Here is a 113,801-nt window from a genome sequence, read left to right on the forward strand (position 1 = left end):
CGAGCGGCGCGACCGGCAGCATGGGGCCGGCCGGCATGACGCCGCCGAACGTGACGACGACGGAGAAGAAGCAGATCATGGATCTGTTCGAATCGAACAAGCCTTGATGCCGGTTTGATGAGTTCTGCCGGATAAACACGGCGCGTCGGCAACGGCGCGCCGTGTTTTGTTTGGTGAGCGGAATTTCCTTGTGGGCCAAGGAGTTGGTCGAGCTTTCCAGGGCTTTTCCACAGGGCTGTCAACGAAATCTGTGGGTAACTCTCGTGCCGACTTTTCCACAGTTTTTGTTGAAGCCCCTGTTCATAACCCTGGGATATCGAAGCTAACTGGCTGACGCCAAAGGCTTTGTTCACAGGCAGGCCGTATGAGGCATCGCGCCTCAAAACACATCGTCAGAACGCAGTCCGAAGGTTTGGCTGTGCGAACCGCGCGAATACGTGACGGCGTGAACAGGCAGGAATACGAACAGCTCCACGGTAGTGATGCGCAAAGAACAGGACTACGCAGTGTCCCGGTTCTGCGGCGCGCCGAGCGCCGCTTCGATGGCGTCTTCCAGCCGGTCGTTACCCCAGAACATCTCTTCGCCGACGAAAAACGTCGGTGCGCCGAAGATGCCGAGATCGCGAGCCGCCTGGGTGCGCTCGCGCAGGCGCAGCCGGTTCGCCTCGCTGCCGGCTTCCTCGATGAGCCGTTGTGCCGGCAATCCGAGCGTGGTGAGCATCTGTGCGACGGCTTCGGGCGAATCGACTTCGCGGTCGTCGCCATAGTTGCGCGTCATGACGGCGCGGCACCATTCGGGCAGCCACGGCTCGTCGGCGGCGAGCACGGCGATGCGCGTCGCGAGCACGGTGCGGCGGGGAAACTCGCTGGGCTGTTGCCACGGCAGCACGTATTTGCGGCACTGCCGGCGCATGTCCTGCCACACATAGGCGCCTTTTTCCTTCTGCACGACGAAGGGCGGACCTTCCCAGCCGAGTGCGTCGAGAATGGGGCCGAGGAGGAAGGGCCGCCAGTAAACATCCACGCCATTTCGTTCGGCGAGCGCGGCGATGCGCATCACGCTGAGATAGCTGTAGTTGCTGGCGAGGTCGAACCAGAAGTCGAGCGATGGACGGGACATGCTGTCGTCTCCATGAAGCGGTTGCACCGAGGTGCGCGGCGCTTGCGATCATGGTACGCCGAGACGCCCGGACAATCGCGAGTGTTACTTGCCTTGTGCGGCGGCTCCAGCGTCCGATGCGGGAGCGGCAGCGGCCGTGTCCGTCCCGCGCCCGCTGCCGAGCGTCGCCGGGTTGACCGGCGGATTGCCCATCGCCTGGAAGAGGGCGGCCGTATCGGCAAGCCGGGTGCCGCGGTAGCGGATTTCGTCGAGCCGCGCGTTACGCCATTGCTGCTCGCTTTGGCGCACCGCGTACCACGGCACCGCGCCCAACCTGTAGCGCGCGTTGGTGTCCTCGTAGACGCCCTGGGCCGTGCGTGCCGAGGTACTGGCTGCGTCGAGCGCCTGGGCGTCGTGATCGAGCGCGGCGAGACGATCGGCGACATCCTGGAACGCCGTGAGCACCGTTTGCTTATAGGTGTCATTGGCTGCCTCATAGGACTGCAACGCCGCACGCCGCTGCGCAACGAGTGCGCCGCCGTGGAAAATCGGCTGCGAAAGCGAAGCGCCGATCGCCCACAGCGCGCCCGCGCCGGAAGTCACCACCGGCCAGCTGAAGCCGCCCTGGCCGAGCGCCGCCGAAAGCGTGATGCTCGGGTACATTTGCGCGGTGGCGGCGCCGACGCCCGCCGCGGCCGCCTTGAGCGTGGCTTCGGCGGCTTCGATGTCGGGTCGGGTTCTCAGGAGTTCTGAGGGGATGACTACCGGTACCTGCGCGGGCAAGGTCAGGCTGGCGAGATCGAGGTCGGGCGGCGCCTGGTCGGGTGTGCGGCCGATCAGCACGGCGAGCGCATGGCGCTGTGCGACCCATTGCTGACGCAGCCCCGGCAGGCTCGCCGCGAGCGACGCCGCGCTCTGCTGCGCGCTGAGCAGATCGGTGCGCGAGGCCGAGCCGAGCGCGTAGCGCTTTTGCACGTCGTCGGCCTGCGCATTGGCGAGCGCGATCAGCTGTTCGGTCGTGTCGATCTGCGCATGCAGCGTTGCCGCGCCGAGCGCACTTGCCACGATGTTCGCCGCGAGCGCGCGCTGCGCGGCCTCGAACTGGAACGCCTGCACGTTCACGCGCGAGGCGAGCGCCGCGTTGTTCAGGCGGGTCGCGCCGAACACGTCGAAGGTGTAGCGAACGTCGATCAAGCCCGCAAAAATCGCGTATTGCAGCCGGTCGATGCCGAACTGTGGGATCGCGGGTTGCTGCTGGCGTTGCGCGATGCCGATGGCGTCGACCGTCGGCAGCAGCGAGCTGCCGATCTGGCCGCGCAACTGCTCGCGCGCCGCTTGCAGGTTGTGGTCGGCGGCGGCGAGGTTCGGGCTGTTGGCGAGGCCCTCGTTCACGAGCGCATCGAGCGCGTCGCAGCCGTAGAGCGTCCACCATTGCGGCACCGGTTCCGCGCCCGTCACGAACTGCTGCGCGACGCCCTGGGCGGCGACCGTCTGTGCCGGTTGCGCCTGCACACCGTAGTGCTCGGGCTGCGGCATGGCGGGCGGCTCACCGGTCGGTCCCATCGCGCAGCCGGCCAGCGCGAGCGCGGCGCATGCGGCGAGCAAGCCGGGCGCGTGCGGAAAACGTGTTGCGGGCGAACGCGCCGTTGCACGCGGGCCCGACGCCAATGTCGAAGAATCCGTCTTCATGATGCCTGTTCCGGCGTCTTGCCGGTCTCGTCAGTCTCGCTGCTGCTCACGCGGAACGCGGCCGCGTAAGCCGCGGGCAGGAAAAACAGCGTGAGCACGGTCGCAATCGTGATGCCGCCCATTAGCGCCGTCGCCATCGGCCCGAAGAAGTTCGAACGCAAGAGCGGGATGAGCGCGAGCACGGCGGCCGCGGCGGTCAGCATGATGGGCCGGAAGCGGCGCACCGTGGCGCCCACCACGGCGTCGAAGCGCTTGTGCCCGGCGCGGATGTCCGTTTCGATCTGGTCCACGAGGATCACCGAGTTGCGCATGATGATCCCGAACATGGCGATCACGCCCAGCATGGCCACGAAGCCGAACGGCTGCCCGAACAGGAGCAGGGCGATCACCACGCCGATCAGACCGAGCGGTGCGGTCAGCACGACCATCAGCACGCGCGTGAGGCTTTGCAGCTGGATCATGAGCAGGGTGAGCACGGCAATGGCGAGCACCGGCAACTGCGCGAAGATGGACGCCTGGCCCTTCGCGCTTTCCTCGACGGAGCCGCCCACCTCGATGTGGTAGCCGGGCGGCAGCGCGCGCTTGATCGACTCCAGTTTGCCGTCGAGCGCATGCGTGACGTCGATGCCCTGTGCGCCCGCTCGCACGTCGGACTGCACGGTGATCGTCGGCTGCCGGTCGCGCGACCAGATCACGCCGTACTCCAGATCGTTGGCGAGATGCCCGAGCGCTCCGAGCGGCACCGGGCCGTTGGGCGTAGGCATGGCGAGCGTGAGCAGGCGGGCCGGATCGACGCGCTCGGCAGCGGGCGAGCGCAGATCGACGCTGATGAGCTTGTCGCGCTCGCGAAACTGCGTGACGGTATAGCCCGAATACGTCATCTGCAGGAAGTTGGCGATGTCCTGCGACGAGACATTGAGCGCGCGCGCCTTTTGCTGGTCGATCTGGAAGTGCAGCGAGCGTCCCGCCGGTTCGTCCCAGTCGAAACTGACGTTGTCGGTGCGCGAATCGGCGTGCATCGTCGCCGCCACCTTGTTCGCGATGTCGCGCACGGTCGGAATGTCGTCGCCGCTCACGCGGAACTGCACGGGGTAGCCGACCGGCGGCCCGTTCTCGAGCCGCGAGAGGCGCGTGCGGATGGCGGGGAACTTGTCGCGCAGCATCGGTTCGAGCCAGCTGGCGAGCTTTTCGCGATCTTCGACCGACTTCGTCGTGATCACGAACTGCGCAAAATTGGGCTGCTGCAACTGCTGATCGAGCGGCAGATAGAAACGCGGCGCCCCGGTGCCGACGAAATCGATGAAATGGTCGATCTCGGGGCGGCCCTTGATCGCCGCTTCGAGGCGCTTCGTCTGGCGCAGCGTCGCATCGATCGAGGCGCTTTCGGGCAGGCGCACGTCCACGAGCAACTCGGGCCGGTCGGAACTCGGGAAGAATTGCTGCGGCACGAGCTTGAAGCACGCGAGCGCGGCCACGAACAGCGCGATGGTCAGCACGAGCACGATGGCATGGCGCTCGATGCACCAGCCGATCCAGCCACGCAGCCGCCGATAGAAACGCGTGTCGTAGATCTCGTGCTCGTGATCGTCGCCATGGGCGGCGTGCGCCGCATCCGGATCGGGCTTGCGCTCCGGCAACAGCCGGTAGCCCAGCAGCGGAATCAGCACGACGGCCGCGAACCACGAGGCGATCAGCGCGATGGCGGACACCTGGAAGATCGAGCGGGTGTACTCGCCGGTGCTCGACCTCGCGAGCACGATGGGCAGGAAACCCGAAACGGTGACGAGCGTGCCGGTCAGCATCGGGAACGCGGTGCTGGTGTAGGCGAATGCAGCGGCGCGCGTGCGGTTCCAGCCCTGTGCGAGCTTCACCGCCATCATCTCGACGGAAATGATGGCGTCGTCGACGAGCAGGCCGAGCGCGAGCACGAGCGTGCCGAGCGAGACCTTGTGCAGACCGATGCCGAAGAGGTACATCGCGAGCGAGGTGACGGCGAGCACGATCGGAATGGTGATGACCACCACCATGCCCGTGCGCACGCCCAGCGAAACGAGGCTCACGAGCAGCACGATGCCCACGGCCTCGGCCACGGCTTCGACGAAGTCGTCCACCGAGCGCGAGACCGCATCGGGCATGCTCGACACCTCCACGAGCCTCAGGCCCGCGGGAAGTTGCGCGCGCAACTGCTCGACGCGCGCATCGAGCGCCTTGCCGAGACGGATCACGTCGCCGCCCGGCTGCATCGTGAGGCCGATACCGAGCACGGCCTGGTTCTGGAAGCGCATCTGCGTGGCGAGCGGCTCGTCGTAGCCGCGCCGGATCGTCGCGATGTCGCCGAGGCGAAACGTGCGGTCGTTCACGCGGATCAGTGTATCGGCGAGCGCCTCGAGGTCCTCGTACTGGCCGCTCGGGCGCACGAACACGCGGTCGTCGGCGGTCGTGAGCGTACCTGCGGCGGAGACGCTGTTCTGCGCGCCGATCACCTGGCCGAGTTGCGTGGGCGAAATGCCGAGGAGGCGTGTGAGCTGCGTGTTCGGAATTTCGATGTAGATGCGCTGCTGCGGATCGCCGAAATAATCGACCTTGCCGACGTCGGGCACGCGCAGCAGCTGCTCGCGCAGCTTGTCCGCGTAGTCGTGCAGTTGCGCGGGCGAAAAGCCGTCGCCCTCCAGCGCGTAGATGTTGGTGTAGACGTCGCCGAACTCGTCGTTGAAGAACGGCCCTTGCACGCCCTGGGGCAGCGTGTACGCGATGTCGCCGACCTTCTTGCGTACCTGGTACCAGGTCTCACGCACTTCGCTCACGGGCGCGGAGTCCTTCATCGTGAAGAACACGAGCGATTCGCCGGGCCGCGAATAGCTGCGCAGAAAGTCGATATAAGGCGTTTCCTGCAGCTTGCGGCCGATGCGGGTCGTCACCTGATCCTCGACCTGGCGCGCGCTCGCGCCGGGCCAGAAGGTCTGGATGACCATCACGCGGAACGTGAAGGGCGGGTCTTCCGATTGCGCAAGACGCGTATAGGCGAGCGCGCCAAAGATCGTTGCGAGCGCAACGAGAAAGGTGACGAGTGCCCGATGCCTCAGCGCCCACGCCGACAGGTTGAAGCGGCCCTCTTCGTGATCGGCGCCGGGGCCCGAGTCCGTCGTCTGGCTCATGACGCGAAGTCCTCGGGATGCAGCGGCGCCACCGGCCGTACCTGCTCGCCCGCGTGGACGGTATGGACGCCTTGCAGCACGATGCGTTCGCCGTCCTGCAATCCGCCCGCCACGGTGATCGTGCGCGCGTCGTAGCGCGCGATGTTCACACGCCGCAATTGCAGCACGTTGTCGGGCGCGTGGACGACCCAGATGGCGGGCGCTGCGCCGTCGTGGAAGAGCGCGGTGGCCGGCACGGTAAACGCGGCCGGCGCGTTGGCCTCGCTCGGTGCCGCGAACGCCACGTTGGCGGTCATGCCGAGACGCACGTCGGCATCGGGACGTTCTAGCGTGAGCCTCGCGCGCCACGTGCGGCTTTGCGGGTCCGCCGCCGCGGCGAGTTCGCGCAGGCGCGCCGTGTAGTGGCGGCCGGGCAGGGCGCCGAGCGTGACCTGCGCGGTGTCGCCGGTGTGCAGCGCGGCCACGGCGCGCTCTGGCAGGTCGCATACCACGTCGACGTCGCCGCTCCATGCGAGCTGGTAGACGGCCTGGCCGGCCTGCACGTTCTGGCCGGTGTCGGCGTTTTCGGCGGTGATGACGCCCGCGTGGTCCGCTACGATCTGTGTGTAGCGCAACTGGTTCTTTGCCAGCGCGAGCTGCTGCTGCGCCTGATCGCGCTGGGCCGCGGCCGATGCGTAGGCATCCTGCGTTTGTTCGAGCTGCGCGCGGGCGATGAGATTGGCCGCCGACTGGGCCGTGTCGCGATCGAGCTGCTGCTTCGCGAAGACGAGGCGATGCTGCGCGGCGTCGAATTGGGCCTGCGCGCTGGCCGCGTTCTTTTCGAAATCTGCAGGATCGAGCCGCGCGAGGGTCTGGCCGGGCTTGACGCTGTCGCCCAGGCGCACGCTGCGCTCGATGATCTTGCCGTTCACGCGAAACGAAAGCGGCGTGGCGTTGCGCGCCTCGATATCGCCTGGATAGACGGGGCTCACGCCGCCGCCGTCGGGGTGCACGGTCATCGAGACGACCGGGCGCGGCTGCGGCGGGGCTTCCTTTTCCTTGCCGCAGGCAGCCAGCGCGGCCACACCGAGCACGAGAAACACATTCGCGGCATGCCGCCACGGTGCACTGAACTTACCGGTACCACTGCGCATTCTGCTCGATGCGCCACGACCGCGACGATTCACCTGGACCTCGATAGGCTGGGTGCGCACGCAGACCGCAATGCCGCCGGACCGGTTGCGCCGCCGTTGAGTCGCGGGCGCGGCGCGGCTCGCGCACCGACCCGGACTTGGGATGATGAGCCGGATTCTAATACAACCTTGTATCTGAGTGCGAAACTGAATCCGAGGAATGTTTCAGTGCTAGACTCGCGTCCATCCGTGATACATAGCGACGCCCCACGCCATGAAGCGCATTCGACTCACCCGCGAACAAAGCCGCGACCAGACGCGCGAGCGCCTGCTCGACGCCGCGCAGGCCGTGTTCATGAAAAAAGGGTTCGTGGGCGCGAGCGTCGAGGACATCGCGCACGCGGCGGGGTACACGCGCGGCGCGTTCTACTCGAACTTTTCGGGCAAGTCGGACCTGCTCGTGGAACTGCTGCGGCGCGATCACGAAGCCATGCAGACCGACCTGCGCGCCATCTTCGAGACCGAGGTCTCGCGCGAGCAGATGGAGGCGCGCGTGCTCGCCTACTACAGCCGCATGCCGCAGGACAACAAGGTCTTCCTGCTGTGGGTGGAAGCCAGGCTGCTGGCTGCGCGCGACGCGCGCTTTCGCACGCGCTACAACGCCTTCATGAAGGAAAAGCGCGAGAGTCTTGCCGTGTACATCGAGGAGTTTGCGGCGCGTGCGGGCATGCCGGTGCCGCTCGATCCCCAATTGCTCGCGCTCGGGCTGATGGGGCTGTGCGACGGGGTGCAGTTTCTCGCCACGGCCGATCCGCAGCATGTCACGCCGCCAGTCGTCGAAGCCGTGCTGGGGACTTTCCTCGCGCGCGTGGTGTTCGGCCGCGACGCGTGAACCCGGCGTGCACGCAGCCCACGACGCGCGCGCGTCAGGAGCCGAGGCCAGGGCCGTAGTTGCTGCCGATCAGCCGCGTAACGGACGCGACGTCCTGATAATCCTGCTCGGGCATGCCGTCGAGGATGCCGAGCACCTCGTTGCTCGCGCCGGCCTCGCGCGCGGCGTCCACGAGTTCGTCCTTGTTGGCGGGCCAGCGCACCTCGCGCAGCACGTCGGCGAATTGCAGATCGATGGGTTCGTCGGGAATGCGAGAGGCTGACATGCGTGGCGTCCTTTGCGCGGGCGGCCGGCGTTGGCGGTCTGCGTCGTCGTCTCGTTTGTTGTGCGGTTTGTTTTTCAGATTTTGTTCGCGCCCGGTCTGCTTTGCGGCGCGCAGCGCTAGCGCCGCGCCTCAAGCATACACAATCCGACTCGCACGCCCTCGCGGCGTGCGCACGCGCCGCTCATTTGCCGCTCATGCGCCACTTTTGTTTGCCGCTTGTTCGCAAACGGGGGTACCGGTCAGGCTCAGGTCTGCTCGTGCAGGTCCGGGCTGAGCGTCTTGTCCAGCCGATGCGACCTGGGCAGCGTGAGGTACTCCCAGTGTTGCGGACCGTTTGCGGTCGCGGGCACGTTGGGGGCAGGGGGCGCGACGGGGGCGTCGTAGGCGTGGGACTGTCCACTTGCGAGCGGGATGTGCGCGCTGGTCGGGGTGACCGGTGAGTCCTGCGCGGTACGTACCGGAGCGGCGAAGCAGGACGCCGACAACAGCACGGTGGTCATCAGTGTCGAGGTTTTCATCGCTCGACCTCCTTTCTCATGCGGCCCACAGGTCGCAGCAAGCGCCGTACCGCATCCGCCAGCGTGGGTTGGCGGCGCAGGCAGCCGCGCCAGCCGGGGCGGCCAGGCGCGCCGCTACGCGAAGGCGCAACGAGCCGCCTGGACGGCTCATGTGCGCGACGCGCATACGGAAATACCATGATGGCAGGAAATGACCCGACACGTCTCGAACGCGCGTGCTTTTTTGCCGGCACTGCCGCTACGCGGGACTAAGGCGAGGGCCTGCGCAGCGCCTCGAAGCGCGTCCAGGGCCACGACGGGCGGTCGCGCATATAGCCGTTGAGCCAGTTCCATTGCGGGTGGCGCTGCATGAACGCCTGGGCGTCGAACGGGCGGCCGCAGGGATGGCCCCAGCGCGCCCAGAACGACAGATCGCGCGCCATTTCGCTGTCGACTACCTTGCCGTCGTTCGCGCCCCACGGGTTGAACGGCCCGTGGTCGGCGCCGCCGAAGCGCGCGTCGTCGAGTTCGAGATGGCCGCAGATCGTGCGCGAGCACGGGTTGTCGCTACGCTCGAGGTAGACGTCGTGGTGGTCCGCGATCATCGCCTTGGCGAGTTCGGCGTCGATCGCCCCGCGGTGCTCCTGCGCGAGTTGCATGAAGCGCAGGCGGCGCGCGCCGTTGCGGCGCACGTCGGTGTAATCGTCGGCTTCGCCGGTGCACTCCTGGTTGCGGATCTTGAGGTCCGTGGCCGCGTTGAAGCCGCTGTAGAAGCCGTCTTTCGTGCTCTCGAAACCCGCGTGCTGCAGGCCCAGTTCGTAGCGCGCGATCTCACCCGTTTTGGTGTCGCCGAGCAGCCAGCTGTTCACATAGCCCGCGTTGTTCGCCTGCGCGAACATCTCGCACCATTGCGCAATGCTCGACGCATACTGCGTCGCCCGTCGCGAGCGATAGAACTCAGGCGCGCCGTTCGCGCGGTAGCCGACGAAGTTCGAGATGGTCGTCTCCGTCACCATCAGGCCCGCGCCGTTGATCCAGAAGTCGGTGAGACTCGAGATGCAGCCGGGCAGGCCCTGCATGAGGATACGGTGCCCCGAGTCGGGCACGATGTCGAACACGATATTGAAGGCATCGCCGGCCGCGTAGCGGTCCCACGAGTTGTGCGCCATGACGATGCGGCCGTCGCGCGTCGCGCTGCCCGTCGCGATGAAGGCGCTGCAATGGTGGCCGCGCCGCCCGCGCCAGGGGCGCACCGCGGGCTGCGCTTGCTGTGTCGCAACATGAACCGGCCACCAGCTCTGCAGCAGGTCCATGTAGCCGTTCCAGGCGAGCACTTCGGCGAACTTGAGACCGGCGCCGTCGGCGATGCCCTGGATCTCGTCGGCGAATTCGGTGTCGAGGCGCGGCGCGAACTGCACGATCGCGGCGTCGACGAAGGTGTCGAAGTCCTCGCCCGTGTCCCACTTCGCGAGGTAGCGCGCGGTGCGAATCGCATTGCGGATTTCGGTGGCGAGCAATTTGCCGTGCTGCTCGCCGCGGTCGTACGGCTCGCCCTGCAAGTGCAAGAATATCCAGCCCGCGTGGTCGCGGCGTACGGCTTCGAGTGAGGGTTCGCTCATCTTCGCTCCGGTCATCCCCGCGTCGATTCTCGCTGGCCCCCTGTGCGCACGACGGTGCGCGCACGCACAGCGCGGGCCGCGAAGCGCGTTTCCCTCTAGATTCTAGAAAATCCGCTGCGCTTTGCCACGCGCCTCGCGCGCGGGCGAAGCCTACCGCTCCGCGTTCATGCGCTGATAGGCATCGAGCAGCGACGTCTTGTACACCACGCCCGCGAGCGTCGGCTCGCGCGTGCTTTCGACTACGGGCAGACGCTCGCCCTGAAACGACATGAAGTGCTGCAGGCCGACGGCGAGCGGCATGTCGGGCGTGAGCACGTCGAACGTCGGCTTCAGGTAGTCGCGGGCGTGCTTGTGCGCGGTATCGCGCTTTTGCAGCAGGTCCGAGGTGATGTCGGCGAGCGCGACTGCGCCGAGAAAGCGTCCCGTCTCGTCGGTCACGTAGAGGTACTTGACCGGATATTCGAGGAATACGCGCGTCATCTCCTGCACCGTGGCGCTCTCCAGCACGACAGTCTGCGCGGGGCGCACCAGCTCGCGCATCTGCGTCATGCGCAGGCGCATGCGTTCGGCTTCCTCGCGGTTGCGATGCAGCGTGATTTCGTACATCGACGCCTTGCCGATCGCGCGCGCGACGAAATACGCAACGACGCACGAGAGCATCAGCGGCAGCACCACCTGATAGCTCAGCGTCATCTCGAAGATCATCAGAATCGCCATGAGCGGCGCCTGGGTCGCGCCCGCGAGGAACGCGCCCATGCCCACCATCGCGTAGGCGTACGACGCCGAGGTGCCGTCGGGCCAGAGCGTGTGCATGCCCTGGCCGAACAGGCAGCCGAGCACGGCGCCCATGAAGAGCGTCGGCGTGAACACACCGCCCACGGCGCCCGAGCCGACCGTCGCGGCCGTCGCGATGAGCTTGAAAACGAGCACCGTGGCGAGCGCCGTCCAGGTCCACGGCGAATGGAGGATGGAGTTCACGACGCTATAGCCGTTGCCCCACACCTCGGGCGTCCACACCGAAAGAATGCCGACCACGAGACCGCCGAGCGCGAGCCGCACGGGCAGCGGCGCGTTGATGCGCCCAAAGCCCTTTTTCGCGGTGGCCATCATCATGAGGAACTGCGGGGCGAGCGCGCCGCAAAGGAGGCCGAGCGCCACGAAGAGCAGCACCTCGACGCCCGTCACCGGCGGGAACACGGGCATCTCGTACGGCGGCTTGTAGCCCGCGAACTCGCGCATCGTGATGTTGGCGACCACGGAGGAAACGACGATCGGCCCGAAGCTTTCCATGACAATGGAGCCGAGCACGATTTCGGTCACGAAGAAGGCGCCGGCGATGGGCGCGTTGTACGCCGAGGTGATACCGGCCGCCGCGCCGCACGCGACGAGCAGGCGCAGCCGCGACGGATCGAAGTGGACCCAGCGGCCGATCAGCGAAGCGGCGAGGGCGGCGAGCTGCACCATCGGGCCTTCACGGCCGATCGAGCCGCCGCTCGCGATCGTGAAGAGCGACGAGAGGCTGCGCCAGATGCTCGTGCCCACGGGCATGACGCCGTCGCCGATCGCCACCGCCTCGATGTAGTCGGCGTGCATCGCCTTGCCGCTGCTGCCGGGCGCCTTGCGCCGCGCGAGCAGCAGCAGGCATCCCGCGATGAAGCCGCCTGCCGCCGGCATCCAGATGCGCCGGTGCCACGGCAGGTGACGCGCCATCTCGACGAGGCTGCCTTCGCTGCCCGCGAAGAGCATCTGCACATACGCGATGCCCTCGCGAAAGATCACGGTCGCAAACGCGCCCGCCACGCCGACGATGACCGACCAGATCAGCATCGTATGGGCGTCGGACAAGCGAAAGAGATCGCGGGCGCGGGTGCGCAGTTTCAGCAGGAATGACAGCACGGCGGGCAGGTCAGGTTACGGGTGAAAGAAAGCCGCGCGTGCGCGCAGGGCGCGACGTGCGGCGGGAAGCATAACGGGTCAATGCAGCAACTGCGCGGCAATTGCGCGCCGCGTGCACGAAACCAGGCGGTGGCGGACGCCTTCCTCGGCCCGCGCGCATTCAGCGCACGGCCCGGTCGAGTTCGGGGTAGTGCCGGAAGATGCCCGTTTCGTTGAACGGCAGCCGCCGCTCCGAGTCGAGATAGGCGGCGATATTCGGGCGCTTGGCCACGGCGTCGCGCAGCGCGACGACATGCGGATAGTGATCCGCGAAATGCTTCGTCGCTTTTGGAAAGGCGTAGCGCAGGCCCTCGACGATCTGAAACATCGACAGATCGACATAGCTGAGCGCGTTGCCCACCATGTGGCGCGGGCCTTCCGGATTCTGCGCGAGCACGCGCTCGAAATAGCTCATGAATTTCGGAATGCGATGCGCGATGAAATCCGCCGAGCGCGCCTTCGCTGCGTCCTTCTGGTCCTCGTAGTAGAGCCCGCTCGCGATCGGATGATGAGTGTCGTGCGCTTCGGTCACGAGGTCCGCGATCGTCAGTTGCAGGCCGTTCGCGACGATGCGCAAGCTCTCGTCGCGCGGCGCGAGCTTGAGCTTCGGGCCGAGATAGAAAAGGATATTGGCGGTTTGCGGCACGATCAGGTCGCCGTCCTTGAGGAAGGGCGGGGCGTAGGGCGGATACGGTTCGTCGCTCTCCAGTTCGCCCATCATCGCGCCGATGCCGAGGCCGTCCTTCTTCTCGCCGCGCGCCACGTCCACGTAGGGCGCCTGCGCCTCTTCCAGCGCGAGCCGCACGAATTCGCCCCGGCCCTGCAGACCGTCCCAGTAATAGAGTTCGTATGCCATCGGTCGTCCCCTTGCGTTCATGGCCGTGCTCGCCACGGCCCGCGCGGCCGCTGCCCACGCAACGGGCAGCAACGCACAGTATCGCTCGCAACGCTCGCGCCTGGTTCGCGTGTGGCGTGCGCACGCGAGATGGCGTAAGGGGGCCGCGCGCAGAAACGCAAACAGCCCCGCCGCAGGCGGGGCCGGTGGCCGGGAGCGCCGGCGCACAAGGGATCGGGTCGGGGCGCGCGGCCCTCGGGCGCCGGGTCATCCGAACAGGCGCTGCACGCCCCAGGTGATCGCGAGACCGCCGCCGACCAGCCAGAGGTAGATGATGAAACCGGCGGTCAGCGCCCGCGGGCCGGCCTGGCGAATCTGCGAGACACGCGTCTCGATGCCGAGGGCCGTCATCGCCATGGTCAGCGCGAAGGTGTCGAGCGTGTTGACCGCGTGGGTGGCCGTCTCGGGCAGCACGTGGAGCGAATTGACGATCACGAGCGCGAGGAAGCCGAGCGCGAACCAGGGCACCGCGAGCTTGCGCGCGCCGCCTTGGCTGGCGTGGCCGTCGGCCGTTGCCTTGCTGCGCGCCGAGCGATTGAGCCACACGCCGAGCACGAGCAGCACAGGCACGAGCAGCATCACGCGCGTCATCTTGACGATGGTGGCGATGTGCGTGGCCTCCGGGCTCACGTTGCTCGCGGCGCCCACCACCTGCGCGACCTCGTGAATCGTGCCGCCGAAGAAGAGCCCGGCGCCGAGCGTGTCCAGATGCAGCCAGCCCGCGCGGAACAGCACCGGGTAGAGGAACATCGAAAGCGTGCCGAACAGCACGACGCTGCCGACAGCCATGGCGCTCTTATGCGGCTTCGATTGCAATGTGGATTCGAAGGCGAGCACGGCCGCTGCGCCGCAGATCGCGCTGCCGGCCGCCGTGAGAATGGCGGTGTCGCGGTCGAGCTTGAGCAGTTTCATGCCGACCCAGGTGCCGATCACGAGTGTGCTCACGACGATCACGACCGACTCGACGAGCCCCGGCACGCCGACCTGGGCGATTTCCTGCAGGCTCACGCGCAGTCCGAAGAACGCCACGGCGATGCGCAGCAGCTTGCGCGCGGAGAAGTTCACGCCGGCGGCCCAGCTTTCGGGCATGCCGTCGCGAAGCGCATTGCCGTAAATCGCGCCCGCGACGATGCCGACGATCAGCGGGCTCATGCCGAGCCCGGCGATCGCGGGCAGCGACGCGACACTGGTGACGGCGGCCGCGAACAGCGCGACGAACAGGACGCCGTTGAGCTGCCCGCGGGTGGACGGCGATGATGCGTGCGCAAGACTGGGTGTGGACATGACGGCCTCTCTACCGGGCGATGCGGCGGAAAAATGGGGTAGCGAACAGGTCGCTATCGAATGGCCTAATCCTAATTTAGGTATATCGATATGAAAAATCGTGATTTGTGACGTAATATATAGGACAACACGATGGTTTCCCCCGATGACCCCGGAACAACTGATAACTTTCGCTGCTGTCGCCGAGCATCTCAATATCAGTCGAGCTGCACTGGCACTGCATTTGTCGCAGCCGGCCGTTTCGGGCCAGTTGCGGCTGCTGCAGGAGGAGATCGGTGAGCCGCTGTATCAGCGCGACGGCCGGGGGGTGCGCCTCACGCCCACAGGCGAACAGCTCGCGGGCTACGCAGCGCGCCTGCGCGACACCTGGCGCGACGCGCTCACCTACCGCGACGCGTTGCGCGGCCTCGAGCGCGGCACGCTGCGCATCGGCGCGACCACCACGCCCGCGAGCTACCGGCTGCCGTATCTGGTGGCGCAGTTCCACGGCCGCTATCCGCAGGTCAAGCTCGAGACGTCGAGCGGAAATTCGACGGACGTCGTAGGCATGCTCGGCGCGGTCGATATCGCGCTGATCGAGGGCCCGGTGGGCGAGCAACTGCCGCCGGATACCGCCGTGCATGCCTGGCACGAGGACGAAATCGTCGCGATCGTGCCGCGCTCTCACGCACTGGCGTCGCAGCTCGACGCGCAGGGGGAGACGGCCGCCGCGATGCCGGCCATCACGGTGGGAGCGCTCGCGCAGTGGCCGCTGGTCCTGCGCGAGGATGGCTCGGGCGTGCGCCAGGTGGTCGAGCGGGCGTTCGCTCGCGCCGGCGTGCCCATGCGCGTTGCGCTGGAGATCGCGGGCGTGGAGGGCGTGAAGGAGGCGGTGCGAGCAGGTATGGGCATCGGCTTCGTATCGGCCATGTCGATGCGTCACGAGAACGGCGCCTTGCGGCAGATCCGCCTTGGGCCCGAGCCGCTTGCGCGGCGCTTTTCCATCCTGGTGCCGCACGCGGGCGCGGCTTCGCGCGTTGCGCAGCGCTTCCTGGAACTGTGTCTCGCCGATGTTCCTGGCGCCTGATCCACCAGACCCAGGGCAATCCAGAATGGCGGCCCAGGCGGCTAACGCGCACTATCCGCTCTAATTAACCGGCGCGCAGGCGCTTTTTTTCGGGCTGGATTTGGAACCGGTTCCAAAAAACGAAGTGCGCGACGGCAGGCAACGGGATGACGGCAATGGCGGAAGTAGCAATCGTGGCGAGCGCGTTCGGGGCGCAGGCAATCTGGCGTGACGGTCACGCGGCGTGGAGCCGGCTCGCGCGGCGCGCGGGCGCGCACGCGTTCGAGGTGCGGCGCGAGCTGATGCACGATGCCGACGCGCAGCCCGAAGCGCTGCGCGCGCTCGGAAAGGCGCTTGCGGACGAAGGGTTGTGGCGCGTCTGGTCCACACCGGACGCGCTCTATGGCGACGATGGCGCGCTAAACGAGGCGGCGCTTGGCGCCGCGGTCGCCGCGGGACGGGCGCTCGGTGCGCGTTTCGTGAAGCTGCAACTGGGCGGTTTCTCCGGCGACGCCAGCGCGGCGCGCCTCGCGAGCCTGCTCGAAGCACTGGGCGCACGCACGGGCGACACCGTTGACGCGCGCAACGGCCCGCGCGTCGTCGTCGAGAACGGCCAGCTCGAGCAGGGTGGCAAGCTCGACCAGTTCATCGGCCTCTTCAACGCGCTGCGCGACGGCGGCGCGCCGGGTGTGATCGGGATGACATTCGACATCGGCAACTGGCAATGGCCGGGCGAGCCGCCGCTGCTCGCCGCCGCCGCGCTCGCGCCGCACGTCGAATACATCCATTGCAAGGCCGTGGTGGGCGAGGGCGCGCGCCGCTTCGCTGCCGCGCCGGGCGACGACGACGCGCTGTGCCGCGCCGCACTCGCGCTGCTGCCGACACACGTGCCGCGCGGCATCGAGTTTCCGTTCGATCCGGCGCGCGTACACGCAGACGCCGCGCATTACGTCGAATGGCTCGCGGCCGCTTGAGCGCCGCGCGAAGCCTCGAAACCGCGCACCAGACTCCATACGATTCATCAGGAACGCATCTCATGACCGAAGCACTCGATGTCATCACCTACGGCGAAGCGATGGCGATGTTCGTCGCCACGGAGCCGGGTCCGCTCGCCCAGGTCGCGCATTTCACGAAGCGCGCGGCGGGTGCGGAGCTCAATGTCGCGACCGGCCTCGCGCGCCTCGGTTTCAAGGTGGGCTGGATGAGCCGCGTGGGGGCCGACTCGTTCGGCCAGTTCGTGCGCGACGTGCTCGCGCACGAAGGCATCGACGCGCGTTGCGTGAGCACCGACACGCGCTTTCCGACCGGCTTCCAGCTCAAGTCGAGGAACGACGACGGCAGCGATCCCGCTGTCGAGTATTTCCGTCGCGGCTCGGCGGCGAGCAAGCTCTCGGCTCGCGACTATCAGGCCGACTATGTGCTCGGCGCGCGCCATCTGCACCTGAGCGGCGTGGCGCCCGCCATCTCTTCCTCTTCACGCGAACTGGCGTTCAAGCTTGCACACGAGATGCGCGCCGCGGGGCGCACGATCTCGTTCGACCCGAATCTGCGCCCGACGCTGTGGGGCTCGCAAGCCGAAATGGTTGGCACGCTCAACGAACTCGCGAGCTTCGCCGACTGGGTACTGCCCGGCGTCGGTGAAGGCCTTGTGCTGACGGGTTCGGACGACCCGGAAGCCATCGCGCAGTTCTATCTTGCGCGCGGCGCACGCGGCGTGATCGTGAAGCTCGGCGCAGAGGGCGCGTACTACGCCACGGCCGAAGGCGAGCAGGGCCGCGCCGCGGCGCAGCGCGTGGAGCGCGTGGTCGATACCGTGGGCGCCGGCGACGGCTTTGCCGTGGGCGTGGTGAGCGCGCTGCTCGAGGGCCGGTCGCTTGCCGCGGCCGTGGCTCGCGGCAACCGCATCGGCGCGCTGGCCGTTCAGGTGATCGGCGACTCGGAAGGCTTGCCGACGCGCGCGCAGCTCGATGCGCTCGAAGCCGCGCAAACGCAGGCAGCCGCATAGCGGAACAGGCGGCGCAACGCAAAGTGCGGCGCGCCAAACGACATGAGACCAGAGGGCGGCACTGTCAGGTACCGAGCCCCATTCAACTGGAGACACCGATGACCTCAACCTCGCTCGCACCGCGCCGCTGGTGGGCAATCATGCCGATCGTGTTCATCACGTACAGCCTCGCCTATCTCGACCGCGCCAACTACGGCTTCGCCTCGGCGGCCGGCATCAATCGCGATCTCGGCATCAGCCCGGGGCTCTCGTCGCTGATCGGCGCGCTGTTCTTCCTCGGCTACTTCTTCTTCCAGCTGCCGGGCGCCGTGTATGCGGAGCGCCGCAGCGTGCGCACGCTCGTGTTCGTGAGCCTCGTGCTGTGGGGCGGCTGCGCCGCGCTCACGGGCGTTGTCACGAACATTCCGTCGCTCATGGCGATCCGTTTCGTGCTCGGCGTAGTCGAGGCGGCCGTGATGCCCGCCATGCTCATCTTCATCAGCAACTGGTTCACGAAGAAGGAGCGCTCGCGCGCCAACACGTTCCTGATTCTCGGCAATCCGGTCACGGTGCTGTGGATGTCGGTCGTATCGGGCTATCTCGTGCATGCCTTCGGCTGGCGTCACATGTTCATCGCCGAAGGCGTGCCGGCTGTGCTGTGGGCCGTGTGCTGGTGGTTGCTCGTGCGCGACAAGCCCGCACAAGTCAACTGGCTCTCCGACGATGAAAAGCGCGCGCTCGACGCCGCGATGCGCGCCGAGCAGGCCGCCATCAAGCCGGTGCGCAACTATGCCGAGGCGTTCCGCACGCCTGCCGTGATGCTGCTCTCGGCGCAGTACTTCTGCTGGAGCATCGGCGTGTACGGTTTCGTGCTGTGGCTGCCCTCGATCGTGAAGAACGGCTCGGCGCTCGGCATGGTCGAAACGGGCTGGCTCTCCGCCGTGCCGTATCTCGCGGCGACCATTGCGATGCTGGCCGCCTCGTGGGCGTCGGACAAGCTCGACAATCGCCGCGCCTTCGTGTGGCCGTTCCTGCTGGTCGGCGCGCTCGCCTTCGCGCTCTCCTACGCACTCGGCTCGACGCACTTCTGGATCTCGTACGCGCTGCTCGTGGTGGCGGGTGCGGCGATGTACGCGCCGTATGGCCCGTTCTTCGCGATCGTGCCGGAACTGCTGCCGAAGAACGTGGCCGGCGGTGCGATGGCGCTCATCAACAGCATGGGCGCGCTCGGCTCGTTCGTCGGCTCCTATGTGGTCGGGTATCTGAATGGCGCGACGGGCTCGCCTGCGGCATCCTATGCGTTCATGAGCGCGGCGCTGCTCGTTTCAGTGGGCCTCACGCTCGCCGTCAGGCCGCAGCGCGCCGCCGCCCGTGGTTATGCATCCCCGGCTCACGGAAAATAACCTCTCTTTTCTAGCGCACTTATGAAGCCGAAAATCGTTGTCTACAAAGCCTTGCCCGCCGATGTCGCCGACTATCTGCGCGAGCATGCCGAACTGATCGACGTCGATGCCGACCAGCCCGGCGCACTCGCCGCCGCGCTAAAAGACGCCGACGGCGCGATCGGCGCGAGCGTGAAGATCGCACCGGCGATGCTGGACGGTTCGCGCGTGAAGGCGCTCTCCACGATCTCCGTGGGCTACGACCAGTTCGACGTGCCCGATCTCACCAAGCGCGGCATCGTGCTCGCCCACACGCCCGACGTGCTGACCGAATCGACGGCCGACACCGTCTTCTCGTTGATCCTCGCGAGCGCTCGCCGCGTGGTCGAGCTGGCCGACTGGGTCAAGGCGGGCCAGTGGAAGGGCAGCATCGGCCCGGCGCAATTCGGCGTGGACGTGCAGGGCAAAACGCTCGGCATCGTGGGGCTCGGGCGCATCGGCGGCGCCGTGGCGCGCCGTGCCGCGCTCGGCTTCAACATGAAGGTGCTCTACACGAACCGCAGCCCGAACGAAGCGGCCGAGCGCAACTATGGCGCGCGCCGGGTCGAACTCGACGAGCTGCTCGCAAGCGCGGACTTCGTGTGCCTCCAGGTGCCGCTCACCGACGCCACGCGCCATCTGATCGGCGCGGAACAGTTGAAGAAGATGAAGAAGAGCGCGATTCTCATCAACGCCTCGCGCGGCGCGACCGTCGACGAAAAAGCGCTGATCGCGGCGCTCGAAGCTCGCACGATCCACGGCGCGGGCCTCGATGTGTTCGAGCGCGAGCCGATCGATCCCGCGTCGCCGCTGCTGCGCATGCCGAACGTGGTGGCGCTGCCGCACATCGGCTCCGCCACGCACGAGACGCGTCACGCGATGGCGCGCTGCGCAGCGGAGAACCTCGTCGCGGCGCTCGCTGGCACGCTCGATGTGAACGTCGTCAACCGCGAGGTGCTCGCGCGATGAGCATGGCTGCGGGCGGCGCGGATCGCGAGCGTGACGTCGATACGGCGGAAAAGGGCGCCGCGGCCACGGCGCCGCGCCGCGCGACCATCAGCGACGTGGCGCGCGAAGCCGGCACCGGCAAGACCAGCATCTCGCGCTATCTGAACGGCGAGCTGGGTGTGCTTTCGCCCGACCTGCGCGCGCGCATCGAGGCGGCGATCGAGCGGCTCGACTATCGCCCCAACCAGATGGCGCGCGGGCTCAAGCGCGGCCGCAACCGTCTGCTCGGCCTGCTGATCGCCGATCTCGCCAATCCCTATTCGGTGGAGATTCTGCAGGGCGTAGAAGAGGCGTGTCACGCGCTCGGCTACATGCCGCTCATCTGCCACGCGGCGAACGAGATCGACATGGAGCGGCGCTATCTCCAGCTGCTCACCACGTATCGCGTGGAAGGCGTGATCGTCAACGCACTCGGCGTGCGCGAATCGATGTTGAAACCCGTGGGCAGCGGCGGCATTCCGGCCGTGCTGATCGACCGGACCGTCGACGGCCTCGATGCGGACATGGTCGGCCTCGATAACGCGGCGGCCGTGCGCCTCGGCGCGGAGCATCTGCTTGCGCGCGGCTATGACGACATCGTGTTCGTCGTGCAGCCATTCGAACAGGTGAGTTCGCGGCGCGAGCGCGAAGCGGCGTTTCGCGAGTCGATGCAGGCTACGAAGGGCGCGGCCCGCGGCCTCACGCACGTGCTCGATCTCCATGACGAAGCCACCGTGCAAACCGCGCTCGCGGCGCTCGACACCCACGTGGCCCAGGCGCTGGCACGCGGTGCGCGGTGCGCGCTGTTCGCGGCCAATGCGCCGGTGGCGCTGCGCCTCGCCTTGCATCTGAAAGCGGCCCTCGGCGCGCAGTGGCAGCAGCGCGTGGCGCTCGTCGCCATCGACGATCCGGAGTGGGCCGAGCTTGCCGGCATCACGACGATCCGCCAGCCGACGCGCGAGATCGGCTATCGCGCGGTGGAGTTTCTGCACGAGCGCATCGAGGGCGCGGCGCCCAAGGCACGCGCGGCGGCCTTCGAGGGCGAACTGGTGGTGAGGGCTTCGACGCTGGGGTGAGGACGGCGCGATTGCGGGGCTCTCGCGCAGCCGGGGCTGCGCGCAAGCGCCGATATCTGCGATCATGCGGGCTGCGGCGCGCGTGCGTGCGTGCCGAACGTCATAAGGAAGCCCATGTCCGTAGCTCCGATCACGCTCGTCTGCCTATCGCTTGCGACGCTGTTTGTCGCCGCCTTGCCCGTATCGCTGTATCGCCGGCTGCGTGTGCCGTTCGCGCTCGACTGGCGCGATACGATCACGGGCGTCGCCATCTTCGCGTTGTTCGTGGCTGTGATCGAGCGCGCCATCAACGACTACATGCTGCACGGCAACGCCGCCGTCGCGCAGGTCCTTTCGAACCCCGTTTTCTTCGTGCTGTACGGCGCGCTCGCGGCGGGCGTGTGCGAGGAGGTCGGGCGTTATATCGCCATGCGGCTCATCGCGCGCCGCGGCGCAGGCAAGTCCAACGCGCCCGCAGACAGCTCGGCCTTCGGCTACGGCATCGGCCATGCGGGTGCGGAGGCGTGGTTCGTCGGCGTGCTCGTGCAGTTGCAATGGATCGTGTTCGCGGTGCTCGCGAATCGCGGCAATCTCGACGAGCATCTCTCCAATCTCACGATGGACTCGGTCTTGCGCGTGCATCTGATTCTCGCTAGCCTTTCGCCGCTTTTCGCGGGCGTCTTTGCGCTCGAGCGCACGGCCGCGTTCGTGTTCCAGATTGCCTTGTCGGTGCTGATGTGGCGCGGTGTGCGCGCGGGATGGAAGGGGATTTTGCCGCTCGCGATCCTCGTGCACGCGCTCATCGACGTGCCTGCCGCGATGTATCAGGCGCGTCTCGTGCCGCTCGTGGCCGTGGACGGTTTGTATGCGGTGGCGGCCGTGGTGGTCGCCGTCGTGCTTTTCAGGACGTGCCGCCCGCAGCGGCGCGTCGCACGCGCGGCGTAAGTGCGCGCGTCTTACTTCTTTTTTCTGGCGTCAATGGAAGCCTATCTGTTTGAATGCGCGAGCCCCGAATTCGACGAGCTCGTCCGCGTGATCGCCGACATCTTTCCCGAGCAGACGCGCTTTGCCGAAGAGCCGAATGAAAACGGCGTGCCGCAACTGGTCGTGCACTGGGTGGCGATGCGCTTCGGCTCGAAGGCGCGCCGCATGGTGCTCACGGTGGCAATCGCACCCGCCGCGCTCGCACGCTATCGCGCATTGCCGCCGCGGCTGCGCGGGCGCAGCTTCGCGGTGTTGCGAGCCTGGGTGGAGGCGACGATCGAATCGCTCGAGGAACAGCACGCGAAGGGCGAAGACGTGCCGCGCGAGGTGACGATCGCGCTGGACGAAGAATTTGCGTAAAGCGCTTGCTCGAAGCGCATTGGCTTGAAGCGATGGGCGCAGTGCGCCCAGTTTGCGTTGCGCTGAGATTCAGTCGGCGAGCTTGTAGACCTTGGCGAAACGTGCGGCCTGCACGACGCCATAGTCGCCGGGTGCGTATTGCATGACCCAGTCGCCGGCCACGCCGCCAAGCCGGTCGCCGCCGGCAGAACGCACGAGCGTGAACGGCTCGTCCATGCGCCTTGCGAGCACCACGACCTGGTGGTTGCGATACGCGCCTGCCTCGCCGTGAGCGAGGGTGTCGCTCGCGGGCAGATACTTCGCATCGAACCGGTCGCGCGAGACGACCCAGCGATCGCCGGTCGAACCGGTGATGATCGCGTCGCCGGGCGCATAGCGGTTCGGGCCTTCGAGGCTCATCAGCTCGCCGGCAACGGCCGCAAACTCGACGCTCACGGTCTCGTCCTTGACGACGCGCTGTGCGGCGGGGTCGACACGCAGGTCGAGTTGGGTCAGTTCAATCATGGCGGCAGCAGCGGACGGGCTTCACAAAAAGCGGCTTTCAAAGAAGCGACGGCCGGGCGAAACTGCCCGGCCGTCGCGCGGTCCGCAAGGGTACCCTGGATTGGGCCGTTGCGCACGCATGGGAGCGCGGCCCGATTCGCGGGTGCGTCTTACTCCTTCTTACTGCGCGGCCGGCGTGCTGGCCGCTTCGGTGTCGCTCGTTGCGTCGCCTGCCGAAGGCTTGGCCTTGCCCTTGTGCTTCGGATGGCCCGGCTTGCCCGACGGGCCGTGCTCATTGCCGTGGCGGAAGGACTGATCGGCGAGCTTCTTCTGTTCCGGCGAGAGGCTCGTGTAGAGCGGCTCGAACGCCGAGACGAGCTTCTGCATGTCGTCCGCGTGTGCCTGGGCGATCTGCGCATACTGCTTCATGTCGTCGAGCGCGTTGCGCGAGCTTTCGCTCTCCGCGCGCTGCTTGAAGAGATTCGCCATGGTCTCGCCGTTGCTGCGCATGGTGTCGGCGAACGTCTTCCATTGCGGTTCTTGCTCGGGCGTGATCTTGAGCTGCGTGTGCAGCCACGTGATGCGCTCCTCGACACGCTGCTGATGCTGCGCGGCGCGCACATCGGCGCTCGACGCGGCCGCGGCGGTTGCCGAAGCGGCCGGCGCAGCGCTTTGCGCGAACGCGCCGCTCATCGAGAGCGAGACGGCAAGGATGACGAAAGCTTTCTTCATTGTGACTCCTTGAATCATTTCGTAGCGGGTAGCATGGCCAGAATGGCTGCAGGCGCTATTAGTACCACGTTCTCGCTTCGCGACGCCCCGGCTGCGACACTTGCTTACAAACGAAACGCGTGGAAATACCCGTCGCGCAGGACTTGCGCGACGCGAGCGCCGCCGGCGTGCTCAGCCGCGCGCGATAATGACGCCGTTCAGACTTCCCATACAGACACCGCCCGATGAGACCTCCGCGCCTCGATCAACTCGACGACCTCGACCGCAGCCTCGTCGCGCTGCTGCAGGAAAATGCGCGCGAAAGCGTCGCGAATCTCGCACGGCGCCTGGGCGTCGCGCGCACCACGGTGCTTGCGCGCATCGAGCGGCTCGAACGCACTCAGGTGATCGCCGGCTACGGCGTGCGCCTCGGCCAGGATGTGCTCGACGCGAGCCTGCAGGCGTGGGTCGGACTCATCATCGCGCCGCGCCATGGGCCCGATGTGCAAAAGCGCCTCGGCAAGATGCCCGAAGTGCAGTTGCTGTGCGCGGTAAGCGGCGAGTACGACTACGTGGCGTGGCTGCGCGCCGATTCGCCCGACCGCCTCAACGATCTGCTCGACCAGATTGGCGGCATACCCGGCGTGGAACGCACGACCACATCGATCGTGCTTGCGCGCAAGGTCGATCGCGGCTCGGTGACGGGCTGAATCGAGGGCTGAGCCGCGGCCCGAACGGCGAGGTCTTCGTCATCGAAAATGAATGGTTTCGTCATTTCGACGAGAACGGTCGTCAGAATGACGAAAATGGCGGTCGAAACGCATCGTTTTGCGTCTATGAACCGTATTTGTCTCTCCCTAGACTGTGTTTGAGCGGGCGCTGCCCATCCCCAAGCATAGAAAACCAAAGGAGATGACACATGAAAGTTGCGATTGCAGGCGCCGGCCTGATCGGCCACACCATTGCCCACATGCTGCGTGAGAGCGGCGACTACGAAGTCGCGGCGTTCGACCGCGATGCGAAATCGCTCGAGCCGCTTGCGGCGCAGGGCATTCCCACCGCGCGTGTCGATTCCGGCGACGCCGCCGCGCTGCGCGGCGCGCTGGAAGGTTATGACGTGCTGATCAACGCGCTGCCGTATTACCTTGCCGTGAACGTCGCCTCGGCGGCGAAGGGCGCAGGCGTCCATTACTTCGACCTGACCGAGGACGTGCGGGCGACCCACGCGATTCGCGCGCTGGCCGACGACGCCGATCATGTCTTCATGCCGCAATGTGGTCTCGCGCCCGGCTTCATCGGCATAGCGGCGCATGCGCTCGCGAGCCGCTTCACCGAGATCCGCGACGTCAAGATGCGCGTAGGCGCGCTGCCGCAGTTTCCCACCAACGCGCTCAAGTACAACCTCACATGGAGCGTCGACGGTCTCATCAACGAGTATTGCCAGCCGTGCGAAGCGATTCGCGAAAGCCGCACGCAGTGGGTGCAGCCGCTCGAAGGTCTCGAGCATTTCTCGCTCGACGGCGTCGAGTACGAGGCCTTCAATACGTCGGGCGGCCTGGGTACGCTCTGCGAAACGCTTTCGGGCAAGGTCGAATCGCTCGACTACAAGTCGGTGCGTTATCCGGGCCATCGCGCGCTCATGCAGTTCCTGCTCGAAGACCTGCGCCTTTCCAGCGACCGCGACACGCTCAAGTCCATCCTGCGCCGCTCGGTGCCCGCAACCGAGCAGGACGTCGTGCTCATCTTCATGACGGTGACCGGCATGCGCGACGGCAAGCTCGTGCAGGAGGTGTTCACGCGCAAGATCTTCGCGAAGACGGTGTGCGGCGTGCCCATGAGCGCGATCCAGATCACCACCGCCGGCGCCATGTGCGCGGTGCTCGATCTGTTCCGCGAAAAGCGTCTGCCGCAAGCCGGGTTCGTGCGCCAGGAGCAGGTGTCGCTCCAGCAGTTCCTCGCGAACCGCTTCGGTCAGGTGTACGAAGGCGCGACGCTCGACAGCCGCGCGAAGGTGGCGGCCTGAAGTCTCAGGTCGATGCCGTTGCCGACACGATGCGCTCGAGCAGCGCGTCGTAGTCGGCCGCGGCGGGCGCGCTGTTGTCGAAGAGCAGAAGGCCGTCGAGCTGCGCGCCCGACGGCATGAAGCGCCGCTGCCGGTATTCGTTCCAGTGAGCGAGCTTGTAGGCGTCGATCGGATGGGCGCGCGCGCCGATGCGCGCGTGCGCCGTTTCCTCGCTCGTATGCACCCACACCACGGTGAGTCCCACCTCCTGACCGACACCGAGCCACGCGCGGTCGAACAGCTTGCGCTCGCGCACTTCGCGCGACAGCGGGCCGACCACGAGCGCGCTCACGCCAAGTTCGAGGTTTTCGCGGGCGGTGTCGATGAGCCCGCGGTACTCGGGTTCGCGAAAATGCTGCAGGAAAAGCGGGCTGTCGCGATCGTTCGGGTCGTGCGTGAGCGCGCCCATCGCGGCTGCGCTATAGCTGCCGTAGAGCGTGTCCTTGTCGAGCAGGCAGAACGGCTCGCCGGTTTCGCGGGCGAGCGGGGCGAACAGGCGTTTGGCGAGCGAGGTCTTGCCGGCGCCGGCGTGGCCGCAGAAGAACACCAGTCTTGTCACGGGCGGCGTGCCTCGCCGGGTTGCGTGCCGGCGTTTGCCGACGGGGCGTTATCCAGGCCGTTTTGCTCGGGTCCGTGTCCGTTCAGGAATTTGCCGTTGGCCTCGAGCCACATCACGTTGATGATGCCAAAGCCGAGCGCAACGCCGATGCCGAGAATCCACGAGAAGTACCACATGGCCGTTGCCTCCTCTTAATGCCGGTTGCGAGCGCTGCCGCGCAGTCCCCAAAGCATATAACAACGATGATCGGTCTGGCGCCCGTACGGATATGATGGGCGCGAACCGGGAGCCAGAAGTCAGAAAAGGGGAAAGCGCCCATGCCGCTTTTGCCGTCGCGCAGAGCGATTGCGAGTCTCGCCGCCGCCGTCACGGTGGTCGCCGCGTTCGCACTCGGCGGCTGTGCCGAGGAGCAGCCGCAGCCCATGCCGTTCAAGCCCGTGCCGGCTGAACGCATCCTGAAGCCTGGCTACACCGAGCCGGGCGAGGGCCTCGTGGCCGTGGACGTGCGCCGCGAGCGCACCCGCAACGTCATCGTCAAATTCCGCGACGCGCCCGTCTACATCGACGGTGAACGCGTGACCGACCTCATGGACGGCGAACACGTCACGTTCTACCTGAAGCCCGGCGTGCGCCGCATCGCCGTGACGACGCAGTTCGATCCCGTGATCGAGCTGCGCTTGCTTGTGGATCCGCGCTACACCAACCGCGCGAGCATCACCTTCGACAAGGATGACCGCATCGGCATCCGCCGCGTCGCGCAGTAGCCTCCCAGTTCGCCGCCGCCGTTGCACGGCGGGCACGGGCAGTGCTCTCAGGCCCAGTCAGCCGGACGCGCGCCGCTCGGGCACCCCGTCCAGACGCCGTCGGTCGACGGAACACCTTACACTTGGCAACCGGTGCAACTCGAAGCGGCGCGGGCGCGACCCGCCGCGCGGAAGAAAAGGAACATGCTAATCAATTGCGTCGCGTATCAAGGCGGCAAGAAACTGGCCGACGTCACAGTCGAAGCCATCAGCGACTATCTGGCGAAGCCCGAGTGTTTCGTCTGGGTCGCGCTCAAGGACCCCGACGCCGGAGAAATGGCGGCGATGAAGGAGGAGTTCGGCCTGCATGCGCTCGCCATCGAAGACGTGATGAACGGCAACCAGCGGCCGAAGATCGAGGAATATGGCGACACGCTTTTTTGCGTGCTCCACACGCTCGAACTCGACGACGACGGCGAAGTCATCACAGGCCAGGTGAACGTCTTCGCCGGCCCCAATTTCGTGCTTTCGGTGCGCCACCGCGCGCAGCAGGGTTTCAGCGATGTTCGCGCGCGCTGCGAGCGCGAGCCCGAATTGCTGCGCGAAGGCTCCGGGTTCGTGCTCTACGCGCTGATGGACAGCGTGGTCGATCGCTACGCGCCGGTGCTCGAAACGCTCTCCGGCGAGATCGAGGAGCTGGAGGACCGCATCTTCGACAAGCACGACCTCGCGGGCTCGCGCGCGATCATCGAGGATCTCTATTCGCTCAAGCGTCGTCTCGTGATCCTCGTGCATCACGTCACGCCGCTCGTCGATGCCGTCGGCAAGCTCGTGGGCGGGCGCATTCCGCAGATCTGCGTGGGCATGCAGGCGTACTACCGCGACGTGTACGACCACCTCGTGCGCGTGTCCAACATGATCGACGCGCGCCGCGAAATGATCGTCACGGCGATCCAGGTGAACCTCGGCATGATCTCGCTCGCGGAGAACGAAGTGACCAAGCGGCTCGGTTCCTTCGCCGCGCTCTTCGCTGTGCCGACCATGATCGCGGGCATCTACGGCATGAACTTCGAGCACATTCCCGAGCTGCACTTCAGGTTCGGCTACCAGATCTGCCTGGCCGCCATGCTCGTGCTCGATATCTTCCTGTTTTTCCTGTTTCGTCGTATTAACTGGCTCTAAGGCGGTGCGGGCGTTGTTGCGCCGCCGCATGGCCGGCAGCGACGCCAGTGACAGAGCGAAGTTGACATCGTTGAGCGCCTGCGCCGAGAATGGGCCGGCAGAAAACGTTTGCGCATAACCAGAAAGCAGGGCCCAGCCGGGCCCGACAAACCGGAGACTTCCAGACATGAACTCCCGCATTCGCCGCCGCATCCTTCTCGCCGCCAGCGCGCTCGCCACGACCGCCGTAACAGGCGCTTTGCCGCTCGCGGCCCGCGCACAGGCGCCTCACAAGCCGAAAGTCGCGCTCGTCATGAAGTCGCTCGCCAACGAGTTCTTCCTCACCATGGAGACCGGCGCGAAGGACTATCAGAAGCACAACGCCGACCAGTTCGATCTCATCACCAACGGCATCAAGAACGAGACCGACACGGCCGCCCAAATCCAGATCGTCGAGCAGATGATCGTCTCGAAGGTCGACGCCATCGTGCTCGCGCCCGCCGACTCCAAGGCGCTCGTGCCCGTCGTGAAGAAGGCGGTGGACGCGGGCATCATCGTCGTGAACATCGACAACAAGCTCGACGCCGACGTGCTCAAGTCCAAGGACCTGAACGTGCCGTTCGTCGGCCCGGACAACCGCAAGGGCGCCCGCCTCGTGGGCGACTACCTGGCCAAGCGCCTGAAGTCGGGCGACCAGGTGGGCATCGTCGAGGGCGTCTCCACCACGACCAACGCGCAGCAGCGCACGGCGGGCTTCAAGGACGCGATGGACGCCGTGAGCGCGAAGATCGTCTCGACGCAGTCCGGCGAATGGGAGATCGACAAGGGCAACGCGGTCGCCTCCGCCATGCTCAATGAATACCCCGACATCAAGGCGCTCCTGTGCGGCAACGACAACATGGCGATCGGCGCCGTGTCGGCCGTGCGCGCGGCGGGCAAGCAGGGCAAGGTGTACGTGGTCGGCTACGACAACATCGGCGCCATCAAGCCCATGCTCAAGGACGGCCGCGTGCTCGCCACCGCCGACCAGTTCGCGGCGAAACAGGCCGTGTTCGGCATCGACACGGCCCTGAAGGCGCTCAAGGAGCACAAGAAGCAGTCGGAGCTGTCGGGCATCGTCGAAACGCCCGTGGTGCTCGTCACGAAGTAAAGCGCTGCCGACAGGCGCCATGCCGTGCCGCGGCGGTATTTGCGTGCGCAACGCAATAAGCGCTCAAGAATCTCGCCGCGCAGCCGTTATTTGTACCGGGATGACCGCATGGGCGGCCGTCTTCCGCTTGGCGGCGTATCGCTGCCCAGCGCGCCGTTCGAGGCATGCTCTACCGGAGCGTGCGGCGGCGGTGCGGACCCGCAGTATCCGGGCGGCGCGACTCACCGGTTGAACCCGGCGGCGCGGCTCGCGACTACAGGATCGTGATGGATGCAAATGTCCCCGACGTAGCGTCACCTGCGCCCGCCGTGCTTACGGTGACGGGCGTCGGGAAGACCTACGAGCAGCCGGTGCTCGCCGACGTCAGCCTCGCGCTGCACGCCGGCGAAGTGCTTGCGCTTACGGGGGAAAACGGCGCGGGCAAGAGCACGCTCTCGAAGATCGTGGGCGGCCTCACAGCGTCGAGTGCGGGCAGCATGACGCTGATGGGCCGCCCCTACGCCCCGGCGAGCCGCCGCGAAGCCGAGGCGCTCGGCGTGCGCATGGTCATGCAGGAGTTGAACCTGCTGCCCACGCTCACTGTTGCGGAGAACCTGTTTCTGGACCGCCTGCCGCAGTCAGGGCCGCTGCGGTTCGGCTGGATCGATCGCAGGCGGCTGCGTGACGACGCGCGGGCCGCGATGGCGCAGGTCGGACTCGAGGCGATCGACCCCGATACGCCGGTCGGGGAGTTGGGAATCGGGCATCAGCAACTCGTGGAGATCGCGCGCAACCTGGTCGGCAGCGCCGCTGCGGCCGATCATGGCGATGGCGGCGACATGCGCGTGCTGATCCTCGACGAGCCGACGGCCATGCTCACGGCTCGCGAGGTCGAATTGCTGTTCGCGCAGATCGCGCGGCTGAAGGCGCGCGGCGTGGCGATCGTCTACATCTCGCACCGGCTCGAAGAACTCGAGCGCATCGCGCAGCGCGTCGCGGTGCTGCGCGACGGCAAGCTCGTGCGGGTGGACGCCATGGCCAACCTCACGCCCGAGCGCATCGTCGCGCTGATGGTGGGGCGCGAGCTTGGCGAGCGCATCGATCTGGGGCAGCGGCGCATCGGCGCGCCGCTCCTGAAGGTGGACGGGCTCACGCGCGCGAAGGCTGTGCGCGACGTGTCGTTCGAAGTGCGCGCCGGCGAGATTTTCGGCGTGTCGGGGCTGATCGGCGCGGGCAGAACGGAGCTGATGCGGCTCATCTACGGCGCCGACCGCATGGAGCGCGGCACGGTGGCGCTGGCGCCCACCCCGGGCGCGGCGCCGGAACCCGTGCAGATTGCCTCGCCCGCCGATGCGGTTAAGCTTGGCATCGCGCTCATCACCGAGGACCGCAAGGGCGAAGGGCTGCTGTTGCCGCAGCCGCTCGCCGCGAACGTGACGCTCGGCAACGTGGGCGCGGTCTCGCGCTATGGCGTGGTGGACGCGGCGCGCGAGAACACGCTGGCGCGCACGCAGATCGACGCGCTGCGAATCCGCGCATCCGGACCCGCGCAGCCGGTGGGCGAGCTGTCGGGCGGCAACCAGCAGAAGGTGGTGATCGGCCGCTGGCTCGCGCGCGACATTACGCAGTCGATGCGCGTCGTGCTGTTCGACGAGCCTACGCGTGGCATCGACGTCGGGGCGAAGTTCGACATCTACGCGCTGATGGGCGCGCTCGCACGTGAAGGCCGGGCGCTCGTGGTGGTATCGAGCGACCTGCGCGAGCTGATGCTGATCTGCGACCGCATCGGCGTGATGTCGGCGGGGAAGATGACGGCCATCTACGGTCGCGACGAGTGGAGCCAGGACAAGCTGCTCGCGGCCGCCTTCGCGGGGCTGCGCGCCGAGGATGCGCTGGTCGCGAACGCGCGCGATCTGCCGGAGATGGGCGACGTGCCGCCACACAGGGAAACGCGCAAGCCCCAGGAACGCAACGACGACCCACGAGGGAGCGCTTCATGACGAACGACCCGTTGCGCGGGCAACCGTCGCCGCACGGCGACGAAATCGGTGGGCGTACCAGTTCGACCAAAATCGCGCCGGGCGCTGCGCCGGTGTCGGCGCCGCATGCGATGCAGGCGAGCGGCAAGCCCGTGGGCACGCGCTTCGGCTTTTCGAACTACCTGGGCCTCGCGCTCGCGCTGATCGCGATGATCGTGTTGTTCTCGCTGCTGAGTTCACACTTCCTCACGTACGATACGTTCAGCACGATCGCGAACCAGATTCCCGATCTCGTGGTGATGGCAGTGGGCATGACCTTCGTGCTGATCATCGCGGGTATCGATCTTTCGGTGGGTTCGGTGCTCGCGCTCGGCGCTTCGGTGGTGAGCGTGGCGTCGCTCAAGTGGGGCTGGGGCGCGCTGCCGGCGGCGCTGCTCGGCCTCGTCGCCGCGGCGGCCACGGGCACGCTCACGGGCGCGGTGACGGTGGGCTGGCGCATCCCGTCGTTCATCGTTTCGCTCGGCGTGCTCGAAGCGGCGCGCGGGCTTGCGTACCAGATGACGAATTCGCGCACGGCGTATATCGGCGACGCGTTCGACTTTCTCTCGAACCCGATCGCATTCGGCATCTCGCCGGCGTTCCTGATCGCGGTGGCGGTGATGGTGATCGCGCAGCTCACGCTGACGCGCACGGTGTTCGGACGGTATCTGATCGGTATCGGTACCAACGAAGAGGCGGTGCGCCTGGCGGGCGTCGATCCGCGGCCGTACAAGGTGATCGTGTTCGCGCTGATGGGCGCGCTTGCCGGACTTGCGGCGCTGTTTCAGATTTCGCGCCTCGAAGCCGCCGATCCAAACGCGGGCGCGGGGCTGGAGCTGCAGGTGATCGCGGCCGTGGTGATCGGCGGCACCAGTCTGATGGGCGGGCGCGGCTCGGTCATCAGCACGTTCTTCGGCGTGCTGATCATCTCGGTGCTGGCCGCGGGGCTCGCGCAGATCGGCGCGAACGAGCCCACCAAACGGATCATCACCGGCGCGGTGATCGTCGTGGCGGTCGTGCTCGACACGTACCGCAGCAGGCGAAGTCGCAGAGGCAGCAGGACATAACAATTTTTTCGAGGGCGCGGTCCGCAACGCAGCGCGGGCCGACGGAAATGACCGGGAAAGCGACGCCAGACCAAACCTACAACGGGCGCGCAGAGAGCCGGCAGCAACAGGGCAGCAAAAAAGCAGGAGCAACATAAAGATGGCGACGATCAAGGATGTGGCCGCCGTGGCGGGGGTATCTTTCACGACGGTGTCGCATGTGGTGAACAATTCGCGTCCGGTGTCGGCGGACGTGCGGGCCAAGGTCGAGCGCGCGATCCGCGACCTGAACTACGTGCCGTCGGCGGTGGCGCGCTCGCTCAAGGCGCGTGCCACGGCGACCGTCGGTCTGCTCGTGCCGAACGGCACCAACCCGTATTTCGCGGAGCTTGCGCGCGGCGTCGAGGACGCCTGCGCGCGCAAGGGCTATTGCGTGTTCTTCTGCAACTCCGACGACGACCCGGCCAAGCAGCGCAGCTACCTGCGCGTGCTGCAGGAAAAGCGCATCGACGGCCTCATCGTCGCCTCGGCCGGTGACGACGCCGTGCTCGCCTCGACGCTTGCCGATACGCGCGAGCCGATCGTCGTCATCGACCGCAACATCGAGGGACTCGACGCCGATCTCGTGCAGATCGACCACGAGCGCGGCGCCTGGCTCGCCACGCGGCATCTGCTCGAGTTCGGGCACTCGCGCATCGGCTGCATCACCGGGCCGGTGACGACCGCGGTGAGCGCAATGCGCATGCACGGCTTCCTGCGCGCCATGTCCGAGCGGGGCGTGGAGATCGCGCCGGGCGCGATCGTCGAAAGCGACTTTTCCGGGGCGGGCGGTTACCGCGCGGCGGCGCAACTGTTCGACAGCGTGCGGCCCACTGCGATCTTCGCCGGCAACGACATGATGGGCATTGGCGCCTTGCGCGCGGCCGCCGAACGCGGCTTGCGCGTGCCGGGCGACTGCTCGATCATCGGCTTCGACGATATCGAGCTCGGCAACTTCACCTGGCCCGCGCTCTCGACGGTCGGCCAGCCCGCGCGTGCGCTCGGCGACATGGCGGCGCTCACGCTGATCGAGCGCATCGCGAACGCGCGTGAGGAAGGCGCGAGGGCGCGTCGGCGCGTCATGCCGCCTACGCTCTTCGCTCGCGAATCGACCGGGCCCTGGGTCGGTGCGGAGGAATACGCGCCGCTCGCGGCCTGAGGCAGGGCGGCCGTAGCGAAGGCGCAAGCCATCGAGGAGGCATCGTGACGACTGACGCAGCAAAGCCGACCGACGCACGCGCTCGCGTGGCCGTGGTCGGCAGTCTGAACATGGATCTCGTCGCGCGCGCGCCGCGCTTGCCGTCTCCCGGCGAGACGCTCGCGGGCCATGCCTTTGCGCAGGTGGCCGGCGGCAAGGGCGGCAACCAGGCGGTGGCCGCGGCGCGCCTGGGCGCCCAGGTGGCGATGATCGGCCGGGTCGGCGCCGACAGCAACGGCGAGGTATTGCGCGCGGGGCTGATGGCAGAAGGTATCGACTGCGGCGCGCTCGAAACGTCGCCTGGCGCGCCGACCGGCGTGGCGTTGATCATCGTCGACGACGCGAGCCAGAATGCCATCGTCATCGTGGCCGGCAGCAACGGCGAACTCGCGCCCGAAACGATCGCGCGCCATGAGGCCGTGCTCGCGCGGGCCGGCGTCGTGGTCTGCCAGCTCGAAACGCCCACCGACGCCGTGGCGGCCGCGCTCGCCGCTGCACGGCGCCTGGGCAAGATCACCATCCTCAATCCAGCACCCGCCACGGGGCCGCTGCCCGCGCAGTGGCTCCCGCTCATCGACTATCTCGTACCGAACGAACTGGAGGCGGCCGCGCTCACCGGCTTGCCCGCGAGCACGCCGGAAGAGGCGGCGCGGGCGGCGTCGGCGCTGCGGGAGGCGGGCGCACGCAACGTGCTGGTGACGCTCGGAGCGCAGGGCGTATGTGCGCTGCTCGACGGCGCCGCGCCGGTCCATCTGCCCGCGCCACGCGTCAATGCGGTGGATACGACGGCGGCCGGCGACACCTTCATCGGCGGTCTGGCCGCGCGCCTGGCTGCCGGGGCGCCCGCGCTCGAAGCCATTGCTTTCGCATTGCGTGCGGCGTCGGTTTCAGTCACGCGCGCGGGTGCTCAACCCTCTATTCCCACGCTCGCCGAACTCGCGGGCTGAGCGCATCAGCACGTCTCGCTGGCATCTAAGCCATGACCGGCCACGGCGCGGCCTATTCGCGCCGCGCCTGATTGTATTTCGCCAATACTTCATACCATATACACATTTCAAGACCTTGAAATCCTGTGCCGTAAACGCCTGTTAGAGCGACCACTCGATGTCGGGCGTTGGGCCCGACCATATCACAAGCGTTGGGGGAGTCATGGGCAAGGGCATCAGTATCAAGGCGCGCATTGGCATCACGATGGGCTTTCTGGCGACGTTGATCGTCGCGATCAGTGCGGTCGGGCTGCTGGGTCTCACGCGTTCGAACGACGCGTATCGCGAGACTTTCACCGACCAGATGCCCAGTTCGCACGCGGTCAATCTGGCCGAAATCTATGCGGCACGCGAGCGTCTCGCGCTCGACCGGGCCGCCTTCGAACAGGGTACGTCCGACGCCGCGGCGACGGTCGACCGGGCGCGCATGCTGCGTGGCGTGTCGGACGACTTCTGGAAGAAGTACATGGCCTTGCCGCACGCCGGCGAGGAAGCGCGCCTCGCTCAGGATGTCGGAGCCCGGCGCGAGGCCCTGCACCAGATCGCGGACCAGTTCATGACGACCGTCCAGTCGGGCGATCAGGCGAAGGTGGTGGCCGGCGCCAAGGCGCTCAAGGAGGCCTACGACGGGCTCTCGAAGGCCGACGCCGTGCTCGACAAGTTCCAGATGACGCAAGCGCAGCAGGGCTTCGACGACGCCCAGGCCGCGTTCTCGGAGCTGCGCGTCGCGTGCATCGCGGCGCTGCTCGTAGGTATCGGCGCCGCCGCCTATTCGTTCTTCTCGCTGCGCCGCGCTATTGCGGAGCCGCTCGGCGAAGCGCTTGGCGCTTTCCATGCGATCGCCGCCGGCGATCTGCGCCGGCCCGTGGTCGTGCGCCGCAACGACGAGATGGGCGAACTGCTGGGCGGCGTCGCGCAGATGCAGCGCAGCCTCACCGAAACGGTGCGTTCGGTGCGCTCGGGCACCGAATCGATCGCCACGGCCACGCGTGAGATCGCCGCGGGCAACCTCGACCTCTCGTCGCGTACCGAAGAGCAGGCATCGGCGCTCCAGCAGACCGCCTCGAGCATGGAACAGCTCACGGGCACCGTGAAGCAGAACGCCGACAACGCCCGCCAGGCCAGCGCGCTCGCCGCCAACGCCTCGGAAATCGCCAACAAGGGCAGCTCGGTCGTCAATCAGGTGGTCGGCACGATGGGCGACATCAACGACAGCTCCGCGAAGATCGCCGACATCATCACGATCATCGAGGGCATCGCGTTCCAGACCAACATCCTCGCGCTCAATGCGGCCGTCGAAGCGGCACGCGCGGGCGAGGAAGGGCGCGGCTTCGCCGTGGTGGCGGGCGAGGTGCGCAGCCTCGCGCAACGCTCGTCGGCGGCGGCCAAGGAGATCAAGGGGCTCATCGACACCTCGGTCGAGCGCGTGCAGGCGGGCTCGGCGCTCGTCGACGAGGCGGGCCGCACGATGACCGAGATCATCGCCGCGGTGCAGCGCGTGACCGACATCATGGGCGAGATCGCGGCGGCTTCGCAGGAGCAGTCGGGCGGCATCGACCAGGTCGCGCGTGCGGTCACGCAGATGGACGAGGTGACCCAGCAGAACGCGGCACTCGTCGAGGAGGCCGCCGCCGCGGCGCAGTCGCTCGAGGACCAGGCGGGACGCCTGCGCGAGGCCGTCGCCGTATTCAATCTGGAAGACGCAGCGCTGGGCGCAGCGCAGGTGAAGCCTGCGCCGGCAGCCGCCAGGACGGCTTCCGTCGCCCGTGCTGCTGCCACGCGCCAGGCATCGGGAGTCGGGGCAGCTGCGCCTGCCGCAAAGCGCGCGCCGCGCAGCACTCCGGCTGCCGCCGCCGCCCAGCCGGCCGCACGGCCCGTGGCAGCCCCCCGCGCGCCCATGAGCGCGGTGGCGTCGGCTGCCGGTTCGAACGGCGACTGGGAAACCTTCTGACATTCATCCGCCAAGCCGCGCGGGCCGTCCGCGCACGAGAGCCAGCCGCTGTGCCGCAGCGGCTTTTTTTACGCCTTTGACCCCGTTGTGCGGCCCCGCCATGCGCCATGTGGGCGCCGTTACGGTACATTGTCAGCCGTGTCATCTGCGCGGCCCGGTCGGCGCGCTACACTGCGGCGCCCAGCGGTGCCCGCGAGCGGCATGGCGTCGTGCTGGACGGTTCAGCCCGCGCCGATGTCCGGGCGCGGCCCAAACGGGGTGGCACCGCAGGAGGAACGACCCGCCCCGCAGGGGCAAGGCAGGCGCACCGCGCCAGGCAGGACGGATTGGCCGGCATCGAGCGCCAGCGCCGCATGACAGCACAAACAAGGAACCCGACATGACGCATGACGATCTCGCGCAACGCCTCGTGAATGCGCGCCGGCATCATCATCTGATCGAAACGCTGGAACCCGAGCGCGTGCCGCCCGACGCGGCCACGGCCTACGCGATCCAGCAGGCGGTGCTCGCCGGGCTCGAGACGACCACGGGCGGCTGGAAAGTGGGCGCACGCGCCCCCGGCGGCCCTGCCTCCGGCGCGCCGATCCCGGCGCCGCTCGTGCACGCCTCGCCGGCGCGCTTCGAGCGCCGCCACTTTTTCCGCGTGCTCGTGGAACTGGAAATCGCGTTTCGTTTTTCGGAACCGATCGTCCCGCGCGCCGAAGCCTATGCGCGCGACGAGGTGCTCGCGCGCGTAGGCCAGATCGTGCCGGCGATCGAGATCGTCGACAGCCGTTTCGCGCAGTGGCCCAACGTCGCGCCGCTCGCCCAGCTCGCCGATGCACAGAACAATGGTGCACTCGTGACCGGCCATGCGCTGCCGTACCCAGCGCTTGCCCGCGTGCTCGATTTCGTCGCGCCTGAGCTCGAACTGACGTTCGACGGCGCCTCGCTCGTGCCGGAGGCGCCGGGCAACCCCGCGGGCGATCCGCGCGAACTGCTGGTCTGGTTCGTCAATCATTGCGCCGCCATGGGCATCACGATCGAGCCCGAATGGACTATTACGACCGGCACCTATGTCGGTGCGCACCGCATCGATACACCGGGCCTCCTGCACGGCCACATCGACGGGCTAGGGGAAGTCGAAGTCGAGTTCGTCTAGGTCGCCCAGGGGCGCATCGTGTAACTGTCGCACCTGTCATATTTGCTCTCACGAACGGCCGCCGCGCGCATTGCGCGGCGGCTTTATTTTTTTGTACGCGTTGTGCGTCCCATGGGTGTAAACCTGGCAACCTGTCACGCGCGTCATCTTCATCGCATGGCGTTCGCGCGTCGTCCGATTGGAGCGGGAAAACCACTACTGCCGACAGGGCCGGTCAGCGTCGATTGGCATCCGCGCAAGAATGCGCGGCAGGTCACCGACGACGGCGAAATCGACGCGTAAAACGGGAAAAAAATCGCATTGACGCGTGCTCACAACATTTGCGTGGCAGTTCGCAATGCGCGCGCGTTCTGCGGGCTCGCGAACAAATCGTAACGAATGGGTGTGCACCGGCGCTGCGTTGGTGCGTTTGATGAAGAGGCGCTGTGTATGCCGGAGTGCCGGACAGGCCGCATGACAAGGCGAAAAGCCGGTCGAACATCAGGTAAAAAGTGGCGTGCTGCGAATGCCCCGCCCGATGGAATTAGCCAACACGCAGGCACAGCATGTGGGAAGGAGCGTGACCCCGGTCTGAAATTTGCACCAGTAGGGAAGATCATTGTAAGTCGTTGTCTGGCGCCCTCCAAGCGCTCAATAATGCTTAGCTTTAGAGGGCACATCAGGCGCGATTTAACGGTGCGAAAAATTTCAAAAGGGTTTAGGATGAATTTGAGCGATGTCGTTTCCGAATAGCGCGCCGCGCACGACATCGGTCGCAGATCTTGGCGAGGAGGTAGCATGGATATCTATAGCAGCTTCGCGACCCGCTTCGAAAAAACGCGAGAGGAGGAGTTCTCGCTTGAGGAGTATCTCGCGCTCTGCAAGGAAGATCCCAATGCGTACGCCACGGCTGGCGAACGCATGCTGACGGCAATCGGCGAACCCGAACAGATCGACACCCGCAACGATCCGCGTCTGTCGCGCATCTTTGCGAACAAGGTCATCAAGGTGTATCCCGCATTCCGCGAGTTCTATGGCATGGAAGACGTGATCGAGCAGGTCGTCGCGTACTTCCGCCATGCGGCGCAAGGACTCGAAGAGAAGAAGCAGATTCTCTATCTGCTCGGTCCGGTGGGCGGCGGCAAGTCCTCCATCGCCGAGCGGCTGAAGCAGCTCATGGAGCGCGTGCCGTTCTACTCGATCAAGGGCTCGCCCGTGAACGAGTCTCCGCTCGGGCTGTTCGACTACGACGAAGATGGCCCGATACTCGAAGAGCAATACGGCATACCGCGCCGTTACCTTCGCAGCATCTTGAGCCCGTGGGCCGTGAAGCGCCTGCACGAATACAACGGCGACATCCGCAAGTTCCGCGTGGTGCGCCGCTTCCCGTCCATCCTGCGCCAGATCGGCATCGCGAAGACCGAACCTGGCGACGAGAACAATCAGGACATCTCGTCGCTCGTCGGCAAGGTGGACATCCGCAAGCTCGAGCAATATGCCCAGGACGACGCCGACGCCTACAGCTACTCGGGCGGCCTGTGTCTCGCGAATCAGGGCCTGCTCGAATTCGTCGAAATGTTCAAGGCGCCGATCAAGGTGCTGCACCCGCTGCTCACGGCCACCCAGGAAGGCAACTTCAAGGGCACCGAAGGATTCGGGGCGATTCCGTTCAACGGCATCATCCTCGCGCACTCGAACGAGTCGGAGTGGAAGGCGTTCCGCAACAACCGCAACAACGAGGCACTGCTCGATCGTATCTTCGTGGTGAAGGTGCCGTACTGCCTGCGCTACTCGGAAGAGATGAAGATCTACGAGAAGCTGTTGCGCAATTCGTCGCTGGCCGAGGCCGTGTGCGCGCCTGGCACGCTGAAGATGATGGCGCAGATGTCGGTGCTCACGCGCCTGCAGGAGCCGGAGAACTCGAGTCTCTTCTCGAAGATGCAGGTGTACGACGGCGAAAACCTCAAGGACACCGATCCAAAAGCGAAGTCGTACCAGGAGTACCGCGACTTCGCGGGCGTGGACGAAGGGATGAACGGGGTTTCGACGCGCTTCGCGTTCAAGATCCTCTCGCGCGTGTTCAACTTCGACTCGACTGAAGTGGCCGCGAATCCGGTGCACCTCATGTATGTGCTCGAACAGCAGATCGAGCGCGAGCAGTTCCCGCCGGAAACCGAGCAGAAGTATCTGTCGTTCGTGAAGGACGTGCTGGCCTCGCGTTACGCGGAGTTCATCGGCAAGGAGATCCAGACCGCCTACCTCGAGTCGTATTCCGAATACGGGCAGAACATCTTCGACCGCTATGTCACCTACGCCGACTTCTGGATTCAGGACCAGGAGTTCCGCGATCACGACACGGGCGAAAGCTTCGATCGCGCGGCGTTGAATGCCGAGCTCGAGAAGATCGAGAAGCCCGCGGGCATCAGCAACCCGAAGGACTTCCGCAACGAGATCGTGAATTTCGTGCTGCGTGCGCGTGCGGCCAACGCCGGCAAGAACCCGGCCTGGATCAGCTACGAGAAGCTGCGCGTGGTGATCGAAAAGAAAATGTTTTCGAACACGGAAGAACTTTTGCCGGTCATCTCGTTCAATGCGAAAGGATCGGCGGAAGAGCAGCGCAAGCACGAAGACTTCGTCAACCGCATGGTGGCGAAGGGTTATACGCCGAAGCAGGTCCGGTTGCTCTGCGACTGGTATCTGCGGGTGCGCAAGTCGTCGTGAACGAAGAGGCTTTACCGTCCGAGTGCGCTGCCGCAGTTTTGCGGCGGCGCAAAAGGACCCCCGGCGGGGCGCAGGCGGCGTGGCCATGAGCGGGTGAACGCGGCACGCACGATGGCAGACGCGGCAATGAACACTGCGCACCTCGCCCATTCGCAACTGGAGCGGGAGACTGGATGTGCTTCATCAAATCATCGACCGCAGGCTAGCCGGAAAGAACAAGAGCATTGCTAACCGCGAGCGCTTTTTGCGCCGCGTGAAGAACTATATTCGTCACGCCGTTTCGGAAGCGGTGCGTGACCGCAGCATCAAGGACATACAGAGCAACCAGAGCATCACCATTCCGCGCAAGGACATCGCAGAGCCGTCGTTCCGGCACGGCCCCGGCGGCAAGCGCGAAATGGTTCACCCAGGCAACGAGGACTATATTCGCGGCGACCGCATTCCGCGTCCACAGGGCGGCGGCGGCGGTGGCGGCAGCCAGGCGAGCAACGAGGGCGAAGGTCAGGACGACTTCGTGTTCGAACTCTCCCGCGAAGAATTCATGCAGTACTTCTTCGACGACCTCGAACTGCCGCGCCTCGTCAAAACCCATCTCATGGCCGTGCCAACGTGGAAGAGCATCCGCGCGGGCTGGGCTGCCGAAGGCACGCCGAACAACATCGATGTCGTGAGATCGCTGCGCAGCGCGCTTGGCCGTCGCATCGCGCTCGGTGCGCCGCTCGTCAACGAACTGCACGAACTCGAGGAGCAGCTCGAAGCGCTCAAGGCCGACCCGGCCGACCGGCGTGAAGAAATCGCGCGGCTCGAAGAGCAGATTCATCACCTGCGCGGGCGCATCTGGCGCATTCCGTTCATCGACCCGTTCGATCTGCGTTACGTGAATCGCGTGAAGCAGCCGCAACCGTCGAGCCAGGCCGTGATGTTCTGCCTCATGGACGTGTCGGGCTCGATGGACGAGCAGCGCAAGGACTTGTCCAAGCGCTTCTTCATCCTCCTGTACCTGTTCCTCAAGCGCAATTACGAAAAGATCGAGGTGGTCTTCATTCGCCACCACACGCGTGCCGAAGAAGTGGACGAGGACACCTTCTTTCATTCCACCGAAAGCGGCGGCACGGTCGTGTCGAGCGCACTGGAGCTGATGAAAAAAGTGATCGAGGACCGTTATTCGCCAAGCGACTGGAACATCTACGGCGCACAGGCTTCGGACGGCGACAATTGGACTGACGATTCGCCCAAATGCCGCAAGATTCTCGCGGATGACATACTGCCGCAGGTGCGCTATTTTGCGTATATTCAGGTGACGCCGGAGGAGCAGAACCTCTGGCTCGAATACGCGCAGCTCGCACTCACCGAACCGCATCTGGCGATGAAGAAAGTCGACACCGCGGCGGACATCTACCCGGTGTTCCGGGAGCTTTTCGAAAAGCAGGTGGAGCACTCATGACGACACGCCACCTGCACAATGAGGCGCGCGGCTACCAGCCGGAGCGCCGGAAGACGAGCGGCCACGAAAAAGGGCATCATGGCGAACACGGTGACGAGCGCAAGCCCGGCCACCATGAGGACGCCGAAGCGCCCGGACATGCCGCCGGGGCTGCTCGCCACAAGGAGCATGGGCTCGCCCAGCAAAGGGAAGTGCAAATGAACGTAGCCGACAAACGGCCGTTGCCGTGCCCCTCCGACTGGACCTTCGAACTCATCGAGGAGTACGACACTCATATCTCGCATGTTGCAGAGCAATACGAACTGGATGTTTATCCGATCCAGCTCGAACTGATCAGCGCCGAGCAGATGATGGACGCCTATGCGTCCGTCGGCATGCCGGTGAACTATCGCCACTGGTCATTCGGCAAGCACTTTCTCTCCACCGAAAAGAGCTATCGCCGCGGCCAGATGGGCCTCGCCTACGAGATCGTCATCAACTCCAACCCCTGCATCGCGTATCTCATGGAAGAGAACACCATGACGATGCAGGCGCTCGTGATCGCGCACGCCGCGTACGGGCACAACTCGTTCTTCAAGGGCAACTATCTGTTCCGTCTCTGGACGGACGCGCACGCCATCATCGATTACCTCGTGTATGCGAAGAATTACATCGCCGAATGCGAGGAGCGTTATGGTCTCGACCGCGTGGAAGAGTTGCTCGACTCGTGCCACGCGCTCATGAATTACGGCGTAGACCGCTACAAACGTCCGCAAAAGCTGTCGCTCGAGCGCGAGGCCGCATTGCGCCGGGAACGCGAGGCTTATCTGCAGTCCCAGGTCAATGAACTATGGCGCACGCTGCCGAAGCAGCAAATGCCCGTTGCCGAGGAGATCGACGAGCGCTTTCCGCCGGAGCCGCAGGAAAACCTGCTGTATTTCGCCGAAAAGAACTCGCCGCTGCTCGAGCCGTGGGAGCGCGAAGTCATACGCATCGTGCGCAAGATCGGGCAGTACTTCTATCCGCAGCGGCAAACCCAGGTCATGAACGAAGGCTGGGCCACATTCTGGCATTACACGCTGCTCAATACGCTCTATACGCAGGGCAAGCTCGAAGACGGCTTCATGATGGAGTTCCTGCATTCGCACAGCAACGTGATCTATCAGCCGCCGGTGACGAAGCCGTATTACAGCGGCATCAATCCGTATGCGCTCGGCTTTTCGATGATGAGCGATATTCGCCGCATCTGCGAGAACCCCACGGAGGAGGACCGCAAGTGGTTCCCCGAGCTGGCCGGCAGTCCGTGGCTCAAGGCGCTGCACTATGCCATGCGCAACTTCAAGGACGAGAGCTTCGTGGCGCAATACCTGTCGCCGCATCTGATCCGCGAAATGCGGCTCTTCTCGGTGCTCGACGACGACATGCGCGACGCACTCGAAGTCTCGGCCATCCACGACGAAAGCGGCTACCAGTACGTGCGCCAGGCGCTCTCGCGTCAGTACGACATGCATCACCGCGAACCGAATATTCAGGTGTGGTCGGTGAACACGCGCGGCGATCGTAGCCTCACGCTGCGTCACTTCATGAGCGACAATCGCCATCTTTCGGGTGACACCGACGAAGTGCTGCGCCACATGGCGCGCCTCTGGCAGTTCGACGTGTTCCTCGAAAGCGTGGATGAGAACGGCACGGTACGAAAACGCTACGAATGCCGTTATATGCCGCCGCCGATTCGGGTATAGCCATCGCGCTGCGTGACGCGGTTGAGCGGATCAGTCATGAGGCCAGCCTGCGGGCTGGCCTCTTTCATTGATGCGCGAGCAACGACGTTGCAATCGAACACGTACTGGAACGCGCCCGCGCGCTAACATACTGCGCCAGTGAACCCGCAGCTAAAAAAACACCGCCCGAAGAGGCGGATTTCGAAAGGATGGCGTAATGGCGTTTGAACTGTTTCGCGGCGTGCGTCCGCTGTCTCGTGCGTCTGCATTGCGTGATGCGCTCGCCGGCGTGCAGCTTGCCTCGATGAACGTGCCGCAACTGCTTGGCTATGCGCGCATCGCCGGCATGCCTGCCGTCACCGGTCTGTACACAGGCTTTCTGCCGCTCGTTGCGTTTGCACTCTTTGGCGCGTCGCGCCATCTCGTGGTTGCCGCCGATTCCGCCACGGCCACCATTTTCGCGAGCCGTCTCACGACCATGGCAGCGCCTTCGAGCGCTGAGTACGTCGCGCTTGCGGGCATGACCGCCTTGCTCACGGCCGTGATGTTGCTGATCGCACGCCTGTTTCGGCTCGGCTTTCTCGCGGACTTTCTCTCGCGCACCGTCCTCGCAGGTTTTCTCACGGGCGTGGGCGTGCAAGTGGGCGTGGCGATGCTCGGCGACATGCTTGGCATTACTGTCAATTCACGCCGCACCGTCCTGCAGATCAAGCAGATCGTCACGCAACTGGGCACGATTCACTGGCAGACGCTTGCCATCGCCGCGGTGGTCGTGGCGGCGATTCTGGTCTTCAAGACGTACCGGCCGCGCTGGCCGGTGCCGCTCGTCGCCGTGGCGGGCGGCATCGCCGCGAGCGCCATGCTGAACTTCGCGGCCCACGGCATTTCGGTGATCGGGCCAGTGCAGGGCGGCTTGCCGCGCCTGAGCTTTCCCGCGGTGGGCTGGTTCCAGATGATCGATCTGCTGCAGGTGGCGGCGTCGTGCTTCGTCATCATCGTCGCGCAAAGCGCCGCCACGAGCCGCGCGTTTGCCGAGCGCTACGGCGAGCGCAGCGACGAAGACACCAATCTCCTCGGCCTCGCGGCGGCCAATGCGGCGGCTTCGATGAGCGGCGCGTTCGTCGTGAACGGTAGCCTCACGCAGACCGCCATGGCCGATCAGGCCGGCGCGCGCAGCCAGTTCGCGCAGCTCGTGTTCGCGGGCGTCGTGCTCGTGGTGCTGTTGTTCTTCAGCCACCTGCTGCAATATCTGCCGCACTGCGTGCTGGCCGCGATCGTCTTCACGATTGCCGTGGGGCTCGTGAACATTCGCCAGCTGATCGACATTCGCCGCGAAAGTCCCGGCGAATTCCGGCTCGCGGTGACGACGGCGCTCGCCGTCGTCGTGATCGGCGTGGAGAACGGTATCCTCATCGCGATCGGCCTGTCGTTACTGCGCCACGTGCGCCATAGCTACCGGCCGCACACCATGGTGCTCGTGCCGAACGACGAGGGGCACTGGCTGCCCGAGCCCGCGCAAGCGGGCCAGCTCACGGCGGCAGGGCTGATCGTCTATCGCTTCGGTGCGGACCTGTTCTATGCGAACGACCATTTGTTCGTCGACGAACTGCGCATGCTGATCGATCGCGCGCCGTCGCCCGTGCACTGCGTGGTCGTGGATGCGGGGGCGATCACCGATCTCGACTATTCCGCGGGGCGCTCCGTCATCGACCTCTGCGCGGAACTCGCGGAGCGCGGCGTGAAGGTGATTTTCGGGCGCGTGAACCGCTATCTGCTTTCGGACATGGATCGGCATGGCATCACGGCCGTGGTGGGCCGTGCGAACATCTTTCCGACCCTGCACGAAGCGCTCGCGGCAGTGCGTCCCGAACTGGAGTCGCGCTCGGATGCGTGACGCCGGTGTAGCCATGCTACAAGCCAGACGAGCGTGTAGTGCGGAAAACGTGTGAAGCAGCTACATAATAACGTCCATAAAAACCCCGATTGCCCGCCGGAATTCGCCGCTGCTATTGTGCGCCTCAAGCGCTGTGGAAGCGCTTCCACTCCAACCTGATCCGGCTACCCAGAACGCCGGTGACTTCCGCGCAGGAGGCTTCGTGACTCAGGACACCGCATTGCCGCATTCCGCCGCCGCAGTTGCCGACGATCCTTTCACTCCGCCCGCCAGCTCTGCACTGTGGCGCAGCGACTTCCTCCTGGGCGCGGCCACGGCTTCGTATCAGATCGAAGGCGCCATTCACGAGGACGGGCGCATCCCCTCGATCTGGGACACGTTCAGCGCCACGCCGGGCAAGGTGCTCGCGGGCGACACGGGCGCCGTGGCCTGCGACCACTATCACCGTTGGGAGTCCGATCTCGATTTGCTCGAGAGCCTTAACTTCGAGGCCTATCGCTTTTCGATCGCGTGGCCGCGCGTCATGGACGAGGCGGGCCGGCCCAATGCCAAAGGCATCGCCTTCTACAAGCGCTTGCTGGAGCGCCTGAGGGAGAAGGGCGTGCGCACCTTCGCCACGCTCTACCACTGGGACCTGCCGCAGCATCTGGAAGATCGCGGCGGCTGGCTCAATCGCGACACCGCATACCGCTTCGCCGACTACGCCGACCTCATGAGCCGCGAACTGTCCGGCCTCGTCGACGCATGGATGACGCTCAACGAGCCGTGGTGCTCGGCGTACCTCGGCTACGGCAACGGCCATCACGCGCCGGGCCTCGCGAACGGCCGCTATGCCACCCAGGCGATGCATCATCTGCTGCTCGGCCACGGCCTCGCTACCGGCGTGCTGCGCGCGAACGATCCGGGCTCGACCAAGGGCATCGTGGCGAACGTGGGACGCGGCACGCCCGATTCCTCGTCGCCGGAAGATGTGCGCGCCGCGCGCCGCTTCGAAGTGCAGCACAACGCGTGGATTCTCGATCCGCTGCTCAAGGGCGCGTACCCCGACGAACTCTTCGAGCTGTGGCCGGGCACCGAGCCGCTCGTGCTCGAAGGCGACATGAAGACGATCTCGGCGCCGCTCGATTTCCTCGGCATCAACTACTATTTCCGCACCAACGTGAAGAGCGACGGCGCGCACGGCTTCGTCGAAGTGCCGCTGAAGGACGTCGAGCGTACGCAGATGGGGTGGGAGGTTCACCCCGACGGTCTGCGCGACCTGCTGATCGGTTTCGGTCGCACCTACGAGAACCTGCCGCCGATCTATATCACCGAGAACGGCATGGCTTCGGACGACCGCGTGAGCGAAGGCGAGGTCAACGATACGCAACGCATCTCGTTCCTCAAGCGCCATCTCGCCGCGGTGGACGCCGCGATCAAGGCGGGCGTGGACGTGCGCGGCTATTTCGTCTGGTCGCTGCTCGACAACTTCGAATGGGCGTTTGGCTATGAGCGGCGCTTTGGCGTCGTGCATGTCGATTACGACACGCAGGTTCGCACGCCCAAGCGCAGTGCGCAACTCATTGCGCGTTTCATCGCGCAGCGGCGCGCGCTCGACGGCGCTTGATGGCACGTCAAGGGCGCTTGACAGGGTTACCGAGCAAGGGCAACAACTAGCGTGACAACCACGGCAGGGCATGCGACGCTCGGGCATGCCGTACGACGCGCCGTGGCCGACGAAATTTCCAACCCAAAAGCTTTTGCAGACCAACCCGGAGCAACCGGAGCCCTGCATGGGCCCGACGCCGGTGCCGAAAGCACTGACGCCAGGCGACAGCTGAAGCGCCAGCTCCGGATCGACAGGAGACGCAATGAAGCACAACGCACCCGTTCTGCGCGGCATCGTGGCCGCTCTCGCGCTGGCCGGCGCGCTCGCGGCCCACGCCGCGGAGCCGCTGAAGGCCAACGTGATTCACTGGTGGACGTCGGGCGGCGAGTCGGCCGCGATCAAGCAGTTCGCGCTTGCCTACGATCAGGCGGGTGGGAAGTGGGTGGACAACGCGATCGCCGGTGGGGACCAGGCGCGCGCAACGGCAATCAACCGCATCGTGGGCGGCGATCCGCCCACCGCTGCGCAGTTCAATACGTCCAGGCAGTTTCACGATCTCATCGACCAGGGACTCCTGAACAATGTCGATGCGGTCGCAACGAAGGAGAACTGGAGTGCCAGCTTCCCTGAATCGATTCTCACGGCGATCAAGGTCAAAGGGCACTACTATGCCGCGCCCGTGAACATCCACATGCAGGACTGGTTCTTCTATTCCAAGCCCGCGTTCGCCAAGGCCGGGATCAAGGGCGAACCGCAGAATTTCGACGAACTCTTCGCCGATCTCGACAAGCTCAAGTCGGCTGGGGTGATTCCGCTCGCGCTGGGTGGGCAGGCATGGCAGGAGAAGATCACCTTCGACGCCATCTTCGCCGACATGGACCGCGATCTCTACATGAAGGTGTACCGCGACCGCGACGCGAACGCCGTGAATTCGCCCGCGTTCCGCAACGTGCTCACGACCTTCAAGCGGCTGCATAATTACGTGGATCCGGGCTCGCCTGGCCGCAACTGGAACGACGCCACGGCGCTCGTGATTTCCGGCAAGGCGGGTATGCAGATCATGGGCGACTGGGCCAAGGGCGAGTTTTCTGCCGCGAACCAGGTGGCGGGCAAGGACTTCGGATGCTTCCCCGGTTTTCCGAAGTCGCCGTACATGATCGCCGGCGACGTGTTCGTGTTCCCGAAGACCGACAATCCCGAGCAGGTCAAGGCGCAGCAACTGCTCGCCACGGTGATGACCTCGCCTGCCGCACAGGTCGCGTTCAACCAGAAGAAGGGCTCGATTCCGATTCGCCCCGACGTGGACACCTCGGGCTTCGACATCTGCGCGAAGGAGGGCATGACGATCATGAAGGACAAGTCGCGGCAACTGCCGAATCCGGAAATGCTGATTCCGCCTGATGTCCAGGGCGCGCTGCAGGACGTCATCACGAACTTCTGGAACAAGAACCAGTCGGCCGAAGACGCGCAGAAAGCCTTTGCCACGGCAATCCAGAGCTGAGCGCAACCATGTACGCCGCCAAGCTGCACCCGGCCAAACGCCAAGCGGGGCAAGTGCGCAGCGCGCGCCCCGCGCGGCGGCGGCTCTCGCTCGCCGCCTGGATCGCGCTCGCGCCGATGGCGGCGACGGTCCTGTTCGCGTATCTCGGCACCATGCTGTGGACGGCGCGCGTCTCGCTCAGCCTCTCGCGCTCGCTGCCCACCAACACCTTCGCGGGCGTGACGCAGTACGTGCGGCTCTTCGAGAACGACCGCTGGATCCTGTCGCTGCAGAATCTCGTGATCTACGGCCTGTGCTTCATCGCGGCGTGCCTCGTGATCGGGCTACTGCTCGCGATCTTCATCGACCAGCGCGTCGTGGCGGAAGGCGCGCTGCGCACGGTGTTTCTCTATCCCTATGCGATGTCGTTCGTCGCAACGGGCCTCGTCTGGCAGTGGATCCTCAACCCCGAACTCGGCGTGCAGGCCGTGCTGCGGCACATGGGATTCGAGCACGCGCGCTTCGACTGGATCGTCACGCAGCGCTTCGCGATCTACACGCTCGTGATCGCCACCGTGTGGCAGGCCTCGGGTCTCGTGATGGCGCTGATGCTCGCGGGGCTGCGCGGCATCGACGACGAAATATGGAAGGCCGCGCGCCTCGACGGCATTCCGCGCTGGCGCGTGTACGCGAGCATCGTCGTGCCGATGCTCAAGACCTCGCTTTCCACGGCATTCGTGCTGCTCTTCGTGATGGTCGTGAAACTTTACGACGCCGTGGTCGCGATGACCCAAGGCGGCCCCGGCACCGCGAGCGAGGTGCCGGCGAAATTCATCATGGATTACCTGTTCAATCGCGCGAACATCGGGCTCGCCTCGGCAGCGTCGATCGTGCTGCTCGCTACCGTCCTCGCGATTCTTGCGCCATTCTTCTACGCGCGCAGCCGCGCGGCGCTCAAAGGAGACCGGGCATGAGCACGCCTTTGGCCGATTCGCTGCGTCCCGCGCCCGCTTCCGCGCGTGCGGCGCAAAAGCGGCGCAAGCCGCGCAGCCGCTTCACGCCCGCGCGGCTCGGCGTCTATGCGTTTCTGTTCACGGCGGCGCTGTTCTTCCTGCTGCCGCTCTATGTGATGCTGGTGACTTCGGTCAAGCCGATGACCGAGATCCGCCTCGGTCATCTGCTCGCACTGCCGGTGCAGTGGACGCTCGCGCCGTGGCGCGACGCGTGGTCCTCCGCGTGCACGGGGCTCGACTGCAGCGGCATTCGCGTGGGCTTCTGGAATTCGGTGCGCATCGTCGTGCCGAGCACGGTCATCTCCATTGCCGTGGGCGCCGTGAACGGTTACGCGCTGTCGTTCTGGCGGCCGCGCGGCGCGGGCGTGCTGTTCGGCATTCTGCTCGCGGGCGCGTTCATTCCCGTGCAGGTGATGGTGTACCCGCTCGTGCGCGTGCTGGCCTTCGTGCATCTGTTCAGCTCGCTGCCGGGCATCGTCCTGATACACACGATCTTCGGCATGCCGGTCATGACGCTCCTGTTCCGCAACTACTATGCGTCGTTGCCACAGGAGCTGTTCAAGGCCGCGCGCATCGACGGCGGCGGGTTCTGGCGCATCTTCATGCAGCTCATGCTGCCGATGTCGGTGCCGATCATTGTCGTGGCGATCATCATGCAGGTCACCGGCATCTGGAACGACTACATTCTCGGCCTCGTGTTCGCGGGCACGAGAAACCTGCCGATGACGGTGCAGCTGAACAACATCATCAACACGACGACCGGCGAGCGTATCTATAACGTCAACATGGCCGCGACGATCCTCACGTCGGCCGTGCCGCTCGCGATCTACTTCATTTCGGGGCGCTGGTTCGTGCGCGGCATCGCCTCGGGCGCGGTGAAAGGCTAGGAGCAGGGCATGGGCAATCTCACGAACGTTTCCGTACGCAACCTGCGCATCGACCTCGGCGCGAACACGGTGATCGACGAACTCGATCTCGATGTGCGCGCAGGCGAGTTCGTCGTGTTGCTCGGGCCTTCGGGCTGTGGCAAATCCACCTTGCTGCACAGCATCGCGGGCCTCGTCGACGTGACCGACGGCAGCATCGAGATCGGCGGCGAGGACATGACGTGGGCCGACCCGAAGGATCGGGGCGTGGCGCTCGTGTTCCAGTCGTACGCGCTCTATCCGACCATGAACGTGGAGCGCAATCTCTCGTTCGCACTGCGTATCAATGGCACGCCGAAGGCGGAGATCGACCGCCGCGTGAAGCGCGCCGCCGACATGCTGCAGCTCGGGCCACTGCTTTCGCGCAAACCCGCGCAGCTCTCGGGTGGCCAGCGCCAGCGTGTGGCGATCGGGCGCGCACTCGTACGCGAGGCGGACGTGTTCCTGTTCGACGAGCCGCTCTCGAATCTCGACGCCAAGCTGCGCACCGAATTGCGCCGCGAACTCAAGCAGTTGCATCAGCAACTCGGCGCGACGATGATCTACGTGACGCACGACCAGGTCGAGGCGATGACGCTCGCCACGCGCATGGCGGTGATGAAGGGCGGAGCGATCCAGCAGTTCGGCACACCGGCCGAAGTCTACGCGCGCCCAGAGAACCTGTTCGTCGCGACCTTCCTCGGCGCGCCGCCGATGAACCTGCTGCGTGGCAGGCTCGAAGCCGACGAAGGCCGGCTGCGCTTTCGCGGGTCAGGCCTCGACGTGGATGTGTCGGCTTACGCGTTCAAGGGCACGCCGGATCCGACACGCCCCTGCGTGCTCGGCGTGCGCCCGGAAGACGTGCGTGCAGGCGGTGCAGTGCGCCCGCACGAGGCGTCGTGGGAAGGCCACTTGACGCTCGTGGAGCCCATGGGCAATCATCGTGTCCTGTGGATCGAGCATCAGGGGGGGCAGATCGCGTCGATCGATCAGGACAAGACGCCGCTGGCGAGTGGGGCGGCGGTGCCGTTCTCCATCGACGGTGCGCATGTTTCGCTATTCGACGAAGAAACCGGCGCACGCATTTGATGCATACAACCGATAAAGACAGAGAGGCCAGGAACGTGGCGACCCTGAAAGACGTGGCGGCGCTGGCCGGCGTGGGCCTTTCGACAGCTTCGCGGGCGATATCGGGCAACGGTCCGGTGTCGGCGGAAGCAGCCGCGCGCGTGCAGGCTGCGATCGAACAGCTCAATTTCCGGCCTTCGTCCATCGGCCGGGCGATGGCCACGAAGTCGCTCGGCATCATCGGTATCTTCGTACCGACGTTTTTCGGCTCGTACTACGGCACTATCCTGAAGGAAACCGACACGCAGCTGCGCGCCGTGCGGCGTCATGTGGTGGTGGCCACCGGTTGCGGTGAAGCCTCGCCGCGCGAGCAGGCCATCGAGGCCGTGCGCTTCCTCATCGGCCGCGATTGCGACGGCGTCGTGGTCATCAGCCACGATCTGTACGACGACGACCTGCAGATGCTGCACGCCATGCACCCGCGCATGGCCTTCCTGAACCGCTCATTCGATCAGTTGCCCGAAGCATCGTTTTGCGCCGATCACTTTCACGGCGGCGAGATGGCAGCCCGCACGCTCATCGAGCACGGCCATCGCGAGCTTGCGGTGATCGGCGGCCCGTCCACGTCCTCGGACAATGCGGCGCGTCTGCATGGTTTTTTCGCCGAGCTGGCGCGTCACGGCATCGAGCGCAGAACCGTGCCGCATATCGTCTCGGACTTCTCGCCCGAGGGTGGCTATGTGGCGGCCGGGACGCTCCTCGAACGCAAACATCGCTTCACCGGGCTTTTCTGCGCGAACGACACGATGGCCATGAGTGCGCTCGCGCGTCTGCAGCAGGCAGGGTTGCGCGTGCCCCACGACGTTTCGGTGATCGGCTACGACGACGATTATTCGGCGGCCTACATGGCGCCTGCGCTGACCTCGGTGCACATTCCCACCGCGGAGCTCACGCGCAATGCGGTGCGCTGGCTCATCAACCAGTGCTACGGCACACAGTGGCCGATCGAGCGCACGTTTCCCGTAAGCGTGACGCTGCGCGATTCGGTGGCGCGGGCGAAGTAACGCGCGCGTCCCGTGCAACGAGCAGCAGCGCTGGAGTCGAAGGTGAGGGGGGCGCACCCGGGAGACGGCAAGTCGCGTAAAATCGGACGCATTCCCAATCCCCACGTTTTCCATTCATGCCCGCGCAAGACCCGGCTGGTACGGTCAAGAAAGAAGAAGGCGTCGCTGTCATCGACCGCGCGTGTGCCATCCTGTTTGCGTTTCGCCCCGGAGACAGCGCGCTCACGCTCGCCGAACTCGCAGCGCGCACGGGCCTCTATAAAAGCACGTTGCTGCGGCTGGCCGGTGCGCTGATTCAGCATCGCCTGCTGCTGCGCCTCGACGACGGCCGCTACCAGCTCGGCCCCGCCACGTTCGCGCTGGGCGCGCTCTATCAGCGCGGTCTCAACATGGGCGACATTCTGCTGCCGCTCATGCGCGAACTGGCCGCGGCGAGCGGCGAGAGCGTTTCGTTCTACGTGCGTGACAACGCGGTGCGCGTGTGCCTGCATCGCGTCGATTCGCATCATGTGGTGCGTCACCATGTGCGCGAGGGCGACGTGCTGCCGCTCGAAAGCGGATCTGGCGGCCGCGCGCTGCTGGCATTCGGCGGCGAACCGGGCGAGCCGTTCGAGACCATTCGCCACGACTTCTACTGCATCTCGATCGGTGAGCGCGACCGCGAAACCGCCGGCGTGTCCATGCCCGTGTTCGGCGTTCACGACACCTTGCGTGGCGTGCTCACGCTCGCCGGGCCGAGTTCGCGTATCGACGCGGCGTTCGTCGAGCGTCATCTCGACGCGCTGTTCGAGTGCGCGATACGCGCTACCGACGCGCTCGGCGGCGACTCGCGCGCGCTGCGCGCCGCCCAACGTGCGCACGCCGCGCACGCACGTCAGGACGCCTGAAGCCACGCGCAGCTAGCGCAAACATTGCAGGCGCAAAGCACCGTTTGCACACGGTCGCTTTCACGGGGCGTTGATCAGGGCTGCTCCAGATGTCGCTCCGGCGCGCCAGTATAGGCATACGGAATCTGACGCGGCATGGGCCCCTTGTTACGCTCGCCGCGCCCGCGCTGCTCCCACGCATGCGCGAGGATGCCCACCGCGCGCGAGAGACAAAACACGCCGCGCGCCAGTTCGGGCGCAAAGCCCAGTTCGGCGTAAATGACGGCCGTTACGCCGTCGATGTTCATCGGCACGGGGCGGTCCTTGCGCTTTTTCAGCAGTGCTTCGATGCCGCGCGCAATCGCGGCGTAGCGGCCCTTGATGGTGCCCGACGCCACACGTGCGTCGACGAGCGCGAGCAGCCGTCCGGCGCGCGGATCGACCGGATGGAAGCGATGGCCGAAGCCCGGGAGATACTTGCCGTGACTGGCAATGAACTCGTCGACGCCGGCTTCGACCGCCGCGTCGAATGGGGCGCCTGCCACGATGCGCGCGGCGATGTCGGCATAGAGTTCGACCGCCTGCTGGCCGGCGCCGCCGTGCACGTCGTCGAGTGCGTTGAGTGCCGAGGCCATTGCGCCGTTGATCGGCAAGCCGCAGCTCGTGGCCATGCGCGAGATCGCGATCGAAGGCGCGTGTGGTCCGTGATCGACCGAGGCTACGAGCGCTGCTTCGAGCAGCGTGGCCTCTTCGTCGCCGGGCAGCTCGCCGCGCAGCATCAGCCAGATCATCTGCGGGAAGCTCACGCTGCCGATCAGCTCCTGGATCGGATAGCCGCGCACCTTGATGGAACCCGGATGGATGTCGATGATCGAGGTGCTCCAGTAGTCGGCGCATAGGGCGGCGAGATCGGGCGTGGCTGTATTCGTCGTCGGCATGGTCAGATCACTCCGTCATCGTGGAGAGCTTCGATTTGGGCGGCTTCGTAACCGAGTTGTGCGAGCGTTTCGCGCGTGTGGGCGCCAAGAACCGGCGCGGGCGTGGCGGGCGCGGCGTCGGCATCGGCGAGCCGCAGGCCCGCGCGCGTCACGCGTTGCGCGGCTTCGCCTTGTGCCGGTTCGAACTCGCGTATGAAGCGCCGTTCGGCCAGATGCGGATGCGCGAGGATTTCGGGCACCGAGAGCACGCGGCCCACGGGCACGCCGCGCTCGAGCAGGCGCGTTTCCCAGTTGGCCGCGCTGTCTGGGGCGAGCGCGGTTTCGATCTCGGCCTTGAGCGCTTCGCGATGCTGCTTGCGCGAATGGCGCGCGGAGAAGCGCGCGTCGCGCGGCAGGTCGGGGCGGCCGATCACCTCGCACAGGCTTTCGAACTGGCGCGTTTCGTTTGCCGCGATATTGAGCAGCCCCGCGCCGGTGCGGAAGGTGCCCGAGGGCGCGGCCGTGAAATTCTCGTTGCCCATCGGCGCAGGCTCGACGCCGGCGTTCAGGTAGTTCGACACGACCCAGCCCATGGTCGCGAGCGTGGCTTCGAGCATCGAAACGTCGAGGTGCCGCCCGCGGCCGCTCGTTCGCGCGTCGACGAGCGCCGCGCAAATGCCGAATGCGGCGGTGAGGCCGCCCACGGTATCGGAGACGGGATAGCCTACGCGCAGCGGCGCGCTGTGCGCGTCGCCCGTCACGCTCATCACGCCGGACATGCCCTGAATGATCTGGTCGTAGGCCGGGCGGCGCGACAGCTCGCCTTCATCGCCGAAACCGGAAATCGCACAGTAGACCAGAGCCGGATTCACTTTGGATAACTGATCGTAGCCGAGTTCGAGGCGGTCCATCACGCCGGGCCGGAAGTTTTCGACGAGCACGTCGGCGTGGCGTACCAGATCGAGCAAAATGGCCTTGCCGCGCGGGTCTTTCAGGTTCAGCGTGATCGAGCGCTTGCCCGCATTCACGGCCACGAACGACGCGCCCATATTGCGCGCCGCGGCGTCCTTGTCGGCCCCGAGGCGGCGCGCCAGGTCGCCGCCTTCAGGATGCTCGACCTTGGTGACTTCGGCGCCGAAGAGCGCGAGTTGATAGGCGCAGAAGGGACCCGCGAGCACATTCGACAGATCCAGGACGCGCACGCCGGCTAACGGGAGCATGGTTACCGCCTCGTATTGGGAAAAATTAGTGGGAGATGTCGTCGAGCGCGCGATTCTTCGTGCGCGGCCCGAAGATGCCAATGGCCGCCATCACCACGATCATCGCGCCGGTAATCAGCGCGAAAACGCCTGGCACCCCGAAGTGGCGCAACGCGAACGCGATCATGAAGCCCGAGAACATCGCGGAAAGACGCGACATCGAATAGACAAAGCCAACAGCGGTGGCGCGCATGCGCGTGGGGAAGAGCTCGACCTGGTACGCGTGGTAGCCGACCGAGAGGAGGGTACCGCCCAGCGTAATGAGCACACCGAGGAACATGAGCATGCCGGCCGAGGTTTGCATGGCGAACAGCGTGCCGCAGACGGCGATGGCGAGCGCGGAGAGTACGACGAGCGTCTTGCGCTCGATGCGGTCGGCAATCGCCATGCCGAGCAGCGGCCCGAACGGATTCGACGCCGCGATCACGAACGAGTAGAGCAGGCTGTGCGTGACCGTGACGCCCTTGGAAACGAGCAGCGTCGGCACCCACGAGGCGAAGCCGTAGAAGCCGATGGCCTGAAACAGATTGAAGACGAGCAGCGTGATCGTGCGGCGGCGGTAAGGCGGCTGCCAGATCTCGGCGAAACGCGCCTTGGCAAGTGTTTGCGCGCTGGCAGGTTCCACGACAGGCGCAGGCAGCGAGCGACCGTGCTGCGCCTCGATCTTCGCTTCGAGCCTCGCGAGAATGCGTGCAGCTTCCTCGGTGCGGCCGCGCTGCGCGAGCCAGCGCGCGCTCTCGGGCACGCGACGGCGGATCGCCCAGGCGATGAGCGCGCCGAACGCGCCGAACATCACGACCCAGCGCCAGCCGTCGAAGCCGAGCGGCGCGCGCGGCACGAACCACCACGCAAGCAACGCAACGGCCGGCACTGCCGTGTACTGCACCAGATGCACGAACGCGAACGCGCGGCCGCGCATGTGCTTGGGCACGAGTTCGCTCACGTAGGTGTCGATGGTGACGAGTTCGACGCCCACGCCAATGCCCGCGATGAGGCGCCACAGGTTGATGCCGGGCGCGCCCGTCTGCAGCGCCATGATGCATGTCGCCACCGAATACCAGAGCAACGATGCGGTGAACAGCGTGCGGCGGCCATAGCGGTCGGCGAGACCTGTCAAGCAGAACGTGCCGATGAAGAGCCCCGCGAACGACGCCGCGACGAAGGCGCCGAGACCCGAGAAGCCGAAGAACGAAGCCGTGGTGGTCGAGTAGAGACCGCTTTTCACGAGGCCCGGCCCGACATAGGCCGTGAAGAACAGATCGTAGAACTCGAACCAGCCGCCCAGCGAAAGCAGGAGCACGAGCGTCCAGATGGCGCGCGTGGCCGGCAGGCGGTCAATGCGCGCGTTGATCTCGGCCGCACTGACGGGCGCGGCGGCAGGGTCCCGGAGCGACGCGTGTGTCGCTCCGATTGGCAAGCTGGACATCGGAATCTCCTGAACGCTTCGTTTGCGTGTCTGCCCGTTCTATTCAACAGAACGTCGTTCTAAAATATGGGTCGATGATACTGCGAGGCGGTGGGCCAACCGACCAGGGCTTTTACTGAGTCGTGCATGCAGGGAGAGGCGACGTGTGCCTCACAGCGGTCCACTGGGCATGCCGTGTGCTCCAAGCCCGTCGTTTTATGCGGATGCTCAGTCAGGAGACGTCTTGAAGAAGAAAGTCTTTTCCGGGGTTCCTGCCGAGTTCGCCTTGTCGCTCTGCGCCGCTATTGCGCTCTCCGGCTGTGCGCATCCGGAGAGCGGGGGCTACACGCAGGCGCAATCGAATGTTCCATCGCCGCTCACCGATCTCGATAACGGCGAGGGAACCGCCGCCGCGAACGCGCCGCAGGCAGCCGTCGATGCGCAGGCGCTCGACGCGCTCAATGCCATGGGCGCTTATCTGCGCACGTTGCGCAAGTTCGAGGTCAACGCGGACACGTCGACCGACGTCGTGCTCGACAACGGCCAGAACGCCGCGTTGCTGCGCCATACGGTGCTCGAGGTCAAGCGGCCCGACCGGCTGCGCGCCGAAATCACGGGCAACGGCAACCTGCGCGGGCTGGTCTATGACGGACGCGAATTCATGACCTTCAATGAAAAGAAGGGCTTTTACACGCGCAATGACGCGCCACCGACGCTCGATGGCCTCGTACGTGAACTCGCGAACACCTGGCGTATCGAAGCGCCGCTCGCGGAGCTTTTCTATTGGGGCAACGGCAAGGACGACAACGCGGCGATCACGGCGGCGCAGGTGCTCGGCGTCGAAATGGTCGATGCGCGCCGGTGCACGCATTACGCGTTTCAGCAGCGTGGCGCCGACTGGGAAATGTGGATCGAGCAGGGACGGCGACCGCTGCCGTGCCATCTGGTCGTGACCGACACGACCCAGCCTTCGAGGCCGCGTCATGAAGTGACGTACCACTGGAATCTGGCGCCGTCGTTCGTCGCATCGACATTCGCGTTGCATGCGAAACCCGGTGCGAAGCGAATCGAACTGGAGCCGGCTGCCGTGCGGCCTTCGTTCGAGGAGGCTCAATGACAGAGCGGCGCAACCTTGGCAGGTGGCGCCGCCCGTGGATTTTTCTTATTTAACATAAGATAAATTATCGCAGTTTTATAGATGTTCGCAAACATCAAACCACCGCATCACATCTCGACAATCACCTTCAACGCCTGCGTGCTGGCCGCCTGCGAAAACGTCTCATACGCCTTGGGCATGTCTTCGAATGAAAACCGGTGCGTGATCAGCCGGTTCGGATCGATCCGTCCGGCACGCACGGTCTTGAGCAGCATGGGCGTGCTCACTGTGTCGACGAGACGCGTCGTGATCGCTACGTTGCGGTCCCAGAGCTTGTCGAGGAAAAGCGACGCCGGCACACCATGCACGCCGATGTTCGCAATCACGCCACCCGGCGCCACGATCTGCTGGCACAGTTCGAACGTCGCAGGCACGCCAACGGCCTCCATGGCGCAATCCACGCCGACGCCATCCGTGAGCTTCATCACCGCATCCACGGCGTCGCCTGCGCGCGGATCGATGCACGCCGTTGCCCCGAACTTCTTCGCGCATTCCAGGCGGTTGGGGTCCATATCGATCATGATCACCTGCGCGGGCGAATAAAACTGCGCGGTCAGGAGCGCGGCCAGCCCGATCGGCCCGGAGCCGACAATGGCCACTGTACTGCCGGGTTCGACCTTGCCGTTGAGCACGCCGCATTCGAAGCCCGTCGGCAAGATATCGGAGAGCATCACGAGCGCGGCTTCGTCGAGGCCGTCGGGAATCCGGTACAGGCTCGTTTGCGCGTGCGGCGTACGCACGTATTCGGCCTGCGTGCCGTCGATACGATTACCGAGTATCCAGCCGCCCGTCTTGCAATGCGAATACATGCCGCGCCGGCAGTACTCGCACTGCCCGCAGCTCGAGATGCACGACACGAGCACGTGATCGCCGACTTTCAACGTCGAGACGCCGCTGCCGATTTCATGTACGACGCCCACGCCTTCGTGGCCGAGAATGCGGCCCGGCTCGCAACTCGGCACGTCGCCCTTGAGAATGTGGAGATCGGTGCCGCAGATCGTCGTCTTCGTGATCTTGACCACGGCGTCGCCGGGTCCCTGCAAGGCGGGCATTGGCCGCGTTTCGAGTGCGAACTTGCCCGGGCCGTTATAGACCAGTGCTTTCATGGTTCCTCCATCGACAACCGGAAATACGCCGGATCGCCGGGCGCCCTCCTTTCGGTCCGCAGGCACGCGGCGAGTCCGTCGTCCCCAGCAAGGTTTGCATATTTCGATTCACGATGAGGCACCGTGAACGGATTCGAAATTGCGACGACATCGCCCTTGCATTCTTGATCGTAGTCCAATGTCCGATGGCTACGAAGTGGTGGCGTGGAGTTTCATGCGTTAAGCATCGGCTGCTTGCGTTTTCTCAAATGCTAGAACAGATGCCGTATGCCGACCTGAACGCCGAATTCGCTCTGACCGGGTCCCGGCGTGAGGAACGAACCCGTCGTAATGCTGGCGCCTGCCATCTTGAACTGCGCGGTGCCGTAGTTCTTCAATTCGGAAATCGTGCCGTATAGCCGCGTCCCCTTGGAGAGATCGTAGTTGACGATCGCCCCATATTGCAGGGCGTCATTGCCGAGATGCGTGCTGTCCTTGGTGTAGGTGGCGCCGGCGCCCATGCTGAAGAACGGCGTAAACCGGTAGTCGGCCGAAAGCGAATACGTGCTGTGCCAGTCGCCTGCCGTATTGCCGACCGGCCCGACCGTCGGGTCGTATTTGCCCGCCGGGTTGCTCAGCGCATTGCCGGTGGTCGCGGAAATGACGTCGTTGGCGCGGAAATAGCCGACATAGATGCGCCCCCACCCGTAGTCGAGATTGCCGCCCGCCATGAATTCCTGCACACGGTTGGAAGCTGTCGCATTCGCCGCGTTCAAATAGGCAAGCGCGAGATAGACCGGGCCCTGGGTGGTCTGCACGCCGGCCTGATACACGGCATTGCCCGCGAGCGTACCGGGTTGGCCGCCCACCGAATAATGCAGTTCGACCTGGGTCCCCACGAACTTCGGCGAGATCCACGCAATGTCATTGTCGACACGCGCCAGCCAGTTCGCAAAGTTGTTGTAGCCCGAGGCGTAGGTCGCCGCGCCGAAGGCGTCCATATTGCCGCTCCAGGTGAACATCGGCGTGTTCTGCCGCCCGAAACGCACCTCGCCGAACCCACCGCCCAGACCGACCCACGCCTGGCGATCGAAGAACCGATAGCTGTTCTGCAACTTGCCCGTACCCGGATCGAAGCCGCTCTCCAGCGCGAAGTTCACGCGGTATCCGCCGCCGATGTCCTCCATGCCGCGCAAGCCCCACCGGCTCGTCATCAAGCCGTTGTTGCCCAGCACGGCGAGCGACGTGGTCTTGCCGTCGACTTTCGTGTTCTGGTAGCCGGCGAACACGTCCAGCACGCCGTAGAGCGTCACCGACGATTGCGCCATCGCCGGCGTGCTGGCGATGACAGCCGCCGCCATCACCGACAAGCTAAGGAATCCTCTATTTAACGACATCGTCACTTTCCCCTGTTGTTGACTTCTTGATAGTTCGGTGCTGACGCCGGAGGCGTCAGCGTCCGCGCTCGGTCGCTAGCATGCGCTTCACCACGAGGGCGAGCGGCACAGTGAAGCAAAAGTGCGACATGAAACCGCCGATGATGACGACCGGGTCGTAGTAATTGGGATGGTTGTCGGAGGCGATGCTAATCGCCACATGCATGACGATCCAGGCCAGGATCGCATAAAAGAGCGCGACGAATGTGGCTTCGTAACCACGGCGGCGGAAATACGGCCAGATCGCCGCGAACAGCACGCCCCACGCAATGGCGAAGAAGAAATGAATGGCAGTCCCGAGGAAATACGCCCAGATGCCGAGCCAGTCCTGTACGCCCTTGCCGAACACGAGGCCGGTCGCGTTGCGGGGAATGCCCGCAAGCGGCATGAGATGCTGGGCGCCGACCCAGATGAGCGCCTCGTAGATCCAGATGATGACCGCGCCCGTCAAGCCGCCGGCTATGCCGGCGCGCAAGATTGCGCCGAGCGTCGGCTTGCCGTCGATTGCGGTTCTCGTCCCTTGATACCCACCCTCACCTACGCTTGCATTGCCGCTCATCGCCGTCTCCTCCTGTCGTACTGCACGAAATGTTTTTCGCCAAGATAGAAACGGGGCTTACGGAAAACTACATCGGGTTAACGGCAGGCAAGAGGCGCTCCGTGGGCAAGAAAGCACGAGCAAGGCACGCCAGTGGCTCGCGATGAGCCGCGCAGCGCCAAGCTGGACAAGGCTTGGCGGGATTCAACGGTGCACGGCGGGAGGTCGGCAGACCGGCTTGCAGACCCGGTCGCCGATAAGAGAAATCGATACGGAGGAAACGACTTCGCAACGCGAGGTCTGCAAACGCGCTTTATTCGGACGTCTCGCGCTGCGTATCGATTATCGGCTGCGTAACGCGTTACTGAGGCAGTATTTCCCGTAGACAAGACAGTGTGATGCTCCGCCACTCGGCAGTCCGTTTTCGGGAAACGCGTCCGCGACGGCCTGCATGGCGCTCGTTGTGGATACCTGACAGTCCTGATCGACGACGAGAAAAGCGACGGCGAGGACCCGGGCTGAAACCACGGATAGCGAGAGAACGTGCATTTTCATCATCGACGCCTGATGCAATAGGCCGCAGTGTCCCGGCAAGGTCCGGTCACCAGCGCACCTTCGCCCCCCCTGCTCCACTGTGCCTGAACCCTGCTCCAGCCAGCGGACGTGCAAAAAAGGGGCAGACATATACCTGCCCCGCTCCGCCTTAGTGAATGGCCATCTGCACGACCTTCACGATCACGAGACTCACTGCGACGACGAGGTAGGTGCGCAGCACGCCCATCCACACGCGTGTCGACAGCGTCAGGTGCTGCGGCGCCGGCAGGTCTTCGAGCGGCGCCATGCGCCACGTGTTGCGCAACTCCTTCAGGGCCGGCTTGTTGAGCGGAGCCGCATCATGGGTGACATTCGCGCCGCGCAACTTGCGCGAGAGTTCCACCGCTGCGTACACCGCTGCGGCAAGCCCGCATCCGCCTACGAGAATCTTGATAATTGCCGCACCGCTGATATCCGGATAAACCGTGGCCGCCGTCAGGATGATCGACAACACGACGAGCACGGCAATCACTGCACCCGTGAACACGTTCAGCCTCTTCGAATTCACCCACGGGCCGAGCACCGCCTTGTCATTACAGAGCAGCAACAGGAACACCGTTGCGCTCGGCAGCAGCACGCCGGCCAGCGTCTGCACAGCCTCAGTCAAGAGGCCGAGCGGGCTGCCAGGAATCAGCACGAGGGCCGCCGCGAGCGCGATGATGCCGAAGTAGACAAGATAGAAGCCCTTCGCGTCGAGCACGCTGCGGTGCAGCGAGTGCTTGACCTTGAAGACATCGCCAATCGCATAGGCCGTCGAGAGCGAAACGGCCGCGGCGCCAATGATCGACGCGTCGAGCAGCGCCACGGCGAAGATCGTGGCCGAGGTCTGGCCGACGTACTTGTGCAGACCCGCAATCACGCCACCCGCGTCGGTGAAGTTGCCGAACTCGGGCTTGCCGTCAAAGAGCGCGGCGGTGAAGGCCATCATCGCCACAGCGCCGACGATCACGAACGCGATACCGATCCAGAGGTCCACTTTCTCGTACTTCATGAAGCGCGGGGTGATGCGCTTGTCGATCACGTAGCTCTGCTGGAAGAAAAGTTGCCACGGCGCGACGGTCGTGCCGACGATGCCGATCACGAGGAGCATCACGTCGGAGAGCTTCGAATTCGCCGGCCAGGTCGGCACGAAGAAGTCGCGCGCGATAACGCCCACGGGCGGGTGAATCGAAACGAGCACCGGGATCAGCAGCAGACTCAACAGGCACAGCACGATCGCGAAGCGTTCGAAGCGCCGGAAGTCGCCCGTACTGACCGCCGCCATCGTCAGTACCGCGGCGATGCAGACACCGAGAACCTTCGAGACGCCGAGAAAGTCGAGCGCAAACGTAATGCCGATAAACTCGGTGACGATCGTAAGCGCATTGAGCAGAAAAAGATCGATGACGCTGAAGGCGCCCCAAAACTTGCCGAAGCGTTCGAAGATGAGGCGTGCGTGGCCGACGCCGGTCACGGCGCCCAGGCGCAGGACCATTTCCTGGTTCACATAGAGAACCGGAATCAGCAGCGCGAGCGTCCAGAGCAGCGACGTGCCGTAGTTCTGCCCCGCCTGCGTATAAGTGCCGAAGGCGCCGGCGTCGTTATCGCCGACCATGACGATGAGGCCGGGGCCGAGGATGGCAAGCAGTGTGCGCAGGCGCGCCATCCAGTTGCTGCGCGGAGCGGTGTCGTGGCGGGCGATGGTGCCGAGGGCGCCTTTGATATCGCCCACGTGCGCGTCGTCGAGCACGGCACTCCGACGTTGCGTGATGTTTGCAGGAGTGGTGGACATCGTTACTTATTCCTTAGTAGTACTTTTTTGAACTTAATGATTGAGACGTGGCGCTGCCCCGCCGACTGCTGGTGCAGGAGCAGGGGCAGAAGTCGGCGACGCCAGGCCGTGTCAGCGAACGAGCTTTTTGAATGCCGTCCAGACGGCAGCAACTACGCCGGTTGAACCGTGCGAATGTGAGTCGAGCCCGAGCATGCCGTTGTAGTGCGTGCGAGCTTCTTCGACGTGCGGGAGTTGCGAAACGAGGAGAGCGAAGTGCACGGTGATTCCTCCAGATGCCTGAAACGTGGCGCCATCGATCAGGCGTGCCTTCGTTTCGCTTCACGCGGGGGGCGATATGCCCGGGCGTGTGGGAGGAACGTGTGCGGACTGATGTCAGGCGAAGCGGGCCGCGCCTTGTGGGAGCGCAGCGCAAGTCGTGCAGGGACAAGGCTCAGGGTCGGGCATTGTGAACTCCTCTGTTGTCAGGGTCCGAATCAAGCTTGACGGACGTGTTTAACCGCACGCCCGTTCCGGCGCGGTGTTGCGCGCGCGAAAACGGCGTGAACGAGCGGCGTCGCGAGCCAATGGCTCGACGCGCCGGGTCGCGTTGACGAACGTGCGTGATAGGACACACGCCAACGACGGCGGCCAATCGAAGAGATGCGCGGGAGAGACTGCGGAAGCTACTGCGGCGCGCACCGTCTGCCTGCTGGCAGGACGGCGGCTAAGGAAGAATCCAGGCGGGCGTCGTGCCGGTCAGGCAGAAAAACGATTCGAAGGTCGACAACTACAACTGTCCAAGGCATATGCCCCTTTCGTGGAAACACGCGAATTCTAGTGACGACGCGCGAGCCGAGTCAACGACTAATTCAAAGATTTTTCTTTCGAATCTGTTACTGCGGTGGATGCAAATCATTTGCACACCTCTTCGTTTTGCACCCGCCATCACTCACCTGCCCCCTTTACTCGAAGCAGGAGGCGCAGCAGCACAGGCAGCACCAGCAGGACGAGCGGCATCTGCACGATCAAGCCCGAGATGATCGCGACCGCGAGCGGTTGCTGCATTGCAGAACCCTGGCCGATCGCGAAGGCAAGCGGCAGCAGAGCGAGAATGGCTGCGATGGTCGTCATCGCGATGGGCCGCAGGCGATTGCGACCCGCGGCCTGCAACGCCTCCTCCAGCGGCACGCCTTCGTCGCGTACGAGCCCCTGAAACTCGGAAACGTAGAAGATCGCGACCTCCGTCACGATGCCGACGATCATCGTCATGCCCATCATCGCGGAGATGTTGAGCTCGATGCCCGTCACCCACAGCCCGATGAACACGGCGCCGGTGGCGAGCAGCGGCATTGCCATCACCGCGAGCGCCACGCGAAAGCGCTCGTAGAGGAATAGCAGCAGGCCGAACACCAGCGCCACGGCCGCGCCGAACACCGCGATCAGCCCCTTGAAGGCGATCTGCTGTTGCTGGTACAAGCCGCCAAGTTCGTAGTAGACGCCCGCTGGCAGGAGCGCGGGATCGGCAAGCGCGCGCTGCACGTCGGCGATCGTCGAGCCGAGGTCCCGCCCATCGATGCGCGCCGTCACCGCCACCATGCGCTTGAGGTTGTCGCGACTGATCTCGGGCTGGCCGCTCACGTGCACCGGTTCGGCCACGCGTGAAAGCGCGAACACGTGCCCATCCGGCGCGCGCAACGGCAGGCGCGCAAGTTCGGTGTCCGTCATTTGCAGCGCACCTTGCGCACGCACGCGCACACCAACTGTCTTCGGGCCGCTCTGGAACTGCGTCGCCACATTCCCGTCCAGAAGGTCGGAGACCTGCTGCGCGATTGCCTGCGGATCCATGCCCTCGGCAGCCGCGGCGTCGGGCCGGATGCGCAGATCGATGGCGTCGCCGGCAGGATTGATGCCGTCGTTCACGTCGACGATGCCGCCGATCTTGCCGATGCGTGCGGCCACACGTTGGGCGGTCGTGTCGAGCACATGGGAGTCGTCCGAGTAAATCTTGATCTGCACGGGCTGCGGCACCGCCGTGAGGTCGCCGATCAGGTCCTCCATCAACTGGGCAAGTTCCACGCTCACGCCGGGCACTTTTGTTTCGATCTGCGAACGGATCTCCTCCATCACCGTGTCGATCGGTTCGCGGCTACCGGACTTCAAGCGCACAAAGAAGTCACCCTTGTTCGGCTCGTTCAGGTCGCCGCCAAGTCCTGCGCCGGTGCGGCGTGAATACGTCGCCACATTCGGGTTCGCGCGAATGATCGCTTCGATTTGTTGCATCAGTCGATCGGTTTCGGTGATCGATGTGCCCGGTTGCGTGTGATAGTCGAGCACGAAACCGCCCTCGTCCATCGACGGCATGAAGCCGCTGCCGACCCGCGTGAACGCGAGCGCCGAAAGCAGCGCAAGCGGAACCACGAGCGCGAGCACCCACAGGGGCCGCGCACTCACGCGAGAGACGAGCCGCGCGTAGGTGCGATTGAGCCACGCGGCGAAGCGCGTTTCGCGATGCTCCTCGGCGTCTTTCGCCGTGAGCCAGCGGTCGCAGAGAATCGGGATGGCAAGCCACGTGACGAGGAACGAAATGAAGAGCGCGCTCGCCATCGTCACCGAAAGCGCCTTGAAGAACGCGCCGGTTACGCCCGAGAGAAACGCCAGCGGCACAAAGATAATGAGCGTTGCCGCGGAAGAGCCGGCGAGCGGCCGCGTGAATTCGAGCGCAGCGCTCATCACCCGGCCATGGAACGCATGCGCGCCGGCCTCGCGCATACGCCGCGCGATATGCTCGATCATCACGATGGCGTCGTCGATCACGAGGCCCACCGCCGCCGCCATGCCGCCGAGCGTCATGATGTTGAAGCCCATGCCGAACACGTCGAGCAGCAGAATGGTCGCGGCCATCACGATGGGCACGAGCGCCACTGCAATGAGCGTGATCTTCGTGTTGCGCAGAAATACGAAGAGCGTGAGCGCCGCGAGCACCACGCCAATCATGATGGCATCGCGCACGCTGGTGGCCGAGGCGATCACGAGTTCGCTCTGGTCGTACCAGTTCGAGAGCGTCACACCGTGCGGCATCTGTGGGCCGAAGTCCTTCAGGCGAGCGCGAATCGCCTGCGCCATCGCCACGCTGTTTGCGCCGGGCTGCTGGTAGACGTTGACCAGCACCGCATCCTGGCCGTCGGCGGTCACGCGGATCCATTGCGGCACGGTCCCCTGGGTGACGGTGGCCACATCGCGCAGGCGGATCTGCGTCGCGCCCGTGGACGACACGACCACGTTTTTCAGCGTATCGAGCCCGCTGAAAGCCGAATTCGCCACGACGAGAAAGAGCTTGTCGTGGTCCTCGATGCGCCCGGTGGCCATCAGCACGTTGCCGGCACCGATTGCACGCGAAATATCGCCCACCGAGAGCTTGTACGTCGCGAGGCGTGCGGGGTCGACGGCCACTTCGAGCTCGTCGCGCGCCCCACCCGTCACGTCCACGCGCGCCACGCCCGCCACGGAGGAAAGCAGCGGACGCAACTGGAACTGGGCGAGGTCGTAGAGTTGAGAAAGCGACAAGCGCGACGACGTCAGGCTGTATGCGAGCACCGGAAACACGGTCGGGTCCATCCGGCGCACCTGCATGCTGGTGCCGGGCGGCAGCGTCGCGAGGATCTCGGCAATGGCCGACTGCGCCTGCAACGTGGCTTGCGCCATGTCGGTGCCCCAGTCGAAATTGAGGGAGATCTCCGCCGACCCCCGGCTCGTGCGGGATTCGACGTCGCGCACGTTCGGCACGCGACGCAACGCTTCTTCCACCGGCATGGTGACGAGCGTCGCCATCTGTTCGGCCGGACGGTCGCCCGCGTCGAGTGAAATCACGGCGCGCGGAAAGGAAACGTTAGGAAAGAGCGAGATCGGCAGACGCAGCGCGGTGAGCGCGCCGGCAAGCGCGGCAAGCGCGATCACGAACAGCAGCGAACGACGGTGGCGCTGCATCCACTGGCTGAACGTCATCGCGCGCCGCCTTGTGCCACGCGCACGGCCATGCCGTCTTCGAGTTCGTAGTTGCCGACGACGACGAGCGGCCGCGAGGCGTCGAGCGCGCCATCCACGCCGTACGTATCGCCATGCTCGACTTTTACCTTCACGTCGACGCGGTGCGCCTTGTTGTTCGGCGCGACCTGAAACACGTAGCTGCCCTTCGCGTCCTGCAGTACCGCGGCGCGCGGCACGTTCCACCACGTGCCGGTCTGCGTGTCGATGTCGGCCCGCACGCGCGTTCCCGGCAGGAAGGCCGCACCCGCGAGCGGTACGTTCGCACTCACGTTCACGAGCTGGCTCTGCGCGTCGATGGCTGCGCCGACGAGCACGATGTGCCCCTGCGCGCGCTGCGACCCGAGCGAGGCGGACAGAGGGCGTAGCACGACACGGTCTCCGGCGTGCAGCGTGAGCGCGTCGGCGGGTTCGACGCCCAGCGAAATGTTCGCGGCATTGCCCGCGGCGCCGTTGAATGCAACGAGCTGCGCGAGCGCAGTGCCCGCCTGGATCCGGTCGCCCGGCACCGCGGCAAGCTGCGCGATGACGCCGGCCACTGGTGCCGTAATCGTCTTTGAACCCGGTGTGATGCCCGTCGCTTGTTGCGCAGCAAGCGCTTGCTGAGCGTCATCCAGCGCTTTTTGCGCCGCGGCGAGCTGCGATTGCGTGGCGAGACCGTCATGAAAGAGCGAGCCCGTGCGCGCGAGTTCGCCACGTGCGAGCGTCGCTGCGCTTTGTGCCTGCGTATAGGCGATCACGGCGTTCGGATCGGCTTGCACGACGAGAAGCGCAGCGCCCTGCGCTACGGTCTGGCCGGGCTGGACGAGCACGCGCGTGACGCGTGCAAGATACGGCAGGCTGATGGACGTGGCGTTCGAGGCCGCAGACGCAACCGAGCCATACGCGACGACGGTTTGGGCAACCGGTTGGCGCATCACGCGCACGACCTGCACGGCGGCGGATGGCGCGGGCGTGCTGCCCGAATCGCCGGCGTGATCTGCGTGCGCTGCATGCGGTGCGAAAAGCGCTGCGCCAGCGGCGAGCGCGGCCGCCGCGCCAAGTGCGCAGACGGCGACACGCGTGCGCGTGCCGGAAAGAAAGCGGTGCTCAGTCATGGAGATCAACGTGCAACGATGGTATTGGATGGCGCGCTTTCAGCAGTGGCGCCTCGCGCGGACGGAGCCTGATCAGGATCGGGGACCGCGCTGCCGAGCAGCGCCTGGAGGCCAATGCGTTGCTCAGCTAGCGCTTCGCGCGCAGTGGCCGCATCGATGCGACGCGAGAGCGCCGCAGTTTGCGCATCGACATACTGGCCAAGCACGATGTTGCGCGCCGCATAGGCGTCGCGCGCCTGCGCGGCGGCACGTTCGAGCCCTGGCAGCGCAGCGTCATCCTGATCGACTTGATGCGCGGCGATCGCGCTGTCGGCACGCAGGTGGGCAATATCGGCGTAAGCCGCATTCAGGCGTGTCTGGTATTCGTCCGCGAGACGCTGCCGCGTGGCCTGCTCGATGGCGATATTGCCGCGATTGCGGTTGAAGACCGGCAGCGTGAGGTTGATCGCGAAACCACTCGTGTAGATCTCCGAGGTGTCGCGCTGGCGCGTAAAGCCCACGGAAAGACTTGGGAACTGGTTGAGGATCGCGGCGCGGTACTTCTGCTCCTGCGCCTCGTAGCCGGCCTGCAGCGCGATCAGATCGGGACGGCGCTGCGCCAGCATTGCAACCGCGGCGTCGAGCGTGCCATCGGGCATCGGCGTGACTGCTGTGTCGCCTGTGAGCGCAAGCGTCGTGTCGGGCGCGAGGCCGAGCAGCGCATTGAGGTCATGGTGCGTCTGCTCACGCGCGTGCTGCATGTCGGTGTACTGCTTGCGGGCGTCTTCGTACGCCGTGAGCGACGCGGTGACGCTGTCCGCCGTCACGTTGTGCTCGCTTGCCGCGTGCGCGGTGCGTTCGTAACGCGTGCGGGCAAGTGCCGTCTGCTGCTCGAGCAACGGCAACACCTCATCCTGAAAGCGCGCTCTCACGTACAGCTGCTTCGCCTGCGCCACGACCTGCCACTCCTGCCAGAGCAGACCGAGGTCGGTCTTTCGAACCGTGGCGTTGGCGGACTTCGTGTTCGCGCCACGCGTGACAATTGCCATCACGTCCATGCTCAGACCGTAGCTGAACGCGCGCGACAACCCGACAGCGCCGGGATAGTCGCTGGAGACGCTCACCTGAGGATCCGGCAGAAGTCCCGCCGAAAACGCCTGCGCTTGCGCAATGCCAAGGTCGTCGCGTGAAAGTTTCAGGTCGGGATTGTTGGCGACTGCCAGCATCGCGACGTCTTCGATGTCGAAGCCGTTCGACGGATCGAAGCGGTGTGCCGCAAGCTCGGGCAAAGGCATTTTCGCGGGGTCGATCTGCACCCGTGCGAGCGCGCCCTGCGTGATCAACGAAGGACCCGTAGCCAACGGCTGCGCCTTGTAGCTTGCGCAGCCGGCGAGCAGTGCGGTGCCCGATACAACGGCGATGAGCGCAGCGCGCGTGCGATTCGGGATGCTGAAGTGAAAGACGCGCGGACACATTGCGCGAGACGGCGGGCTGGACAATATGGACTCCTCAAGCCAATCCCGCGCAGCATGAATGCGCGAGCATGGACCTGAACCCAAACGCCACACGTTGGTGGCGTTGCGGCAGGCATGCTGCGCATTCTGCAGGGTTAACGCTTATGCAATCCTTAAGCAGGCGTTCCCATCCGGTCTCTACGGCCGCTTCGCCGCCAGGTAGGCGATGCGCTCAGCGCCGAGCTGCGCTCCGCTTTCGAAAATCGCCCGCATCCTGACTTCCAGATACGCGCGCTCATCGCGGGTAAATTCCTTTTCGAAGACCTCTTCCAGGCTGGGCGCCAACGGATGGGGCGAGGTACGAAGAAACGTTTCCCAAGGCAGGCTGTCTTCGGTTCGCACTTCGATGTGCAATTCCAGACGGATGTCGGTGAAGCCCGCGTCGATCGCGAAGCGCACGAGATCGCGCTCACCATAATTCGTGATGGACAGTGAGCGCGCCTTCTCTTCCGTGTCCGGGAACTGCGCCGCCCGGCACCGAAGCAGCAAGGGAAAGAAGGGATCTTCCGCGTTGAACGCGCCGGAATCGACGAGTTGCTTGAGCATGCACACCTCGAGCGCTTCGTCACGCAAAATCGGCTCGGCGATGGCGAAGCGGCCACCCGGTTTGAGGATGCGGTAGATCTCTCGCATTGCAGCGGGCTTGTCTTCCACATACGCCAGCACCGCGCGCATCGTGGCGGCATCGACCGCCTCATTGGCGATGCCTGCCAGATTTTCGGCGCTGCCGTGTATGAATGCGCACTGCCCGCTTACCCCCAGGCTTCGGGCCCTCTCTTCCGTGTGCCGCAGCAGCGGAGCCGAAATATCGGTCATGAGCACCCGGATTGCGGCGCCGGCACGTTCAATCGCGCGAAACCCGACGAGACCATCACCCGTCCCGATGTCGGCCAATGTCATCCCGGGGCGCAGGCGGACGGAATCCAGCACACGGTCCGCGTACCTTGTGATCTCGGCGCGGACATGGTGCTCATGGGCGGGATCATTGCCATGGCGCTGCCGGTGGATCCACGTGGACCAGTTGTCCTGAGTGACGTCGTTCGTGAGTGGCAACAAAATGGATTTCCAGGGAAAACTTGAAAGACTCGCGCGATGGTAGCCTTGAATTCTGATGAACTCCTTATCTAAACGATATTCCCGACGTGGAGCCTTATTTTCGCGGTGCCAAAGGTGCGGTTTTTAGCCTGAATAAGAGTCGCTTTCATTCCATGACATACTGGCAATCATTTCAATGGCCACGCAAGCCCCGGGCACGCAGCGTCCGGAAACTCGGACCTGACCACATTTTTAAAACAGATCGTCGGGCGATTATGACCGGCGTTGACGCGAATCGAACCGCAGCTTATACGAGCCTTAAGTCGATTCGTTTTCAAAAAATAAATACTTCTTAAGTATTTGGAAGGTACTCCGATAAGCCGGGCGCAGTTCACGGTTTTTCTCTCTCTTTATCGGAGACCCTCTGATGACAATCCGGGCAGTTTCTAGCCAACCCGCCGCTTCCACAGCAGCGAATACCGGCGCGCAGAACCAGCAGGCGGCTGCCGCTACGCAACCTGCCAGCAAGACGCAGGCGCCGACAACGACGACGACACAGGCTTCGACCCCGTCGGCTTCGTATGCCGTTACGATCAGCAACGCCGCACGCGCAGCATTCGCCGAAGCCACCGAAACGTCGGTTCAGACCGCGCAGGAAGCCAACCGCGGAGACCGACAGGCTGAACGCCTGCTTGCGAAGGAACAGGCCAATAAGCTGGGCTAAGGCGCAAGGGCGTGCGACAGGCGTTGTCTGACGCCGGTTTTGCACGCCCTACCCTGTGGCTCCGCTTGCACGCTGCGCGAAAACCGCGACGTGCAAGTTCACAGCTTTGCGCAAGACCGCTTGATGTACTCCAGGTACTCCATCAAACCAGACGGATAAGATAACTTTTCTTATCGGAAGAGTTCGTTTTCAACACAAAACTCCGCACTTCAAAAACGCGCCGCAAGCGCCCATCCCCTATCTTCAGCGACAATGGGAGCACCCTCGCGCGCTGCTAAAGGAACGAGCGCGCAGACGTGCGAAGCCTATGCAAACGCCGTGCTGCGCGCCGTGAAACCGGGCGGCATCGTGATCGTGGGACTTTCGCCGAGGACGGTCCCGACCATTGCAGCGGGCTACCCGTCATGCACTACAGCGCCGATGCGTTGCACGCCGAATTTGGCGCGCCCTTCACGCTGATCAAACAGGCACGCGAAGAGCCTCACACGCCGGGTGGCGCCACGCAGAAGTTCATCTACTGCATGTGCCGTAAAGAGACTTCGTGAATGGGCCTGCCGTTGAGGGGGTCCGTTTCAGGGCGCGAACGCGAGTGCCGCGTCTTCCGGAAGATTCTCGAGCGCGCGACTGCCGTCGCGCAGCGCCTCGCTCTCGCCGTTGAAGGTCGTTTCGCTGTATGCGATGAGTTTGAAGCCGCTACCCGCACTGCGAGGGATGGTGATGCCCCAATGCCACCCTCCTTCCTGTTCGAAGACGTGCAGCTTCAGAGATGCATGCAATGTGTTTGATCGATTCGTCATGTCACGCCCTCCTTTGCGAAAGCGTCGAGGCAGCCGGCATTGGTCAGTGTAGGCATCATTTTGTTGCGGCGCAATAAATATCGACGTTGAGGTGCGATGCTACGCGATCGGGCGTCGTTATCGGGCAACAAAGGGAAACAGGCGGCAACGAGAAGCAACAAGCGGAAACAAAAGTAAACAGGCGTGCGGCGGCGCAGCGTCCTGCCGCAGTGATGTCCATCACGCATTCAGCCCCTCAAAAGGACGTGGGCGGGCCCGCCGCGTTCGCGCTAGCCTGCGCGCGATGCGCGAAAGTATGCGCTCCCCATTTCCCTTTGCGCCCCAAGCATGACCGAACGCACCGAAGCCATCCCCGAGAGCACGCCCGAGGTCGCATCCAATAGCGCGCGATCAACGCTGTGCTATCCCTATCCGGCCCCACCCGCGCCGGGCTTTTACGGGTTGCACGCGCGCATCGAACGCTTGCGCCATGGGCAGGACAAGAGCCTCGCGCGCCTGCGCGGCACGCTCGCCGAACCGCGCCGCGCCGTTGACGTGTTCGGGGCGCTGTTCGCGCGGCGCATCGGCGAGGACGATCTCGGGCAGATGAGCCTCGCAACCGGCGAGAGCCTGGCGTGCCTGAACTACCTGATGTATCGCGGTGAAGTGAAACGCGAGCTGCGCGACGACGGCATGTACTGGTATTCGCGGACGTAAAAAAGGCAGGAAAGGCGCACTACGCCTCTCCTGCCACAAGTCGGATCGACGGCAGTCGCCGCCCGGTGCTTACATGTTCGGGTAGTTCGGGCCGCCGCCGCCTTCGGGCGTGACCCATACGATGTTCTGCGTCGGGTCCTTGATATCGCAGGTCTTGCAGTGCACGCAGTTCTGCGCGTTGATCTGCAGGCGGTCGCTGCCGTCGTCGTTCTTCATGAACTCGTACACCGCGGCCGGGCAGAAGCGCGCTTCGGGGCCCGCGTAGGTGCGCAGGTTCACGTTCACGGGCACGCTCGCGTCCTTGAGCGTGAGGTGCGCGGGCTGGTTCTCTTCGTGGTTCGTGTTCGAGATGAACACCGAGGAGAGCCGGTCGAACGTGAGCTTGCCATCGGGCTTCGGATACTCGATCGGCTTGCACTGCGAAGCGGGCTTGAGCATCTCGTGGTCGCGATGCTGGTGATGCAGCGTCCACGGCACGTTGCCGCCCAGCAGCTTCTGCTCGATGCCCACCATCAGCGTGCCCAGGTACAGGCCCTTGCTCATCCACTGCTTGAAGTTGCGCGCCTTGTACAGTTCCGTGTGGAGCCACGACTGCTTGAACGCTTCCGGATAGGCCGCGAGTTCATCGCTCTGGCGGCCTGCCTGCACGGCTTCGAACGCCGCATCGGCGGCCAGCATGCCGGTCTTGATCGCCGCGTGGCTGCCCTTGATGCGCGAGGCGTTCAGGAAGCCCGCGTCGTCGCCCACGAGCGCGCCGCCCGGGAACACGAGCTTGGGCAGCGACATCAGGCCGCCCGCCGTGATCGCGCGTGCGCCATACGACACGCGCTTGCCGCCTTCGAGGTACTTGCGGATTTCCGGATGCGTCTTGTAGCGCTGGAACTCCTCGAACGGCGAGAGATACGGGTTCTGGTACGCAAGACCCACGACAAAGCCCACCATCACCTGGTTGTTGTCGATGTGGTACAGGAACGAGCCGCCGTAGGTGTCCGACTCGAGCGGCCAGCCGGCGGTGTGGATCACGAGGCCGGGCTGGTGCTTCGAAGGATCGATCTCCCACAGTTCCTTGATGCCGATGCCGTAGACCTGCGGGTCCGAGTCCTTGCCCAGCTTGAACTTCTCGTTCAGCTGACGGCCCAGATGCCCGCGGCAGCCTTCGCAGAACAGCGTGTACCTGGCGTGCAGCTCCATGCCGAGCTGGAAGTTTTCGGTGGGCTCGCCGTCCTTGCCGACACCCATGTTGCCGGTGGCGACGCCCTTGACCGAGCCGTCGTCGTTGTAGAGCACTTCGGCGGCCGGAAAGCCCGGGAAGATTTCGACGCCCAGGGCTTCCGCCTGCTGGCCCAGCCAGCGCGTGACGTTCGCGAGGCTGATGATGTAGTTGCCGTGGTTCTTGAAGTTGTCGGGCAGTGCCCAGTTCGGCACAGCCTTAGCCCCCGTTTCGGAAAGAAAAAGGAACTTGTCCTCGGTCACGGGCACGTTCAGCGGTGCGCCTTGCTCCTTCCAGTCCGGCATCAGCTCGTTCAGGGCACGCGGGTCCATGACCGCGCCCGAGAGGATATGCGCCCCGATTTCCGAGCCTTTCTCCAGCACGCAGACGCCGATCTCAGCGCCTTTTTCCGCGGCCAGCTGCTTCAGGCGGATCGCGGCAGACAGCCCGGCGGGGCCGCCACCGACGATCACCACGTCGTATTCCATCGACTCGCGTGGGCCGTACTGTGCGATCAAATCAATCGACGACATATCCTCTTCCTTCCTTGCTAACTGAGCGCTCTAAACCGCCCGATCAAAACTGCACTTCGCTCAGCGCGAGCACGCCCGCGTCGCCCTTCGCGGCCAGGATCGACGCCTCGAGGCCGCCTGCCTGCGCGAGAATGTGCTCGGCGTAGAACTGCGCGATTGCGATCTTCGCGCCGTAAAACCCGGCGTCGTTCGCGAGTTCGCGTTGCGCGACGAGCAGCGCACGCGCCATTTGCCAACCGCACAGCACGATGCCCGCGAGCTTGAGATACGGCACGCTCCCCGCGAACACCGCGTTCGGGTCGCGCTTGACGTTCGCAACCACGTAGTCGACGACATTCGCCAGCGCGCGCGCGCCCTTCTCCAGCTGCTCGCGCATCGATGCCGCCGCCGCGCCGCCGGTCTGGCCGAGTTCCTCAGCAGTCCGATCGATCTCGCCGAGCAGCGCCTTCGCAACCGCGCCGCCGTCGCGCACCGTCTTGCGGCCGACCAGGTCGTTCGCCTGGATCGCCGTCGTGCCTTCGTAGATGGCGAGAATGCGCGCATCGCGGTAGTACTGGGCCGCGCCCGTTTCCTCGATGAAGCCCATGCCGCCATGCACCTGGACGCCGAGGCTCGTCACCTCGTTGACCATCTCGGTGCTCCAGCCCTTCACGATCGGCACGAGGAATTCGTAGATCGCGAGATTGCGCGCGCGCACTTCAGGGTCGGCGTGGTAGTGAGCATGATCGCTATAGGCGGCGGCGACATAGGCGAGCGCGCGTGCGCCCTCGGTCATCGCGCGCATCGAACCGAGCATGCGGCGCACGTCCGGATGATGGATGATGGTCGCCGACTCTTTGAGCGAGCCATCCACGGGGCGACTCTGCACACGCTCCTTCGCGTACGCCACGGCCTTCTGGTAGGCGCTCTCCGCCACGCCCACGCCCTGCATGCCCACGCCGAAGCGCGCGGCGTTCATCATGATGAACATGTATTCGAGGCCGCGATTCTCCTCGCCCACGAGGTAACCGATCGCACCGCCGTGGTCGCCGTATTGCAGCACGGCCGTCGGGCTCGCCTTGATGCCGAGCTTGTGTTCGATCGATACGCAATGCACGTCGTTGCGCGCGCCGGGCGAGCCGTCGTCGTTGACGAGGAACTTCGGCACGACGAAGAGCGAGATGCCTTTCACGCCTTCTGGCGCGTTGGGCGTGCGAGCCAGCACGAGGTGAACGATGTTCTCCGCCATGTCGTGCTCGCCCCACGTGATGAAGATCTTGGTGCCGAAGACCTTGTACGTGCCGTCACCCTGCGGTTCGGCGCGCGAACGCACCAGCGCGAGGTCGGAGCCGGCCTGCGGCTCGGTGAGGTTCATCGTGCCGGTCCAGTCGCCGGAGATGAGCTTCGGCACGTAGCGCGCCTTCAGTTCGTCACTGCCCGCGGTGAGCAGCGCCTCGATGGCGCCGTCGGTGAGCAGCGGGCACAGCGCGAACGAAAGGTTCGCCGCGTTGAGCATTTCGATGCAAGGCGTCGCGATCAGCTTGGGCAGCGCCTGGCCGCCGAATTCGGTCGGATGCTGCAGACCCTGCCAGCCGCCCTCGACATACTGGCGGAACGCCCCTGCGAAGCCAGGCGTCGCCGTGACCTCGCCGTCGCGCCAGCTGCTGGGCACGCGATCGCCTTCCACGTTCAGCGGCGCGATGACTTCGCCGGAGAGCTTCGCGCACTCGTCGAGCACGGCCTGCGCAGTGTCGAAACCAGCGTCTTGGAAACCCGGCAGGGTTGCGACGGCGTCGATGCCGGCCAGCTCTTTCAGCACGAACAGCATGTCCTTGACGGGGGCGTTGTAGCTCATGATCGGTCCTTCCAGTCACTCAGGGGTCAAAATGGATGCGCCACCGGGCCAGGATTACCAAGGATACCTGGATGGCCACCTTGCGGCAGTACAGGACGGATCGTAGCGTCAATCGGTCGCCAAACCACTGTCCAAACCGGACCATATGGTGACAATTCTGGCCACGTTATCGGCTGCTGTGCCCCGCCATCATGGCTGGGCGACCCGACTTTGCGCCGGGCGACGCTCAGGCGCCCAGCCGCTCAGCCTCGGCGGCGGTAGGTGCCGGGCGTGCTGCCCGTCCAGTGCCGAAAGGCGCGATGAAAGGCGCTGGGGTCGTCGAAACCCAGATCGCCGCCGATGGCCGCGATCGTGTCCTGGGTGTCGGTGAGGCGCTGGATCGCCACGTCGCGGCGGAGTTCGTCCTTGAGCGCCTGGAACGTGGTTTCCTCTGCGGCGAGGCGCCGGCAGAGTGTACGCACCGAGCAGTGCAGGCTGTCGGCCGCCGCTTCGATGGTAGGCAGATCGGGCAGTTGCGCGGCCAGGTACTGGCGCACGTTGTGGCTCACCAGCTGCTCGCTGAAGGTCTCGAAGATCCAGTCGCCGGGCGAGCGCGCGAGAAACGCGCGCAGGTTGCGCTTGCTCTGCCGGATCGGCATGTCGAGATAGGCCGCGCTGAAGCGCATCAGCGTGGCCTCGCGGCCAAAGCGCACGGGCCCCGGGAAGAAGTAGCGGTGATCGAGTGCGTGCGGCGGCTGCGCGCAGGCGAAATCGACTTGCAGCAGCGGGATCCGCTGTCCGATCAGCCAGGACGACACGCCGTGCGCAAGCTTGAGCGTCAGCTCCTGCCCGAGCGGCCCGATCGCGCCGTACGCCGGATTGGCGCGTAATGCCACCTGGGCCACGAGCCCCTGGCGGCGCGATTCGAGCCGGAAGTCGTCGAGCACGATGTGGAAAAACTGGTCGAAGCGATGCAGCGCCGTTTCGAGGTTGCGCGCATCGAGCAGGCTCAGGCAGAGAAACTTGAGCGTGCCGCTGCGCAGCGGCCGGCTGAAGATGCCGGGCATCTCGTCGTCGAGTTCGATGGCGAGCGTCTGGTAGAGCGTGGAGAACTGCTCTTCCGTCACGCGGCCGCCCGGCTTGGCGAGCAGTTCGAGCGCGATGCCCGCCTCGTTGAGATAGCGGCGGATCACGCTGGGCTCGGCGCCCGCGCCGGCGAGAAAGCCGTTGACGAGCGAGATGGGAACGGTGGCGCTAGGCGATGGCATGCATTGACGATGAAAGGCCGCGGAAACGGACAGACATCGGCGTCGGCCCGCGCGCCATTTTAAATCGGCGCGGCCGAAATTACGCGGCCGGGCCCCTCGCCCGCGCGAATGCATCGAACCACGCGAGACTTTCCGGGTTGGCCATGGTGTCCGGATTGGCCACCTTCTCGAGCGGCTGGCCGAGCAGAAGCCGCTTGATCGGCACCTCCATCTTCTTGCCTGACAGCGTGCGCGGAACGGCCTGAACCTGATGGATCTCATCGGGCACATGGCGCGCCGAGAGTGCCTCGCGCACGCGTGCGCGAATGCGCTGCGCGAGCGCGTCGCTCAGATCGACACCCGGGCGCAATACCACGAAGAGCGGCATCGACGAGCTGCGCCCCAGGTACTCGAGATCGACCACGAGGCTGTCGAGCACTTCGGGCACCGACTCCACCGCGCGATACAGCTCGCTCGTGCCCATGCGGATGCCGTGGCGGTTGATGGTGGCGTCCGAGCGACCGTAGATGACCGCGCCGCCGCGGGGCGTGATGCGCAGCCAGTCGCCGTGGCGCCAGATACCGGGAAACATGTCGAAGTAGCTTTCGCGGTAGCGCCGGTTCGCGTCGTCGCGCCAGAAGCAAAGCGGCATCGAAGGCATGGGCGCAGTGCACACGAGTTCGCCGACTTCGTCGATGCGCGCGTGCCCGGCTTCATCGAACGCCTCGACGCGCGCGCCCAGGCACCGGCACTGCATTTCGCCGAGATAGACCGGCAAGGTCGGCACGCCGGCGAGGAAGCAACCCGCGAAATCGGTGCCGCCGGAAATCGCGTCGATCCAGACGGGCCCTACCTGCTCGAGTATCCACGCGTACGCTTCGGGCGGCAGCGGCGAGCCGGTCGAACCGACCGCGCGCAGGCGCGACAGATCGGTCGCGGCACGCGGCTCGACACCGGCCTTCAGGCACCCCTGGAAATATGCCGCCCCCGCGCCGAAGAACGTCACGCCCGTCTCGCCCACGAAGCGCCACAGCGCCTGCGCGTCGGGATATGTGGGGTTGCCGTCGTAGAGGCAGAGCGTCGCGCCCGCGAGCAGGCCGCCCACCTGGCAGTTCCACATGATCCAGTTCGTGCTGGCGTACCAGTGGAACCGGTCGCCCGGGCTCAGGTCGAGATGCAGCGCGGTGAGCTTTACGTGCTCCACCACGATGCCGCCGTGCGAATGCACGATGGCCTTGGGCATGCCCGTCGTGCCCGACGAATAGACGATCCACAGCGGATGATCGAACGACACATGTTCGATTTCGAGCGGGACGTTTCCAGCGATCGCGTCGCGCCATGCCGTGGCCTGCGGGTACACCTTCGCGTCGGCGTCCGGGTCGAGCTGCGGGACGAATACGAGATGCGCCACGCTCGGCAGCTCGCGCAGCAGATGGTGAATCAGCTCGCGGCGGTCGTGCGGCTTGCCGCCGTAGCGGTAGCCGTCTACGGCGAAGAGCACCTTCGGCTCGATCTGCCGGAAGCGGTCGAGCACCGCGAGCGGCCCCATGTCGGGCGAGCACACCGACCAGATCGCGCCCACGCTCGCGGTGGCGAGAAATGCCACGACCGTCTCGGGCGTGTTCGGCATGAAGGCCGCCGCACGGTCGCCGCGCGTCACGCCCATGCGCCGCAGCGTGGCCGCGCAAGCCGCGACCTGGCGGCGCAGCTCCGCCCAGCTCAATTCGCGCGTGCGGCCCGCCATGGGGCCGCTCTCGCTGCGCGAAACGATCGCCGGCCGCGCGTCGCTCGCGAGCTGAAAGGCCCGCTCGACGTAGTTCAACTCGACACCCGGAAACCAGCGTGCACCGGGCATCGCCGCATCGGCGAGCGCCACGCCGCGCGGCTCGCGCGAGGGAATCTGCGCCCAGTCCCACAGCGCGCACCAGAAAGCGTCGATGTCCTCGACTGACCAACGCCAGAGCGAGTCGTAGTCGTCGAACGCGAGACCGCGCGCCTCGCCGAGCCACTTCATGAACCGCGTTATGCGGGCGGACTCGACCTGCTGCGGTGCCGGCGTCCAGGCCGGAGCGGATGCGGGAACGGTTTCGTTCATCTCGTTGCGTGGGCTCGTGTGGCTTCGTTTGACCTAATGGTGCCGGAGCCGGTACGCGTCGAACAATTCAGGGAAACCAGTGGAAGGTTTCCTATCGCGTTTGCTGGCAATGATGTCCGATAACGTCGCGCGTAATGGCACATCAACTTGTAATTATTTCCAATAATTCGAATAAAAGAGGTGATTGAACACTTACGCGCGATCAATATTTGGCTTCCCGATTTAATCTAAGATTAATCGAAATTCACATGCGAGTTGTCCTGCACAAATAGATCGAACCGCGAATTTACCCTGCGCCGCGCAATGCCTGTCTGCCGGCAAAGTCCGGCAAACGGCCCCATTCCGTACGCAATTGGCATAAGGCCCGTCATAAAACTGCAATCCACTGACGCCTTTAATTTGCCTAATTCCCGTCGAACCGCCTCTTCCTATCGGACCAAGGTCTTATTGTCATTTTGCGCGCCCCCTATCAGATTGAGCGCGTAGCGGCACGGGTTCCGCTCTCGCGGCATGCGATCCGCGCTGCAGATTCAGGCACCAGCATGTTGATGGGCTCGCGCGCAGCGCGAGATCTGCAACCCAGCCGGCTCGTACAGGAGATCGCGCATGTCCGAATCGACGTCTTCGTCTCACCCCGCGGCCAAGCCCGACAGCGCCGCCACGCCAGCCTCTGCCAACAAGTTGCGCCTTGGCGCGCTCACCGCCCTCGTCGTGGGCTCGATGGTGGGCGGCGGTATCTTTTCCCTGCCGCAAAACATGGCGGCCAGCGCCGACGCCGGCGCGGTGCTGATCGGCTGGGCGATCACCGCGGTCGGCATGCTCATGCTCGCGTTCGTGTTCCAGTCGCTGGCCATCCGCAAACCCGAACTCGACGGCGGGGTCTACGCCTTCGCGAAAGCCGGCTTCGGCGACTACATGGGCTTCGGCTCGGCCTGGGGCTACTGGATCAGCGCGTGGCTCGGCAACGTCGGCTACTTCGTTCTCCTGTTCAGCACGCTCGGCTACTTCTTCCCGGTGTTCGGCGAGGGCAACACGCCGATCTCCATCGTCTGCGCCTCGGTGCTGCTCTGGGCGCTGCACTTTCTCGTGCTGCGGGGCATCAAGGAGGCCGCGATCGTCAACCAGATCACCACGGTCGCGAAGCTGGTGCCGCTGTGCCTCTTCATCATCATCTGCGTGTTTGCGTTCCGCTCCAGCACCTTCACGGCCGACTTCTGGGGACAAATGAATCCCAAGCTCGGCAGCGTGACGAACCAGGTCCGCGGCATGATGCTCGTGACCGTGTGGGTGTTCATCGGCATTGAAGGCGCGAGCATCTTCTCTGCGCGCGCGGAAAAGCGCAGCGATGTCGGCAAGGCCACGGTCATCGGTTTCGTCGGCGTGCTGCTCCTGCTCGTGCTCGTGAACGTGCTGTCGCTCGGCGTACTCACGCAGCCGAAACTCGCGGCACTGCAGAATCCTTCGATGGCCGGCGTGCTCGAAAACGTGGTCGGCCACTGGGGCGCGATTCTGATCAGCGTGGGCCTCGTCGTGTCGCTTGCGGGCGCACTGCTCTCGTGGGTGCTGCTGTGCGCAGAAATCATCTTTTCGGCCGCGCGCGACCACACGATGCCTAACTTCCTGCGCAAGGAAAACGCGAAGCACGTGCCGGCCAACGCGTTGTGGCTCACGAACGGCATGGTGCAGATCTTCCTCGTCATCACGCTGTTTTCGAAGGGCACGTATCTCTCGCTCATCTATCTCGCGACCTCGATGATCCTGCTGCCCTACTTCTGGTCGGCAGCCTACGCATTCCTGCTCGCGCTGCGCGGCGAAACGTATGAGGCCGACAGCGGCGAGCGCAACAAGGACCTCGTCATCGCGGGCGTCGCCGTAATCTACGCGGTCTGGCTCATTTACGCCGGCGGCCTCAAATACGTGCTGCTCTCCGCGTTGCTCTACGCGCCGGGCATCGTCCTGTTCGCACGCGCAAAACGCGAGGTCGGCCAGCCCGTATTCACCACCATCGAGAAGTTCGTTTTCGCCGCTGTGCTGATTGGCGCATTGCTGGCGGCTTTCGGCCTGTACAAGGGCTTTCTCACCCTTTGATTCGAGGAGTCTCATGATGAGTACGGACACTGTCGCCTTCGGCGTCAATTCGGAGGCAGGCAAGCTGCGCAAGGTCATGGTGTGCGCGCCGGGTCTCGCGCATCAACGCCTCACCCCCAGCAACTGCGACGAGCTGCTCTACGACGACGTGATCTGGGTCAGCCAGGCGAAGCGCGACCACTTCGACTTCGTCACGAAAATGCGGGAGCGCGGCGTAGACGTCCTCGAAATGCACAATCTGCTCACGGAAACGGTGCAACACCCCGAAGGGCTCAAATACATCCTCGATCGCAAGGTTCGCCCCGAGACCGTGGGCGTGTCGCTCGCTGGCGAGGTGCGCAGCTGGCTCGAAGGGCTCGAGCCGCGCAAAACCGCGGAGTTCCTCATCGGCGGCGTGGTCGCCGAAGATATTCCGGATACCGAACAAAGCAAGATCCTCAAGGAATTTCGCCGCTATCTGGGCTATTCGAGCTTCGTGCTCGCGCCGCTGCCCAACAGCACCTTCACGCGCGACACGACCTGCTGGATCTACGGCGGCGTCTCGCTCAACCCGATGTACTGGCCGGCGCGCAGGCAGGAAACGCTGCTCACCACGGCCATCTACCGCTATCACCCCGAGTTCTCGGGCAAGGACTTCCAGGTGTGGTACGGCGACCCCGACGAGGACCATGGCGCGGCCACGCTCGAAGGCGGCGACGTGATGCCGATCGGCAATGGCGTCGTGCTGATCGGCATGGGCGAGCGCACGAGCCGCCAGGCGATCGGCCGTCTCGCGCAGAACATCTTCGCCAAGGGCGGCGCCGAGCGCATTGTCGTGGCGGGCCTGCCCAAGTCGCGCGCGGCCATGCACCTCGACACGGTGTTCAGCTTCTGCGACCGCGACCTCGTGACGATCTTCCCGGAGGTGGTCAACGAGATCGTGCCGTTCTCGATTCGCCCCGACGACAAGAGTCCCTCGAAGCTCGACCTGCGCCGCGAGGAGAAGCCCTTCGTGGACGTCGTGGCAGAAGCGCTGGGCTTGAAGAGTCTGCGCATCGTCGAGACCGGCGGCAACGCGTTCGCGGCCGAACGCGAGCAATGGGACGACGGCAACAACGTGGTGTGCGTCGAGCCCGGCGTCGTGATTGGCTACGACCGCAACACCTATACGAATACGCTGCTGCGCAAGGCCGGCGTGGAGGTCATCACGATCACGGCGAGCGAACTGGGCCGCGGGCGCGGCGGCGGCCACTGCATGACTTGCCCGATCGTGCGCGACGCCGTCGATCTCTGAGCGCCGCCCCTATTCGCATTCCCTCTGCATTCCCACTGCATTCGCAACGGAGAAACGACATGGCTTTCAACCTGCGCAACCGCAGCCTGCTTAGTCTCATGCACCACAGCACCCGCGAGCTGCGTTATCTGCTCGACCTCTCGCGCGACCTCAAGCGCGCCAAATACACGGGGACCGAGCAGCAGCACCTCAAGGGCGTCAACATTGCGCTGATCTTCGAGAAGACCTCCACACGCACGCGCTGCGCGTTCGAAGTCGCGGCCTACGACCAGGGCGCGAACGTCACCTATATCGATCCGACCTCGTCGCAGATCGGCCACAAGGAAAGCATGAAGGACACGGCGCGCGTGCTGGGCCGCATGTACGATGCGATCGAGTATCGCGGCTTCAAACAGGATATCGTCGAGGAACTCGCTAAGTTCGCCGGCGTGCCCGTGTTCAACGGTCTGACCGACGAATACCACCCCACGCAGATGCTCGCCGACGTGCTCACCATGCGCGAGCATTCGGACAAGCCGCTCACGCAGATCAGCTACGCGTATCTGGGCGACGCCCGCAACAACATGGGCAACTCGCTGCTGCTGATTGGCGCGAAACTCGGCATGGACGTGCGCATCGCGGCGCCGAAGTCGCTCTGGCCGCACGACGATCTCGTGGCGGACTGCAAGAAGTTCGCCGAGGAAAGCGGCGCGCGCATGCTGCTCACCGAAGACCCCAAGGAAGCCGTCAAGGGCGTGGATTTCGTGCACACCGACGTGTGGGTCTCGATGGGCGAGCCCATGGAAGCCTGGGGCGAACGTATCAAGGTGCTGCTGCCCTACCAGGTGAACATGGCGCTCATGAAGGCGAGCGGTAGCGCACAAACGCGCTTCATGCATTGCCTGCCGGCCTTCCACAACAGCGAGACCAAGGTCGGCAAGCAGATCGCTGACACGTATCCCGAGTTGAAGAACGGCGTCGAGGTCACTGAGGAAGTATTCGAATCGCCACTGAATCTGGCCTTCGAGCAGGCGGAAAACCGCATGCACACGATCAAGGCGATTCTCGTTTCGACGCTCGCCGACATTTGAGCCGTACCGCTCGACGGCGCGCGTGCGCCGCGCGGCCGGGTTGCAAACCCGGTAACGCGGTGCATGCGCCCCGCTTCACCGACACGCATCACCTTGGGAGTCAGACATGCGAATCGTGATTGCGCTTGGCGGCAACGCGCTGCTGCGTCGCGGCGAGCCGATGACGGCAGAGAACCAGCGCGAGAACGTGCGCCTCGCGGCCACCCAGATCGCGCAGATCGCGCAGGGCAACGAACTGGTGATCGCCCACGGCAACGGGCCGCAGGTCGGCCTGCTCGCGCTGCAGGGCGAGGCCTACAAGGACGTGCCCGGCTACCCGCTCGACGTGCTCGGCGCGCAGACCGAGGGCATGATCGGCTACATGATCGAGCAGGAACTCGGCAATCTCCTGCCGTACGAGGTGCCGTTCGCGACCATCCTCACCCAGGTCGAAGTGGACGCGAACGATCCTGCGTTCCAGCATCCGAGCAAGCCGATCGGCCCGGTCTATACGAAGGAGCAGGCGCAGAAGCTCGCCGCGGAGCGCGGCTGGGCCATCGCCCCGGACGGTGACAAGTTCCGCCGTGTCGTGGCGAGCCCGCGGCCGAAGCACATCTTCGAGATCCGCCCCGTGAAATGGCTGCTGGAGCGCGGCACGATCGTGATTTGCGCGGGCGGCGGCGGCATTCCGACGCTCTACGGCGAAGGCCACAAGCTGGGCGGCGTGGAGGCGGTGATCGACAAGGATCTATGCTCCGCCCTGCTCGCGCAGGAGCTGGAGGCCGATATGCTCATCATCGCGACCGACGTGAACGCCACGTACGTCGACTGGAGCCAGCCGTCACAAAAGGCGATTGCGAGCGCGCATCCCGACGAACTGGAGAAGCTGGGCTTCGCGGCCGGGTCGATGGGTCCGAAGGTCATGGCGGCCGCGGAGTTCGCGCGCAACACCGGCAAGGATGCGGTGATCGGCGCGCTGGCCGATATCGTGGCGATCACCCAGGGCAAGGCGGGTACGCGCGTGAGCACGCAGCAGCCGGGTTTGATCTTCTATTGAGGCTGGCCTTTACGGTTCGCGGGCGGCCGCCTCGAAACGGTGCCTGAAAATGCAGGGCGCGCACCGCAGCTGGCGTAGCCGCGGTGCGCGCCCTGTTGTGTAGTTGCGTGCGCCTATTCCTCGCGTGCGGGCGGCATGACCTGAGCGCTGATGGTGTGCTCGCGCCAGAACAGGTTGTTAATGCGGCCCTGCAAGCGGCGCAACCCCTCCTCGCTCGCGGCGTGGAAGGTGAGCAGCGCGCCGGGACGGCCCGCTCCCTCGATGCGCTGAATCGCGTCGTACGGCGGGAAACCGTAGCGCTCCAGAAACTCGTTGATTTCGGCGTCGGTGACGTGTTCGTCGATATTACCCAACAGCAGCTCGGCCATGGTCTACCTCTCGTGAGCGTTCAATCGTGATAATAGTGTGGTTTGATCCGGCGCGACGACAAGCTGCGCCGGGTCGGACGCGATGCCGCTCAGTACTTCTCCTGCACGTAACGGTAACGATAGTCCGGGTCGCGGTAGCCTTGTGGCTTCTGGCGCTCGGGCAGCGTGACCTTCTCGCGCGGCAGCGCCTTGTACGGAATGGTGTTCAGGATATGGCTGATGACATTCAGACGCGCGCGCTTCTTGTCATCGGATCGGACAACGAACCATGGGGATTCCGGCGTATCCGTCATGTCGAACATCTCGTCGCGCGCGCGTGAATAGTCGTACCAGCGGCTATACGACAGCAGGTCCATGGGCGAAAGCTTCCAGATCTTGCGCGGGTCGTTGATGCGCCCTTCGAGGCGCCGGGTCTGCTCTTGCTGGCTCACTTCGAGCCAGAACTTGATGAGGATCGTGCCCGAGTCGATGATGGCGCGTTCGATGAGCGGCACGCCGCGCAGGAATTCCGTCGCCTGTTCCGGCGTGCAAAAGCCCATCACGCGCTCGACGCCCGCACGGTTGTACCAGCTCCGGTCGAACACCACGATTTCGCCCGCGGCGGGCAGCAGCGGCAGGTAGCGCTGGAAGTACATCTGCGACTTCTCGCGCTCCGTGGGCGCGGGCAGCGCGAATACGCGAAATACGCGCGGGCTGACCCGATCGGTGAGCGCCTTGATCGTGCCGCCCTTGCCTGCGCCGTCGCGGCCTTCGAACAGGATGCATACCCTGAGGCGCTTCTGGACCACCCACTCCTGCAAGCGAACGAGTTCGCCATGCAGGCGCCCGAGTTCCTTTTGATAGGCCTTTTCGCTGAGTTTTTCTGCCGGCGCGGCTGCGCTCGCGGCCTTGACTTCCTCTTTCTTCGCCATTGAATCGCTCCCCGCTTCAGACGCCTCACATGAGGCATCCATCCACTATGGTGGGTGGACGGGGAGCGCGCAATAGGACTTTGGACTCAGGCCCTGGCGGTCTTGACCTCCGGCAATCACGCTCACCTACGAGCGCGTCATTCGTGCGCGTAGTTGAACTCGGGCATCGCCTTCAGCTGGTCCTTGTCGGCCTGCAGCACGATCTGCTTGCTGTCGATGCGCAGGTCGTTGAACGGCACGGCCACGAGATGCTTGCCCAGACCGAGGAAGCCGCCCACGGAGAGAATCGCGAAGGCGCCCTGGTTAGGCGACTCGAGCACGATGTCGTCGATCGCGCCGATCTTGCTGCCGCTATTGTCGTAGACGTCTGAGCCCACGAGCTTCGAGGCGCGAAATCCGGTGCCAGACTGCACCGTCGCCATGCGCTGCACGGCGATCGATTGCGGTGCGCCCTGCGCGAGCGCGGCAGACGGTACGCCCAGCGCACAGCCGAACGTGCACCCGAACGAGACGACGAGCGCACAAGCGCGGCGACAAGCCAGGTCTCGCATATTCAGCGGGCGATTCGATTGTGTCGTCATGGTATCCCCCTATCCCTTGTGCGAATGCACGGCGAATACCGCCTGAAGGCAAGCGCTGTGCCTGGCGCGCTCACGCCTGCGCGAGCCAATGCTCGATCAATGGCCCCCGTTCGCCGCAAATGGGATCGCTTGCGGGATACGGCAGCGCCTGCATGGCGCGCAACTCCGCCGACGTCAGCGCGTCGCGGCGGATGTCCCACTGCTGCCCGCGCGGATAGCCGCCCGCTACGCGAAAGCCGCCGGCGAGCGACAGCAGGCAATGACCGGTGCCGGCCGGCAGCAGCAGCGCGTCGCCGGCATGCACGCGCAGCACGCGCCCGCCCGGGCCGCCGAGAATCAGCTCGGCGGTGCCGGCGAACACGCCCAGCACCTCGTGCGCCGTGGAATGGAAATGGTGATAGTCGAATACGCCGTCGAGCCATTGTACCGGCCAGCCGTTCGCCTCGAAGCGTTCGTTGAATGCCTGTGCAAGGTCATGGGCACCTGGCGCCAGCGCGCGCCGATAGACGATGACGGGAAGCCGGGCGTTGTTCGGCACCCAGCCGTGCGCGGCGAGGACGAAAGTTTCGACGCCGCTTTCGCGTTGGGCCGGACGGCTTTCGCGCAGTTTGCGCGGAAAATGAAAGGCGCGATCTTCATGCATCGTCTTACTCCCTCGCAGCGCTGCCGCCCGCGGCGGCCGACGCGCCCGCCGCGCCGTTTGCCGGCTTTTTTGCGTGATGCGGTTTGTGTTTCGAGGAATGTGTCGTTCGCGTCGCCTGTGCGCCCTTGCTGGCGGGCACGCCCTTCTCGACGCCCTGGGTCGGCGCCGGGTACACGCCGTTGGCCTTCGCCCCGCTCGACTCGGTGGCGGGCGCCGTGGTCGGCCGATCCGCGCCGGTGTTGTCCTGCGCGAGCGCCGCGCCCGCCGCTGCTCCTTCCAGGACGAGTGCCAGCGCGAGCGCGCCGGGCGCGAAAATCTTCGTCGGTGGGGTGTGCATGGTGATCGGTCCTCCTTCAGTACGTTGCGAGCCCGGATGCCAGGACCCCGCACCGTCGAAGCGAGCTGACCGCGCCGGTCCCGGCTTGATAAGCAGCAACCCGCGTACCGGCCCCGGCGACCCGCGGGGCACGGCGTTTGCGCCGAGCCGGGCAAATCGATTCGCGCGAAGGCGAGGCCGAGGGGCTGCGACGCCCCATCTGGCGCACGCTTCGTGTATCCCGGAGAGGTTTATGCGTTCGAATTTCCTGCCCGCCGCTCGTGTTGGCCGCGGCCCCGAGGCTCATCTGCCGACCGAGGAGCCCGACGATCCGCATCGTCCGCCACCTCCTCCGGTACCGGACAGCGAGCCGCCGCCCGTACCGGAAGGCGATCCTCCGCCTGAAGCGCCACCCGAGCGCCTGCGCTAGCGCGCTTGCGCCGCCATGGCGCGGCAGCGCTCAACCGGTGGCTCGCAAGCGGCGCGACGGGGCGGCCTTCACCTCGGGCCATTCGTCCATCACGCGGCCGGCCGATGGCGCGCTCATCGCCATGGCGAAATCGGGCTTCGTGTTCTTCGACTACGAAGCGAAAAAGGTCGTGCCGATGCCGCAGGCCTTCCGCGACAAGTTTCCGCAAGTCAATACGCGCTGCTGAGCCTGGATTCGCTCAGCGCGGCTGGAACATGATGAGCGCCATGCCGGCTAGCGTGAAGCCGATGCCGGCCCAGTCCCAGGGGCTCGGCCTGATCGCCTGGACGGCCCAGAGCCAGAGAATCGCCACGCAGACATAGACGCCGCCGTAGGCCGCATAGGTGCGCCCGGCGGCCGTGGGATGGAGCGTGAGCAGCCACGCGAAGAGCGCGAGCGAGGCAGCGGCGGGCACGAGGAGCCACCCACTCGCGCCTTCGCGCAGCCAGCGATAAGGCAGATAGCAGCCGATGATCTCGGCGAGCGCGGTCACGACGAAAAGCGCAAACGTCTTCATGGGCGGCGGCTAGTGGCTGGGGCGCCCATGGTAACGCAGGCGGCGAGGCCGCCTGCGCGTTCTTCGCAACATACCGCGCTGTTCCCCTCTGTTCCCCTCAGTTCCCTTCGGGTCGCCTCAGGGCCGCTCGCCGCGGGCCAGCCGCGCTTCGATCTCGTTCACCACGGGCAGCAGATCGGCGACGCTGTCGATCACGTAGTGCGCGCCCGCCGCACGCAGGCGTTCCGCGGCCGCGGCGCGGCGGCGCGCGAATTCTTCGGGCGCGAGCGCGCGAACTTCTTCCTCGGTCAGGCCGAACGCGTTGCCGCTCACCGCGACACCCACCGCCCACGTCCCGCCGTTGATGCCCTCCTCGATGCCGACTTCGGTGTCGTCCACCTTGATCGCGTCGCGCGCGAGCCACACGCCGAGCTGCGGCAGCGTGCGGTAGATCATGTATGGCGACGGCCGGCCCTCGGGCGTGTCGCCCGTGCAAACGATGCTGTCCGGATCGAAACCCTGAGCCTTCGCGCCCGGCACGATCTGGTCGATGATTTCGCGCGTGTAGCCCGTGGTCGAGCCGATGCGTACGCCGTCGGCACGCAGCGCGGCGGTCACGGCCGCCACGCCCGGAATCACGTCGCTGTACTGCGCGGCCACGGCGACGTTCTTTGGCACGAAGACGTCGTACACGGCGTCGATATCGGCTTCGCCAGGCGCGTGGCCGTAGTGCGCTTCCCACGCCGCCGCGACGCGCGGCAGCGCCATCAGCGCCGCGATGTGCGGACGCTTGGCCATGCCCATCGGCCCGCGCGCCTCGTCGATCGTGATCGGCACGCCGAACTGCTCGAAGGTCTCGACGAACGCGCCCATCGGCGCGCGCGAACCGTAGTCGACCACGGTGCCCGCCCAGTCGAAAATTACTGCCTTGACGTGTTTCATTTCATGCGTCCTGCTAAGAAATCGATGATGTGGAGTCTTGACGATCTGTGCGTATTACGCGGCGAGCGCTTCGCGTGCGCCGAGGTCGACCGGCGCGGGCGCAGCGCTTGCCACGCCGAGCGTGCGCAGCGCTTCGCCGCACGCGGCCACGACGCGGCGCATGACGGTCTCGTCGAGTGCGCCGATGCAGCCGACGCGAAAGCTCTCCACGCTCGTCAGCTTGCCCGGATAGATGATGAAACCCTGCGCCTTCATCAGTTCGTAGAAGCGCGCGAAGTCGAATGCGGGATCGGCCGGCGAAAAGAACGTGACGATGATGGGCGAGCGCCAGGCTTCGGTCAGCAGCGGCTCGAAACCGAGCCCGCGCATGCCCTCGACGAGCACGTCGCGATTGCGCGCATAGCGTGCAAGGCGCCCCGGCTGACCACCTTCGAGCGCGTGCAGACGCAGCGCCTCGATGAACGCGGCCACCGCGTGCGTGGGCGGCGTGAAGCGCCACTGGCCGGTGCGGTTCATGACGTCCCACTGGTCGAAGATATCGAGCGCGAGCGAGTGGCTCACGCCCTTTGCGTTGTTCAGGACTTCCTTCTTTGCGATCACGAAGCCGAAGCCCGGCACGCCCTCGACGCACTTGTTGGCCGAGGAGACGAACGCGTCGCAAGGCAGCGTGCGCACGTCGAGCGGCACCGCGCCGAACGCGCTCATCGAGTCGACCAGGAGGCGCCGCCCCTGGCGGGCCGTCACGGCCGCGATCTCCTCGATCGGGTTCAGAATGCCCGAGCTGGTCTCGCAGTGCACGACGACGACATGTGTGATGTCCGGGTTCGCGATCAGCAGCTGTTCGACGTCTTTGGCGCGCGCCGGCAGGTAGTCGCCGGTGTCGTGCACGGTGTGCTCGCGACCCAGGTAGCGCAGCGTCGTGGCGATGCGCTTGCCATACGCGCCGTTGGCGAGCACGAGCGCGTGGCCATTGCGCGGCACGAAACTGCCGAGCATCGCCTCGACGCAATAGCTGCCGCTGCCCTGCAACGGCACGCAGTCGTATTCACCCTGCTCGTCGCCCGCGATCTGCAGCAGCGCGGCGCGCAATTGCGCGGTCATGGCGCGGAAGTCGGCGTCCCACGAGCCCCAGTCGCGCTGCATCGCGGCCTTGGTCGAGGCTGCGGTCGTAAGCGGTCCGGGGGTCAGGAGATACGGCTCGGCGGGGGTGGTCATGCGGGCTCCAGTGGGCGTCGGGACAGTCGATCCCGACACGTTAGCGCAGCGCCGTCCATCGGTAAAATCGATATAATCGATGTCGATATAAGTTGAACTTATCCCCAGTTTTTCTCCTGTCGCCGGAGTGCTTCGACATGCAATACGCGCAATTGCGGGCTTTTCACGCGGTCGCCGAACACGGTGGGTTCTCACGCGCCGCGCAGGCGCTCTCGCTCACGCAGCCGGCCGTATCGGACCATGTGCGGCGGCTCGAACAGGATTTCGGGGTCAAACTCTTCGAACGCGGCCCTCGCGGTGTGGAACTCACCGAACTCGGGCGACGACTCTTCGCGGTGACGCGTCAGATGGTGGGGTGTGAGCGCGACGCGCGGCGGCTTCTCGAAGCGGCAGGCGCGCTCGAATCGGGCGAACTCGCCCTCGCCGCCGACGCGCCCGACCTCGCCATCAAGCTGATCGGCGCGTTCAGGCGGCGCTATCCGGGGGTGGTGATCAAGCTCTCGATCGCGAACGCGACGGAATGCATGCGCCGCGTCCTCGCGAGCGAAGCCGACGCCGCGATCACGGCCGCGCGTCAGGTTCACAGCCGGCTGCAGGCCCGCGTGCTGCGCGAGGAACCGCTGGTCGCGGTCGTGCCCGCCGAAAGCCCCGCCGCGAAAAAGCGCCGCATGACGTACGAGGAACTCGTGCGCGAGCCCATGGTGTTTCGCGAAACGCATTCGGTCACGCAGCAGTTGCTCGAAGCCGAACTCGTGCGCAAAGGACTGCAGGTCCAGCCCGTGCTCTACGTGGATGGCCGCGAGGCCTTGCAAACGGCCATTGCGCAGGGCGTGGGCGTGGGTGTGATCGCGCATGCGGAATTTGGCGAGTCGCGGCGCATTCGCATGCTGCCACTCGTGGACTGCCAGGTGCGCATGGTCGAATCGCTTACGCGCCTCGCCGACACGACCTCGTCGAATCTGCTCGACGCGCTCTTTGCCATTCCGCTCGATTGAGCGGCGGGAGGGCCGTCAGGACACCACGATAGCGGTGCCGACGGCATGGAGCAGATCGCGCAGCGTTTCGGCCTGCTCCATGCGCGCGCCGTGGCGCAGGTGAATCCGCAGCGCCCGGCCCGCGATGCCGTCGACCGGGCGCGCGAGCCACAGCTCGACGGCGAGCCCGAGGCCGTCGGGGGCATCGGGCACGACCGGTTCGACGACGCGCGGCTTGAAGGAGGCGGATTCGGACATGGCAAGACCTCGTCGGTGGCGGGATCGACTTCATCGTAGCGAGGCGATACGCCCGCGCCAAACGAGAAATCCGCGTATGCAAATGAGCGCCGCCCCGCAATGGATCGCGCGGGCAGTGGCATGCACGACCGCTCGCATTGCGCGCCGCTTCGTGGAAGCCGGCGAGGTGCCCTTTTTACCAGCAGCGTGTGGCCGCGAGTGGCAAACTGAACGCATCGTTGCGCGGCCCTTGGCCAGTTTGCCTGCAACGAGATGGGAGGACCTCTTCATGGAACGCCCCTTTACCGATCGCCGCGAGGCGGGCCGTTCGCTCGCCGGCCCGCTCTCGGCCTACGCGGGCAGACGCGACGTCATCGTGCTCGCGCTCCCGCGCGGCGGCGTGCCCGTAGCCTATGAAGTCGCGAAGGCGCTGCAGGTGCCGCTCGATGTCTTGCCCGTGTGCAAGCTTGGCCTGCCCTGGCAGCCGGAACTCGCCATGGGCGCGCTGTCGTCGAACGGCGCGCAGTACGTGGACAGTGCGCTCGTACGCAGCGCCGGCGTGAGCGAGGCCCAGTTGCAGAGCGCCATGGCGCTCGCACGCATCGAGCTTGGCCGGCGCGAGGCGCGCTATCGCGGCGAGCGTGCTCCGCTTGCGGTGGCGGGCCGTGTGGCGGTCATCGTCGACGACGGCATGGCCACGGGCGCGTCGCTCAAGGCAGCGGCGCTCGCGCTCGCCACGCTTGGCCCCGCGCGCATCGTCGCAGCGCTGCCGGTCGCGCCCTCGGGCTCGCGGGACCGGCTCGGCAGGACGGTGGACGAATTCGTCTGTGCGCGCATGCCCGAGGCGTTCTACAGCGTCGGCCAGTTCTATCTCGACTTCGATCAGGTCAGCGACGACACCGTGCGCGAGCTGTTGGCTCAAGCTGCGGCGAACGACGCGCGCGGCGACGCGCAGAGCTAAGCCGCGCGGGTTGCGCCGCCGCTGCACTTGCGCCTTATTTCACCGGATTCGACGCCGCTTCGCCCACCACCGTTTGCCAGGGCCGCACGCGCCAATGCTTCACGAGCCCCGAAAGCACGTACGGGTCGGCGCGCGCGAACGCTTCGGCCGCGGCCGGACTGTCGCCCTGGAAAAGCAGCAGCGCGTTGTCGACGGGATCGGCAACCGCACCCGCCAGGAGCAACTCGCCGCGTTCGACAGCCGCCCATGCCAGCTTCAGATGCGCGCTGCGGTGTTCGGGGCGGCGTTCGAGGTAGTCGTCTGCGAGTTCGTACATCAAGAGGTAATGCATGCGCGTTCTCCGTGTCGTTGCGGCCACGCCGGACTGGATCGACGGCCGATAGCGAACATTGTGCAGCAGCGCGCGCGTCAACCGAACACATCGCTGCGTCGTTTTAATGGCAGCTTTGCCATAATGGCGGCGCGCGCGAGGCGCACCGGCCTTTACGGCTGGCCGCACGTCAACTGAGAACGTCCAAAGTCAAGGGAGTGAACGATGAAGATGCAATCCGTCATTGCTGCAATCGTGCTGGGCGGCGTGCTGGCCGCGCCGGCGTTCGCACAGACCGCCGCACCCGCTTCCGCGCCGGCGGCGAACAGCCAGCAGAACAAGATGAAGGCATGCAACGCCCAGGCCGGCGACAAGAAAGGCGACGACCGCAAGGCATTCATGAAGCAGTGCCTTTCGACTGCCGGCGCTCCGGCTCCGACGATGACCCAGCAAGAGCGCATGAAGGCGTGCAACGCCCAGGCCGGCGACAAGAAGGGCGACGACCGCAAGGCATTCATGAAGACCTGCCTCTCGACGAAGAGCTGAGCGAAGCGGGTTCGGGAACGCTCCCGCACCCGTTTGCGCTCGCAGGATCCGCGCGCCGCAGCCTTTGCTGCGGCGCGTTTTTTTATGCGCTGTTTTTGTGCGTTGCAGCGCCCGTGTCTTCGGTTGTGCGAATCATCGTCGACGGATGCGAAATCGTGCAGGTTTGCGCGGATTTGCGTCATGACCCGCATTCGGACGTGCCGTTTTTCTCCTATGATGGCTGCAGCGGCGGCCCCTCCCCGCGAAATCACACATTAGCCATCGGGCTGCCGCGTTGACGTTGATGCCAATGGCATCGAACGGAGGCGCAGATGGCATGGAGACACAAGAACCGCTGGTTTCGCCGCTGGCTCATGGTGATCACCTTCTGGCTCGTGCCGGTGATGATCGTCGCGGTGCGCGAGGTTCAGGACGAGATGGCGTATAACCGCGCGGATCTGCAGCGCGCGCTGACCTCCTGGACCTTCACCGACGCCGAGCGCGACGCCGGCGCCCCGCTGCGCTGCCACGGCACGCCCGAAACCGCGCGTGCAGCCGGCTGCCCCGCCGTGGTGCTCGCGGCGAACGCACAGCGCCAGCAGGAAGCGCGCGACGAATACGCCGTGCGGCGCACGACGCTCGCAGGCTACCTGTGGCACGCGTTCGTCGGCTACTGGGTCGTGCCCGCTGCGGTGCTGCTCGCGATCGGCGTGCTCATCGGCGGGGTGAAGCGCGCCTTGCGTCGGCCCACGGCCAAGCCCGTGCCGGAGCGCTAGCGCGTTTCGTGCATGCCCCAGCGCACAGCGGTGTGCTGCGCAGCTTCAAAGAGCGGGTCGGGACGTTCGGGTATAACGACGGGACGCCGTGACATCGCGGCGCCCGGCAACTAGAACGGAGAACAAGATGAACGCATCTCGCATGCTTTTGAAGGCTTCTGTCGCAATCGCCGTCGGCGTCGCGACACTCTCGGGCTGCACCACCACCGGCAGCCAGGCCCCCAGCCCCGCGACCAATGCGTCGCGCGCCGACTCGATCAACTCCGACGTCGACGCCACCCTGTCGCGCCTCTATCAGACGGTGCCGGGCTCGCGCGAACTGGTCGGCAAGGCTCGCGGCATTCTGGTGTTCCCGCGCGTGATCCAGGCGGGCATCGGCGTCGGCGGCGAACACGGCGACGGCGCGCTGCGCGTGGGGGGCAGCACGGTTGGCTTTTACAGCACGTCGTCGGCGTCGGTTGGCGCAACGCTCGGCGTGCAGTCGAAGTCCGTCATCTATCTCTTCATGACGGAAGACGCGCTGGCGAAATTCCGCAATTCGAGCGGCTGGTCGGCAGGCGGCGACGCGTCGGTCGCGCTCGTGAAGGTCGGCGCGAACGGCTCGATCGACACCACCACGGCCACCCAGCCCGTGCAGGTCTTCGTGCTCACCAACAGCGGGCTGATCGGCGACCTCTCGCTCGGCGGCACGAAGATCACGAAACTCGAGCTCTAGGCGCCCCGCGGACGTCCGTGCGCTCAGCTCGCGGACGTATCGATCACCTTGAAGCGCGAACGCTTGTTCGCGCGAATCACCGCCTCGTACGCCTGCACGTACTCCTGCGCCATGCGGTGCGAGGTGAAACGCTCTTCGAAGCGGCGCCGCACGCCGGCGCGCGGAACGCGCGCGATGCGGTTCACCGCCGCCACGGCGCCGATCTCGTCCTCGACGATAAAGCCCGTCACGCCCTCTTCCACCACCTCCGGTACGGCGCCGCGATTGAACGCGATCACGGGCGTGCCGCACGCCATCGCCTCGATCATCACGAGGCCAAACGGCTCCGGCCAGTCGATCGGGAACAGCAGCGCATGGGCGCCGGAGAGGAATTCGGCCTTCTGGCTGTCGTTGATCTCGCCCACGTACTCGACGTGCGGCAGCGCCAGCAACGGCTTGATGTCGCGCTCGAAATACTCGCGGTCGGCTTCGTCGACCTTCGCGGCGATCCGGATGAGCAGCCCGCAGCGCCCGGCAATGCGTATCGCCGTGTCGACGCGTTTTTCCGGCGAAATACGGCCGAGAAACGCAAGATAGCGCTGCTCCACAGGCTGCGGCGTGTAGAGCGTCTCGGGCAGGCCGTGGTAGACCGTGCGCAGCCAGCGCGCTTGCGGCATCGGCTGGCGCTGCGCATTGGAGATCGAGATGACGGGCGCGGTGTTGAACGTATCGAAGACCGGCTGCTGCTCGGGCAGGTCGAGACGGCCGTGCAGCGTCGTCACGAACGGCGTTTCCTGGCGCTTGAACACCGAAAACGAGTAGTAGTCCATATGGAAATGCAACACGTCGAACTGGTCGGCCTGGCGGCGCACCATTTCCATGAGGAGCATGTGCGGTGCGATACGGTCGCGGATGCCGGGGTCGAGCCGCAGCGCTCGTGGCCACACGGGCTCGAGCTTCGCGCTCGTGAGCGAATCGCCGCTCGCGAACAGCGTGACGTCGTGCCCGAGTTCGACCAGCGCTTCAGTGATATACGACACGGCGCGCTCGGTGCCGCCATAGAGCTTCGGCGGGACCGATTCGGTCAGCGGGGCGATCTGCGCAATTCTCATCGTGTGTCTCCAGGAAACGGGGCCGCGTTGCCCGTTCTTGCGGTGCCGGTCATTCTAAGCCAGGTCCGGGCGGCCATCGGCGACGCAGCAGTTATCCCATTATTCGGCAAGCCGGGCTCGCGCGCCGCCAGTCTTTCAATTTCTATACGGTGTTACATGCCGAAACAACCCCTGCGTTTGCCCTACCGGCCTATCTGGCGGGCCATTTCCAGGCCGGCACGTCGAGCGTGTCGGGGTCGGCGAACCCGGTTGCGCCGAGGCGCCGTTCGAGCACGACCGACTGGCTGCCGGCCTCGCGCTCCAGCGCCGCCACGAGCCGCGCCGCGTGCGAGACGACGATGACCTGCGAGTGCCGCGACGCCCGCGCGATGAGCCGCGCGAGCGACGGCAGCAGGTCCGGATGCAGGCTCGTCTCGGGCTCGTCGAGCACCAGCAGGCCCGGCGGCCGCGGGCTCAGCAGCGCCGCCGCGAGCAGTAGATAGCGCAAGGTGCCGTCCGAGAGCTCCGCGCCACGCAGCGGCCGCAATAGCCCCTCCTGGCGCAGCGCTACCTCGAAGCGCCCTTCGTGATTCACGATTTCGACGCGCGCGCCCGGAAAGGCGTCGCCGATGGCGGTATCGAGCGCCTCGCCGTCGCCGATCTCGCGGATCGTCTGCAGCGCGGCGGCGAGGTTGGCGCCGTCGTCGGCGAGCACCGGCGAATGCGTGCCGATCTGCACCTGGCGCGCGCTCGCGTGCTCGTCGGTGCGGAAGTGGTCGTAGAAACGCCACGAGCGAATCTGCTCGCGCACGGCGATCATTTCGGGTGCGCTGCGCGGGTCGGCGTACTCGGTCATCATGCTGTCGAAGCTCGCCACGGGCTGCGCGAGCGTCGTCCATTCGCCCGCGGCGTCGCGGATGCGGATCATCGGCCCCTGGCGATCCACGAGCAACGCCGAGGGCCGCAGGATCGGCCCGCTCCAGATGCATTCGCGCTTGATCACCGGGTCGAGCGAAAACTGCGAAGTGGACGAAGGCAGCGGCAATCCCAGATCGATCGCGTAACCGAAGGCGTCGCCCGCGAAGCCCAGGCGCAGGCTCACCGCATCCTTGCGTACCGTGCCCTGCACCGCGTATTCCCCAGCGGTGACGGCGCGCGAGAAGCGCTCGGGGCCCGCCCACAGCGTGGATTGCAGGCCGCCCTCGCGCGCCAGCGACGGGATCACGCCGCCGCGGGCGGTGAGCGCGAGCAGACGCAACGCGCGATAGAGATTCGACTTGCCACTGCCGTTCGGACCGGTCACGACGTTGAGCGCACCGAGCGGCACGATGAGCTCGCGCAGCGAGCGGTAGTTGGCGATGGCGAGCGTAGTCAGCATGAAGGTGCGCGGGGTGGCGTGGCAGTCGCACTGCGGATGCGTGGATCAGCCACGCATCATACGCAATCGTGCCGGCGCGCGAACCGCCTGTGCCCCGTATCGTTCAGCGCGGCTGGGGCACCGCCGCGAGGTCGCGCAGGAAGGTGTCTCGCCACACGCCGAGGTCGTTGCGTCTGAGCGCCTCCATGTTGGTCTGGTAGCGCGCCTGGCGCTCTTCGAGCGGCATCGAGAGCGCGCGTTCCAGCGCTTCCGACATACCGGTCGCATCATGAGGATTCACGAGCAATGCGCCCGTGAGTTCGGCCGCCGCGCCTGCGAAGATCGACAGCACGAGCACGCCCGGATCGCCGGGATTCTGCGCGGCCACGTATTCCTTGGCGACGAGATTCATGCCGTCGTGCAGCGGCGTCACATAGCCGATCTGCGACTCGCGAAAGAGCGACATCAGCTTCCAGCGGTCGTACTGCTGGCTCAGATAGCGGATCGGCGTGTAATCGAGGCCAGAGTAGCGGCCGTTGATGCGCCCGGCTTCCCGCTCCAGTTCCTCGCGTATCACCTTGTAGCTCGCGACATCCGAGCGTGTGGGCGGCGCGATCTGCACGAGCGTGACCTTGCCGCGCCATTCGGGCGACGTTTCCAGCAACTGCTCGAACGCATGGAAACGCTCGACGAGCCCTTTCGAATAGTCGAGCCGGTCCACGCTCATGATGAGCTTGCGCCCTTCCAGACTCTGCTTGAGGTCGAGCACGTGCTGGCGGCTTTCGTAGCGCGCGGCCTGCTCGGCGATCTCGTCCGGAAACACGCCGATGCGGTAGACCCCCGTGCGCAGCTTGCGGCCATACGCCTCGACCTCGCCGTGCTCCGGATTCTCTGCGCGCTCGCGAACCTTGCCGCGCGCCTCGCGCGCGATGTAGTCGTGGAATGCCTGCTGGTCGTTCTGCGTCTGGAAGCCCAGCAGGTCGTAACAGCACAGCGACCTGACGAGTTCGTCGTGCGGCGGAATGGTCTGCAGCACCTGCGGCGATGGAAACGGAATATGCAGGAAGAAGCCGATGCGGTTGCGAACGCCTTCAGAGCGCAGCGCCTCGGCGAACGGAATCAGGTGGTAGTCGTGCACCCAGATGTTGTCGTCCGGGTGGATCAGCTTCATGAGCTTGTGCGCGAGCCACGCGTTCACGCGGCGATAGCCCGCGTATTCGTCGCGCTCGTAGCGCGCGAGGTCGTTGCGGTAGTGGAACACCGGCCAGAGCGTGGCGTTCGAGAATCCGCGGTAGTACTGATCGTAGTCCTTGCGCGTGAGGCCGACGGTCGCAAAGGTGACGTGGCCTTCTTCGACGAGCGTCGGCCCCGCGTTCGCCACCGTCTCGCTCACCACGTCGCCGCTCCAGCCGAACCACACGCCGCCCGCGTCCTTCAGCGCGCCGAATACGCCGACCGCGAGGCCGCCTGCCGAGCCCTTGGTCTCCGTCGGCGTCGCCACGCGGTTCGAGACGACTATCAGTCTGCCCATCTTGCTGTTCCTCCTCCTTTCCCTCTCGACCGCTGGCAGCGGTTATCCACCATTATCGCGGCGGCTTTCGGTCGCCGGCTCGCGGGCGTCGGTGGCTTGCGCTGCCTCGGCCCCCTTAGCCGCTTCGGATGCCGGCCGCGCCGGGCGGTGCGTCTCCAGCTCCTCGCCGTCTCCCGGCACGCGCGTGCCCGTCACGGGATCCGCCTCCGTATGGGCCGCCGTGCTCGCCGCCGCCTGCCGCGCGGGGCGGCGCACGAAGGACGGCAGTTCCCCGGTGCTGCTTTCGAGCTCCGCCGAAACTTCAGCGCGCGCACGCGGCAGGAACTGCGGATAGTGCTCGTTGACGAAATCGAGCAGCCCTTCGCGCACGCGGCAGCGCAAATCGAAGTTCAGGCCGGAGTCGCGCGAACTCACCAGCACGCGCACCTGCATCGCGCGCTCGTTGGCGTCGGTGACCTGTAAAACCTGCACACGGCGGTCCCATTCGGGCGCACCGTCGACGATGCGCGCGAGCGCCTCGCGCAGCGGCGCGAGCGGCATGCGGTAGTCGAGCCACAGAAACACCGTGCCGATGATCTGCGAGCTGCTGCGCGTCCAGTTCGCGAACGGATTCTCGATGAACCATTGCAGCGGCACGATGAGCCGCCGCTGGTCCCAGATCCGCACCGAAACATAGGTGCCGGTAATTTCCTCGATGCGCCCCCACTCGCCCTGGATCACGACCACGTCGTCGAGCCGGATCGGCTGCGAGAGCGCGATCTGCAAACCGGCAATCAGATTCCCTAGCACGGGGCGTGCCGCGATACCGGCGACGAGACCGGCAACCCCGGCCGAAGCCAGCAGGCTCGCGCCGATCTGCCTCACGTTCGGGAAGGTCATGAGCGCCGCGCCCACGCCCACGATGATGATCAGCACCATCACCGTACGCGCGAGCACGCGGGCCTGGGTGTGGATGCGGCGGGCCTGGAGGTTGTCGGCGATGTCGAGCGGATGGGCGGCGATGATGGCCTCGCCGATCGCTGCCGCGCAGCGCACCGAAAGCCAGGTGATCGCGGCGATCAGCGCGAACGCGCACAGCTCGCGCAGGCCGCTGATGTGCCTGAGCGTGTCGGGCGCCTGCCACCAGACGAATTCGATCGCGAGGATCGCGAGCACGGCGAGCGCCGGTTTGCGGATATAGCGCAGGAACACGCTGACCCGCGGATACGGGCGCGCGATGCGCAGCAAGACGCGGCCGCCGACCCAGTGCAGGCCGAGCGCGAAAACGAGCGCGAGCGCGCTCACGAGCAACGTGCCGAGCCAGTCGTGCAGCGGCGCGTCGGTGAAATGGGAGAGATCGTCGAGTGTCGGCATCTGCGGCCAGTTCCTCCTGAGCATCCTGAGCAAAGGGCGACTCTTGGAAACGGCACGGGCGCAGGCCCGCGGACGGCCTCGGCGAGGGTGAACGCTGGCCCCGCTGCGGCCTCGATGATGAACGGCGCGGCGGCGGTCGGTGCCGCGCCGTGTTTGCAGCTATATCTAACTACGGACTACGGGTTACGACTTGAACCCGCCGGCTTCAACTCCCGCTGCCGGTCTTGCAGGGAAACGCCTTGCCCAGCCCGAGCGAAATGGCAGTACTGGCGTTGTAGCCGGCCACGTTCGGGTTGTCGGCGATGTACTTGCGCACCGCGTCGGTGAGTTGCGCCGAGCGCGCATCGGGCGGCAGGCAGAAGTATTGACCCACGCGCGGCCCGGTAGTGCCGCCGATGGCGTCGATGGTGTTGAAGATGCCGTCCGCGGCACCTTCGATATAGGCAGCGCATGCACTGCGCGAAGCCACGTCGGTCTTCGTGCAGAGCCGGTTGAGGTCGCTTGCCGTGAATGCGAAAGCGGAGAGCGGCAACGCCATCGCGCCCGCACAGATCAGAACCCGCAGCATGGTTCTCCTTGAGTTGTCATGGGGAGCGGCGCATCGAGCGCCGCCGGGCGGCCGCGTTGGTGCAGTGCGGCCGTCTTAGCCCCATTATTTTGCACTGTTTTGCGGCGCTGCCGGGCTCGCCGTGGAGAGGCCAGCCTGCGTCATGCGCGCCGTGAGGTCCTTGATCGCATCCGGCGCCTTGTACTGGCGCGCGAAATCGAGCGCCGTCATGCCGATCTGGTTCTTCGCGCCAAGCGTCGCGCCGTGCTCGAGCAGCATCTGGAGCGTCGTGAGATGGTCGCCGCGTGCGGCCATCATGAGCGGCGTCGTGCCGTTGGGCGACAGCGCGTTGACGTCGGCCGAATAGCCGATCAGGAGCTTCGCGACATCGTCGTTGCCGTTCGCGGCGGCGTAGTGCAGCGGCGTCCAGCCCTTCTTGTTGACCTCGGCACCCTTGGTAATGAGGAGCTTCACGAAGTCCACGTCGCCGTTGAGCGCGGCGAGCATCAGCGCGTTTTCGCCTGCGCGGTCTTCAGCGGCGATGTTCGTCTTCGGGTTGTCGAGCAGCACGGCCCCGACCTTGTCGGACTTCTCGCGCGCGGCCAGCACGAGGAGCGGCATGCCCTGGTCGTCGGTGGTATTCGGGTCCATGCCTTGAGCGAGCGCCTTTTGCACGCCCTTGTCGTCGTCGAACTTGACGCTCTTGATGAGCGAGTCGATCGGAGCGGCATGCGCCGCGGCGCCGAACAGGGTGGCGGCGACGCCGAGCACGAGCGCGGCGGCAGTACGGCGGACAGGGTTGGCGGCGTGCGGAAGCGGTTTCGAGTTCATGTCAAGCCTTAACGTTATCTGCTATCTCGTTGATATTTAAAATCATTGACAGCACGCGGTTCGCGATTCAGGCCTGCGGCTGGATCTTGAAGAGCCGGAAAAAGTTCTGCGTGGTGACAGCGCCAAGTTCGGCGTCCGGCAATCCGCGTTGCTGCGCAATGAATCTTCCGACATGGCTCACGTACGCAGGTTCATTGGGTTTGCCACGAAATGGCACCGGCGCGAGGTACGGCGAATCGGTTTCGATCAAAAGACGCTCGATCGGCACACGGCGCGACACTTCCTGCACATCGGTCGCGCTCTTGAACGTCACGATGCCCGAAAGCGAGATGTAAAAATTCTGCGCGAGTGCGCGCTCGGCAATCGCCCACGGCTCCGTGAAGCAATGCATTACGCCACCCGGTTCGCCCGCGCGCTCCTCTTCCATGATGCGCAGGGTGTCGTCCGAAGCGGCTCGCGTATGGACGATGAGCGGCTTGCCCGTGGCGTGCGCCGCGCGAATGTGCGTGCGAAAGCGCTCGCGCTGCCATTCCATGTCGGCGATCGTGCGTTCGCCCAGGCGATAGTAATCGAGCCCCGTTTCACCGATCGCCACCACTTTCGGGTGCGCAGCCAGTTCGACCAGCTCGGCCACGGTCGGCTCGCGCATGTGCTCGTGGTCGGGATGCACACCGACCGACGCGTAGACGTTCTCGTAACGGCTCGCGATGTCGAGCACCGAAGGCAGCGTCTCGAGGTCCACCGACACGCACAGCGCGTGCGTGACGGCGTTCGCGCGCATGTTCTCGAGCACCTGCGGGAGGCGGTCGCCGAGGCCCTCGAAGTTGATGTGGCAATGCGAATCGACAAACATGGATGGTCCTGCGATAGAAGATTCGGGCCTGATCGGGTACGTCAGCGCCCGTCAGGCGAACAATTCACGATAGCCGAGAAAGAGTTCCTCGAACACGAGGCGCGCATTCAGCGGATGGTTTTCCACGGCGCGCTGGCGCGTGACCGTCTTCAGGTAGCGCGCCAGCGCCGCGGCGTCGAGCTTCGCGGCGCAGCGCGCGAGGCCGCCGGCGGCCTGCGGAAAGTAGCGCGGGCGCCCCGCTGTGCGTTCGGCGAGCAGGTCGTAGACCCAGCGCTGCAGCCAGCCGAGCACGAGCGGCACCGGCAGCTTCTGCAGCGTCTCGCCGCACGCAAAGGCGTCGCAGGCGGGGCCCGCCGCGAGCTGGGCCAGGGTCCAGTCGCGCAGCGTGCGGTTTTCGTCGTGCGCGAGCGCGAGCGCCGCGAGGGGCGCGCCGCCGGCTTCGGCGAGCAGCGCCGGCGCGTCGTCCACGCCCTGCTGCGCGAGCCAGGCCGCAGCGGCTGCGGGCGCCGGCGTGCCCATGGGCCACTGGCGGCAGCGGCTGATGATGGTCGGCAGCAGGCGGTCGATGCGCGCCGAGACCACGAGGAACACCACGCCCGCGGGCGGCTCTTCGAGCGTCTTCAGCAGCGCGTTCGCGGCGGCGACGTTGAGCGCCTCGGCCGGATACAGGACGACCACGCGCAGGCCGCCGCGATGCGAGCCCACGCCCGTGAAGTCAAGCAGCGCCCGCACTTGCTCGATGCGGATTTCCTTGCTCGGCGCGCGGCCCTTCTTGCCCTCTTCGCCGTCGGCCTTGTCGGCCTTTTCGGCTTTGGCCTCGTCGTCGCCGGCCTGGCCGATTTCGCCCGCCAATGCCTCGGGCACGACGATGCGGTAATCCGGATGATTGCCTTGGACGAACCAGTTGCAGGCCGCACAGGCGCCGCATGGCTCGCCATTGGCCTGCGGCGCTTCGCAGAGCAGCCCCTTCGCAAGATGCTGCGCGAACTGGAGCTTGCCGATGCCCGCCTGGCCATGCAGCAGGAGCGCGTGCGGCCAGTGGCTGCGCAGTTGCTGCAGGCGTTGCCAGTCGTCGGTTTGCCAGGGATAGATCATCTTCTGAATCAATCGGTTAAGCGGCCTTCTACAGAATTCACATGAAGCTCGCGCAGCCCTATAAGAGCGCCAAATATCGCTTTGAAATCAAAGCGCTACGATCACTTGCTCGAGTTTTTTGCGAATCGCGTCGATGCCCTGCGACGAATCGACGATCGCAAAACGATACGGCGCCTCTTCCGCGCGGCGCAGGTATTCGGTGCGCGTGCGCTTGAAGAACGCATCGGACTCGCTTTCGAAGCGATCGGGTTCGCGCGCCGCGCCGCGCCGCTCGCTCGCCGTATCGGGCGGCAGGTCGAACAGCACCGTCAGGTCCGGCTGGAAACCGCCCTGCACCCAGCGCTCCAGCGTTTCGAGCTTGTCGCGCGGCAGCCCGCGGCCGCCGCCCTGGTAGGCGAAGGTGGCGTCGCTGAAACGGTCGGACAGGACCCAGTCGCCGCGCGCGAGCGCGGGCTCGATCACCTTGGCGAGGTGCTCGCGGCGCGCCGCGAACATCAGGAGCGCCTCGGTTTCGAGGTCCATCGGCTGATGCAGCACGAGTTCCCGGATCGACTCGCCCAGCGGCGTGCCGCCGGGTTCGCGCGTCATGACGACCGTACGGCCCGTCGGCGCGAGTTTCTGGGCGAGTTGATCGCAAAACCAGGCGAGATGCGTGGTCTTGCCCGCGCCGTCGATGCCCTCGAACGTGATGAATCGGCCCCGCGCCATTTAATTTCCCCGGATGTATTTGTCGACGGCCTTGTTGTGGTCGACAAGATTGTCAGAAAAGACGCTGCTGCCGTCGCCGCGCGCCACGAAGTACAGCGCAGCCGTCGATGCCGGATTGAGCGCCGCCTGGATCGCCGCGACGCCGGGCAGCGCAATGGGCGTTGGCGGCAACCCAAGGCGCAGGTAGGTATTGTAAAGAGTGTCCGACTGCAGATCGCGCTTGCGCAAATGCCCCGCATAGTTGTCGCCCAGACCGTAGATCACGGCGGGATCGGTCTGCAGCGGCATGCCCACTTTCAGGCGATTCGAAAACACGGCCGCCACGAGCGCGCGGTCGGCGGCGCGGCCCGTCTCCTTTTCGACGAGGGACGCGAGCGTCAGCGCCTCGTAGGGCGACTTGAGCGGCAAGCCGGGGGCGCGCGCGGTCCATGCTTCGTTCAGACGCGTCTGCATCAGGTGATACGCGCGTCGATAGACATCGAGATCGCTCGAGCCCTTGTCGAACAGATAGGTGTCGGGGAAAAACAACCCCTCGCCGCTGCCGTTCGGCGCCGGCGGCGCGCCGATCGCGGCGAGCAGCTCGGCGTCGCTCATGCCGGCCGTGTCGTGGCGCAGTGCGGGGTTCGCGTCGAGTTCGGCGCGCATATGCTTGAAGGTCCAGCCCTCGATGATGGTGGCGACGGACTCGTTCACGTCGCCGAGCGCCATTTTCTGCAGCACCTCATAGGGCGTGATGCCCGCCTTGAATTCGTAGTTGCCCGATTTGAGCTGGCTCTGCAAACCGAGCACGCGCGTCATGAGCACGAAAAGTTGCGTCTGCACGGGCACGCCGCCGCGCCGCAATTGCAGCGTGACACTGCGCACGGTGCTGTGCGGCTTGATGGTGACGTCGAGCTGTGGGGCGGCCAGTTCGAGCGGCGTGGTGGCCCAGCGCCACACGCCGCCTGCCGCGGCGGCGCCAATCACGACTAGCGCGGCGCCGGCAACAAGGCATTTCTTCAGAAGGGACATGGAAACACGACTCAGGGGGACCTCATATAATAACTGCTTGCCTTCGCTAAAGTCAGGATTGACTGTTCCCCGAATCCATGAACTCACCGCTCGATCCCGCTTCCACGCTTTCCGCTCCTGAAGCCACGGCCGACTTCGACGCCGTTCTGAAAGGCGGCGCCTACGCGATCCTGCCGCAGTTCGGCGTGATCGATGCCAATGGCGACGACGCCGCGACCTTCCTGCACAGCCAGCTCACCAACGACGTCCAGCATCTCGACGTGGCCGGCGCGCGCCTCGCGGGCTACTGCTCGCCCAAGGGCCGTCTGCTCGCCTCGTTCCTCACCTGGAAGACCGGCGACACGATCCGTCTCCTGATCTCGAAGGACGTACAGGCGCCGGTGCAAAAACGCCTGTCGATGTTCGTGCTGCGGGCCAAGGCCAAGCTCACCGACGACAGCGACAAGCTGCTCGTAGTGGGGCTCGCTGGCGACGTGCGCGGCGCGCTTGCGAGCGTGTTCGACGCGCTGCCCGACGGCGTGCACGTGAAGGTGGACGACCCCGCAGGCACGCTGATCCGTGTGCCCGACGCGGCCGGCGTGCTGCGTTATCTGTGGGTCGGCCCGAAGCAAGCGGTGCAGGAGCGCCTCGCGAAGCTCGAGGGTTTGGTCGAGCGCGTGTCGCCGGCGGTGTGGGACTGGCTCGACATTCGCGCGGGCGAGCCGCGCATCACGCAGGCCGTGAGCGAGCAGTTCGTGCCGCAGATGGTCAACTACGACGTGCTGGGCGGCGTGAACTTCCGCAAGGGCTGCTATCCTGGCCAGGAAATCGTCGCGCGCAGCCAGTATCGCGGCACGATCAAGCGCCGCACCGCGCTCGCCAATGTGGCCGCGAATCTGGACGCCGCGCATGCGGGGGCCGAGCTTTTCCATTCGGACGACCCGAGCCAGCCGTGCGGCATGGTCGTGAACGCCGCCGCCGCGCCCGAGGGCGGCGTCGATCTGCTCGCCGAGATCAAGCTTGCCGCACTCGAAACGGGCAGCGTGCATCTCGGCGCCGCGGACGGCCCCGCGCTGCGCGTGTTGCCGCTGCCGTACGCGTTGCCGGCCGAAATTTGACGCTGCGCACCGCGTCCATTGCACGTGAGGCGCCCGGCGCCTCGCGTTGCCTGGGCATGGCCCCAGACTCGACCCTGCAGGGGCCCGCTCCATGTGCCTGATCGTGTTCGACTGGCGTCCGCGCGCGCGCGCCGGCGCGCTTTTCACGCTCGCGGCCAACCGCGACGAGTTCCTGCGCCGCACCGCCGACCCGCTGCACTGGTGGAACGCCTCGGACGACGTCACGTCCCCGGGCAGTTCGGCAACGGGCGTGCTGGCGGGCCGCGATCTCGTCGGCGGCGGCACGTGGCTGGGCATGACGCGCCGCGGCCGCTTCGCCGCGCTCACGAACTATCGCGCGCCGAACGACATGCGCCCCGACGCGCCCACGCGCGGCACGCTCGTCTCGCGCTGGCTCACCGGCGCGCAAGGTCTGCCCGATACGCCGCTCGGCTATCTCGACGAGATCGCGCGCTCGGGCGATCTCTATAACGGCTTCAATCTGATCGTCGGCGACTGGACGCGGCGCGAGCTGGCGTGGTACTGCAATCGCGCGGACCGCGCGCCGGCCTTGCTGCCCGAAGGCACGCACGGCATTTCCAATGCCGTGCTCGACACGCCGTGGCCCAAGCTCGTACGCAAGCGCGCAGAACTCGCACAGCTCGCGACGGGCGACGCGCAAGTCCCACTCGCGCGGCTCGTAGACATGATGCGCGACCCGCAGGTCGCGCCCGACCGCGAGTTGCCCGCCACGGGCATTTCGCTCGAACGCGAACGTGCGCTTTCCGCGGCATTCATCGAAACGCCCGACTACGGCACACGCGGCACCACGGCGCTGCGCGTCACGCTGCGCGGCGCCCTGCTGGATGTGGAAGCGCTAGAGCGCAGCGACGACGACGGCGCGCATCGCGTCGTCCGCCCGGGCGCCTTCGAGCGCCACGAAACCTATACCGTCGAAAGAGGCTGAGCGCGTTTCAGTCGCCCGTGCCGTACGCGACGCGCGGCGCGTGCGCGGCCTGCTGCTGTGCGCGCCGCGCCTCGTCGATGAACGCGCCCACCTTGATGAACTCGTGGATCGTGCCGTCGTAACGCACGAGCGTGACCTCCGCCGCGTTTATTGCGGCGCTTTCTTGACTTCAGGTTTGAGCGAGAGCGGATCGGTCGGGTTGCGCAATGTTTCGATATCCTCATGACGCAGCTTCACCGAAGGAAGAATCTGCGGATGCGTGAGGATATAAAAGCGCCCGTCCCGCACGGCGTCGAAGGTCGCCTTCGCGACGTCGTCGGGCGTGAGCTTGCCGGAGCGCACCGCGCGCTGCAACTGCAGATCGGCGGCTTGCTGCGAGCGCGTGGGTGGTTCTTCGTTGCGAAGATCGTCAGGGCGGGCGCGCTCGGCGTTCGCGATGCCGGTCGACACGAAGGCCGGACACAGCAGCGAGCAACTCACCTTGTCGGTCACGTTCTTCAGGTCGTGATAAAGCGTCTCGGTGAGCGAGACCACGGCATGCTTCGACGCGTTGTACACGCCCATGGCGGGCGGCGAAAGCAACCCCGCCACCGACGCCGTGTTGACGATATGCGCGCGCTCGCCCTGCGCGAGCATGGCTGGCGTGAAGCTGCGCACGCCATTGGCCACGCCCATTACGTTCACACCGAACACCCAGTCCCAGTCCTTCGCGGTGCTTTCCCACACGAAGCCGCCGGTGCCGACGCCCGCGTTGTTGAAGAGCAGATGGACCTTGCCATACGCGTCGAGCGCGGCCTTAGCGAGTGCGTCGACCTGCGCGGCATCGCGCACGTCGGTGCGCACGTCGATGGCCTGCGCGCCGCCTTCGCGCAAGGCATTGACGGTTTCGTCGAGCAGCGTCTGATCGACATCGGCGAGCACGAGCTTCATGCCGAGCGCTGCGGCCTGTTGCGCGAACGCGCGGCCAAAGCCGCTTGCCGCGCCCGTGATGACAGCCACGCGGCCGTCGAACTCAAACGGTTCGGACATTGCGAATCCTGCGGTGAAGGTTGCGGTGAACACTGCGCACGGAAAAGCGAAGCGCCCCTTCCCGGGCGCTTGCGCTCACACTCAGATAGTTAGATCAACTTGACGAGCTGCTTGCCGAAGTTGTGGCCTTTGAGCATGCCGAGGAACGCGCCGGGCGCGTTCTCGAGCCCCTCGGCCACGGTCTCACGATACGCGAGCTGCTGCTTCGCGACCAGCGTACCCAGTTCAGCGAGCGCCTGCGGCCACACTTCCATGTGCTCGCTCACGATGAAGCCCTGCGCAAGCAGGCGCTGCGTGAGCAGCAGTTGCGGATACTTGAGCGGCATCGGCTCGCCGTCGTAGCCGGCGATCATCCCGCACAGCGCGATGCGGCCGAACGCGTTCATGCGCGCGAGCGTAGCGTCGAGCACCGCGCCGCCGACGTTCTCGAAGTAGCCGTCCACGCCGTCCGGCGTCGCGGCCTTGAGATCCTGATAGAGATTGCCGGCCTTGTAGTCGACGCATGCGTCGAAGCCGAGCGTCTCCACGACATAGCGGCATTTGTCCGCGCCGCCCGCGATACCCACTGCGCGGCAGCCCGCGCGCTTCGCAAGCTGGCCGACCACGCTGCCCACCGCGCCGCTCGCCGCGCTCACGACGACGGTTTGCCCCGCCTTCGGCTCGATGATGCGATTCAGGCCGTACCACGCGGTGACGCCCGGCATGCCGACCGGCCCGAGGTACGCGGAAAGCGGCACATGCGTCGTATCGACGACATGCAGGTCACTGCCGTTCGAGGTGCCGAACTCCTGCCAGCCGAACATGCCCACGACCTTGTCGCCGACCTTGAACTTCGGGTTGCGCGATTCGACCACCTCGCCCACCGTGCCGCCGATCATCACCGAGTCGAGCGGCTGCGGCGCTGCGTACGACTTACTGTCGTTCATGCGCCCGCGCATGTACGGATCGAGCGAGAGATAGTGGTTGCGCACGCGCAGCTGGCCCACTTCGAGCGGTGCGAGCGGCGTTTTGACGAGGCGGAAGTTATCGACGCTCGCGGCGCCTTCCGGGCGCGAAGCGAGCAGGATCTGGCGATTGGTCTGGGTCATGGCATCCGTGTTGCTTCGTTGGGCGCGGCGAGGCGTTGCACGCCTGCCGCGCGAGAGAACAGCACCCGGGTGCGCACGAGCAAAGCCCTCGCACGCGCCCGATTGCGCGTTTAACCGTCGCTCGGCCCCGGCCGCGCGCTGGGGTCGCTGCGCAGACGCTGACGCGTCACGTCACGGCCCACCGCAAGCCGGCGCATGTACTTGAAGGTGCCGAGCGCCTTGGCGACGAAATGGCCTTCGCTGTCGCGAATCTCGCCTTCGCAATAGGCCATGGTAGTGGAACGGTGCAGCACGCGGCCGGTGGCGCGCAATTCGCCGCGCCCCGGCTGCATGAAGTTCACTTTCATTTCGACGGTGACGACGCCCACGCCGTCGGCGGCGACGCTGCGCGCGGCCATGGCGAGCGCGATGTCGGCGAGCGTCATCGTGACGCCGCCGTGCGCGACGTCCCATGTATTCAGATGCCGCTCGGCGAGCGGCAGCACGACTTCGCTCGCGCCGTCACGCGCGCTCACGAGTTGCGCGCCGAGGTGCTCGACGAAGGGACTCTCGATGATCGTGAGCGATGGTTGCGGTTCTTGAGCGTCTTCGCTTTTTGGCGCGCCGCCGCCCTGCGATTGATCTGCGGTACCGGTCATGATGCGCGTTAGACCACGTAATCCACGCACTGACGCGACTCGACCACGAGCTTCGCGAACTGCTTCACGACGAGATGCTCGGGGTGGTCCTGATAGCCGTCGAGCGCGGCCTGGTCGGCGAAGTCGGAGACGAGCACGAGGTCGAATGTGGAAGCGAGGCCCGGCTCGGCCACACCGACTTCGAGGTGCAGCGTGCCCGGCACGAGATCGCGGCAGCCTTCGAGCAGCGCCTTGAACTTCACGACGTTCTCGGCGCGCGTCGCGCCTTCGGCCGACTCCTTGAGCTTCCACATCACGATATGACGAATCACGAACTCACCTCTTTCAGTCTGCATGGGAACAGGCGCCGCACCGTGCGCGCGCCGATAGCCGTCATGATACCCGCAGCGGCACGGGTGCGAGAGCGGCTCGGCACGCGGAAAGCCGCGGGAAAGCGGTGGTGTGGCCGAGGCGGCGGCAGACTCTCGCGAGTCCGCCGCACCGTGCATCACACGACCTCGAAGAGGCCGGCAGCGCCCTGCCCGCCGCCGATGCACATCGTCACCACGACGAACTTCGCGCCGCGGCGCTTGCCTTCGATGAGCGCGTGGCCCGTGAGGCGCGCGCCCGACACGCCGTACGGGTGACCGACGGCGATCGCGCCGCCGTTCACGTTCAGGCGGTCGGCGGGAATGCCGAGCTTGTCGCGGCAGTACAGCACCTGCACCGCGAACGCTTCGTTCAGCTCCCACAGGCCGATGTCCTCGACCTTCAGTCCCGTCTGCTTGAGCAGCTTGGGCACGGCGAACACGGGACCGATGCCCATCTCGTCCGGCTCGCAGCCCGCCACGGCGAAGCCGCGGAAAATGCCGAGCGGCTGCAGGCCTTCGCGTTCCGCGACTTTAGCGTTCATCACGACGCAGGCGCTCGCACCGTCCGAGAACTGGCTCGCGTTGCCGGCCGTAATGACGCCGCCCGGCATCGCCGTGCGGATCTTCGCAACGCCCTCGAGCGTGGTGTCGGCGCGAATGCCTTCGTCGGCGGCGATCGTCACTTCCTTCGTGACGAGCTGCCCCGTGGCCTTGTCGGCGACACCGGCGAGGACCGTCATCGGCACGATTTCGTCGTTGAAGAGACCGGCTGCCTGCGCGGCCGCCGCGCGCAGCTGCGACTGCACGCCGTACTCGTCCTGGCGATCCTTCGAGATTTCATAGCGCTTCGCGACGTTCTCGGCCGTTTGCAGCATGCTCCAGTAGATTTCGGGCTTGTGCTGGTTGAGCCAGCCTTCGGCCACCATGTGGCGGTTCATCTCGTTCTGCACGCACGAGATCGATTCCACACCGCCCGCGACGAACACGTCGCCTTCGCCCGCGATCACGCGTTGCGCGGCAAGCGCGATCGTCTGGAGTCCCGATGAACAGAAGCGGTTCACCGTCATGCCCGGCACGCTCACGGGCAGGCCCGCACGCAGCGCGATCTGGCGCGCGATATTCGCGCCCGTGGCGCCCTCGGGGTTCGCGCAGCCCATGATCACGTCTTCCACGCGGGCGGGGTCGATCTTCGCGCGCTCGACGGCGGCTTGCGTCACGTGCCCGCCGAGCGTGGCGCCGTGCGTCATGTTGAAGGCGCCCTTCCAGGATTTGGCGAGGCCCGTGCGGGCGGTCGATACGATTACGGCGTCAGTCATGCGATGTCTCCCACTACGAATATTGAATCCAGAGGATGTCTTTGATTGGACGTTCAGGCGGACAGTGCCAGCACCTCGGCCGACTGCGCGCGCTTCACACCGGCCGCGAGCAACTGCTGCCACGCGGCGGCAAGCGAGCCGTTCAGGTCGATGGCGCGCGAGGCGTCTTCGATCAGCACGGTTTCGAAGCCCGCAGCGCGCGCGTCGAGCGCGGACCACGCCACGCAGTAGTCGGTCGCGAGGCCGCAGCAGTACACGCGCTTCACGCCTACGTCGCGCAGGTAACCCGCGAGGCCCGTCGGCGTCTTGCGGTCGGCTTCGAGAAACGCGGAGTAGCTGTCCACGTCGGCGTGATGGCCCTTGCGGATCACCGCGCGCGCGTGCGGCACGTCCAGGTCGCGATGCAGCGCCGCGCCTTCGGTGCCCTGCACGCAATGCACGGGCCACAGCACTTGCTCGCCGTAGGGCAGCGCCGTCGTCTCGAACGGCGCGCGCCCCGCGTGGTTGGCCGCAAATGAAACGTGCTGCGCCGGGTGCCAGTCCTGCGTGAGCACCACGTGGCTGAAGCCCTGCGCGAGCCGGTTCGCGACCGGCACGACTTCATCGCCACGCGCGACAGCAAGCGCGCCGCCGGGCATGAAGTCGTATTGCAGGTCGATCAGCAGGAGCACGTCGTCTGCGCTTCTCATGATGTTCGTCCGCCTGTTCGTCCGCTTTTGCGTCCGTAAGTGATGCTTAGTTGAACGTACCGCCACTGGCAGCCAGTTCGACGATCGAAGGCGCGACTTCCCACGCCTCGCCATTGCGCTGCTGCGCATAGCGGCGAATCGCGCGCTCGACGTTGTAGAGGCCGACCGTGTCGGCGTACAGCATCGGGCCGCCGCGCCATAGCGGGAAGCCGTAGCCCGTGAGATAGACCATGTC

The 113,801-nt window shown here is 65.7% G+C and carries 105 protein-coding genes and 1 pseudogene (2 of these 106 only partly in view); 49 read left to right on the top strand and 57 right to left on the bottom strand.

Annotated features, from left to right (window positions below):
* Positions 1-107, top strand: the 3' end of a protein-coding gene (locus AB4Y36_RS11675) for a penicillin-binding protein 1A (RefSeq protein WP_368683022.1). 2,422 nt of this gene lie to the left of the window's left edge; 107 of the gene's 2,529 nt are visible here — the last part of the coding sequence; its start codon lies beyond the left edge, outside the window; it ends in the stop codon at positions 105-107.
* A 392-nt stretch (positions 108-499) separates the two neighbouring features.
* On the opposite strand, the gene AB4Y36_RS11680 is transcribed toward AB4Y36_RS11675, so the two are convergent.
* The 4 genes from AB4Y36_RS11680 to AB4Y36_RS11695 form a co-directional block, all read right to left on the bottom strand.
* The gene (locus AB4Y36_RS11680) at positions 500-1,120 is read right to left on the bottom strand and encodes a 2-hydroxychromene-2-carboxylate isomerase (protein WP_368683023.1); all 621 of its coding nucleotides are present in this window, start codon (positions 1,118-1,120) and stop codon (positions 500-502) included.
* 84 nt (positions 1,121-1,204) lie between these two features.
* On the bottom strand, positions 1,205-2,788 hold the full coding sequence (locus AB4Y36_RS11685; RefSeq protein WP_368605394.1) for an efflux transporter outer membrane subunit: 1,584 nt from the start codon (positions 2,786-2,788) through the stop codon (positions 1,205-1,207).
* Positions 2,785-5,943 (bottom strand): efflux RND transporter permease subunit, encoded by a 3,159-nt coding sequence (locus AB4Y36_RS11690; protein ID WP_368683024.1) that lies wholly within the window; start codon positions 5,941-5,943, stop codon positions 2,785-2,787. The genes AB4Y36_RS11685 and AB4Y36_RS11690 overlap by 4 nt, the downstream gene beginning before the upstream one ends.
* Positions 5,940-7,076, bottom strand: coding sequence for an efflux RND transporter periplasmic adaptor subunit (locus tag AB4Y36_RS11695; RefSeq protein ID WP_342945796.1), 1,137 nt, complete (start codon positions 7,074-7,076; stop codon positions 5,940-5,942). The genes AB4Y36_RS11690 and AB4Y36_RS11695 overlap by 4 nt, the downstream gene beginning before the upstream one ends.
* 253 nt (positions 7,077-7,329) lie before the next feature.
* On the opposite strand from AB4Y36_RS11695, the gene AB4Y36_RS11700 reads away from it, so the two are divergent.
* Positions 7,330-7,947, top strand: coding sequence for a TetR/AcrR family transcriptional regulator (locus tag AB4Y36_RS11700; RefSeq protein ID WP_069265677.1), 618 nt, complete (start codon positions 7,330-7,332; stop codon positions 7,945-7,947).
* Between the two features lie 34 nt (positions 7,948-7,981).
* Here AB4Y36_RS11700 and AB4Y36_RS11705 read toward each other — a convergent pair whose 3' ends face one another.
* The 6 genes from AB4Y36_RS11705 to AB4Y36_RS11730 all read right to left on the bottom strand — a co-directional run bounded on the left by AB4Y36_RS11705 (position 7,982) and on the right by AB4Y36_RS11730 (position 14,442).
* A complete protein-coding gene (locus tag AB4Y36_RS11705; RefSeq protein WP_069265678.1) occupies positions 7,982-8,212 on the bottom strand; it encodes a DUF2795 domain-containing protein in 231 nt (76 codons plus the stop codon).
* A gap of 245 nt (positions 8,213-8,457) precedes the next feature.
* Positions 8,458-8,730, bottom strand: coding sequence for a hypothetical protein (locus AB4Y36_RS11710; RefSeq protein WP_069265679.1), 273 nt, complete (start codon positions 8,728-8,730; stop codon positions 8,458-8,460).
* Positions 8,731-8,978: 248 nt separating this feature from the next.
* Positions 8,979-10,328, bottom strand: coding sequence for a C45 family autoproteolytic acyltransferase/hydolase (locus tag AB4Y36_RS11715; RefSeq protein WP_368683025.1), 1,350 nt, complete (start codon positions 10,326-10,328; stop codon positions 8,979-8,981).
* A gap of 150 nt (positions 10,329-10,478) precedes the next feature.
* Positions 10,479-12,224 carry a ClcB-like voltage-gated chloride channel protein gene (locus AB4Y36_RS11720; RefSeq protein ID WP_368683026.1) on the bottom strand — a complete coding sequence of 582 codons (1,746 nt, stop codon included), beginning with the start codon at positions 12,222-12,224 and terminating at the stop codon, positions 10,479-10,481.
* Positions 12,225-12,384: 160 nt separating this feature from the next.
* Entirely contained in the window at positions 12,385-13,119 is a 735-nt protein-coding gene (locus tag AB4Y36_RS11725) for a glutathione S-transferase (protein ID WP_069265681.1), read from the bottom strand.
* A gap of 246 nt (positions 13,120-13,365) precedes the next feature.
* Positions 13,366-14,442: a YeiH family protein gene (locus AB4Y36_RS11730; protein ID WP_368617610.1), complete on the bottom strand. Its 1,077-nt coding sequence runs from the start codon at positions 14,440-14,442 to the stop codon at positions 13,366-13,368.
* A gap of 145 nt (positions 14,443-14,587) precedes the next feature.
* Between AB4Y36_RS11730 and AB4Y36_RS11735 the strand changes: the two genes are divergently transcribed.
* The 8 genes from AB4Y36_RS11735 to AB4Y36_RS11770 all read left to right on the top strand — a co-directional run bounded on the left by AB4Y36_RS11735 (position 14,588) and on the right by AB4Y36_RS11770 (position 22,278).
* Positions 14,588-15,508: a LysR family transcriptional regulator gene (locus tag AB4Y36_RS11735; RefSeq protein WP_069265683.1), complete on the top strand. Its 921-nt coding sequence runs from the start codon at positions 14,588-14,590 to the stop codon at positions 15,506-15,508.
* Positions 15,509-15,663: 155 nt separating this feature from the next.
* Positions 15,664-16,461: a TIM barrel protein gene (locus AB4Y36_RS11740; protein ID WP_069265684.1), complete on the top strand. Its 798-nt coding sequence runs from the start codon at positions 15,664-15,666 to the stop codon at positions 16,459-16,461.
* 62 nt (positions 16,462-16,523) lie between these two features.
* Entirely contained in the window at positions 16,524-17,492 is a 969-nt protein-coding gene (locus AB4Y36_RS11745) for a sugar kinase (RefSeq protein WP_368683027.1), read from the top strand.
* Positions 17,493-17,590: 98 nt separating this feature from the next.
* Positions 17,591-18,874, top strand: coding sequence for an MFS transporter (locus tag AB4Y36_RS11750; RefSeq protein WP_368683028.1), 1,284 nt, complete (start codon positions 17,591-17,593; stop codon positions 18,872-18,874).
* 21 nt (positions 18,875-18,895) lie between these two features.
* Complete coding sequence (locus AB4Y36_RS11755; RefSeq protein ID WP_069265687.1) at positions 18,896-19,861, top strand: D-glycerate dehydrogenase; 966 nt, start codon at positions 18,896-18,898, stop codon at positions 19,859-19,861.
* Positions 19,858-20,955, top strand: coding sequence for a LacI family DNA-binding transcriptional regulator (locus AB4Y36_RS11760; protein WP_368683029.1), 1,098 nt, complete (start codon positions 19,858-19,860; stop codon positions 20,953-20,955). Before AB4Y36_RS11755 ends, AB4Y36_RS11760 begins: the two co-directional genes overlap by 4 nt.
* A gap of 114 nt (positions 20,956-21,069) precedes the next feature.
* The gene (locus AB4Y36_RS11765) at positions 21,070-21,879 is read left to right on the top strand and encodes a YhfC family intramembrane metalloprotease (RefSeq protein ID WP_368683030.1); all 810 of its coding nucleotides are present in this window, start codon (positions 21,070-21,072) and stop codon (positions 21,877-21,879) included.
* Positions 21,880-21,912: 33 nt separating this feature from the next.
* Complete coding sequence (locus AB4Y36_RS11770) at positions 21,913-22,278, top strand: DUF3022 domain-containing protein (protein ID WP_368683031.1); 366 nt, start codon at positions 21,913-21,915, stop codon at positions 22,276-22,278.
* A gap of 69 nt (positions 22,279-22,347) precedes the next feature.
* Here AB4Y36_RS11770 and AB4Y36_RS11775 read toward each other — a convergent pair whose 3' ends face one another.
* Both AB4Y36_RS11775 and AB4Y36_RS11780 read right to left on the bottom strand, forming a co-directional pair.
* On the bottom strand, positions 22,348-22,782 hold the full coding sequence (locus tag AB4Y36_RS11775) for a PGDYG domain-containing protein (RefSeq protein WP_368605381.1): 435 nt from the start codon (positions 22,780-22,782) through the stop codon (positions 22,348-22,350).
* Between the two features lie 159 nt (positions 22,783-22,941).
* Complete coding sequence (locus tag AB4Y36_RS11780; protein WP_368605380.1) at positions 22,942-23,493, bottom strand: Spy/CpxP family protein refolding chaperone; 552 nt, start codon at positions 23,491-23,493, stop codon at positions 22,942-22,944.
* Between the two features lie 224 nt (positions 23,494-23,717).
* Between AB4Y36_RS11780 and AB4Y36_RS11785 the strand changes: the two genes are divergently transcribed.
* Both AB4Y36_RS11785 and AB4Y36_RS11790 read left to right on the top strand, forming a co-directional pair.
* Positions 23,718-24,182 carry an Lrp/AsnC family transcriptional regulator gene (locus AB4Y36_RS11785; RefSeq protein ID WP_042265707.1) on the top strand — a complete coding sequence of 155 codons (465 nt, stop codon included), beginning with the start codon at positions 23,718-23,720 and terminating at the stop codon, positions 24,180-24,182.
* Positions 24,183-24,391: 209 nt separating this feature from the next.
* Positions 24,392-25,495, top strand: coding sequence for a saccharopine dehydrogenase family protein (locus tag AB4Y36_RS11790; protein WP_069265691.1), 1,104 nt, complete (start codon positions 24,392-24,394; stop codon positions 25,493-25,495).
* Between the two features lie 4 nt (positions 25,496-25,499).
* On the opposite strand, the gene AB4Y36_RS11795 is transcribed toward AB4Y36_RS11790, so the two are convergent.
* Together AB4Y36_RS11795 and cydX are read right to left on the bottom strand one after the other, a co-directional pair.
* Complete coding sequence (locus AB4Y36_RS11795) at positions 25,500-26,093, bottom strand: AAA family ATPase (RefSeq protein ID WP_368605379.1); 594 nt, start codon at positions 26,091-26,093, stop codon at positions 25,500-25,502.
* Positions 26,090-26,269: a cytochrome bd-I oxidase subunit CydX gene (cydX, locus tag AB4Y36_RS11800; RefSeq protein ID WP_069265693.1), complete on the bottom strand. Its 180-nt coding sequence runs from the start codon at positions 26,267-26,269 to the stop codon at positions 26,090-26,092. The genes AB4Y36_RS11795 and cydX overlap by 4 nt, the downstream gene beginning before the upstream one ends.
* A 141-nt stretch (positions 26,270-26,410) precedes the next feature.
* On the opposite strand from cydX, the gene AB4Y36_RS11805 reads away from it, so the two are divergent.
* The 20 genes from AB4Y36_RS11805 (at position 26,411) to AB4Y36_RS11900 (ending at position 53,248) form a co-directional block, all read left to right on the top strand.
* Complete coding sequence (locus AB4Y36_RS11805) at positions 26,411-26,857, top strand: hypothetical protein (RefSeq protein ID WP_069265694.1); 447 nt, start codon at positions 26,411-26,413, stop codon at positions 26,855-26,857.
* Between the two features lie 183 nt (positions 26,858-27,040).
* The gene (gene corA, locus AB4Y36_RS11810) at positions 27,041-28,018 is read left to right on the top strand and encodes a magnesium/cobalt transporter CorA (protein WP_368683032.1); all 978 of its coding nucleotides are present in this window, start codon (positions 27,041-27,043) and stop codon (positions 28,016-28,018) included.
* 166 nt (positions 28,019-28,184) lie between these two features.
* Positions 28,185-29,147: a sugar ABC transporter substrate-binding protein gene (locus AB4Y36_RS11815; RefSeq protein WP_069265696.1), complete on the top strand. Its 963-nt coding sequence runs from the start codon at positions 28,185-28,187 to the stop codon at positions 29,145-29,147.
* Between the two features lie 266 nt (positions 29,148-29,413).
* Positions 29,414-31,126, top strand: a complete 1,713-nt coding sequence (locus AB4Y36_RS11820; protein ID WP_368683033.1) for a sugar ABC transporter ATP-binding protein — start codon at positions 29,414-29,416, stop codon at positions 31,124-31,126.
* On the top strand, positions 31,123-32,211 hold the full coding sequence (locus AB4Y36_RS11825; protein ID WP_342945778.1) for an ABC transporter permease: 1,089 nt from the start codon (positions 31,123-31,125) through the stop codon (positions 32,209-32,211). The genes AB4Y36_RS11820 and AB4Y36_RS11825 overlap by 4 nt, the downstream gene beginning before the upstream one ends.
* Before the next feature lie 139 nt (positions 32,212-32,350).
* A complete protein-coding gene (locus AB4Y36_RS11830; protein ID WP_069265698.1) occupies positions 32,351-33,388 on the top strand; it encodes a LacI family DNA-binding transcriptional regulator in 1,038 nt (345 codons plus the stop codon).
* 44 nt (positions 33,389-33,432) lie between these two features.
* The gene (gene rbsK, locus AB4Y36_RS11835; protein WP_342945777.1) at positions 33,433-34,374 is read left to right on the top strand and encodes a ribokinase; all 942 of its coding nucleotides are present in this window, start codon (positions 33,433-33,435) and stop codon (positions 34,372-34,374) included.
* 202 nt (positions 34,375-34,576) lie between these two features.
* Positions 34,577-36,364: a methyl-accepting chemotaxis protein gene (locus AB4Y36_RS11840; protein ID WP_368683034.1), complete on the top strand. Its 1,788-nt coding sequence runs from the start codon at positions 34,577-34,579 to the stop codon at positions 36,362-36,364.
* A gap of 379 nt (positions 36,365-36,743) precedes the next feature.
* Positions 36,744-37,505 (top strand): 2-keto-4-pentenoate hydratase, encoded by a 762-nt coding sequence (locus AB4Y36_RS11845; RefSeq protein ID WP_069265700.1) that lies wholly within the window; start codon positions 36,744-36,746, stop codon positions 37,503-37,505.
* Positions 37,506-38,282: 777 nt separating this feature from the next.
* Positions 38,283-40,205 (top strand): PrkA family serine protein kinase, encoded by a 1,923-nt coding sequence (locus AB4Y36_RS11850; RefSeq protein ID WP_069265701.1) that lies wholly within the window; start codon positions 38,283-38,285, stop codon positions 40,203-40,205.
* Positions 40,206-40,380: 175 nt separating this feature from the next.
* The gene (locus AB4Y36_RS11855) at positions 40,381-41,649 is read left to right on the top strand and encodes a YeaH/YhbH family protein (RefSeq protein ID WP_069265702.1); all 1,269 of its coding nucleotides are present in this window, start codon (positions 40,381-40,383) and stop codon (positions 41,647-41,649) included.
* The gene (locus AB4Y36_RS11860; RefSeq protein ID WP_069265703.1) at positions 41,646-43,370 is read left to right on the top strand and encodes a SpoVR family protein; all 1,725 of its coding nucleotides are present in this window, start codon (positions 41,646-41,648) and stop codon (positions 43,368-43,370) included. The genes AB4Y36_RS11855 and AB4Y36_RS11860 overlap by 4 nt, the downstream gene beginning before the upstream one ends.
* 196 nt (positions 43,371-43,566) lie before the next feature.
* Positions 43,567-45,243, top strand: coding sequence for a SulP family inorganic anion transporter (locus tag AB4Y36_RS11865; protein WP_368683035.1), 1,677 nt, complete (start codon positions 43,567-43,569; stop codon positions 45,241-45,243).
* A 202-nt stretch (positions 45,244-45,445) separates the two neighbouring features.
* On the top strand, positions 45,446-46,849 hold the full coding sequence (locus tag AB4Y36_RS11870; RefSeq protein WP_368683036.1) for a GH1 family beta-glucosidase: 1,404 nt from the start codon (positions 45,446-45,448) through the stop codon (positions 46,847-46,849).
* A 244-nt stretch (positions 46,850-47,093) separates the two neighbouring features.
* Positions 47,094-48,332: an ABC transporter substrate-binding protein gene (locus tag AB4Y36_RS11875; RefSeq protein ID WP_342945773.1), complete on the top strand. Its 1,239-nt coding sequence runs from the start codon at positions 47,094-47,096 to the stop codon at positions 48,330-48,332.
* An 8-nt stretch (positions 48,333-48,340) separates the two neighbouring features.
* A complete protein-coding gene (locus AB4Y36_RS11880) occupies positions 48,341-49,285 on the top strand; it encodes a carbohydrate ABC transporter permease (RefSeq protein WP_368617594.1) in 945 nt (314 codons plus the stop codon).
* Entirely contained in the window at positions 49,282-50,211 is a 930-nt protein-coding gene (locus AB4Y36_RS11885; protein WP_069265708.1) for a carbohydrate ABC transporter permease, read from the top strand. The genes AB4Y36_RS11880 and AB4Y36_RS11885 overlap by 4 nt, the downstream gene beginning before the upstream one ends.
* A gap of 9 nt (positions 50,212-50,220) precedes the next feature.
* On the top strand, positions 50,221-51,318 hold the full coding sequence (locus AB4Y36_RS11890; protein ID WP_342945771.1) for an ABC transporter ATP-binding protein: 1,098 nt from the start codon (positions 50,221-50,223) through the stop codon (positions 51,316-51,318).
* Positions 51,319-51,353: 35 nt separating this feature from the next.
* Positions 51,354-52,361 carry a substrate-binding domain-containing protein gene (locus tag AB4Y36_RS11895; protein ID WP_176732901.1) on the top strand — a complete coding sequence of 336 codons (1,008 nt, stop codon included), beginning with the start codon at positions 51,354-51,356 and terminating at the stop codon, positions 52,359-52,361.
* Between the two features lie 116 nt (positions 52,362-52,477).
* Positions 52,478-53,248 carry an IclR family transcriptional regulator gene (locus tag AB4Y36_RS11900; protein ID WP_069265711.1) on the top strand — a complete coding sequence of 257 codons (771 nt, stop codon included), beginning with the start codon at positions 52,478-52,480 and terminating at the stop codon, positions 53,246-53,248.
* A gap of 74 nt (positions 53,249-53,322) precedes the next feature.
* Here AB4Y36_RS11900 and AB4Y36_RS11905 read toward each other — a convergent pair whose 3' ends face one another.
* The 3 genes from AB4Y36_RS11905 to AB4Y36_RS11915 are packed head-to-tail and all read right to left on the bottom strand — an operon-like array spanning position 53,323 to position 56,829.
* Complete coding sequence (locus AB4Y36_RS11905) at positions 53,323-54,165, bottom strand: citryl-CoA lyase (protein WP_368683037.1); 843 nt, start codon at positions 54,163-54,165, stop codon at positions 53,323-53,325.
* Between the two features lie 2 nt (positions 54,166-54,167).
* Positions 54,168-55,364 (bottom strand): CaiB/BaiF CoA transferase family protein, encoded by a 1,197-nt coding sequence (locus AB4Y36_RS11910; RefSeq protein ID WP_368683038.1) that lies wholly within the window; start codon positions 55,362-55,364, stop codon positions 54,168-54,170.
* Between the two features lie 25 nt (positions 55,365-55,389).
* Positions 55,390-56,829, bottom strand: coding sequence for an MFS transporter (locus AB4Y36_RS11915; RefSeq protein ID WP_069265714.1), 1,440 nt, complete (start codon positions 56,827-56,829; stop codon positions 55,390-55,392).
* Between the two features lie 223 nt (positions 56,830-57,052).
* On the opposite strand from AB4Y36_RS11915, the gene AB4Y36_RS11920 reads away from it, so the two are divergent.
* Positions 57,053-57,925: a DUF2092 domain-containing protein gene (locus AB4Y36_RS11920; protein WP_368683039.1), complete on the top strand. Its 873-nt coding sequence runs from the start codon at positions 57,053-57,055 to the stop codon at positions 57,923-57,925.
* A 107-nt stretch (positions 57,926-58,032) separates the two neighbouring features.
* Here AB4Y36_RS11920 and AB4Y36_RS11925 read toward each other — a convergent pair whose 3' ends face one another.
* The 8 genes from AB4Y36_RS11925 to AB4Y36_RS11960 form a co-directional block, all read right to left on the bottom strand.
* Positions 58,033-59,070: a zinc-dependent alcohol dehydrogenase family protein gene (locus AB4Y36_RS11925; RefSeq protein WP_069265716.1), complete on the bottom strand. Its 1,038-nt coding sequence runs from the start codon at positions 59,068-59,070 to the stop codon at positions 58,033-58,035.
* 251 nt (positions 59,071-59,321) lie between these two features.
* Positions 59,322-60,446 (bottom strand): porin, encoded by a 1,125-nt coding sequence (locus AB4Y36_RS11930; protein WP_368683040.1) that lies wholly within the window; start codon positions 60,444-60,446, stop codon positions 59,322-59,324.
* A gap of 55 nt (positions 60,447-60,501) precedes the next feature.
* A complete protein-coding gene (locus tag AB4Y36_RS11935; RefSeq protein WP_368662055.1) occupies positions 60,502-61,044 on the bottom strand; it encodes a hypothetical protein in 543 nt (180 codons plus the stop codon).
* A 682-nt stretch (positions 61,045-61,726) separates the two neighbouring features.
* Positions 61,727-63,388 carry an Nramp family divalent metal transporter gene (locus AB4Y36_RS11940; RefSeq protein WP_368683041.1) on the bottom strand — a complete coding sequence of 554 codons (1,662 nt, stop codon included), beginning with the start codon at positions 63,386-63,388 and terminating at the stop codon, positions 61,727-61,729.
* 927 nt (positions 63,389-64,315) lie between these two features.
* Positions 64,316-67,372, bottom strand: a complete 3,057-nt coding sequence (locus AB4Y36_RS11945) for an efflux RND transporter permease subunit (protein WP_368683042.1) — start codon at positions 67,370-67,372, stop codon at positions 64,316-64,318.
* On the bottom strand, positions 67,369-68,508 hold the full coding sequence (locus tag AB4Y36_RS11950; RefSeq protein ID WP_368683043.1) for an efflux RND transporter periplasmic adaptor subunit: 1,140 nt from the start codon (positions 68,506-68,508) through the stop codon (positions 67,369-67,371). Before AB4Y36_RS11950 ends, AB4Y36_RS11945 begins: the two co-directional genes overlap by 4 nt.
* A 5-nt stretch (positions 68,509-68,513) precedes the next feature.
* Positions 68,514-69,986: a TolC family protein gene (locus tag AB4Y36_RS11955; RefSeq protein WP_368683044.1), complete on the bottom strand. Its 1,473-nt coding sequence runs from the start codon at positions 69,984-69,986 to the stop codon at positions 68,514-68,516.
* Positions 69,987-70,139: 153 nt separating this feature from the next.
* Positions 70,140-71,057: a class I SAM-dependent methyltransferase gene (locus AB4Y36_RS11960; protein ID WP_368683045.1), complete on the bottom strand. Its 918-nt coding sequence runs from the start codon at positions 71,055-71,057 to the stop codon at positions 70,140-70,142.
* A 406-nt stretch (positions 71,058-71,463) separates the two neighbouring features.
* Here AB4Y36_RS11960 and AB4Y36_RS11965 point away from each other — a divergent pair, with 406 nt between their 5' ends.
* Entirely contained in the window at positions 71,464-71,760 is a 297-nt protein-coding gene (locus AB4Y36_RS11965) for a hypothetical protein (RefSeq protein ID WP_368606763.1), read from the top strand.
* Between the two features lie 404 nt (positions 71,761-72,164).
* Positions 72,165-72,305: a hypothetical protein gene (locus AB4Y36_RS11970; RefSeq protein WP_368683046.1), complete on the top strand. Its 141-nt coding sequence runs from the start codon at positions 72,165-72,167 to the stop codon at positions 72,303-72,305.
* Positions 72,306-72,332: 27 nt separating this feature from the next.
* Here AB4Y36_RS11970 and AB4Y36_RS11975 read toward each other — a convergent pair whose 3' ends face one another.
* On the bottom strand, positions 72,333-72,557 hold the full coding sequence (locus tag AB4Y36_RS11975; protein WP_069265725.1) for a hypothetical protein: 225 nt from the start codon (positions 72,555-72,557) through the stop codon (positions 72,333-72,335).
* Positions 72,558-72,884: 327 nt separating this feature from the next.
* On the opposite strand from AB4Y36_RS11975, the gene AB4Y36_RS11980 reads away from it, so the two are divergent.
* Entirely contained in the window at positions 72,885-73,253 is a 369-nt protein-coding gene (locus AB4Y36_RS11980) for a hypothetical protein (RefSeq protein WP_368683047.1), read from the top strand.
* Between the two features lie 69 nt (positions 73,254-73,322).
* Here the strand turns inward: AB4Y36_RS11980 and AB4Y36_RS11985 are convergent, their stop codons facing one another.
* From AB4Y36_RS11985 to AB4Y36_RS12000, 4 genes are all read right to left on the bottom strand, one after another.
* A complete protein-coding gene (locus tag AB4Y36_RS11985) occupies positions 73,323-74,996 on the bottom strand; it encodes an electron transfer flavoprotein-ubiquinone oxidoreductase (protein WP_368683048.1) in 1,674 nt (557 codons plus the stop codon).
* A gap of 43 nt (positions 74,997-75,039) precedes the next feature.
* Entirely contained in the window at positions 75,040-76,830 is a 1,791-nt protein-coding gene (locus AB4Y36_RS11990) for an acyl-CoA dehydrogenase (RefSeq protein WP_368683049.1), read from the bottom strand.
* A 242-nt stretch (positions 76,831-77,072) separates the two neighbouring features.
* Positions 77,073-78,077 (bottom strand): AraC family transcriptional regulator, encoded by a 1,005-nt coding sequence (locus AB4Y36_RS11995; RefSeq protein ID WP_069268047.1) that lies wholly within the window; start codon positions 78,075-78,077, stop codon positions 77,073-77,075.
* 79 nt (positions 78,078-78,156) lie between these two features.
* On the bottom strand, positions 78,157-80,151 hold the full coding sequence (locus AB4Y36_RS12000) for an acetoacetate--CoA ligase (protein WP_368683050.1): 1,995 nt from the start codon (positions 80,149-80,151) through the stop codon (positions 78,157-78,159).
* A gap of 720 nt (positions 80,152-80,871) precedes the next feature.
* Here AB4Y36_RS12000 and arcD point away from each other — a divergent pair.
* From arcD to arcC, 4 genes are all read left to right on the top strand, one after another.
* Positions 80,872-82,239, top strand: a complete 1,368-nt coding sequence (gene arcD, locus AB4Y36_RS12005; RefSeq protein ID WP_069268125.1) for an arginine-ornithine antiporter — start codon at positions 80,872-80,874, stop codon at positions 82,237-82,239.
* Positions 82,240-82,255: 16 nt separating this feature from the next.
* Entirely contained in the window at positions 82,256-83,512 is a 1,257-nt protein-coding gene (gene arcA / locus AB4Y36_RS12010; protein ID WP_368683051.1) for an arginine deiminase, read from the top strand.
* A gap of 59 nt (positions 83,513-83,571) precedes the next feature.
* Positions 83,572-84,582 carry an ornithine carbamoyltransferase gene (locus AB4Y36_RS12015; RefSeq protein WP_342945751.1) on the top strand — a complete coding sequence of 337 codons (1,011 nt, stop codon included), beginning with the start codon at positions 83,572-83,574 and terminating at the stop codon, positions 84,580-84,582.
* Positions 84,583-84,688: 106 nt separating this feature from the next.
* Positions 84,689-85,618 (top strand): carbamate kinase, encoded by a 930-nt coding sequence (gene arcC, locus AB4Y36_RS12020; RefSeq protein ID WP_368683052.1) that lies wholly within the window; start codon positions 84,689-84,691, stop codon positions 85,616-85,618.
* A 113-nt stretch (positions 85,619-85,731) separates the two neighbouring features.
* On the opposite strand, the gene AB4Y36_RS12025 is transcribed toward arcC, so the two are convergent.
* The 5 genes from AB4Y36_RS12025 to AB4Y36_RS12045 form a co-directional block, all read right to left on the bottom strand.
* The gene (locus AB4Y36_RS12025; RefSeq protein WP_254313976.1) at positions 85,732-85,986 is read right to left on the bottom strand and encodes an RNA-binding protein; all 255 of its coding nucleotides are present in this window, start codon (positions 85,984-85,986) and stop codon (positions 85,732-85,734) included.
* Positions 85,987-86,075: 89 nt separating this feature from the next.
* Entirely contained in the window at positions 86,076-86,897 is an 822-nt protein-coding gene (gene ppk2 / locus AB4Y36_RS12030; protein ID WP_368683053.1) for a polyphosphate kinase 2, read from the bottom strand.
* Positions 86,898-87,034: 137 nt separating this feature from the next.
* Entirely contained in the window at positions 87,035-87,478 is a 444-nt protein-coding gene (locus tag AB4Y36_RS12035) for a PRC-barrel domain-containing protein (RefSeq protein WP_256094983.1), read from the bottom strand.
* A 70-nt stretch (positions 87,479-87,548) separates the two neighbouring features.
* Positions 87,549-88,121 carry a cupin gene (locus AB4Y36_RS12040; protein ID WP_368683054.1) on the bottom strand — a complete coding sequence of 191 codons (573 nt, stop codon included), beginning with the start codon at positions 88,119-88,121 and terminating at the stop codon, positions 87,549-87,551.
* 4 nt (positions 88,122-88,125) lie between these two features.
* The gene (locus AB4Y36_RS12045) at positions 88,126-88,458 is read right to left on the bottom strand and encodes a hypothetical protein (protein WP_368683055.1); all 333 of its coding nucleotides are present in this window, start codon (positions 88,456-88,458) and stop codon (positions 88,126-88,128) included.
* Between the two features lie 232 nt (positions 88,459-88,690).
* Between AB4Y36_RS12045 and AB4Y36_RS12050 the strand changes: the two genes are divergently transcribed.
* Together AB4Y36_RS12050 and AB4Y36_RS12055 are read left to right on the top strand one after the other, a co-directional pair.
* Positions 88,691-88,867, top strand: coding sequence for a hypothetical protein (locus tag AB4Y36_RS12050; protein WP_342945746.1), 177 nt, complete (start codon positions 88,691-88,693; stop codon positions 88,865-88,867).
* Between the two features lie 88 nt (positions 88,868-88,955).
* Positions 88,956-89,093 (top strand): annotated as a pseudogene (locus AB4Y36_RS12055) (thioesterase family protein); the annotation flags it as partial.
* Between the two features lie 12 nt (positions 89,094-89,105).
* Here AB4Y36_RS12055 and AB4Y36_RS12060 read toward each other — a convergent pair.
* The 3 genes from AB4Y36_RS12060 to AB4Y36_RS12070 all read right to left on the bottom strand — a co-directional run bounded on the left by AB4Y36_RS12060 (position 89,106) and on the right by AB4Y36_RS12070 (position 91,559).
* Positions 89,106-89,423 (bottom strand): YnfA family protein, encoded by a 318-nt coding sequence (locus AB4Y36_RS12060; protein WP_368606466.1) that lies wholly within the window; start codon positions 89,421-89,423, stop codon positions 89,106-89,108.
* A 117-nt stretch (positions 89,424-89,540) separates the two neighbouring features.
* Complete coding sequence (gene phnX / locus AB4Y36_RS12065; RefSeq protein ID WP_368683056.1) at positions 89,541-90,344, bottom strand: phosphonoacetaldehyde hydrolase; 804 nt, start codon at positions 90,342-90,344, stop codon at positions 89,541-89,543.
* A 54-nt stretch (positions 90,345-90,398) separates the two neighbouring features.
* Positions 90,399-91,559, bottom strand: coding sequence for a 2-aminoethylphosphonate--pyruvate transaminase (locus AB4Y36_RS12070; protein ID WP_368683057.1), 1,161 nt, complete (start codon positions 91,557-91,559; stop codon positions 90,399-90,401).
* A 137-nt stretch (positions 91,560-91,696) separates the two neighbouring features.
* On the opposite strand from AB4Y36_RS12070, the gene AB4Y36_RS12075 reads away from it, so the two are divergent.
* Positions 91,697-92,554 (top strand): LysR substrate-binding domain-containing protein, encoded by an 858-nt coding sequence (locus AB4Y36_RS12075; protein ID WP_069268060.1) that lies wholly within the window; start codon positions 91,697-91,699, stop codon positions 92,552-92,554.
* Between the two features lie 15 nt (positions 92,555-92,569).
* Here the strand turns inward: AB4Y36_RS12075 and AB4Y36_RS12080 are convergent, their stop codons facing one another.
* Positions 92,570-92,791, bottom strand: coding sequence for a hypothetical protein (locus AB4Y36_RS12080; protein WP_069268061.1), 222 nt, complete (start codon positions 92,789-92,791; stop codon positions 92,570-92,572).
* A gap of 268 nt (positions 92,792-93,059) precedes the next feature.
* On the opposite strand from AB4Y36_RS12080, the gene AB4Y36_RS12085 reads away from it, so the two are divergent.
* Positions 93,060-93,731 carry a phosphoribosyltransferase gene (locus AB4Y36_RS12085; protein ID WP_368683058.1) on the top strand — a complete coding sequence of 224 codons (672 nt, stop codon included), beginning with the start codon at positions 93,060-93,062 and terminating at the stop codon, positions 93,729-93,731.
* A 34-nt stretch (positions 93,732-93,765) separates the two neighbouring features.
* Here the strand turns inward: AB4Y36_RS12085 and AB4Y36_RS12090 are convergent, their stop codons facing one another.
* Positions 93,766-94,062 (bottom strand): YciI-like protein, encoded by a 297-nt coding sequence (locus AB4Y36_RS12090; protein WP_069268063.1) that lies wholly within the window; start codon positions 94,060-94,062, stop codon positions 93,766-93,768.
* Between the two features lie 204 nt (positions 94,063-94,266).
* Between AB4Y36_RS12090 and AB4Y36_RS12095 the strand changes: the two genes are divergently transcribed.
* The 3 genes from AB4Y36_RS12095 (at position 94,267) to AB4Y36_RS12105 (ending at position 96,057) form a co-directional block, all read left to right on the top strand.
* On the top strand, positions 94,267-94,587 hold the full coding sequence (locus AB4Y36_RS12095; RefSeq protein WP_342945740.1) for a PsiF family protein: 321 nt from the start codon (positions 94,267-94,269) through the stop codon (positions 94,585-94,587).
* 311 nt (positions 94,588-94,898) lie between these two features.
* Positions 94,899-95,342 (top strand): hypothetical protein, encoded by a 444-nt coding sequence (locus AB4Y36_RS12100; RefSeq protein ID WP_368619964.1) that lies wholly within the window; start codon positions 94,899-94,901, stop codon positions 95,340-95,342.
* Positions 95,343-95,469: 127 nt separating this feature from the next.
* Positions 95,470-96,057 (top strand): YSC84-related protein, encoded by a 588-nt coding sequence (locus AB4Y36_RS12105; RefSeq protein ID WP_069268066.1) that lies wholly within the window; start codon positions 95,470-95,472, stop codon positions 96,055-96,057.
* A gap of 23 nt (positions 96,058-96,080) precedes the next feature.
* Here the strand turns inward: AB4Y36_RS12105 and AB4Y36_RS12110 are convergent, their stop codons facing one another.
* The 10 genes from AB4Y36_RS12110 to mltG form a co-directional block, all read right to left on the bottom strand.
* Positions 96,081-97,148, bottom strand: coding sequence for a glycosyltransferase family 4 protein (locus tag AB4Y36_RS12110; RefSeq protein WP_069268067.1), 1,068 nt, complete (start codon positions 97,146-97,148; stop codon positions 96,081-96,083).
* A gap of 190 nt (positions 97,149-97,338) precedes the next feature.
* On the bottom strand, positions 97,339-98,505 hold the full coding sequence (locus tag AB4Y36_RS12115) for an AAA family ATPase (protein WP_368683059.1): 1,167 nt from the start codon (positions 98,503-98,505) through the stop codon (positions 97,339-97,341).
* A 103-nt stretch (positions 98,506-98,608) separates the two neighbouring features.
* Entirely contained in the window at positions 98,609-100,015 is a 1,407-nt protein-coding gene (gene otsA / locus AB4Y36_RS12120; protein ID WP_069268069.1) for an alpha,alpha-trehalose-phosphate synthase (UDP-forming), read from the bottom strand.
* Between the two features lie 42 nt (positions 100,016-100,057).
* Positions 100,058-101,368: a mechanosensitive ion channel family protein gene (locus tag AB4Y36_RS12125; protein WP_368683060.1), complete on the bottom strand. Its 1,311-nt coding sequence runs from the start codon at positions 101,366-101,368 to the stop codon at positions 100,058-100,060.
* 205 nt (positions 101,369-101,573) lie between these two features.
* Positions 101,574-101,936: a Rap1a/Tai family immunity protein gene (locus AB4Y36_RS12130; protein WP_069268070.1), complete on the bottom strand. Its 363-nt coding sequence runs from the start codon at positions 101,934-101,936 to the stop codon at positions 101,574-101,576.
* Positions 101,937-102,020: 84 nt separating this feature from the next.
* The gene (locus tag AB4Y36_RS12135; RefSeq protein WP_368683061.1) at positions 102,021-102,746 is read right to left on the bottom strand and encodes an ankyrin repeat domain-containing protein; all 726 of its coding nucleotides are present in this window, start codon (positions 102,744-102,746) and stop codon (positions 102,021-102,023) included.
* A gap of 67 nt (positions 102,747-102,813) precedes the next feature.
* The gene (locus AB4Y36_RS12140; RefSeq protein WP_342945738.1) at positions 102,814-103,599 is read right to left on the bottom strand and encodes a TatD family hydrolase; all 786 of its coding nucleotides are present in this window, start codon (positions 103,597-103,599) and stop codon (positions 102,814-102,816) included.
* A 51-nt stretch (positions 103,600-103,650) separates the two neighbouring features.
* Entirely contained in the window at positions 103,651-104,694 is a 1,044-nt protein-coding gene (locus tag AB4Y36_RS12145; RefSeq protein WP_368683062.1) for a DNA polymerase III subunit delta', read from the bottom strand.
* 87 nt (positions 104,695-104,781) lie between these two features.
* A complete protein-coding gene (gene tmk, locus AB4Y36_RS12150; RefSeq protein WP_368683063.1) occupies positions 104,782-105,402 on the bottom strand; it encodes a dTMP kinase in 621 nt (206 codons plus the stop codon).
* Positions 105,403-106,413 carry an endolytic transglycosylase MltG gene (mltG, locus tag AB4Y36_RS12155; protein ID WP_069268075.1) on the bottom strand — a complete coding sequence of 337 codons (1,011 nt, stop codon included), beginning with the start codon at positions 106,411-106,413 and terminating at the stop codon, positions 105,403-105,405. It abuts the gene before it with no gap.
* Between the two features lie 77 nt (positions 106,414-106,490).
* On the opposite strand from mltG, the gene AB4Y36_RS12160 reads away from it, so the two are divergent.
* Both AB4Y36_RS12160 and AB4Y36_RS12165 read left to right on the top strand, forming a co-directional pair.
* On the top strand, positions 106,491-107,510 hold the full coding sequence (locus AB4Y36_RS12160; RefSeq protein ID WP_368683064.1) for a folate-binding protein YgfZ: 1,020 nt from the start codon (positions 106,491-106,493) through the stop codon (positions 107,508-107,510).
* Between the two features lie 91 nt (positions 107,511-107,601).
* Positions 107,602-108,456 (top strand): NRDE family protein, encoded by an 855-nt coding sequence (locus tag AB4Y36_RS12165; RefSeq protein WP_368683065.1) that lies wholly within the window; start codon positions 107,602-107,604, stop codon positions 108,454-108,456.
* 147 nt (positions 108,457-108,603) lie between these two features.
* Here the strand turns inward: AB4Y36_RS12165 and AB4Y36_RS12170 are convergent, their stop codons facing one another.
* From AB4Y36_RS12170 to AB4Y36_RS12200, 7 genes are all read right to left on the bottom strand, one after another.
* Positions 108,604-109,485, bottom strand: a complete 882-nt coding sequence (locus tag AB4Y36_RS12170; protein WP_368606476.1) for an SDR family oxidoreductase — start codon at positions 109,483-109,485, stop codon at positions 108,604-108,606.
* 89 nt (positions 109,486-109,574) lie between these two features.
* On the bottom strand, positions 109,575-110,573 hold the full coding sequence (locus AB4Y36_RS12175) for an NADP-dependent oxidoreductase (RefSeq protein WP_368606477.1): 999 nt from the start codon (positions 110,571-110,573) through the stop codon (positions 109,575-109,577).
* A gap of 110 nt (positions 110,574-110,683) precedes the next feature.
* Complete coding sequence (locus AB4Y36_RS12180; protein WP_028207000.1) at positions 110,684-111,130, bottom strand: PaaI family thioesterase; 447 nt, start codon at positions 111,128-111,130, stop codon at positions 110,684-110,686.
* Positions 111,131-111,219: 89 nt separating this feature from the next.
* Positions 111,220-111,522, bottom strand: a complete 303-nt coding sequence (locus AB4Y36_RS12185) for a Dabb family protein (RefSeq protein ID WP_069268127.1) — start codon at positions 111,520-111,522, stop codon at positions 111,220-111,222.
* Positions 111,523-111,698: 176 nt separating this feature from the next.
* The gene (locus AB4Y36_RS12190) at positions 111,699-112,877 is read right to left on the bottom strand and encodes an acetyl-CoA C-acyltransferase (RefSeq protein WP_342945731.1); all 1,179 of its coding nucleotides are present in this window, start codon (positions 112,875-112,877) and stop codon (positions 111,699-111,701) included.
* A 53-nt stretch (positions 112,878-112,930) separates the two neighbouring features.
* Entirely contained in the window at positions 112,931-113,566 is a 636-nt protein-coding gene (gene pncA / locus AB4Y36_RS12195; RefSeq protein WP_069268081.1) for a bifunctional nicotinamidase/pyrazinamidase, read from the bottom strand.
* Positions 113,567-113,612: 46 nt separating this feature from the next.
* Positions 113,613-113,801: the end of a 3-hydroxyacyl-CoA dehydrogenase NAD-binding domain-containing protein gene (locus AB4Y36_RS12200; protein WP_342945730.1), read on the bottom strand. Its footprint extends 1,893 nt past the window's final position; 189 of the gene's 2,082 nt are visible here — the last part of the coding sequence; the start codon falls outside the window, past its right edge; its stop codon occupies positions 113,613-113,615.

It is taken from the genome of Paraburkholderia sp. BR10936 (assembly GCF_040965735.1).
In the GTDB taxonomy this organism is placed as follows: domain Bacteria; phylum Pseudomonadota; class Gammaproteobacteria; order Burkholderiales; family Burkholderiaceae; genus Paraburkholderia; species Paraburkholderia nodosa_A.

Bases quoted from the DNA above. Each gene is read 5' to 3' on its own strand.
- AB4Y36_RS11680 (WP_368683023.1), bottom strand. From the start codon at position 1,120: ATGTCCCGTCCATCGCTCGACTTCTGGTTCGACCTCGCCAGCAACTAC.
- AB4Y36_RS11685 (WP_368605394.1), bottom strand. From the start codon at position 2,788: ATGAAGACGGATTCTTCGACATTGGCGTCGGGCCCGCGTGCAACGGCG.
- AB4Y36_RS11690 (WP_368683024.1), bottom strand. From the start codon at position 5,943: ATGAGCCAGACGACGGACTCGGGCCCCGGCGCCGATCACGAAGAGGGC.
- AB4Y36_RS11695 (WP_342945796.1), bottom strand. From the start codon at position 7,076: ATGCGCAGTGGTACCGGTAAGTTCAGTGCACCGTGGCGGCATGCCGCG.
- AB4Y36_RS11700 (WP_069265677.1), top strand. From the start codon at position 7,330: ATGAAGCGCATTCGACTCACCCGCGAACAAAGCCGCGACCAGACGCGC.
- AB4Y36_RS11705 (WP_069265678.1), bottom strand. From the start codon at position 8,212: ATGTCAGCCTCTCGCATTCCCGACGAACCCATCGATCTGCAATTCGCC.
- AB4Y36_RS11710 (WP_069265679.1), bottom strand. From the start codon at position 8,730: ATGAAAACCTCGACACTGATGACCACCGTGCTGTTGTCGGCGTCCTGC.
- AB4Y36_RS11715 (WP_368683025.1), bottom strand. From the start codon at position 10,328: ATGAGCGAACCCTCACTCGAAGCCGTACGCCGCGACCACGCGGGCTGG.
- AB4Y36_RS11725 (WP_069265681.1), bottom strand. From the start codon at position 13,119: ATGGCATACGAACTCTATTACTGGGACGGTCTGCAGGGCCGGGGCGAA.
- AB4Y36_RS11730 (WP_368617610.1), bottom strand. From the start codon at position 14,442: ATGTCCACACCCAGTCTTGCGCACGCATCATCGCCGTCCACCCGCGGG.
- AB4Y36_RS11735 (WP_069265683.1), top strand. From the start codon at position 14,588: ATGACCCCGGAACAACTGATAACTTTCGCTGCTGTCGCCGAGCATCTC.
- AB4Y36_RS11740 (WP_069265684.1), top strand. From the start codon at position 15,664: ATGGCGGAAGTAGCAATCGTGGCGAGCGCGTTCGGGGCGCAGGCAATC.
- AB4Y36_RS11745 (WP_368683027.1), top strand. From the start codon at position 16,524: ATGACCGAAGCACTCGATGTCATCACCTACGGCGAAGCGATGGCGATG.
- AB4Y36_RS11750 (WP_368683028.1), top strand. From the start codon at position 17,591: ATGACCTCAACCTCGCTCGCACCGCGCCGCTGGTGGGCAATCATGCCG.
- AB4Y36_RS11755 (WP_069265687.1), top strand. From the start codon at position 18,896: ATGAAGCCGAAAATCGTTGTCTACAAAGCCTTGCCCGCCGATGTCGCC.
- AB4Y36_RS11760 (WP_368683029.1), top strand. From the start codon at position 19,858: ATGAGCATGGCTGCGGGCGGCGCGGATCGCGAGCGTGACGTCGATACG.
- AB4Y36_RS11765 (WP_368683030.1), top strand. From the start codon at position 21,070: ATGTCCGTAGCTCCGATCACGCTCGTCTGCCTATCGCTTGCGACGCTG.
- AB4Y36_RS11770 (WP_368683031.1), top strand. From the start codon at position 21,913: ATGGAAGCCTATCTGTTTGAATGCGCGAGCCCCGAATTCGACGAGCTC.
- AB4Y36_RS11775 (WP_368605381.1), bottom strand. From the start codon at position 22,782: ATGATTGAACTGACCCAACTCGACCTGCGTGTCGACCCCGCCGCACAG.
- AB4Y36_RS11780 (WP_368605380.1), bottom strand. From the start codon at position 23,493: ATGAAGAAAGCTTTCGTCATCCTTGCCGTCTCGCTCTCGATGAGCGGC.
- AB4Y36_RS11785 (WP_042265707.1), top strand. From the start codon at position 23,718: ATGAGACCTCCGCGCCTCGATCAACTCGACGACCTCGACCGCAGCCTC.
- AB4Y36_RS11790 (WP_069265691.1), top strand. From the start codon at position 24,392: ATGAAAGTTGCGATTGCAGGCGCCGGCCTGATCGGCCACACCATTGCC.
- cydX (WP_069265693.1), bottom strand. From the start codon at position 26,269: ATGTGGTACTTCTCGTGGATTCTCGGCATCGGCGTTGCGCTCGGCTTT.
- AB4Y36_RS11805 (WP_069265694.1), top strand. From the start codon at position 26,411: ATGCCGCTTTTGCCGTCGCGCAGAGCGATTGCGAGTCTCGCCGCCGCC.
- corA (WP_368683032.1), top strand. From the start codon at position 27,041: ATGCTAATCAATTGCGTCGCGTATCAAGGCGGCAAGAAACTGGCCGAC.
- AB4Y36_RS11815 (WP_069265696.1), top strand. From the start codon at position 28,185: ATGAACTCCCGCATTCGCCGCCGCATCCTTCTCGCCGCCAGCGCGCTC.
- AB4Y36_RS11820 (WP_368683033.1), top strand. From the start codon at position 29,414: ATGGATGCAAATGTCCCCGACGTAGCGTCACCTGCGCCCGCCGTGCTT.
- AB4Y36_RS11825 (WP_342945778.1), top strand. From the start codon at position 31,123: ATGACGAACGACCCGTTGCGCGGGCAACCGTCGCCGCACGGCGACGAA.
- AB4Y36_RS11830 (WP_069265698.1), top strand. From the start codon at position 32,351: ATGGCGACGATCAAGGATGTGGCCGCCGTGGCGGGGGTATCTTTCACG.
- AB4Y36_RS11840 (WP_368683034.1), top strand. From the start codon at position 34,577: ATGGGCAAGGGCATCAGTATCAAGGCGCGCATTGGCATCACGATGGGC.
- AB4Y36_RS11845 (WP_069265700.1), top strand. From the start codon at position 36,744: ATGACGCATGACGATCTCGCGCAACGCCTCGTGAATGCGCGCCGGCAT.
- AB4Y36_RS11850 (WP_069265701.1), top strand. From the start codon at position 38,283: ATGGATATCTATAGCAGCTTCGCGACCCGCTTCGAAAAAACGCGAGAG.
- AB4Y36_RS11860 (WP_069265703.1), top strand. From the start codon at position 41,646: ATGACGACACGCCACCTGCACAATGAGGCGCGCGGCTACCAGCCGGAG.
- AB4Y36_RS11865 (WP_368683035.1), top strand. From the start codon at position 43,567: ATGGCGTTTGAACTGTTTCGCGGCGTGCGTCCGCTGTCTCGTGCGTCT.
- AB4Y36_RS11875 (WP_342945773.1), top strand. From the start codon at position 47,094: ATGAAGCACAACGCACCCGTTCTGCGCGGCATCGTGGCCGCTCTCGCG.
- AB4Y36_RS11880 (WP_368617594.1), top strand. From the start codon at position 48,341: ATGTACGCCGCCAAGCTGCACCCGGCCAAACGCCAAGCGGGGCAAGTG.
- AB4Y36_RS11885 (WP_069265708.1), top strand. From the start codon at position 49,282: ATGAGCACGCCTTTGGCCGATTCGCTGCGTCCCGCGCCCGCTTCCGCG.
- AB4Y36_RS11890 (WP_342945771.1), top strand. From the start codon at position 50,221: ATGGGCAATCTCACGAACGTTTCCGTACGCAACCTGCGCATCGACCTC.
- AB4Y36_RS11900 (WP_069265711.1), top strand. From the start codon at position 52,478: ATGCCCGCGCAAGACCCGGCTGGTACGGTCAAGAAAGAAGAAGGCGTC.
- AB4Y36_RS11905 (WP_368683037.1), bottom strand. From the start codon at position 54,165: ATGCCGACGACGAATACAGCCACGCCCGATCTCGCCGCCCTATGCGCC.
- AB4Y36_RS11910 (WP_368683038.1), bottom strand. From the start codon at position 55,364: ATGCTCCCGTTAGCCGGCGTGCGCGTCCTGGATCTGTCGAATGTGCTC.
- AB4Y36_RS11915 (WP_069265714.1), bottom strand. From the start codon at position 56,829: ATGTCCAGCTTGCCAATCGGAGCGACACACGCGTCGCTCCGGGACCCT.
- AB4Y36_RS11925 (WP_069265716.1), bottom strand. From the start codon at position 59,070: ATGAAAGCACTGGTCTATAACGGCCCGGGCAAGTTCGCACTCGAAACG.
- AB4Y36_RS11930 (WP_368683040.1), bottom strand. From the start codon at position 60,446: ATGTCGTTAAATAGAGGATTCCTTAGCTTGTCGGTGATGGCGGCGGCT.
- AB4Y36_RS11935 (WP_368662055.1), bottom strand. From the start codon at position 61,044: ATGAGCGGCAATGCAAGCGTAGGTGAGGGTGGGTATCAAGGGACGAGA.
- AB4Y36_RS11940 (WP_368683041.1), bottom strand. From the start codon at position 63,388: ATGTCCACCACTCCTGCAAACATCACGCAACGTCGGAGTGCCGTGCTC.
- AB4Y36_RS11945 (WP_368683042.1), bottom strand. From the start codon at position 67,372: ATGACGTTCAGCCAGTGGATGCAGCGCCACCGTCGTTCGCTGCTGTTC.
- AB4Y36_RS11950 (WP_368683043.1), bottom strand. From the start codon at position 68,508: ATGACTGAGCACCGCTTTCTTTCCGGCACGCGCACGCGTGTCGCCGTC.
- AB4Y36_RS11965 (WP_368606763.1), top strand. From the start codon at position 71,464: ATGACAATCCGGGCAGTTTCTAGCCAACCCGCCGCTTCCACAGCAGCG.
- AB4Y36_RS11970 (WP_368683046.1), top strand. From the start codon at position 72,165: ATGCACTACAGCGCCGATGCGTTGCACGCCGAATTTGGCGCGCCCTTC.
- AB4Y36_RS11975 (WP_069265725.1), bottom strand. From the start codon at position 72,557: ATGACGAATCGATCAAACACATTGCATGCATCTCTGAAGCTGCACGTC.
- AB4Y36_RS11980 (WP_368683047.1), top strand. From the start codon at position 72,885: ATGACCGAACGCACCGAAGCCATCCCCGAGAGCACGCCCGAGGTCGCA.
- AB4Y36_RS11985 (WP_368683048.1), bottom strand. From the start codon at position 74,996: ATGTCGTCGATTGATTTGATCGCACAGTACGGCCCACGCGAGTCGATG.
- AB4Y36_RS11990 (WP_368683049.1), bottom strand. From the start codon at position 76,830: ATGAGCTACAACGCCCCCGTCAAGGACATGCTGTTCGTGCTGAAAGAG.
- AB4Y36_RS11995 (WP_069268047.1), bottom strand. From the start codon at position 78,077: ATGCCATCGCCTAGCGCCACCGTTCCCATCTCGCTCGTCAACGGCTTT.
- AB4Y36_RS12000 (WP_368683050.1), bottom strand. From the start codon at position 80,151: ATGAACGAAACCGTTCCCGCATCCGCTCCGGCCTGGACGCCGGCACCG.
- arcD (WP_069268125.1), top strand. From the start codon at position 80,872: ATGGTGGGCGGCGGTATCTTTTCCCTGCCGCAAAACATGGCGGCCAGC.
- arcA (WP_368683051.1), top strand. From the start codon at position 82,256: ATGAGTACGGACACTGTCGCCTTCGGCGTCAATTCGGAGGCAGGCAAG.
- AB4Y36_RS12015 (WP_342945751.1), top strand. From the start codon at position 83,572: ATGGCTTTCAACCTGCGCAACCGCAGCCTGCTTAGTCTCATGCACCAC.
- arcC (WP_368683052.1), top strand. From the start codon at position 84,689: ATGCGAATCGTGATTGCGCTTGGCGGCAACGCGCTGCTGCGTCGCGGC.
- AB4Y36_RS12025 (WP_254313976.1), bottom strand. From the start codon at position 85,986: ATGGCCGAGCTGCTGTTGGGTAATATCGACGAACACGTCACCGACGCC.
- ppk2 (WP_368683053.1), bottom strand. From the start codon at position 86,897: ATGGCGAAGAAAGAGGAAGTCAAGGCCGCGAGCGCAGCCGCGCCGGCA.
- AB4Y36_RS12035 (WP_256094983.1), bottom strand. From the start codon at position 87,478: ATGACGACACAATCGAATCGCCCGCTGAATATGCGAGACCTGGCTTGT.
- AB4Y36_RS12040 (WP_368683054.1), bottom strand. From the start codon at position 88,121: ATGCATGAAGATCGCGCCTTTCATTTTCCGCGCAAACTGCGCGAAAGC.
- AB4Y36_RS12045 (WP_368683055.1), bottom strand. From the start codon at position 88,458: ATGCACACCCCACCGACGAAGATTTTCGCGCCCGGCGCGCTCGCGCTG.
- AB4Y36_RS12050 (WP_342945746.1), top strand. From the start codon at position 88,691: ATGCGTTCGAATTTCCTGCCCGCCGCTCGTGTTGGCCGCGGCCCCGAG.
- AB4Y36_RS12060 (WP_368606466.1), bottom strand. From the start codon at position 89,423: ATGAAGACGTTTGCGCTTTTCGTCGTGACCGCGCTCGCCGAGATCATC.
- phnX (WP_368683056.1), bottom strand. From the start codon at position 90,344: ATGAAACACGTCAAGGCAGTAATTTTCGACTGGGCGGGCACCGTGGTC.
- AB4Y36_RS12070 (WP_368683057.1), bottom strand. From the start codon at position 91,559: ATGACCACCCCCGCCGAGCCGTATCTCCTGACCCCCGGACCGCTTACG.
- AB4Y36_RS12075 (WP_069268060.1), top strand. From the start codon at position 91,697: ATGCAATACGCGCAATTGCGGGCTTTTCACGCGGTCGCCGAACACGGT.
- AB4Y36_RS12080 (WP_069268061.1), bottom strand. From the start codon at position 92,791: ATGTCCGAATCCGCCTCCTTCAAGCCGCGCGTCGTCGAACCGGTCGTG.
- AB4Y36_RS12085 (WP_368683058.1), top strand. From the start codon at position 93,060: ATGGAACGCCCCTTTACCGATCGCCGCGAGGCGGGCCGTTCGCTCGCC.
- AB4Y36_RS12090 (WP_069268063.1), bottom strand. From the start codon at position 94,062: ATGCATTACCTCTTGATGTACGAACTCGCAGACGACTACCTCGAACGC.
- AB4Y36_RS12095 (WP_342945740.1), top strand. From the start codon at position 94,267: ATGAAGATGCAATCCGTCATTGCTGCAATCGTGCTGGGCGGCGTGCTG.
- AB4Y36_RS12100 (WP_368619964.1), top strand. From the start codon at position 94,899: ATGGCATGGAGACACAAGAACCGCTGGTTTCGCCGCTGGCTCATGGTG.
- AB4Y36_RS12105 (WP_069268066.1), top strand. From the start codon at position 95,470: ATGAACGCATCTCGCATGCTTTTGAAGGCTTCTGTCGCAATCGCCGTC.
- AB4Y36_RS12110 (WP_069268067.1), bottom strand. From the start codon at position 97,148: ATGAGAATTGCGCAGATCGCCCCGCTGACCGAATCGGTCCCGCCGAAG.
- AB4Y36_RS12115 (WP_368683059.1), bottom strand. From the start codon at position 98,505: ATGCTGACTACGCTCGCCATCGCCAACTACCGCTCGCTGCGCGAGCTC.
- otsA (WP_069268069.1), bottom strand. From the start codon at position 100,015: ATGGGCAGACTGATAGTCGTCTCGAACCGCGTGGCGACGCCGACGGAG.
- AB4Y36_RS12125 (WP_368683060.1), bottom strand. From the start codon at position 101,368: ATGCCGACACTCGACGATCTCTCCCATTTCACCGACGCGCCGCTGCAC.
- AB4Y36_RS12130 (WP_069268070.1), bottom strand. From the start codon at position 101,936: ATGCTGCGGGTTCTGATCTGTGCGGGCGCGATGGCGTTGCCGCTCTCC.
- AB4Y36_RS12135 (WP_368683061.1), bottom strand. From the start codon at position 102,746: ATGAACTCGAAACCGCTTCCGCACGCCGCCAACCCTGTCCGCCGTACT.
- AB4Y36_RS12140 (WP_342945738.1), bottom strand. From the start codon at position 103,599: ATGTTTGTCGATTCGCATTGCCACATCAACTTCGAGGGCCTCGGCGAC.
- AB4Y36_RS12145 (WP_368683062.1), bottom strand. From the start codon at position 104,694: ATGATCTATCCCTGGCAAACCGACGACTGGCAACGCCTGCAGCAACTG.
- tmk (WP_368683063.1), bottom strand. From the start codon at position 105,402: ATGGCGCGGGGCCGATTCATCACGTTCGAGGGCATCGACGGCGCGGGC.
- mltG (WP_069268075.1), bottom strand. From the start codon at position 106,413: ATGTCCCTTCTGAAGAAATGCCTTGTTGCCGGCGCCGCGCTAGTCGTG.
- AB4Y36_RS12160 (WP_368683064.1), top strand. From the start codon at position 106,491: ATGAACTCACCGCTCGATCCCGCTTCCACGCTTTCCGCTCCTGAAGCC.
- AB4Y36_RS12165 (WP_368683065.1), top strand. From the start codon at position 107,602: ATGTGCCTGATCGTGTTCGACTGGCGTCCGCGCGCGCGCGCCGGCGCG.
- AB4Y36_RS12170 (WP_368606476.1), bottom strand. From the start codon at position 109,485: ATGTCCGAACCGTTTGAGTTCGACGGCCGCGTGGCTGTCATCACGGGC.
- AB4Y36_RS12175 (WP_368606477.1), bottom strand. From the start codon at position 110,573: ATGACCCAGACCAATCGCCAGATCCTGCTCGCTTCGCGCCCGGAAGGC.
- AB4Y36_RS12190 (WP_342945731.1), bottom strand. From the start codon at position 112,877: ATGACTGACGCCGTAATCGTATCGACCGCCCGCACGGGCCTCGCCAAA.
- pncA (WP_069268081.1), bottom strand. From the start codon at position 113,566: ATGAGAAGCGCAGACGACGTGCTCCTGCTGATCGACCTGCAATACGAC.